Source organism: Thermococcus sp. GR5, from assembly GCF_012027535.1.
Taxonomy (GTDB): Archaea; Methanobacteriota_B; Thermococci; order Thermococcales; family Thermococcaceae; genus Thermococcus; species Thermococcus onnurineus.
Genome location: NZ_SNUN01000007.1, coordinates 1 through 108,351, shown reverse-complemented (window position 1 = coordinate 108,351; position 108,351 = coordinate 1). Strand labels below are relative to the sequence as shown.

Annotated in this window: 123 protein-coding genes, 3 tRNA genes, 4 pseudogenes and 1 CRISPR repeat array (1 of these 131 only partly in view); of the genes and pseudogenes, 60 read left to right on the top strand and 70 right to left on the bottom strand. The window is 52.2% G+C overall.

The window, feature by feature from the left end; translation table 11 throughout:
- The 3 genes in view from E3E33_RS08125 to E3E33_RS08115 are tightly spaced (at most 51 nt apart) and all read right to left on the bottom strand, a layout consistent with a single transcriptional unit that may run on beyond the window.
- A protein-coding gene (locus E3E33_RS08125; RefSeq protein ID WP_167711503.1) for an MFS transporter crosses the window boundary here: on the bottom strand, nt 1–784 show its 5' portion. Its footprint begins 410 nt before the window's first position; only the first 784 of its 1,194 coding nucleotides appear in the window; it begins with the start codon at nt 782–784; its stop codon lies beyond the left edge, outside the window.
- Between the two features lie 38 nt (nt 785–822).
- Entirely contained in the window at nt 823–1,293 is a 471-nt protein-coding gene (locus E3E33_RS08120; protein ID WP_167711504.1) for a GNAT family N-acetyltransferase, read from the bottom strand.
- A 51-nt stretch (nt 1,294–1,344) separates the two neighbouring features.
- Nucleotides 1,345–2,157, bottom strand: a complete 813-nt coding sequence (locus E3E33_RS08115) for a GNAT family N-acetyltransferase (RefSeq protein ID WP_167711505.1) — start codon at nt 2,155–2,157, stop codon at nt 1,345–1,347.
- 59 nt (nt 2,158–2,216) lie between these two features.
- Here E3E33_RS08115 and E3E33_RS08110 point away from each other — a divergent pair, with 59 nt between their 5' ends.
- The 5 genes from E3E33_RS08110 to E3E33_RS08090 are packed head-to-tail and all read left to right on the top strand — an operon-like array spanning nt 2,217 to nt 4,541.
- Complete coding sequence (locus E3E33_RS08110) at nt 2,217–2,726, top strand: hypothetical protein (protein ID WP_238516378.1); 510 nt, start codon at nt 2,217–2,219, stop codon at nt 2,724–2,726.
- Nucleotides 2,727–2,749: 23 nt separating this feature from the next.
- A complete protein-coding gene (locus E3E33_RS08105) occupies nt 2,750–3,358 on the top strand; it encodes a class I SAM-dependent methyltransferase (protein WP_167711506.1) in 609 nt (202 codons plus the stop codon).
- Between the two features lie 25 nt (nt 3,359–3,383).
- Entirely contained in the window at nt 3,384–3,821 is a 438-nt protein-coding gene (locus tag E3E33_RS08100) for an ArsR family transcriptional regulator (RefSeq protein ID WP_167711507.1), read from the top strand.
- Between the two features lie 10 nt (nt 3,822–3,831).
- Complete coding sequence (locus E3E33_RS08095) at nt 3,832–4,323, top strand: hypothetical protein (RefSeq protein ID WP_167711508.1); 492 nt, start codon at nt 3,832–3,834, stop codon at nt 4,321–4,323.
- Nucleotides 4,320–4,541: a hypothetical protein gene (locus tag E3E33_RS08090; protein ID WP_167711509.1), complete on the top strand. Its 222-nt coding sequence runs from the start codon at nt 4,320–4,322 to the stop codon at nt 4,539–4,541. The genes E3E33_RS08095 and E3E33_RS08090 overlap by 4 nt, the downstream gene beginning before the upstream one ends.
- A 13-nt stretch (nt 4,542–4,554) precedes the next feature.
- Here the strand turns inward: E3E33_RS08090 and E3E33_RS08085 are convergent, their stop codons facing one another.
- The 5 genes from E3E33_RS08085 to E3E33_RS08065 form a co-directional block, all read right to left on the bottom strand.
- On the bottom strand, nt 4,555–6,447 hold the full coding sequence (locus tag E3E33_RS08085; protein ID WP_167711510.1) for a hypothetical protein: 1,893 nt from the start codon (nt 6,445–6,447) through the stop codon (nt 4,555–4,557).
- A gap of 72 nt (nt 6,448–6,519) precedes the next feature.
- Nucleotides 6,520–7,665: a M1 family metallopeptidase gene (locus E3E33_RS08080; protein WP_167711511.1), complete on the bottom strand. Its 1,146-nt coding sequence runs from the start codon at nt 7,663–7,665 to the stop codon at nt 6,520–6,522.
- A 35-nt stretch (nt 7,666–7,700) separates the two neighbouring features.
- Nucleotides 7,701–7,853 (bottom strand): hypothetical protein, encoded by a 153-nt coding sequence (locus E3E33_RS08075; protein ID WP_012572110.1) that lies wholly within the window; start codon nt 7,851–7,853, stop codon nt 7,701–7,703.
- A 15-nt stretch (nt 7,854–7,868) separates the two neighbouring features.
- Nucleotides 7,869–8,891: a hypothetical protein gene (locus E3E33_RS08070; RefSeq protein WP_240912061.1), complete on the bottom strand. Its 1,023-nt coding sequence runs from the start codon at nt 8,889–8,891 to the stop codon at nt 7,869–7,871.
- A 113-nt stretch (nt 8,892–9,004) separates the two neighbouring features.
- Nucleotides 9,005–9,577, bottom strand: a complete 573-nt coding sequence (locus E3E33_RS08065) for a DUF2202 domain-containing protein (protein ID WP_240912057.1) — start codon at nt 9,575–9,577, stop codon at nt 9,005–9,007.
- Nucleotides 9,578–9,891: 314 nt separating this feature from the next.
- Here E3E33_RS08065 and E3E33_RS08060 point away from each other — a divergent pair, with 314 nt between their 5' ends.
- Complete coding sequence (locus E3E33_RS08060; RefSeq protein ID WP_167711512.1) at nt 9,892–10,590, top strand: carotenoid biosynthesis protein; 699 nt, start codon at nt 9,892–9,894, stop codon at nt 10,588–10,590.
- Nucleotides 10,587–11,268, top strand: a pseudogene (locus E3E33_RS08055) (carbon-nitrogen hydrolase family protein). The gene E3E33_RS08060 and the pseudogene E3E33_RS08055 overlap by 4 nt, the downstream one beginning before the upstream one ends.
- 12 nt (nt 11,269–11,280) lie before the next feature.
- On the opposite strand, the gene E3E33_RS08050 reads toward E3E33_RS08055, so the two are convergent.
- The gene (locus tag E3E33_RS08050; protein ID WP_167711513.1) at nt 11,281–12,021 is read right to left on the bottom strand and encodes a DUF2202 domain-containing protein; all 741 of its coding nucleotides are present in this window, start codon (nt 12,019–12,021) and stop codon (nt 11,281–11,283) included.
- Nucleotides 12,022–12,172: 151 nt separating this feature from the next.
- On the opposite strand from E3E33_RS08050, the gene E3E33_RS08045 reads away from it, so the two are divergent.
- Complete coding sequence (locus E3E33_RS08045; RefSeq protein WP_167711514.1) at nt 12,173–12,616, top strand: dual specificity protein phosphatase family protein; 444 nt, start codon at nt 12,173–12,175, stop codon at nt 12,614–12,616.
- Between the two features lie 239 nt (nt 12,617–12,855).
- Here E3E33_RS08045 and E3E33_RS08040 read toward each other — a convergent pair whose 3' ends face one another.
- The 13 genes from E3E33_RS08040 to E3E33_RS07980 are packed head-to-tail and all read right to left on the bottom strand — an operon-like array spanning nt 12,856 to nt 22,970.
- Entirely contained in the window at nt 12,856–13,626 is a 771-nt protein-coding gene (locus tag E3E33_RS08040) for a prephenate dehydrogenase/arogenate dehydrogenase family protein (protein ID WP_012572102.1), read from the bottom strand.
- On the bottom strand, nt 13,551–14,645 hold the full coding sequence (locus E3E33_RS08035; protein ID WP_167711515.1) for a pyridoxal phosphate-dependent aminotransferase: 1,095 nt from the start codon (nt 14,643–14,645) through the stop codon (nt 13,551–13,553). The genes E3E33_RS08040 and E3E33_RS08035 overlap by 76 nt, the downstream gene beginning before the upstream one ends.
- On the bottom strand, nt 14,629–14,871 hold the full coding sequence (locus E3E33_RS08030; RefSeq protein ID WP_012572100.1) for a chorismate mutase: 243 nt from the start codon (nt 14,869–14,871) through the stop codon (nt 14,629–14,631). Before E3E33_RS08030 ends, E3E33_RS08035 begins: the two co-directional genes overlap by 17 nt.
- Nucleotides 14,852–15,931 carry a chorismate synthase gene (aroC, locus tag E3E33_RS08025; protein WP_167711516.1) on the bottom strand — a complete coding sequence of 360 codons (1,080 nt, stop codon included), beginning with the start codon at nt 15,929–15,931 and terminating at the stop codon, nt 14,852–14,854. Before aroC ends, E3E33_RS08030 begins: the two co-directional genes overlap by 20 nt.
- On the bottom strand, nt 15,928–17,130 hold the full coding sequence (gene aroA / locus E3E33_RS08020) for a 3-phosphoshikimate 1-carboxyvinyltransferase (protein ID WP_167711525.1): 1,203 nt from the start codon (nt 17,128–17,130) through the stop codon (nt 15,928–15,930). Before aroA ends, aroC begins: the two co-directional genes overlap by 4 nt.
- 12 nt (nt 17,131–17,142) lie before the next feature.
- On the bottom strand, nt 17,143–17,961 hold the full coding sequence (locus E3E33_RS08015) for a shikimate kinase (protein ID WP_167711517.1): 819 nt from the start codon (nt 17,959–17,961) through the stop codon (nt 17,143–17,145).
- Entirely contained in the window at nt 17,918–18,745 is an 828-nt protein-coding gene (locus tag E3E33_RS08010; protein WP_167711518.1) for a shikimate dehydrogenase, read from the bottom strand. The genes E3E33_RS08015 and E3E33_RS08010 overlap by 44 nt, the downstream gene beginning before the upstream one ends.
- Nucleotides 18,735–19,382 (bottom strand): 3-dehydroquinate dehydratase, encoded by a 648-nt coding sequence (locus E3E33_RS08005; RefSeq protein ID WP_012572095.1) that lies wholly within the window; start codon nt 19,380–19,382, stop codon nt 18,735–18,737. Before E3E33_RS08005 ends, E3E33_RS08010 begins: the two co-directional genes overlap by 11 nt.
- Nucleotides 19,379–20,356, bottom strand: a complete 978-nt coding sequence (locus tag E3E33_RS08000; RefSeq protein ID WP_012572094.1) for a 3-dehydroquinate synthase family protein — start codon at nt 20,354–20,356, stop codon at nt 19,379–19,381. The genes E3E33_RS08005 and E3E33_RS08000 overlap by 4 nt, the downstream gene beginning before the upstream one ends.
- Nucleotides 20,344–21,144, bottom strand: coding sequence for a 3-deoxy-7-phosphoheptulonate synthase (gene aroF / locus E3E33_RS07995; RefSeq protein WP_012572093.1), 801 nt, complete (start codon nt 21,142–21,144; stop codon nt 20,344–20,346). The genes E3E33_RS08000 and aroF overlap by 13 nt, the downstream gene beginning before the upstream one ends.
- On the bottom strand, nt 21,141–22,061 hold the full coding sequence (locus E3E33_RS07990; RefSeq protein WP_167711519.1) for a transketolase family protein: 921 nt from the start codon (nt 22,059–22,061) through the stop codon (nt 21,141–21,143). Before E3E33_RS07990 ends, aroF begins: the two co-directional genes overlap by 4 nt.
- Nucleotides 22,058–22,708: a thiamine pyrophosphate-dependent enzyme gene (locus tag E3E33_RS07985; protein WP_012572091.1), complete on the bottom strand. Its 651-nt coding sequence runs from the start codon at nt 22,706–22,708 to the stop codon at nt 22,058–22,060. Before E3E33_RS07985 ends, E3E33_RS07990 begins: the two co-directional genes overlap by 4 nt.
- A complete protein-coding gene (locus E3E33_RS07980) occupies nt 22,701–22,970 on the bottom strand; it encodes a hypothetical protein (RefSeq protein ID WP_238516376.1) in 270 nt (89 codons plus the stop codon). The genes E3E33_RS07985 and E3E33_RS07980 overlap by 8 nt, the downstream gene beginning before the upstream one ends.
- 268 nt (nt 22,971–23,238) lie before the next feature.
- On the opposite strand from E3E33_RS07980, the gene E3E33_RS11145 reads away from it, so the two are divergent.
- The gene (locus E3E33_RS11145; RefSeq protein WP_337998375.1) at nt 23,239–23,355 is read left to right on the top strand and encodes a hypothetical protein; all 117 of its coding nucleotides are present in this window, start codon (nt 23,239–23,241) and stop codon (nt 23,353–23,355) included.
- A 71-nt stretch (nt 23,356–23,426) separates the two neighbouring features.
- Nucleotides 23,427–23,930 (top strand): pyrroline-5-carboxylate reductase dimerization domain-containing protein, encoded by a 504-nt coding sequence (locus tag E3E33_RS11140; protein WP_342764295.1) that lies wholly within the window; start codon nt 23,427–23,429, stop codon nt 23,928–23,930.
- Between the two features lie 63 nt (nt 23,931–23,993).
- Here E3E33_RS11140 and E3E33_RS07970 read toward each other — a convergent pair whose 3' ends face one another.
- Nucleotides 23,994–24,557: a nitroreductase family protein gene (locus tag E3E33_RS07970; RefSeq protein WP_167711520.1), complete on the bottom strand. Its 564-nt coding sequence runs from the start codon at nt 24,555–24,557 to the stop codon at nt 23,994–23,996.
- A gap of 45 nt (nt 24,558–24,602) precedes the next feature.
- Nucleotides 24,603–25,179 (bottom strand): annotated as a pseudogene (locus tag E3E33_RS07965) (MBL fold metallo-hydrolase).
- Nucleotides 25,180–25,242: 63 nt separating this feature from the next.
- Between E3E33_RS07965 and E3E33_RS07960 the strand changes: the two are divergent.
- From E3E33_RS07960 to E3E33_RS07950, 3 genes are read left to right on the top strand one after another with little or no spacing between them, the layout of a single operon-like run.
- The gene (locus tag E3E33_RS07960; protein ID WP_167711971.1) at nt 25,243–25,704 is read left to right on the top strand and encodes a Mut7-C RNAse domain-containing protein; all 462 of its coding nucleotides are present in this window, start codon (nt 25,243–25,245) and stop codon (nt 25,702–25,704) included.
- 32 nt (nt 25,705–25,736) lie between these two features.
- Nucleotides 25,737–26,453 carry a 6-hydroxymethylpterin diphosphokinase MptE-like protein gene (locus E3E33_RS07955; protein ID WP_167711972.1) on the top strand — a complete coding sequence of 239 codons (717 nt, stop codon included), beginning with the start codon at nt 25,737–25,739 and terminating at the stop codon, nt 26,451–26,453.
- 41 nt (nt 26,454–26,494) lie between these two features.
- The gene (locus E3E33_RS07950; RefSeq protein WP_167711973.1) at nt 26,495–26,830 is read left to right on the top strand and encodes a hypothetical protein; all 336 of its coding nucleotides are present in this window, start codon (nt 26,495–26,497) and stop codon (nt 26,828–26,830) included.
- A gap of 18 nt (nt 26,831–26,848) precedes the next feature.
- Here the strand turns inward: E3E33_RS07950 and E3E33_RS07945 are convergent, their stop codons facing one another.
- Nucleotides 26,849–27,676 (bottom strand): hypothetical protein, encoded by an 828-nt coding sequence (locus E3E33_RS07945; protein ID WP_167711974.1) that lies wholly within the window; start codon nt 27,674–27,676, stop codon nt 26,849–26,851.
- A gap of 62 nt (nt 27,677–27,738) precedes the next feature.
- On the opposite strand from E3E33_RS07945, the gene E3E33_RS07940 reads away from it, so the two are divergent.
- The gene (locus E3E33_RS07940; RefSeq protein ID WP_012572081.1) at nt 27,739–27,954 is read left to right on the top strand and encodes an LSm family protein; all 216 of its coding nucleotides are present in this window, start codon (nt 27,739–27,741) and stop codon (nt 27,952–27,954) included.
- Nucleotides 27,955–27,963: 9 nt separating this feature from the next.
- The gene (locus E3E33_RS07935) at nt 27,964–28,698 is read left to right on the top strand and encodes a molybdopterin-guanine dinucleotide biosynthesis protein MobB (protein ID WP_167711975.1); all 735 of its coding nucleotides are present in this window, start codon (nt 27,964–27,966) and stop codon (nt 28,696–28,698) included.
- Nucleotides 28,699–28,740: 42 nt separating this feature from the next.
- Here the strand turns inward: E3E33_RS07935 and E3E33_RS07930 are convergent, their stop codons facing one another.
- The gene (locus tag E3E33_RS07930; protein ID WP_167711976.1) at nt 28,741–29,187 is read right to left on the bottom strand and encodes a M67 family metallopeptidase; all 447 of its coding nucleotides are present in this window, start codon (nt 29,185–29,187) and stop codon (nt 28,741–28,743) included.
- 64 nt (nt 29,188–29,251) lie between these two features.
- On the opposite strand from E3E33_RS07930, the gene E3E33_RS07925 reads away from it, so the two are divergent.
- Both E3E33_RS07925 and E3E33_RS07920 read left to right on the top strand, forming a co-directional pair.
- Entirely contained in the window at nt 29,252–29,401 is a 150-nt protein-coding gene (locus tag E3E33_RS07925; RefSeq protein ID WP_167711977.1) for a hypothetical protein, read from the top strand.
- 193 nt (nt 29,402–29,594) lie between these two features.
- Nucleotides 29,595–29,744, top strand: a complete 150-nt coding sequence (locus E3E33_RS07920; RefSeq protein WP_012572077.1) for a hypothetical protein — start codon at nt 29,595–29,597, stop codon at nt 29,742–29,744.
- A 59-nt stretch (nt 29,745–29,803) separates the two neighbouring features.
- Here the strand turns inward: E3E33_RS07920 and E3E33_RS07915 are convergent, their stop codons facing one another.
- From E3E33_RS07915 to E3E33_RS07890, 6 genes are all read right to left on the bottom strand, one after another.
- Nucleotides 29,804–29,965, bottom strand: coding sequence for a hypothetical protein (locus E3E33_RS07915; protein WP_240912056.1), 162 nt, complete (start codon nt 29,963–29,965; stop codon nt 29,804–29,806).
- The gene (locus E3E33_RS07910; RefSeq protein WP_167711978.1) at nt 29,958–30,461 is read right to left on the bottom strand and encodes a transposase; all 504 of its coding nucleotides are present in this window, start codon (nt 30,459–30,461) and stop codon (nt 29,958–29,960) included. Before E3E33_RS07910 ends, E3E33_RS07915 begins: the two co-directional genes overlap by 8 nt.
- 90 nt (nt 30,462–30,551) lie before the next feature.
- Complete coding sequence (locus E3E33_RS07905) at nt 30,552–32,945, bottom strand: CDC48 family AAA ATPase (RefSeq protein WP_167711979.1); 2,394 nt, start codon at nt 32,943–32,945, stop codon at nt 30,552–30,554.
- 93 nt (nt 32,946–33,038) lie between these two features.
- Nucleotides 33,039–33,530, bottom strand: a complete 492-nt coding sequence (locus E3E33_RS07900) for an Hsp20/alpha crystallin family protein (RefSeq protein WP_012572073.1) — start codon at nt 33,528–33,530, stop codon at nt 33,039–33,041.
- A gap of 99 nt (nt 33,531–33,629) precedes the next feature.
- Nucleotides 33,630–34,115: a mechanosensitive ion channel family protein gene (locus E3E33_RS07895; RefSeq protein ID WP_167711980.1), complete on the bottom strand. Its 486-nt coding sequence runs from the start codon at nt 34,113–34,115 to the stop codon at nt 33,630–33,632.
- Between the two features lie 40 nt (nt 34,116–34,155).
- Nucleotides 34,156–35,013 (bottom strand): MBL fold metallo-hydrolase, encoded by an 858-nt coding sequence (locus E3E33_RS07890; protein WP_167711981.1) that lies wholly within the window; start codon nt 35,011–35,013, stop codon nt 34,156–34,158.
- Nucleotides 35,014–35,158: 145 nt separating this feature from the next.
- On the opposite strand from E3E33_RS07890, the gene E3E33_RS07885 reads away from it, so the two are divergent.
- The 5 genes from E3E33_RS07885 (at nt 35,159) to rpl18a (ending at nt 38,378) form a co-directional block, all read left to right on the top strand.
- The gene (locus tag E3E33_RS07885) at nt 35,159–36,847 is read left to right on the top strand and encodes a methylmalonyl-CoA mutase (protein WP_167711992.1); all 1,689 of its coding nucleotides are present in this window, start codon (nt 35,159–35,161) and stop codon (nt 36,845–36,847) included.
- Nucleotides 36,848–36,968: 121 nt separating this feature from the next.
- Nucleotides 36,969–37,124 (top strand): 50S ribosomal protein L39e, encoded by a 156-nt coding sequence (locus E3E33_RS07880; protein WP_012572069.1) that lies wholly within the window; start codon nt 36,969–36,971, stop codon nt 37,122–37,124.
- Between the two features lie 10 nt (nt 37,125–37,134).
- Nucleotides 37,135–37,410, top strand: a complete 276-nt coding sequence (locus tag E3E33_RS07875) for a 50S ribosomal protein L31e (RefSeq protein ID WP_012572068.1) — start codon at nt 37,135–37,137, stop codon at nt 37,408–37,410.
- Between the two features lie 34 nt (nt 37,411–37,444).
- On the top strand, nt 37,445–38,131 hold the full coding sequence (locus E3E33_RS07870) for a translation initiation factor IF-6 (RefSeq protein WP_012572067.1): 687 nt from the start codon (nt 37,445–37,447) through the stop codon (nt 38,129–38,131).
- Between the two features lie 13 nt (nt 38,132–38,144).
- Nucleotides 38,145–38,378: a 50S ribosomal protein L18Ae gene (rpl18a, locus tag E3E33_RS07865; protein ID WP_012572066.1), complete on the top strand. Its 234-nt coding sequence runs from the start codon at nt 38,145–38,147 to the stop codon at nt 38,376–38,378.
- An 8-nt stretch (nt 38,379–38,386) separates the two neighbouring features.
- On the opposite strand, the gene E3E33_RS07860 is transcribed toward rpl18a, so the two are convergent.
- A complete protein-coding gene (locus tag E3E33_RS07860) occupies nt 38,387–38,986 on the bottom strand; it encodes an asparagine synthase-related protein (RefSeq protein ID WP_167711982.1) in 600 nt (199 codons plus the stop codon).
- 186 nt (nt 38,987–39,172) lie between these two features.
- Here E3E33_RS07860 and E3E33_RS07855 point away from each other — a divergent pair, with 186 nt between their 5' ends.
- The 5 genes from E3E33_RS07855 to E3E33_RS07835 all read left to right on the top strand — a co-directional run bounded on the left by E3E33_RS07855 (nt 39,173) and on the right by E3E33_RS07835 (nt 41,698).
- On the top strand, nt 39,173–39,589 hold the full coding sequence (locus E3E33_RS07855) for a YhbY family RNA-binding protein (protein WP_012572064.1): 417 nt from the start codon (nt 39,173–39,175) through the stop codon (nt 39,587–39,589).
- Nucleotides 39,590–39,592: 3 nt separating this feature from the next.
- Nucleotides 39,593–40,045, top strand: a complete 453-nt coding sequence (locus E3E33_RS07850; RefSeq protein WP_012572063.1) for a 30S ribosomal protein S19e — start codon at nt 39,593–39,595, stop codon at nt 40,043–40,045.
- Between the two features lie 77 nt (nt 40,046–40,122).
- On the top strand, nt 40,123–40,461 hold the full coding sequence (locus E3E33_RS07845) for a DNA-binding protein (protein ID WP_012572062.1): 339 nt from the start codon (nt 40,123–40,125) through the stop codon (nt 40,459–40,461).
- 17 nt (nt 40,462–40,478) lie between these two features.
- Nucleotides 40,479–40,760 carry a hypothetical protein gene (locus E3E33_RS07840; protein ID WP_012572061.1) on the top strand — a complete coding sequence of 94 codons (282 nt, stop codon included), beginning with the start codon at nt 40,479–40,481 and terminating at the stop codon, nt 40,758–40,760.
- 38 nt (nt 40,761–40,798) lie between these two features.
- On the top strand, nt 40,799–41,698 hold the full coding sequence (locus E3E33_RS07835) for a transcription initiation factor IIB (RefSeq protein WP_167711983.1): 900 nt from the start codon (nt 40,799–40,801) through the stop codon (nt 41,696–41,698).
- 12 nt (nt 41,699–41,710) lie between these two features.
- Here the strand turns inward: E3E33_RS07835 and fen are convergent, their stop codons facing one another.
- Together fen and E3E33_RS07825 are read right to left on the bottom strand one after the other, a co-directional pair.
- Nucleotides 41,711–42,736 (bottom strand): flap endonuclease-1, encoded by a 1,026-nt coding sequence (fen, locus tag E3E33_RS07830; protein ID WP_167711984.1) that lies wholly within the window; start codon nt 42,734–42,736, stop codon nt 41,711–41,713.
- A complete protein-coding gene (locus tag E3E33_RS07825) occupies nt 42,736–43,161 on the bottom strand; it encodes a phosphate-starvation-inducible PsiE family protein (protein WP_012572058.1) in 426 nt (141 codons plus the stop codon). The genes fen and E3E33_RS07825 overlap by 1 nt, the downstream gene beginning before the upstream one ends.
- A gap of 214 nt (nt 43,162–43,375) precedes the next feature.
- Between E3E33_RS07825 and acs the strand changes: the two genes are divergently transcribed.
- Together acs and E3E33_RS07815 are read left to right on the top strand one after the other, a co-directional pair.
- Nucleotides 43,376–44,761, top strand: a complete 1,386-nt coding sequence (acs, locus tag E3E33_RS07820; protein WP_167711993.1) for an acetate--CoA ligase alpha subunit — start codon at nt 43,376–43,378, stop codon at nt 44,759–44,761.
- A 103-nt stretch (nt 44,762–44,864) separates the two neighbouring features.
- Complete coding sequence (locus E3E33_RS07815; protein ID WP_167711985.1) at nt 44,865–45,572, top strand: metallophosphoesterase; 708 nt, start codon at nt 44,865–44,867, stop codon at nt 45,570–45,572.
- A 12-nt stretch (nt 45,573–45,584) separates the two neighbouring features.
- Here E3E33_RS07815 and E3E33_RS07810 read toward each other — a convergent pair whose 3' ends face one another.
- The 3 genes from E3E33_RS07810 to E3E33_RS07800 form a co-directional block, all read right to left on the bottom strand.
- On the bottom strand, nt 45,585–45,902 hold the full coding sequence (locus E3E33_RS07810; RefSeq protein WP_167711986.1) for a PRC-barrel domain-containing protein: 318 nt from the start codon (nt 45,900–45,902) through the stop codon (nt 45,585–45,587).
- Nucleotides 45,903–45,979: 77 nt separating this feature from the next.
- Entirely contained in the window at nt 45,980–48,496 is a 2,517-nt protein-coding gene (locus E3E33_RS07805) for a CDC48 family AAA ATPase (protein ID WP_167711987.1), read from the bottom strand.
- A complete protein-coding gene (locus E3E33_RS07800) occupies nt 48,493–49,254 on the bottom strand; it encodes a hypothetical protein (RefSeq protein WP_167711988.1) in 762 nt (253 codons plus the stop codon). Before E3E33_RS07800 ends, E3E33_RS07805 begins: the two co-directional genes overlap by 4 nt.
- A 118-nt stretch (nt 49,255–49,372) precedes the next feature.
- Here E3E33_RS07800 and E3E33_RS07795 point away from each other — a divergent pair, with 118 nt between their 5' ends.
- The 3 genes from E3E33_RS07795 (at nt 49,373) to serS (ending at nt 52,243) form a co-directional block, all read left to right on the top strand.
- The gene (locus E3E33_RS07795; RefSeq protein ID WP_167711970.1) at nt 49,373–49,537 is read left to right on the top strand and encodes a hypothetical protein; all 165 of its coding nucleotides are present in this window, start codon (nt 49,373–49,375) and stop codon (nt 49,535–49,537) included.
- A 63-nt stretch (nt 49,538–49,600) separates the two neighbouring features.
- Complete coding sequence (glp, locus tag E3E33_RS07790; protein ID WP_167711989.1) at nt 49,601–50,803, top strand: gephyrin-like molybdotransferase Glp; 1,203 nt, start codon at nt 49,601–49,603, stop codon at nt 50,801–50,803.
- 78 nt (nt 50,804–50,881) lie between these two features.
- Complete coding sequence (serS, locus tag E3E33_RS07785) at nt 50,882–52,243, top strand: serine--tRNA ligase (RefSeq protein WP_167711990.1); 1,362 nt, start codon at nt 50,882–50,884, stop codon at nt 52,241–52,243.
- An 18-nt stretch (nt 52,244–52,261) separates the two neighbouring features.
- Here the strand turns inward: serS and E3E33_RS07780 are convergent, their stop codons facing one another.
- Nucleotides 52,262–52,966: a nucleotidyltransferase domain-containing protein gene (locus E3E33_RS07780; protein ID WP_167731677.1), complete on the bottom strand. Its 705-nt coding sequence runs from the start codon at nt 52,964–52,966 to the stop codon at nt 52,262–52,264.
- 81 nt (nt 52,967–53,047) lie between these two features.
- On the opposite strand from E3E33_RS07780, the gene E3E33_RS07775 reads away from it, so the two are divergent.
- Nucleotides 53,048–53,467, top strand: a complete 420-nt coding sequence (locus E3E33_RS07775) for a hypothetical protein (RefSeq protein WP_012572048.1) — start codon at nt 53,048–53,050, stop codon at nt 53,465–53,467.
- An 11-nt stretch (nt 53,468–53,478) separates the two neighbouring features.
- Here the strand turns inward: E3E33_RS07775 and E3E33_RS07770 are convergent, their stop codons facing one another.
- The 7 genes from E3E33_RS07770 to minD (E3E33_RS07740) form a co-directional block, all read right to left on the bottom strand.
- A complete protein-coding gene (locus tag E3E33_RS07770; RefSeq protein WP_012572047.1) occupies nt 53,479–54,660 on the bottom strand; it encodes a hypothetical protein in 1,182 nt (393 codons plus the stop codon).
- A gap of 72 nt (nt 54,661–54,732) precedes the next feature.
- On the bottom strand, nt 54,733–55,752 hold the full coding sequence (locus tag E3E33_RS07765; RefSeq protein ID WP_167712147.1) for an L-threonylcarbamoyladenylate synthase: 1,020 nt from the start codon (nt 55,750–55,752) through the stop codon (nt 54,733–54,735).
- A gap of 32 nt (nt 55,753–55,784) precedes the next feature.
- Complete coding sequence (locus tag E3E33_RS07760) at nt 55,785–56,822, bottom strand: glycosyltransferase family 4 protein (RefSeq protein WP_012572045.1); 1,038 nt, start codon at nt 56,820–56,822, stop codon at nt 55,785–55,787.
- Nucleotides 56,823–56,860: 38 nt separating this feature from the next.
- A complete protein-coding gene (locus tag E3E33_RS07755; RefSeq protein ID WP_167712146.1) occupies nt 56,861–58,066 on the bottom strand; it encodes a hypothetical protein in 1,206 nt (401 codons plus the stop codon).
- Between the two features lie 143 nt (nt 58,067–58,209).
- Nucleotides 58,210–59,652: an asparagine synthase (glutamine-hydrolyzing) gene (gene asnB / locus E3E33_RS07750; RefSeq protein ID WP_167712145.1), complete on the bottom strand. Its 1,443-nt coding sequence runs from the start codon at nt 59,650–59,652 to the stop codon at nt 58,210–58,212.
- Between the two features lie 121 nt (nt 59,653–59,773).
- The gene (locus tag E3E33_RS07745) at nt 59,774–60,517 is read right to left on the bottom strand and encodes an ATP/GTP-binding protein (RefSeq protein ID WP_012572042.1); all 744 of its coding nucleotides are present in this window, start codon (nt 60,515–60,517) and stop codon (nt 59,774–59,776) included.
- The gene (gene minD / locus E3E33_RS07740) at nt 60,514–61,254 is read right to left on the bottom strand and encodes a cell division ATPase MinD (RefSeq protein WP_012572041.1); all 741 of its coding nucleotides are present in this window, start codon (nt 61,252–61,254) and stop codon (nt 60,514–60,516) included. The genes E3E33_RS07745 and minD (E3E33_RS07740) overlap by 4 nt, the downstream gene beginning before the upstream one ends.
- A 111-nt stretch (nt 61,255–61,365) precedes the next feature.
- Here minD (E3E33_RS07740) and E3E33_RS07735 point away from each other — a divergent pair, with 111 nt between their 5' ends.
- The 3 genes from E3E33_RS07735 to E3E33_RS07725 all read left to right on the top strand — a co-directional run bounded on the left by E3E33_RS07735 (nt 61,366) and on the right by E3E33_RS07725 (nt 64,501).
- Nucleotides 61,366–63,174, top strand: coding sequence for a PINc/VapC family ATPase (locus E3E33_RS07735; RefSeq protein WP_167712144.1), 1,809 nt, complete (start codon nt 61,366–61,368; stop codon nt 63,172–63,174).
- A gap of 248 nt (nt 63,175–63,422) precedes the next feature.
- Nucleotides 63,423–63,680: a hypothetical protein gene (locus tag E3E33_RS07730; protein WP_167731676.1), complete on the top strand. Its 258-nt coding sequence runs from the start codon at nt 63,423–63,425 to the stop codon at nt 63,678–63,680.
- Between the two features lie 266 nt (nt 63,681–63,946).
- Nucleotides 63,947–64,501 (top strand): Maf-like protein, encoded by a 555-nt coding sequence (locus tag E3E33_RS07725; RefSeq protein WP_167712142.1) that lies wholly within the window; start codon nt 63,947–63,949, stop codon nt 64,499–64,501.
- Nucleotides 64,502–64,997: 496 nt separating this feature from the next.
- Nucleotides 64,998–68,388: a CRISPR direct-repeat array (repeat unit 30 nt; unit sequence GTTGCAATAAGACTCTAAGAGAATTGAAAC).
- A 2-nt stretch (nt 68,389–68,390) separates the two neighbouring features.
- On the opposite strand, the pseudogene E3E33_RS07720 reads toward E3E33_RS07725, so the two are convergent.
- Nucleotides 68,391–69,038, bottom strand: a pseudogene (locus tag E3E33_RS07720) (PHP domain-containing protein); the annotation flags it as partial.
- Nucleotides 69,039–69,153: 115 nt separating this feature from the next.
- Here E3E33_RS07720 and E3E33_RS07715 point away from each other — a divergent pair.
- The 6 genes from E3E33_RS07715 to E3E33_RS07690 all read left to right on the top strand — a co-directional run bounded on the left by E3E33_RS07715 (nt 69,154) and on the right by E3E33_RS07690 (nt 75,878).
- On the top strand, nt 69,154–69,594 hold the full coding sequence (locus tag E3E33_RS07715; RefSeq protein ID WP_012572036.1) for a cobalamin B12-binding domain-containing protein: 441 nt from the start codon (nt 69,154–69,156) through the stop codon (nt 69,592–69,594).
- Between the two features lie 34 nt (nt 69,595–69,628).
- Nucleotides 69,629–70,588 carry a methylmalonyl Co-A mutase-associated GTPase MeaB gene (gene meaB / locus E3E33_RS07710; RefSeq protein WP_012572035.1) on the top strand — a complete coding sequence of 320 codons (960 nt, stop codon included), beginning with the start codon at nt 69,629–69,631 and terminating at the stop codon, nt 70,586–70,588.
- Nucleotides 70,585–70,989, top strand: coding sequence for a methylmalonyl-CoA epimerase (gene mce, locus E3E33_RS07705; protein WP_012572034.1), 405 nt, complete (start codon nt 70,585–70,587; stop codon nt 70,987–70,989). Before meaB ends, mce begins: the two co-directional genes overlap by 4 nt.
- Nucleotides 70,990–71,163: 174 nt before the next feature.
- On the top strand, nt 71,164–71,595 hold the full coding sequence (locus E3E33_RS07700) for a DUF835 domain-containing protein (RefSeq protein WP_238516375.1): 432 nt from the start codon (nt 71,164–71,166) through the stop codon (nt 71,593–71,595).
- Nucleotides 71,596–71,643: 48 nt separating this feature from the next.
- The gene (gene smc / locus E3E33_RS07695) at nt 71,644–75,210 is read left to right on the top strand and encodes a chromosome segregation protein SMC (protein WP_167711900.1); all 3,567 of its coding nucleotides are present in this window, start codon (nt 71,644–71,646) and stop codon (nt 75,208–75,210) included.
- A 5-nt stretch (nt 75,211–75,215) separates the two neighbouring features.
- A complete protein-coding gene (locus tag E3E33_RS07690) occupies nt 75,216–75,878 on the top strand; it encodes a ScpA family protein (protein WP_012572031.1) in 663 nt (220 codons plus the stop codon).
- Here E3E33_RS07690 and E3E33_RS07685 read toward each other — a convergent pair.
- Nucleotides 75,875–76,300, bottom strand: coding sequence for a hypothetical protein (locus tag E3E33_RS07685; RefSeq protein ID WP_167711901.1), 426 nt, complete (start codon nt 76,298–76,300; stop codon nt 75,875–75,877). The genes E3E33_RS07690 and E3E33_RS07685 overlap by 4 nt on opposite strands.
- A gap of 49 nt (nt 76,301–76,349) precedes the next feature.
- Between E3E33_RS07685 and E3E33_RS07680 the strand changes: the two genes are divergently transcribed.
- Nucleotides 76,350–78,719 carry a DEAD/DEAH box helicase gene (locus E3E33_RS07680; protein ID WP_167711902.1) on the top strand — a complete coding sequence of 790 codons (2,370 nt, stop codon included), beginning with the start codon at nt 76,350–76,352 and terminating at the stop codon, nt 78,717–78,719.
- Here the strand turns inward: E3E33_RS07680 and E3E33_RS07675 are convergent.
- Both E3E33_RS07675 and E3E33_RS07670 read right to left on the bottom strand, forming a co-directional pair.
- Nucleotides 78,701–79,444, bottom strand: a complete 744-nt coding sequence (locus E3E33_RS07675) for a hypothetical protein (protein WP_167711903.1) — start codon at nt 79,442–79,444, stop codon at nt 78,701–78,703. The two genes, E3E33_RS07680 and E3E33_RS07675, sit on opposite strands and share 19 nt — an antisense overlap.
- 168 nt (nt 79,445–79,612) lie before the next feature.
- Nucleotides 79,613–80,455, bottom strand: coding sequence for a M55 family metallopeptidase (locus E3E33_RS07670; RefSeq protein WP_167711924.1), 843 nt, complete (start codon nt 80,453–80,455; stop codon nt 79,613–79,615).
- 152 nt (nt 80,456–80,607) lie between these two features.
- On the opposite strand from E3E33_RS07670, the gene E3E33_RS07665 reads away from it, so the two are divergent.
- Nucleotides 80,608–80,847, top strand: coding sequence for a hypothetical protein (locus tag E3E33_RS07665; protein WP_167711904.1), 240 nt, complete (start codon nt 80,608–80,610; stop codon nt 80,845–80,847).
- Nucleotides 80,848–80,849: 2 nt separating this feature from the next.
- Here the strand turns inward: E3E33_RS07665 and E3E33_RS07660 are convergent, their stop codons facing one another.
- Both E3E33_RS07660 and E3E33_RS07655 read right to left on the bottom strand, forming a co-directional pair.
- Nucleotides 80,850–81,617 (bottom strand): geranylgeranylglyceryl/heptaprenylglyceryl phosphate synthase, encoded by a 768-nt coding sequence (locus tag E3E33_RS07660; protein WP_167711905.1) that lies wholly within the window; start codon nt 81,615–81,617, stop codon nt 80,850–80,852.
- Nucleotides 81,593–82,057 carry a DUF123 domain-containing protein gene (locus E3E33_RS07655; RefSeq protein WP_167711906.1) on the bottom strand — a complete coding sequence of 155 codons (465 nt, stop codon included), beginning with the start codon at nt 82,055–82,057 and terminating at the stop codon, nt 81,593–81,595. Before E3E33_RS07655 ends, E3E33_RS07660 begins: the two co-directional genes overlap by 25 nt.
- A gap of 61 nt (nt 82,058–82,118) precedes the next feature.
- Here E3E33_RS07655 and E3E33_RS07650 point away from each other — a divergent pair, with 61 nt between their 5' ends.
- A complete protein-coding gene (locus E3E33_RS07650; protein WP_167711907.1) occupies nt 82,119–82,508 on the top strand; it encodes a DUF2095 family protein in 390 nt (129 codons plus the stop codon).
- A 152-nt stretch (nt 82,509–82,660) separates the two neighbouring features.
- Here E3E33_RS07650 and E3E33_RS07645 read toward each other — a convergent pair whose 3' ends face one another.
- The 6 genes from E3E33_RS07645 to E3E33_RS07620 all read right to left on the bottom strand — a co-directional run bounded on the left by E3E33_RS07645 (nt 82,661) and on the right by E3E33_RS07620 (nt 87,970).
- Nucleotides 82,661–84,172 (bottom strand): AMP phosphorylase, encoded by a 1,512-nt coding sequence (locus E3E33_RS07645; protein WP_167711908.1) that lies wholly within the window; start codon nt 84,170–84,172, stop codon nt 82,661–82,663.
- Between the two features lie 127 nt (nt 84,173–84,299).
- Complete coding sequence (locus tag E3E33_RS07640) at nt 84,300–84,548, bottom strand: hypothetical protein (protein WP_167711909.1); 249 nt, start codon at nt 84,546–84,548, stop codon at nt 84,300–84,302.
- A gap of 90 nt (nt 84,549–84,638) precedes the next feature.
- Nucleotides 84,639–84,890 (bottom strand): hypothetical protein, encoded by a 252-nt coding sequence (locus E3E33_RS07635; RefSeq protein ID WP_012572020.1) that lies wholly within the window; start codon nt 84,888–84,890, stop codon nt 84,639–84,641.
- On the bottom strand, nt 84,887–85,666 hold the full coding sequence (gene minD, locus E3E33_RS07630; RefSeq protein ID WP_012572019.1) for a cell division ATPase MinD: 780 nt from the start codon (nt 85,664–85,666) through the stop codon (nt 84,887–84,889). The genes E3E33_RS07635 and minD (E3E33_RS07630) overlap by 4 nt, the downstream gene beginning before the upstream one ends.
- 170 nt (nt 85,667–85,836) lie before the next feature.
- Nucleotides 85,837–86,643: a slipin family protein gene (locus E3E33_RS07625; RefSeq protein ID WP_012572018.1), complete on the bottom strand. Its 807-nt coding sequence runs from the start codon at nt 86,641–86,643 to the stop codon at nt 85,837–85,839.
- A 1-nt stretch (nt 86,644) separates the two neighbouring features.
- Nucleotides 86,645–87,970 (bottom strand): nodulation protein NfeD, encoded by a 1,326-nt coding sequence (locus E3E33_RS07620; RefSeq protein ID WP_167711910.1) that lies wholly within the window; start codon nt 87,968–87,970, stop codon nt 86,645–86,647.
- Nucleotides 87,971–88,061: 91 nt separating this feature from the next.
- On the opposite strand from E3E33_RS07620, the gene E3E33_RS07615 reads away from it, so the two are divergent.
- Genes E3E33_RS07615 through E3E33_RS07600 form a run of 4 tightly spaced genes read left to right on the top strand, consistent with a single transcriptional unit; the run spans nt 88,062 to nt 89,922 of the window.
- Nucleotides 88,062–88,361, top strand: coding sequence for a hypothetical protein (locus tag E3E33_RS07615; protein WP_012572016.1), 300 nt, complete (start codon nt 88,062–88,064; stop codon nt 88,359–88,361).
- The gene (locus E3E33_RS07610; protein ID WP_167711911.1) at nt 88,343–89,170 is read left to right on the top strand and encodes a DNA-3-methyladenine glycosylase; all 828 of its coding nucleotides are present in this window, start codon (nt 88,343–88,345) and stop codon (nt 89,168–89,170) included. The genes E3E33_RS07615 and E3E33_RS07610 overlap by 19 nt, the downstream gene beginning before the upstream one ends.
- Nucleotides 89,167–89,499 carry a hypothetical protein gene (locus E3E33_RS07605; protein WP_167711912.1) on the top strand — a complete coding sequence of 111 codons (333 nt, stop codon included), beginning with the start codon at nt 89,167–89,169 and terminating at the stop codon, nt 89,497–89,499. The genes E3E33_RS07610 and E3E33_RS07605 overlap by 4 nt, the downstream gene beginning before the upstream one ends.
- Before the next feature lie 27 nt (nt 89,500–89,526).
- The gene (locus E3E33_RS07600) at nt 89,527–89,922 is read left to right on the top strand and encodes a hypothetical protein (protein ID WP_167711925.1); all 396 of its coding nucleotides are present in this window, start codon (nt 89,527–89,529) and stop codon (nt 89,920–89,922) included.
- A 121-nt stretch (nt 89,923–90,043) separates the two neighbouring features.
- Here E3E33_RS07600 and E3E33_RS07595 read toward each other — a convergent pair whose 3' ends face one another.
- Nucleotides 90,044–90,529 (bottom strand): type II toxin-antitoxin system VapC family toxin, encoded by a 486-nt coding sequence (locus tag E3E33_RS07595; protein WP_167711913.1) that lies wholly within the window; start codon nt 90,527–90,529, stop codon nt 90,044–90,046.
- 60 nt (nt 90,530–90,589) lie between these two features.
- On the opposite strand from E3E33_RS07595, the gene E3E33_RS07590 reads away from it, so the two are divergent.
- The 3 genes from E3E33_RS07590 to E3E33_RS07580 are packed head-to-tail and all read left to right on the top strand — an operon-like array spanning nt 90,590 to nt 93,042.
- The gene (locus tag E3E33_RS07590) at nt 90,590–91,357 is read left to right on the top strand and encodes a 5-oxoprolinase subunit PxpA (RefSeq protein ID WP_167711926.1); all 768 of its coding nucleotides are present in this window, start codon (nt 90,590–90,592) and stop codon (nt 91,355–91,357) included.
- A 4-nt stretch (nt 91,358–91,361) separates the two neighbouring features.
- Entirely contained in the window at nt 91,362–92,048 is a 687-nt protein-coding gene (pxpB, locus tag E3E33_RS07585) for a 5-oxoprolinase subunit PxpB (RefSeq protein WP_167711914.1), read from the top strand.
- Nucleotides 92,041–93,042 carry a biotin-dependent carboxyltransferase family protein gene (locus tag E3E33_RS07580; protein WP_167711915.1) on the top strand — a complete coding sequence of 334 codons (1,002 nt, stop codon included), beginning with the start codon at nt 92,041–92,043 and terminating at the stop codon, nt 93,040–93,042. Before pxpB ends, E3E33_RS07580 begins: the two co-directional genes overlap by 8 nt.
- 9 nt (nt 93,043–93,051) lie before the next feature.
- Here the strand turns inward: E3E33_RS07580 and E3E33_RS07575 are convergent, their stop codons facing one another.
- Both E3E33_RS07575 and E3E33_RS07570 read right to left on the bottom strand, forming a co-directional pair.
- Nucleotides 93,052–93,486, bottom strand: coding sequence for a UPF0179 family protein (locus E3E33_RS07575; protein ID WP_167711916.1), 435 nt, complete (start codon nt 93,484–93,486; stop codon nt 93,052–93,054).
- Between the two features lie 27 nt (nt 93,487–93,513).
- The gene (locus E3E33_RS07570) at nt 93,514–94,554 is read right to left on the bottom strand and encodes an NAD(P)-dependent glycerol-1-phosphate dehydrogenase (RefSeq protein ID WP_167711927.1); all 1,041 of its coding nucleotides are present in this window, start codon (nt 94,552–94,554) and stop codon (nt 93,514–93,516) included.
- Nucleotides 94,555–94,627: 73 nt separating this feature from the next.
- On the opposite strand from E3E33_RS07570, the gene E3E33_RS07565 reads away from it, so the two are divergent.
- The 5 genes from E3E33_RS07565 to E3E33_RS07545 all read left to right on the top strand — a co-directional run bounded on the left by E3E33_RS07565 (nt 94,628) and on the right by E3E33_RS07545 (nt 98,508).
- Nucleotides 94,628–95,437 (top strand): DUF63 family protein, encoded by an 810-nt coding sequence (locus E3E33_RS07565; RefSeq protein ID WP_167711917.1) that lies wholly within the window; start codon nt 94,628–94,630, stop codon nt 95,435–95,437.
- Nucleotides 95,438–95,442: 5 nt separating this feature from the next.
- Complete coding sequence (locus E3E33_RS07560; protein WP_167711918.1) at nt 95,443–96,225, top strand: bifunctional fructose-bisphosphatase/inositol-phosphate phosphatase; 783 nt, start codon at nt 95,443–95,445, stop codon at nt 96,223–96,225.
- A gap of 10 nt (nt 96,226–96,235) precedes the next feature.
- Nucleotides 96,236–96,823 (top strand): rhomboid family intramembrane serine protease, encoded by a 588-nt coding sequence (locus E3E33_RS07555; protein WP_240912054.1) that lies wholly within the window; start codon nt 96,236–96,238, stop codon nt 96,821–96,823.
- Between the two features lie 51 nt (nt 96,824–96,874).
- A tRNA-Met gene (locus E3E33_RS07550) sits at nt 96,875–96,982 on the top strand.
- Between the two features lie 344 nt (nt 96,983–97,326).
- Nucleotides 97,327–98,508 (top strand): transglutaminase-like domain-containing protein, encoded by a 1,182-nt coding sequence (locus E3E33_RS07545; RefSeq protein ID WP_167711920.1) that lies wholly within the window; start codon nt 97,327–97,329, stop codon nt 98,506–98,508.
- Here the strand turns inward: E3E33_RS07545 and E3E33_RS07540 are convergent.
- Together E3E33_RS07540 and E3E33_RS07535 are read right to left on the bottom strand one after the other, a co-directional pair.
- On the bottom strand, nt 98,502–99,713 hold the full coding sequence (locus tag E3E33_RS07540; RefSeq protein WP_167711921.1) for a DEAD/DEAH box helicase: 1,212 nt from the start codon (nt 99,711–99,713) through the stop codon (nt 98,502–98,504). The genes E3E33_RS07545 and E3E33_RS07540 overlap by 7 nt on opposite strands.
- A gap of 72 nt (nt 99,714–99,785) precedes the next feature.
- A tRNA-Lys gene (locus E3E33_RS07535) sits at nt 99,786–99,863 on the bottom strand.
- A 111-nt stretch (nt 99,864–99,974) separates the two neighbouring features.
- Between E3E33_RS07535 and E3E33_RS07530 the strand changes: the two genes are divergently transcribed.
- Together E3E33_RS07530 and E3E33_RS07525 are read left to right on the top strand one after the other, a co-directional pair.
- Nucleotides 99,975–100,721, top strand: a complete 747-nt coding sequence (locus E3E33_RS07530) for a DUF835 domain-containing protein (protein WP_012572001.1) — start codon at nt 99,975–99,977, stop codon at nt 100,719–100,721.
- Between the two features lie 74 nt (nt 100,722–100,795).
- Nucleotides 100,796–100,883, top strand: a tRNA-Leu gene (locus tag E3E33_RS07525).
- Between the two features lie 538 nt (nt 100,884–101,421).
- Here the strand turns inward: E3E33_RS07525 and E3E33_RS07520 are convergent.
- Nucleotides 101,422–103,347 carry a helicase C-terminal domain-containing protein gene (locus tag E3E33_RS07520; protein WP_167711922.1) on the bottom strand — a complete coding sequence of 642 codons (1,926 nt, stop codon included), beginning with the start codon at nt 103,345–103,347 and terminating at the stop codon, nt 101,422–101,424.
- A gap of 49 nt (nt 103,348–103,396) precedes the next feature.
- Here E3E33_RS07520 and E3E33_RS10870 point away from each other — a divergent pair, with 49 nt between their 5' ends.
- Nucleotides 103,397–103,720 (top strand): hypothetical protein, encoded by a 324-nt coding sequence (locus E3E33_RS10870; RefSeq protein ID WP_206203406.1) that lies wholly within the window; start codon nt 103,397–103,399, stop codon nt 103,718–103,720.
- Between the two features lie 22 nt (nt 103,721–103,742).
- Here E3E33_RS10870 and E3E33_RS07510 read toward each other — a convergent pair whose 3' ends face one another.
- The 6 genes and pseudogenes from E3E33_RS07510 to E3E33_RS11000 form a co-directional block, all read right to left on the bottom strand.
- Nucleotides 103,743–104,447 (bottom strand): hypothetical protein, encoded by a 705-nt coding sequence (locus tag E3E33_RS07510; protein ID WP_012571998.1) that lies wholly within the window; start codon nt 104,445–104,447, stop codon nt 103,743–103,745.
- Between the two features lie 93 nt (nt 104,448–104,540).
- On the bottom strand, nt 104,541–105,587 hold the full coding sequence (locus E3E33_RS07505) for a M42 family metallopeptidase (RefSeq protein ID WP_167712201.1): 1,047 nt from the start codon (nt 105,585–105,587) through the stop codon (nt 104,541–104,543).
- 142 nt (nt 105,588–105,729) lie between these two features.
- Nucleotides 105,730–107,292, bottom strand: a complete 1,563-nt coding sequence (locus tag E3E33_RS07500; RefSeq protein WP_167712202.1) for a proton-conducting transporter membrane subunit — start codon at nt 107,290–107,292, stop codon at nt 105,730–105,732.
- Nucleotides 107,293–107,302: 10 nt separating this feature from the next.
- Entirely contained in the window at nt 107,303–107,788 is a 486-nt protein-coding gene (locus E3E33_RS07495; protein ID WP_167712199.1) for a Na+/H+ antiporter subunit E, read from the bottom strand.
- A complete protein-coding gene (locus E3E33_RS07490; RefSeq protein WP_167712200.1) occupies nt 107,785–108,189 on the bottom strand; it encodes a sodium:proton antiporter in 405 nt (134 codons plus the stop codon). The genes E3E33_RS07495 and E3E33_RS07490 overlap by 4 nt, the downstream gene beginning before the upstream one ends.
- Nucleotides 108,182–108,351: pseudogene (locus E3E33_RS11000) on the bottom strand (sodium:proton antiporter); the annotation flags it as partial. The gene E3E33_RS07490 and the pseudogene E3E33_RS11000, both read right to left, overlap by 8 nt.

Here is a 108,351-nt window from a genome sequence, read left to right as displayed (position 1 = left end):
TGCCGATTATGGAAGCTATGCTGCTCGCACAGGCAATGAGCGTTACCTCAAAGACCGTTTTGTGGAGCACGAAGACGACATAGTTGATGAGCACCAGCTCCGGGGCGAGCGCCCAGGCGAGCGTTAGTAAGGCCTCGAAGGCCAGGAGAACCTTAAACTCCCCAACCTTAAACGTGAAGCCCTCAGGGGTTATTCTCTCCTCCCTGCCGACCGACGGAAGGAAGAGCCAGATGTAGGCGATGGTCGGTATCGAGAGCAGGCCGAAGAAGAGGAACGCCAAGCGGTAGTGTTCTGCTGAGCTCCAGACGTAGCCGAAGAGGTAGCCGAGGACTGGAAACGTAATGAGCCGGCTGGTTTCGGGCAGGCGCAGGTGCCAGGCGAAGATTTCTTCGTATCTGTCCTCCGGGTAGATAATCTGCTCATAGGCACGGTAGAGAGGGTAAAGCACCGTCGAGAGCTTCTCGACTGTTCTTCCCGCAAAGAGCATGACCGGAGCTATAGCACCTTTGGCAAAGCCGTAGAGGATGTAAGCTATTCCATCGAGGGCGTCAATAACCATGAGTCCCTTCTTGATGTCCCATCTATTGAACGCCCTGCCGAGGAGATAGGTGAGCGGAATCGCGATGATGTTGACGGCTGTGAAGAACGCCCCGACCTCGAGGACGGAGTAGCCGGAGTACATCATGTAGAGAGGCAGAAGAATCCAGACTATGAGCTGGGGCGCTATGATGGTGTGGTAGAGCATGTAGGCTTTGGCATCTCGCGGAATCTCGCTCCAGTGCATAGGAACACCATATGGGTTTTTAGAACGGACCTATAAGCCTAACGCTCTTCCTTTCCCTTTAGGCACTTCACGTAAATCAGAGCCGGCTCGCCCCACTCATGATAAGGGTCTATTAAAGCAACCCTGACAAAACCTCTCTTTTCGTAGAACTTCCTCGTTTCATCGTAGGGCTTGTGAAATAGATCGCCTGAGGTTTTCACTACGAGAACTTCGAAGCCCTTCTCAAGGGCCCATCCCTCAATGAAGGCCAGCAGTTCCGAGCCTATTCCTTTCTCTCGCTTCTCACGCTTCACGGCCATCCAGAGGATTTCGAGGGCCTTCTCATTGAGGGGTTTGACAGTTATGAAGCCGAGAACTTGGTCTTTCTCAACCGCAACGAAAGTTGTTTCCCTCTGCAAATCCCTTTCCATTGCCTTTAGGCCGGCCTCGTTAAACCACTCCGGAAGACCTTTGGCTATCTGGAGGCAGTCAGTTCTCTCATCCGCTCTACTGAGGAGACGAATGTCCATGATGCAGACCCCCTCTGCCGTGAACGATACTTGAAAAAAGTGCCCCCGACATCACCTAAGCCTCTTCCTAAACACTAGGACGTTTGGCTCCTCCGTCTCGTCCCAGAGTAGGAGACCAAGCCTTTTAAGGCCGGGCAGGAGCGGTTTGACCCCGCTCGGGAGCATTACGTCAAAGCTCTCTCTTTCTCTCTCCTTTGCAACCCACGCCATCGCCGGAAGCATCGCCTTGAGCGTGGCTAAACCGACGTCGAGGGGCGTGAAAGTAGTTCCCTTCTTCGAGACGAGGAAGCGGAAGCCGTTGAAGTCGTAAAGCTCTGCGTTAAGCTTAATCCACTCTAGGGCCTCTTCGCTCCTTCTCACGAAGCGCCAGCCGACGGGAATCAGGCCAAGGGTCAGGTCCTCAAGGGCTGGCTCTACCAGCTTCGGCTCCTCCGGCTCGAAGCTCTCGGTTTTTGCCCCGAAGACGAAGAACCTGGCCTTGACGTGGAAACCAGTCCTTTCGGCCATTGCTATGCTCTCGCGGTTTAGGAAGTATGTTGCGAACTCGAGGGCCTCTATTTTCCCCTCCCTTGCGAGCCTCTCCCCGAGCTCGAGCATGAAGCTGTGGAGCTTTTTCCCGTAGCCCCTTCCCCTGTAGTCCGGATGGACCCTCAGCCCCTCGAGCCAGCTGACCTTCCCGGGCAGAAGCGTTATCTTAGCGGTTCCGATGACCCTTCCATCGACCTCAAGCACGTAAAAACCGCCATCGCTAAGCCATTCGTCGAAAACCCTTGCCAGGTAGTCTTCGCCGTCCCAGGTGAGCCTTGCTATCTCCTCGATGAAGGGTCTGTCCTCAGGTCTGGCTTCCCTTATGAGAGGTTCCATACCACCACCCGTTGCCTGATTGGAAAAACACTTTTAAGCACCTTTCGTTATTACGTTTGATGGTGTTAATGAATCGCCTCCTCGCGCTCGCCGTCGCGTTGCTCATCATTTCCGCCTCCCTCGGCTACGCATACCATCAGCAGGAAAGGGAGTTTGAGGCCACTCTGAATGGCATACTCGATGTTTCAAACATCGCGGTCTTCTGCCTGGAAGACATGAACACCATCGGGATAATGCTCGATGGCAACGTGAGCAATGATGTCCTTAGGGAAAGGCTGAGCCGGTACGCTTACTGCTCCTTGATGCTGGAAAAGGCAGCGTTCTCCTTCTATCTGCTGAATGAAGATGAGAGGTACTGGAGGCTCCATGTGGCGGCCAGTAATCTGGAGGTCTACCTCCACACGGCCATGAACAGTCCAAATCCCGATGAAGTGCTCTCGGACGACGTGAAACTCCTCGATGAAATCTCAAGAGAACTGGGTGCGATACTCGAAAACGGAGGGGTGGGTGAACTGTCCCCCGCCCGCGCGGAGAGGCTGTTCAACCTGACGCAGAGGCTATCAAGCTGAGGCGAGGTTTTGGAGGTATCCTCATGGAGCGCTGGGACTTCGACGGTTGGGCCAGGAGCTACGATGAAGATGTAGAAAGGGAGGACTGGATACACAAGGATTACTGGAAGGTCCTCAAACTCGTTGCTGAACGAGCTAGGGGGCTTGTTGTGGACATCGGCTGTGGCACCGGGAACGTTCTGCGCTTTCTCGACCCTGAGAAGTACATTGGCGTCGAGCCTTCCGTCGGAATGCGTGAGAAGTTCAGGGTGAAGCACGGCTTCGAGCCCCTCGACGGGCACTTCTTAAGGATTCCACTCACGGACGAAAGTGTGGACACCGTGATAACGACCCACGCCTTCCACCATGTTCCCGATGGGGAAAAGACGGACGCGATAAAGGAGATGCTCTGCGTTCTTAAGCCCGGCGGGAAGATCCTTATCGCCGACGTGATGTTCGAATCGGGGGAGGAAAAGAGGCGTATAAGTGCGGAGGACGGCCTAAAGGAGGAGATAGAGGACGAGTACTTCGCAACCTTAGAGCACCTGCGGGAAATCTGCGGAAAGCTAGGTCTCCGATACCGGTTCGGGAGGGTAAATAGATACGTCTGGATTGCAGAAATTGAACTGCTCACCCTTGACCGGAAAGGCTAAAGGATTGAGCACCCTAGCCTTAAACATGCCTGACGATGACCTCACCAGGGAAGTCCAGGAGCTCAGAAAAGCCCTTGAAGAACTCAGGGAGAGCTTCGCGGTGGTTTCTCAGATGGCACAGGCCTATCTGAGGCTCATCAACCTCTACGCCCAGTACGGTGGGCTCGGGGTAGAGGTGGCCGTGCCCGAGGTTACCGACCCTATAGCGCGCGAAATCGTCCGGATTCTCTTCGACCTGAAGAGGGTGAACGTCAGCCAGATAGCCCGGGAGCTGAAGGGGAGGCGCGGAAAGGCCTCGCGGAACACGGTTAGGGCAAAGCTGAGAGAACTGGTTGAGCTTGGCATCGTCGTCGAGGTTCCCGGCGAGAGGGGAAAGACCTACGTCCTCTCAAAGCGGGTGGTCAAAAGGTGGCTCGAACTAATCGGAATGCCGATTAGGCTTGACCAGCTTAATGATTACTGAGGTGGTTGATATGGTTGATGAAAAGGTAGGAACCCCAAAGAAGCTGGAGGAACTCCTAAACGAGCTCGTGGAGGACATGAAGAACGCGAAGACGCCGGAGGAGGTCGAGGTTCTCGGGGAGAAGGCCAAGATACTCCGGGGTCTCATCGAGGCCTACGAGGGAGACAAAGACCTCGACAAGATACCTCTGCTTATGGAGAAGGTCGGCGACATGGTGGAGGACATACTCGAACCGCTTAAGGAGCTCCTCAACGAGCTCTACAGCCCTGAGAGGGTTCAGGCGATGGGCAGGAGCGTGGCGGAGTTCTACAAGAACCTCACCGAGGCCGGAATGGATAAAGATGCCGCCCTTGAGCTGACGAAGGAGTACATGGACGCGATAAACCCCGGCAAGAAGTTGATGGAGATGCTCGGCGAAATGGTGGGCGGGGGGCGGCACCTCGGCCCCATCAACATCGTCCAGGACGAATCCGGGGATAAACGAAAGGGGGAGGGTGAGTGAGGTTCCTCTGCTCCGCCCTTCATCTTCTGTTTCTTCGCGTCCCGGGGATTCTGTTCAGGGCGGCAGGCATAGCTAGGGTGACCGGCAGGGCGAAGCGGCGGTTCCGGAGGGCGCTCGCTGATTACGATCTTCCCGACGATGTTGTCGAGGTGCTCGTGGAGCACTTTGACCCCTCCACGCCGCTCAGGGAGATGCTTTTCAGGTTTTCCAGGAGATAGTCACTTTCCCTTCTCACTTCCACATTGCTCTGGCGGAAGTTTTAACACCTAACTTGTCCCCGTAGAGCAGTATCAGGACGTCCATGTCCCCGTAGGTGGAAATCTCAATGTAAACCGCTTTCCCGTTTTTCTCGAAGAGGTCGTTGGCCACAAGGTGTCTCCTTTCATCGTGGGACGGAAGCTTGACGTAGTCCCCCTCGGCCCACCCCGTTTCAAGGAACGCTTTCTTTAGCTGGAGATAGACTTCCCAGCCGAGGTCATGGGGATAGAACAGCACCGCGGCCCTTGCACCTCCAGAAGAAACTTTTCCCTCCAGCTTGTATATGTATCCGTTGAACCTCAGTCCCTGCTCCGCCGTCCAGTTCCAGGGCTTCACGTCGTTCCTCAGTTTGCTGAAGGAGAGCAGTTCACCGGGACTGGCTCCACCCGTGCCAACCACGTGCCAGAAGAAGTCGCTGGTCGAGTACTTGGGCTTCTTGACGATGATCGCGAGGTAGTGGTTGTAGCGGTACTGGACGAAGGCCGTTAGGGTGTCTGAGTCCCGGGCGAAGGTTCTCGCGTAGGGTTCCCTTCCGTCGTCGGTTCTCTCCCAGCCCTCAGCCAGGAGCTTTTCGGTCAGCTCGTCGAGCGCGGTGAGGTAGGCCGTGGCGTTTGGATAAACGAGGAGCATGAACTCGACGTCGCCGGTTCTGCCTGTGTACCCGGCCGCTGCGGGAACTTCGGGGATATCCACGAAGTCGGTCGTGATGTTGAAGTCCTTTCTGAGGTCATCGAGGACCATCGATATTACCGTTTCCGGCCTCACGCCTCTCTCACTGACCGGCCGGAAGGTTCCCCTCGGCAGTCCGCTTCCTTCAACAGACAGGCCCTTCGTTGGGTCGCCCCACCCCCACAGTTCCCGGACGGTTTCCTTAATCTCGCTCTCGTCTCCGAAGAGAAGGGTCAGCCTTTCCATTCCTGCCACATCGGCCAGTTCAATGTAGACTCCAGAGCCGTTGGCCTCGAAGTAGTCGCTCGCCATGAGATGTCCAGCCGGATTCCGGGTGTATGTGTTGACGTACTCCCTCTCAACCCAGCCGTTGTCCAGGAAAGCCTTCTTGAGCTGGAGGTAAACATCCCTCCCTTCACGGGGACGGTAAACAAGGAAAACTGCACTCACGTTGGTTCCCTCAACGGTTCCCTCCAGGGCTTCCAAGTAGCCGGAGAACCTCAAACCCCTCTCATCGCTCCAGTTGTCCTCGATCACTTTGAGGGGCAGGAAGAGACCAAGAACTTTGCCGGGACTGGGTCCAACCGTGATGACGCTCCACACGAATTCTGAGAGGCGTGCCGTTCTCTCCTCCGCGCTCCCTCCAGCGATCCTCGCCACGAACAGGACGTAGAAGTAGCGCTCGTAGGTGTAGAACACCGTGTAGGTCTCGTTTCCCCTCTCCCAGAAGGCTCCCCCTCCGCCTCCCTGCTGGAAGCCGTTCTCCCTCAGGGTTTCCGCCACGTATTCCATGGCTTCCCTGGCCGCGGTTGAGTTGGGGTAAACAAAGAGGCCGAACTCGGTGTCGTTTGCTGTTCCGGTAAAGCTTGAGAGGCTCCCTGAGGGCAGGGGTATGTTCGCGGGACTTTCTGTGACGTTGTATCTCTTCGAAATCCTGGAGATCACGTCGAGAACTGCGTACTTTGGAGAATACAAGAACCAATCCGGCGGCTTTGGCCCAAACGTTCCCGTGAGGAACGTGGCTTTTGCTCCCTCCAGCGGGGACGTGTTCCCGGAGATACGTTCGTCCACGCCTTCGTGGGCCGTCTCAATCACCGGGCTTTCTGTTTTTTCCTCCCCGGGACTGTTGATGCACCCATTGGACATTGTGATTAGAACTATAAGGATAAGTGAAACAATAAGTTTGATGCGTCTCATGGGAACCCCGGATATTTTTGGATTTTGGATCATAAATACTTTTCCTCCGCAAGTTGTTCCTACGGTGCTAACCTAAATATCTAGCTCAAGCCCGGTGGTTTCCTTCACAATCTCCCGAAACACCTCGAAGTCAACGTGCTCCTCTCTAACAAGCCTCCTCGGGATTTCGTAGAAGGAATCGCCGGCCTTCCTGTGGAGTTCATGGAGAATCAAAGCTCCTTTCGTGTAGGAAAGCTCCCAAAGGCCGAGCCTCCCCCACTCCGAGGGCTTGAGCCTTTCCGCCTCGGGGAACTTCCTAACTATGGCCTCGTAATTCCTCCGCAGGTTCTCCATGAAGCGCCTGAAGGCGTCTTCCCCGTGAATTTCCCTAATCGCGAGGGCCGTCAGGTAGTTCGCAAAGGCCTCGTCGAAGAACCTGCTTAGATGGGCCTCCGGAGTCGCCCTCGGGTTCCAGAGGTGGGCTAACTCGTGGTAGAGGTTAACCGGCACCTCCGCCCTGAGAGAGCTCCCGGAAACTAGCATGTAACCTTTGCCGGCCTGCCCGCCATAGTTCTCGGGTGTCTCGATGACGGTGTAGGTGAAGATTCTCCGTCCAAGGAGCGAGGAGTAGAAGTCATAGGCCTTCTTGAGGAGCTCAATCGTTCTTTCAACTCCCTCTTCACTGAGGACAAAGAGCCTGAAGGGACTTTCCTCGATGACCTCGAAGGGGGCTATGGCAATGTCGAGCCTGTTGGTGCCATCGATCCTGAGTCCCTCCCCGCTCATTTTCCCGCCAAAGGCAACGACGAGGTCGTTAGGAACGCCCTCAATGGTTACCTTCGCGTCGAATTCCGAGCCCACGACGGACTTTACGAGGCTTTCAAAGCTTGGCTCAGCCGGAATCGGGTAGAAGAGAGAATCCGTCCTCAGCAGTGTGTAGTCCCGGCTTATGGAGTCCTTTAGGTAGGGGAGCACATCTTTATAGCTTCCAAGTTTGCCCGAATAGGAAAGCTTGATATTCTCGACAGGCCTATCCAGCCTCACGACGTTGGCCCTGAAGGCTTCAATGCCTTTGAACCCCTTAATTTCCTGGGAGAACTTGACCGGAGCTTTTTCCACCTTCAGCCCCCTGTTGAGAAGGAGTGTCCCGGCTTCTATTCCCAGGTTCTCGTTAACCTCCGCATAGAGGGTCCCAGCATCGAAGTCGAGGGTTAGCTTAAGGCTTAATTTCCTTATCACGCGACTCCCCCCGGAATCTCTCGTAGATCAGCTCGTCAATGTATCGCCCGTCGCTCCGGCGTGCAGGCGGAGTTGAAGAGGTACTTGACAGTGCTCCTGTCGTTGAACCACTCCCAGCTTTTCTTCAGATCCTCACGGAGGAGTACTGCGAGCGAAATCTTCTCGCCCTTGAGGATTACGGGCCTCATGCTGAATCAATTCCCCTAAATCGTTTCAACAACCATCACCGTCTTTCCTTCTTCCTCCTTGACCCCAAGTGTAACGCCCTCGCCCAAAACCTCGACCCAGCCGTTCTTCCAGAGCTCTTTCTTCCAGAGGGGCTTTCCATCAAAGTCGAGCTTCAAAACGGTGGCCTTTCCCCCAAGCTCTCCTCCGACGAGGATGCCGTCCTCTTCCTGCAGGATAGCGGTTGCAGTGCCTTCTCCAAGCGTTATCTCCCACGAGATTCCCTCTCCAACCAAAGCGACCCAGAAGTCCCTGCCCTTGTAGCCAGCAATTAGAGTTCTGCCGTCCAGCTTCGTCATGCTGAGGGCGATTCCTTCTGTGAGCTCTCTTTTGCCGGTTAGGTCGCCCTTGCCGTTAAAGTCAAATGCCGTAACCCTCCATCCCTCTTCATTTACGCTCCCGATAAGGGTAAGGCTGTCTTTTCTCCCGAGGAAACCGCCGAACACAGCGTTTTTCCACGGGCCGAGCGTCCTCGTCCAGATAGGATTCCCTTCTCTATCAACCTTCATCAGGAAGAAGCCCCGCCCATTCTCGTCTGAAACTTCACCGCCGAGCAGAAAGCCGTCCGAGAGGAAGAGGATTGAATAAACGCACTCGTTTCCAAGGATGCGGTACTTCCACTCCCAGAGAACTTCGAGGTCTTCATTAATCTTTGCGAGGTATGCTTTCCAGTTCCTGCCGCCCTCAGGAGTTGCGATTCCTTCAACCGCCCCTCCAATGAGGTAGCCATCGTTGAGCTTTGCTACGCAGTGCCCTTCCCAGTCGTTCTTGCCTGAGAGGAATTTCACTGCCGTTATTTCATCATCGCAGAGCTTTGCCAGCATTATTTTGTAGTTCTTTCCGTCATGGACGCTCCCTATAGCGAGGTCTTCGGCGATCGCCACCGGGACGGTTTCGATGCCAAAGGAGTGGGTTCTCATGACTTCATCCCTCTCAATATCGTACTCATCATCAGGTTTTTTATAGAGTAATGCGTCCGTGTAACCCAAGTTCTGGGACATCCCGCCCACCAAACCTACAACGCAAAAGAGTTTTAAATATTTACTTCTGCCCGTTAGGACTGCTCCGGGGCGTTACCCCTCTGGCTAAGTAAGGAGAGGAAAGAAAGAAATCTTCAGCCACTTGACATTCCCGTCTCCATCGGGGAGCTCACTATGGCCTCGTACTCGTCCTGTGGTAATATCTGCGGTTCATAGGTTATCCCGTACTGCCTTGAAAGCACGTTGGTAAAGGCCCTGAGGTGGTTTCTCGAACCCATCATGAGGTTCTCGAAGACGTACTTGATGTCTTCGTTGTCGGTCTTGGCCAGCCACTCCTGGAGATCCTTGATGTCGACTTCTTCTATGAGTGCGCCGACCTTGAGGGCGGCCTCCTCGCTTTGGAGCCCCTGTTCAATCAGCTGGTCGTAGAGGGCCTGAATTTCAGGGTTTGTGAACTTCCCAATGTCCTTGCCCTCAGCGGGGTCGGTGAGGTTGTACTTTTCTATGAGAGCCAGCACCATGTCCATGTGCATCTGCTCGCTCCGGGCTATGTTGTTGAATATTGGTATGCCCCACTTGTCATAGAGCGTGAGGTAAACGTCACGCGCAAGCTTCTCCTCCTCCCGCATGTAGAGGATAGCCTGTATTTCATCCAGAGTCAACTCCTCTGTTGGAAGTGAATAGATGTAATCCACATTGTATGCCATGTCAACAAAGCTGCCAGCTGTCACATTGCTGGGCGGTCCGCGCGGGCCGCCTCTGAGCCATACGTCTGCGTTGCGGCCGAGCTAACGGTTTCAGTAGTGGTGGTCGTCGCGGTGTCAGTGGTTATACATCCTGCACTGAAAACTCCAAGTAGCAAGACCCCCATGAGGAGGAGCCCAAATGCTTTCTTTCCCAACATTTTCATCACATTTTCCCATATGTAATTCTAATATTACATATGCTATGGAACTTTATAAGCCTTTCGGCTCACAGAACTGGGCAACAGGTTTATATCCTTCTGTGAAGAAATCCCTACATGGACAACAGCAACAACCGTTTGAAAGCTGCAATGCTCCTCATCATCGGAGCCAACATACTCAAGAAGTCGCCGGTTTATATACTCCTGTACTTTCTCGCCTTTGCTCTGCTCTCCAGAAGAGAGTGGAAGAGCCTGCCCGCGCTGCTGGGATGGGCGATGCTCGTGGGTTTTCTGGCGGAGTTCGTAGGCACGCGCATGTGCCTGCCTTTTAGCTGTTACGAGTACGTCAACCTTCAGCCTCAGATTCTGGAGATAGCGGTCTTTGTGCCTCTTGCGTGGGCAATCTTTGGAGCCATCTCATACCTCACGGCCAGCTTTCTGTTCGCGAGGAAGTACCACAGGCTTCTCTTCGCTTCGCTCCTGATGGTTGTCCTTGACCTCTCGATAGACCCCATCATGACCTCATGGAGTGGGTGGGTCTGGAAAACCTCAACCACAATAAACTGGTTTGGGATTCCATGGACAAACTACGCCGGCTGGTTCATAGTGTCCCTGGTGATATTCTACCTCTATGAGAGATTTTCGGATGCTTTCATATGTTCCCGCCTCAGGAAGTTTGGGCCACCTATCTACCTGCTGGAGATGCTGACTTTTGCAGTCTATGCTCCAGAGAGTGTTAAGGTGCCGACGATGGTGGCGTTCCTAATTTCCCTTGTTCTGGTAATTCCACTTAGCCTCAAGAGGCTGGGAGAATGAGAGTCGCTTTAGTCCCAATGCGCGTGAAGATCGGAGACTTTGAGGCCAACTGGAAGGAATTTCAACGGCGCTTTGATGAGGTGATGAAGCACGGGGCCGACTTCATAGTCTTTCCAGAGTACTGCCTGACCGGCTTTGAGGAGTGGGATTTCAGCGGGGCGGGGCTTTACGACGATATAGTATTCAGGGTTGGAAGGCTTGCAAAGGAAAACTCGTCTACGTTATCTTTGGCCTCCTTGAGCCTTACAAGAACTGCGTCTACAACTCTGCCCTGCTAATTGGCCGCGATAGGAGGGTTCTCCTCAAACACCGCAGGTTCCAGGAGCCGATGAAGTTCTGCACCGGCAACACCGTCAAAACAGCTCAAACGGAGTTCGGCAAAGTCGCGATAATCATCTGCGGCGATCTCTACAACAAGAGGATAGCAAAGTGGACTCGGAGAAAAAGACCTGACTACATCTTTGCGCCTATGGAGTATTCCCCAGAATCGGGAGAGATAACGCCTGAAGACGTTGAGGCCATGTCCAGGAGGTCAGGCTCCTTGGTATTAAAACCTTCATCGTGAACAGCTTCTCCCCGGGTGATGCGTGGGTTTTTGAGCGGGACGGGAAGCTTGCCGCCTCAGTTCCCGGAAGTGAGTTGCTGGTTTACGATGAAAACAGAGGAGACGAGAAGTAAAGGACAGGGCGTTCAGGGCTTGCTACCGCCCATTCCCCCGCCCATCTCCATCGGGCTGTTGATTATTTGTTCGTACTCGTCTTTGCTGAGAATCTGGGGCTCGTATGTGATGCCTCTGTTCTTCAGCTGGCTCACGAAGGCCCTGAGGTGATTCCTTGACCCCATCATGAGGTTCTCGTAGACGGTTATGATGTCTATCTTGTTTGTCATTGCGATTCTCTCTTGAAGATCCCTTATGTCGGTCTCCTCTATGAGAGCGCCGACCTTAAGGGCATCGATTTCGCTCTTCATGCCCATCTCGATGAGCTGGTCGTAGAGTGCCTGAAGCTCGGGATTCTGGAACTCTCCTATGCCGGCATTGGCGGTCGGGTCGGTGAGATTGTACTTCTTAAGAAGCATCCTTACAGACTCGACGTGGGTTGTCTCGCTCCTGGCGATATTGCTGAATATCTGGAGTCCCCACTTCTCATACAGTTTGGTGTAAACGTCATGGGCCAGCTTTTCCTCTTCGACCATGAAGAGCAGCCCCTCTTTCTCCGCATCGGTTAGAGGTTCGGAGGGAAGGGAATCTATGTACGACTGAAGATCCTGCATATTGACGTTTCCATTCGAGTCTGTGACGAGTGGAACAGTGTTGGTGAGCGTTGATGTTTCAACGGGTGTTGTAGAAGGCTCCGTGTTACTTATGCATCCGGCCGCGAGAACACTCAGGAACATTGCTCCAATCAGGAAAAATGCGTAGACTTTTTTCATACTACCACCTCATCAAAGGGCTGTCCGCCCGGAATCCAAAATGGTATTTATCTAGTGGTTCATAAATACGTTTTGGTTCTCTCACAGATGTAAAATAAAACTCTGCTCCGAAAGATTTATCTCACATCTTGCGAGTTGCTCATGGGATATCATGAATCCAAGGTTCGTGTCCGGCAGAGTTGCCTTCTCAAGGATGCCAACGGAAAGAGAGCTGGACGAGGTAGCGAAGAAATTCGATGCCATCGTTGTCCTCGTCGAAGAGTTTGAGCTCCCCTATTCGCTGGAGGAATGGAAAAAGCGCGGAGTTGAGGTTATTCACAGCCCGATTCCTGACTTCATGGCGCCGAGCATCGAACAGCTCTTTGAAATCCTCCGCTGGATTGAGGAAAACACTGCGGAAGGCAAACGCGTTCTTATCCATTGTATGGGTGGCTCCGGCAGGAGCGGGACGGTGGCAGTTGCGTGGCTGATGTACTCTCAAGGCCTATCCCTTCGTGAAGCCCTTTCAAGGGTGCGCTCACTTAAACCAAGCGCCGTTGAGACACCCGACCAGCTGAACGTTTTAAAGATGCTGGAAAAATTTTTGAAAAAATGACGGTTTTTATTGTGAAATTTGTAGCTATCGCTTCAAGAACGCCGTGACAAGGGAGCTCTACGTGAAGCCCGACCTCCGCGCCCTCTGGGAGCTCATTAGGGGAATGTGGCATTTACATCGGCGACACCCACAACGACGAGCTCTTGGTGGAGAACTACTGGAGGGAATACGGCAATTTCGACTTCTTGATGGTCGGCAGGGACGTGACTGACGTCAACGAGGCGGTAAGGAGTATTTTATCACTCTAAAGCCCTGTAGAACCTTTCGTAGGCTTTCTTTATCTCCTCCTCACTAAGCCTCTTTCTAAGCTTGCTCGGGTTCGGCTTCCCTTCTCGTAGAAACTGCAGGAACTCCTCTATCTCCCCCCTTGAGCGTTTAAGAACCTCCTCGACGAAGTCCGGCGAGTCGTTGAGAACGGCTTTCCCGTAGGTCTCTAAGAAAGCGTGGGAAGTGCCCCCAAACCTTCCCAGCCCTCTCTCTATTGAGAGCGCCAGATAGGAGAGTCCCAGAAAGTAGGGAACGCCTATGACGAAGCCCATGATCCTGTCGTGGGTTCTGGCCTCAAGGAACTCCACTTTTCCGCCAAGGGATTTTATTAACTCCCCAACGACCTTAGAATCCTCCTCCCTCCCCGGGACTGGAACCACTATGAACCTTCTGCCTCGTAGGGAAGCCGTCCCAGGCCCAAACATTGGGTGGACACTGGCGACCTTAACCTCCCTCGGAAAGTGCCTGTAAAGGCCAACAATGTCTGCTTTGAACGTCGCTATGTCGAAGATTACCTTTGTCCCTCCGAGTTCCTTTGAAAGTGTAGAGAGCTCCTTGAGCTGGTGTGGAAGTATGGAGAGGGATGAGGCTAGAACTATAATTTCTGCCCACGAGTAAAGCTCCCTCAGCGAGCTGAAGTCCATTCTCTCGTGCTGCGAGTACACCCTCACCTCGTGCTCCCCGCTGAGGCACTCCCTGAAGAGCCTTCCCATCTTCCCGTAGCCGACGATTCCGATGCGCATTCTACCTCCTCCCTTATTATCTTGAGTCCCTCTTCAAACCCCTTCCAAGTAAGGGATATCCTTATGAAGTTCCTATAGTCGCCAAAAGCAACTCCCGGAAAGACAGCTACTCCCCGGTTAAGAAGCCGCTCCGCAAAGGAGAGACCGTCCCCTGGGACGCGCAGGAAGACGTAAAAAGCCCCTTCTGGGGGATAAAACTCCAGACCATTGAGTATCCTGACCGCCCTTTTCACTCTCATCCTGTACTCGTTCCTAACCCTCTTCTTGATCCTGTCCCTGAGCTCGAGGGCCTTTATCCCAGCCCTCTGGACAAAGGGAGGCACGCAAGTGGCGGTCACCTCGATGAACTCTCTCAACTTCTTGGCGTCCTCCCGTTGGGCTATGGCGTAGCCGAGGCGGAAGCCCGTCATGGAATAGAGCTTTGAGAAGCCCTTCACAGTTATGGTGTTCTCGTAGAGCTCCCTAACTGGGGTGTGCTCCTTGAAGCTCAACTCAGCGTAGACTTCATCCGAAAGAACCTTGATGCCCCTTTCCTCAGCAGCTTCAAGAATTCCTTTAAGCTCTTCTCTAGAGGGAACCCTCCCCGTCGGGTTGTTCGGATAGTTCAGTATGAGCAGGTCGGCGTTTATCTCTTCAACCTGGGGGAGCCATCCGTCCTCAAGCCTGGTCTTTATCACCTCGACATCCTTTTTGAACTCATTGGCTATGAGCGTGTAAGCGTTCCAGTGAGGGGAAACGACTGCGATCCTCCTCGCCCTCGCTACCACTGCTGAGATGAATATCTTCGCACCCGGACCCACCATGACCTCCTCCGGAGAAACCCCCTCGAGGTTCGCTATGGCCTCCCTGAGCTCTCCTATCCCGGCCGTTGGGGTGTAACCGGTCTCTCCGGCTCGAAGCGCTCTCACAGTTTCAGCTATTATCTCTCCATCAACAGGGATGTCTGGTTGGCCGGCGTCTAGCCTTATTTTAGGGTCGAGTTCGTTTATCCTGTTGAAGAACTCATAGATGTTGAACATCCCTGCTCACCGCTATTATTGCTTCAAAAATTCTCCTGAACTTTTTGGCCCTTTCTAAAACCTCTCTCTCCCGCTCATTGTCTATAATGGGCAGGCCCGCCGCGGCCTTTAGCGTCCCTATCTCCCTAGCAACTTCGAGCCTCTTCTCGAGCAGTTTGATTATCTCCTCATCTATCCTGTCGATCTCGCCTCTGAGCTCCTTTATTTTAAGAACCCGATCTTGCATTTTCAAACCCCACCCAGGCCATTCTCCTGAGCAGATGATCCGCCAAGACTATGGCCATCGCCCCCTCAACGACGGGAAGGGCCTTGGGGACGATACACGAATCAAAGCGTCCTCTTAGCCTTATCCACTCCTCTCTCATCTCCCCAATGTTCACCGTTCTCTGGGGAAGGTATATCGACGGGGTGGGCTTTATGACAACCCTGGCCACTATTGGCATGCCCGTCGTCATTCCACCGAGAAAGCCCCCGTGGTTGTTCGTCTCAGTAACGACCTTACCGTTCCTTATGATGAAGGGGTCGTTGGCTTCACTTCCCCTGAGCTCCCCAAACCTGAGGCCCAAACCGAACTCCACCCCCTTGACCGCAGGTATCCTGAAGAAAGCCGAGGCCAGATCTGCTTCAATGTCCTCTTCATATGGACCGCCCAACCCTGCGGGAACGTTCCTTGCCACAGCTTCCACGATCCCTCCAACGCTGTCCCCGCTCTTCCTAGCGTCTTCCATAACCTCTCGCATCTCCCCGAAGGCCTCTTCGTCGGGGCAGTACGGGTTCTCCGATGAGAACACCTCCTCGACGCTCAACTCCCTAGCCTCAACGGGACCTATCCTCTTTATGTAAGCCCTGACCTCGATCCCAAACCTCTCCAGTATCTTTTTGGCGAAGTATCCAGCCACCACGATCCCGACCGTGAGCCTGCCCGACAGGTGCCCTCCCCCCCTGTAGTCGTTGTAGCCGAAGTATTTTATTCTGGCCGGATAGTCCCCGTGTCCCGGTCTTGGAGTGTCCTTTATCTCCTCGTAGTAGGATGACTCAACGTCCCGGTTCTCCACGACGACGGCTATTGGCGTCCCCGTGGTGTGTCCCCTGAAGACTCCCGAGAGTATAACGGGTCTGTCCTCCTCCTTCCTCTTCGTTGCGAACCTCCTTATTCCCTTCCTCCTTTCGAGCTCTGCCGTGAGCTCCCCTTCCCGAACCTCGATCCCGGGGGGCACTCCCCTGATGACAACCCCAATGGCTTTCCCATGGCTCTCACCGAAGAGGTTGTAGTTGAGCAACCTCATCCCACCAGCCTCCTAAGGTCGTTAAAGAAGCCGGGGTAGGATTTGGAAACGCTCCCCGTTTCAGGGATAACGCTTTCTCCCCTCGCCCCCAGCGCCGCCACGACCATGGCCATGGCTATCCTGTGGTCGTTGAAGGTCTCAAACTGCCCTCCCTTAGGCCTCCCCCCCTCTATCTCCAGCCCGTCCGGAAGCTCCCTTACCCGTATCCCCATCCTTGAGAGGTTGACGGCCATCGCCCTTACCCTGTCGCTCTCCTTGAACCTGAGCTGCCTCGCCCTCAGGACGCTCCTTCCCTCGGCGTAGGAAGCAACAACGGCCAGCACCGGAAAGAGGTCGGGAAAGTCCGAGCAGTCTATCTCCACCCCTCTAAGCTCTCCCTTCTCAGCCTCCACGTAGTTCCTTCCAACCTTCACCTCGGCCCCGAACTCCCTTAGGGCGTCTATTATGGCCCTGTCCGCCTGAACGTCTTTCGGATCTAAGTTCCGAATCTTCACCCTCCCGTAGAGGGCCCCTGCAGCTAAGAAGAAGGATGCCGATGAATAATCGCCCGGAACCGTGAAGGAAGTCCCCGTTATTCCGGGCTCGATGTAGAAGTCAAAGCCTTCACGCCTGAAGTCAGCTCCAAAAGCCTTCAGAGTTCTCGCCGTGACCTCTATGTAAGGCCTTGAAACGGATCTTTTAATCAGCACCTCCATCCCGACCTTGGCTCCGATTATCAGAAGCGCCGTGGCGAACTGGGAGGAGGTTGATGCATCAACCTCAACATCTCTCCTCCTTAAGTTCCTCCCAATTACCCTAAGAGGAAGCCTTTCGCCCTCAATCTCCGCTCCCGCCTTTCGAAGGGCCCTTACTAGCTCCCCAAACGGCCTCTCCCTAAGCCTCCTACCGCCGTTAACGGTGCTCTCTCCTCCCCCTATGGAGGCCACGGCCAAGGCTATCCTGGCCGTAGTTCCGGACTCGTGGGCATCTATGAATGCCCCCTTCGGCCACTCTGGGGGGATGATGCTCTCACCCTCGACGGATGCCCCGAATGCCCTGATGGCGTTCAGAGTGGCGAGTGTGTCGTCGGAAACCAGGGGTCTCTTAACCTTACTCCTCCCCTCTGCGAGGAGGGCTAGGAAGTACGCCCTGTGGGTGTAGCTCTTCGAGGGCGGTGCCTCCACCTCGCCGGTCACTTCACCAACTGGCCTTATTATCACTCCCACTCCAGATCACCTTAGCTTTCTTATTTCAACCTCCCCAAAGGGCTCCCAAGCCTCAGCCAGCCTCTCGGGCTCGTCGGTAATGGCGAAGACCGCCGGTCCCTTCCCACTGAGGCCCGGAACGGCGCCCATACTCATGGCCACTCTGAAGGGCTTCGTATCGTGGCCGAGGAACGTCCCGTATATCAGCCCGTTTATCACCGCCGCCTTCCTCCACTCCCCGGCCAGCGCAAGCCTGAATGCTTCCTCAACGTACGGCCTCAGCACGGAAAAGTCTAGCCCCCTCAGGCTCTCCGTCATAAGGCTCTCCCCGGGCATGAGCACAACGGTTTCACCTTCCACTTCCCTCCTCCCGAGTAGCTCGTTTTTCGTGTTGTCCGTTATGCAAATGCCGCCGAAGTAGGAGGCACAGGCGTCGTCGAAGGCCCCCGTGAGCGTAACGCCGGCCCGCTTCGCGGCCTCCACACCAAGCCTGACGACCTGTAAGGGCTCAAGGTCGAGCTTCAGTGCCTTGACGAGTGCCTCCGTGAGGGCGTTGGCCGCGGCGGAGCTACTTTTCAGGCCCTTTCCCACTGGTATTTCAGAGGTTATCTCAAACCTGATCCCGAAGTCCCCGCCTGTGAGTTCCCTGAGGAGGCCTACCACCGCCCGGACGAGCCTGTAGTCCTTAACCTCCTTTCCCCTCACTAGTATTTTCCCCTCTATCCCCCCTGAGGTTACCTTAACCCTCGCACTTGTCCACATATCAATCCCGATCGCCACCCCCTTTCCGGTTGCGAAGGCGTTAACCACCGTAACAGCCGCGCTTGCTGAGCCCTTCAAGCGCAACCCTCCTCATGAAATCAACGTCGGGACTTACTCCCGTCCAGAGGCGGAAGCTTTCAGCCCCCTGATAGACGAGCATCCAGAGGCCATCTACCGTAAGGCATCCCCTCGCCTCGGCCTCCCTGAGGAGGAGCGTCTTAGGTGGGGTATAAACAGCATCCATGACGACCGCTCCCTCTGGGAGAAGCTCCGGAGGGACAATGCTCCTCTCCTCGTTCATACCCACGGGCGTGGCGTTTATCAGGACGTCGGCATTTCTGATCTCAGCTTCAAGCCTCGACCTCTCCAGCCTTCCGACCTCGATTCCGAAGCGCTCGAGGGTTTTTGCCCTCTCAGGGGTTCTGTTGAGGACGACCACGCTTGCAACCTTTGAGAGCTCGTGGGCTATTGCCTTCCCCGCACCGCCAGCCCCTATGATTAGAACCCTCCTCCCCTTTAGCTTCGTGAACCTCTCAAGGGCTTTCCGGGTCCCAACTCCGTCGGTGTTGTGTCCTATGAGTTCTCCTCCCCTGTTGACGACCGTGTTAACGCTGTTAAGGGCTTCAGCCTCGCTCGAGAGGCCGTCGAGGTGCCCGACAACGGTCTCCTTGTGTGGCATCGTCACGTTGAGACCGCGGATCCCCAAAGCTCTGATCCCCTTTATGGCGCCTTCTAGGTCACTGACTTCAAAGGCAAGGTACACCGCGTTCATTCCGTAGAGCCGGAAGAGCGCGTTGTGCATCGCAGGGCTGAGGGAGTGACTCACCGGCCGCCCTATGAGCCCGTAGAGTACCGTTTCAGCGTCCATCCCCGACCACCTCAATGGCTCTCCTCAGTTCCTCGACGGTGAGCTGGCCCGGGGCGGCCTCCTCATCGAGGGACGCGTAGGTAAAGGGAGCCAGGAGCGCGCTTATGAGCCTTGAAAGCCTTCCCAAAGAACCCATGCAGAAGGCGACCACGTTCTCCCTGCCCTCGTAGAGCCTCGCAATCCGGAGGTTGTCCCCAAGGGATCTGGCCATCGTCACGATCTTCATAACGTCGGGTTCGAGGGCTTCCATGGCCTTTACCACCCCCAAAAGCTCCCAGAAGTCCGGCGTTTCCTCGAAGTTGTGGTACGACAGGACAACACCCACCCTCTTCTCCCTGGCCTCTTTCACGACTCTTTCGGCTATGCCCGAGTTCAGCCCCACGTCAACATACGCGGGGTAGAGCTCCAGCACTCTCTTGTACACCCTGAGCCTCTCCTCATCGCTTGCTTCCCTCCTGCCGCCCTCTTCATAACTTCTGAACGTGAATATCAGGTTGGGGGCAAAGGGTTCGAGCTCCTCAAGGCCGTCAAATGAGGAGAAGTGGTCCAGCCTGACCTCGTACAAATCGGCCTCTCCGGATTTTATCTTTTCAACGGCCTTCTGGGCGTTTTTTGCCAATACTACACCCACTATCATGCTGTCTCCTCCAGTGCTCTCTTAACGACCTCCTCTCCGACCTCCTCAACGTGAACCTTTCCTATGTCCTCCGGGACTACGAAGACAAGCCTTCCACGCCACGCCTTCTTGTCGAGCCTCATTTCCCTCACTATCTCCCCCGCCTCGAAGGGGTGTCTCGTGGGGAGGCCGAAGGCATTCAAGAGCTCCTCCACTTTGCCCGCGTCGAAGCCGTAGAGGTGCTCCCCAACCTTCGCCGCGACCATGAGGCCCATAGCCACGGCCAGACCGTGCTTTATTCTGTAGTCAGAGAGCTTCTCGATGGCGTGGGCAGTGGTGTGGCCGAGGTTCAGTATCCTTCTCTTCCCTGCCTCCATGAAGTCCTCCTCAACGACCTTGGCCTTGAAGAGGGCGCACTCCCTCACGAGCTCGGGGGTCATCCCGGGGAACTTCCTCACCATGCCGTATATTTTTCCCTTGAGCACGGCGTACTTGGCAACCTCCCCGAGGCCGTTGAGGACCTCCTCCCCAGGGAGTGTCGAGAGGGTTTCGTGGGCAATCAGCACGAAGTCCGGGAGGTAGAACGTTCCTATCATGTTTTTTCCGCGGAAGTTTACTCCGGTTTTTCCCCCGATCGCCGCGTCCACCTGTGCGAGGAGGGTCGTCGGCACGAGGCCGAGCATAGTGCCCCTCATGTATGTGGAGGCGATGAAGCCGGCCAGATCCGTCACAACGCCCCCGCCAAGGCCTACCAGCAGGGATCTCCTCGTAAAGCCCATGTCCACCAACATGTTCCAGACATTAACCGCCGTCTCAAGCCTCTTGTGCTCCTCTCCATCGGGGATAACTATTGCCTCCCCGCCAACGAGCTCCATCACTTTACCTAGCCACAGCCGTTCAAGGGTCGTGTTGGTCAGTATGACCACCCTGTGGGGTCTGAGCTTCTCGACTACTGAAGGGAGCTCCTCGAGGGAGCCGAATATCAGTCCCTCCATCCCAGCCCCTCCAGCTCCTCCAGAAGTTTTCTGAAGCCCTCGAAGTCGAGTTGTTGGGCAGAATCCGAGAGGGCCTTCTCCGGCTCGGGGTGAACCTCCACCATTATGCCGTCGGCGCCGACGGCGTAGGCTGCCTTGGCGAGCGGGATGACAAGGCTCCTCCTTCCGGCCGGATGGGAGGGATCGACTATCGCGGGAAGGTGGGAGAGTTCCTTGATGACCGGAACGACCGAGATGTCGAGCGTGAAGCGCGTGGCAGTTTCAAAGGTTCTTATGCCCCTCTCGCACAGGATGACGTTCTCGTTTCCGCCGCTCATTATGTACTCCGCGGAGTGGAGAAGCTCCTGAACCGTGTTACCCATCCCCCTCTTGAGGAGCACGGGGTTGTCTATTTTTCCAACGGCCTTCAGGAGCTCGAAGTTCTGGGCGTTCCTGGCACCAATCTGGACGATATCCGAGTATTTCGCCACGAGCTCAACCTGCGAGGTGTCCATGACCTCGGTAACAGTTACAAGGCCGTACTCATCGGCAGCTTTTCTCAGCCATTTAAGGGCCCTCTCACCGTATCCCTGGAAAGAATAGGGGCTTGTCCTCGGCTTGAAGGCGCCGCCGCGGATCACCTTGACCCCTACCTCGGCCAGGAACTCCGCGACCTTTGTTATCTGCTCTTCGCTTTCCACGGCACAGGGACCGGCTATGATAGTGAACCCATCTCCTATTCTAACATCACCTACTTTGATTACAGTCCTTGATTTGTACTCCTTTGAGAACTTGAATTCAGGGCTCAAGCCACCACCTCCTCAAGCCTTCTGACAACTTTCTCGGCAGTCAGACCGTACCTGTCGAGGAGCGAAAGGTAGTCCCTGCTTGAACGGCCGAACTGCGTCGTTCCTATTCTTATCACCCGCCTCGGCATCCTCTCGGAGAGCACCTCCGCCACGGCGCCTCCAAGACCCCCGTAGATGCTGTGCTCCTCAAGGGTGACAACAACGTCAACCGGAGAGGCCATCCTCAGGAGAGTTTCCTCGTCGAGAGGCTTGACCGTGTGGAAGTCGGCAACTGCCGCTCTCACGCCCTTATCCTCGAGGGTATCCGCGACCTTCAACGCCACCGAGACCATGACGCCGTTGGCTATCAGAAGGACGTCGTTTCCCTTTCTGAGGATACTGGCCTTCCCGATTTTTAGCTTAGGCCTTTCGTACACCCTTGGGGCGTAGTCCCGGCCGAGGCGCATGTAAACAGGCCCCTCAAGCTTCACGGCCTCCCTGAGGAGAACCTCAACAGAGGGTGCGTCCGCGGGTACGATAACTCTCATGTTGGGGAGCACTCTCATGAGGGCGACGTCCTCCAGACACTGGTGGGAGGAGCCGTCGAGGTAGTCAGAGAAGCCCGAGTGGGTCGAGACGAGCTTGACGTTCAGGTTGTCCCTCGCGACGGTATTCCTTATCTGCTCCCACGCCCTCATGAGGAACGAGGCGAAGGCCGAGGCCACGGGTATCTTCCCGGCTATTGCAAAGCCAGCCGCCGTCGACACCATGTCCTGCTCGCTTATCCCCACCTGAAAGAACCTGTTTGGGAAGGCCTTCTCAAAGTATGACGTCCTCGTTGAGCTCTTCACGTCGGCATCGAGGACTACCAGCTTCAGTTCTTCCCTTCCAATCTCCACGAGGGTCCGTCCAAAGGCTTCGCGGAAGCTCTCTATCACTTCTCCCACCTCGCTATTATGACCTTGGGCCTGCCCTTGATTCTCTCGGCGTAGTCCAGAGCCGTCTCTATCGCGCTCCTCTCGTTAGGAACTTCTATGACCGTCCAGCCGAAGGCGCGCCACTTGTCTGCCAGGGGTTCCTTCCTCAGCGTCTCCTCGGTTCCGCCGGTGAGCTGGAAGTAGTTCCTGTCAACGATCGCTATCACGTTGTCGAGGCCGTAGTGGGAAGCGGTCATGGCGGCTTCCCACACCTGACCCTCGTCGAGCTCGCCGTCGCCAAGGATGACGTAAACCTTTTCACCCTTTCCGTCCGCCCTCTTGGCCAGTGCTATGCCGTTTGCCACCGACAGACCCTGCCCGAGGGAGCCGCTGGAGACCTCAATGAAGGGCAACCCCCTCGCAACGTGGCTCGGCAGGCCGTCTATGTCGGCGAAGGTCAGTAGCTCTTCCCATGTTATGAAGCCCATCTCGTGGAGGGTTACGTAGAAAGCGGGTGCGGAGTGACCCTTGCTGAGTATCACCACGTCTTCCTCGCCCTTCCTTTCGAGTACTGCCGATAGTATATCCAGACAGGTCTCGGAGGAGCTTAGGTGGAAGTTGTTGACCCTCTCGAGCATGTTGCGGAGCCTGAAAACTGCTTCACTCATTTTCATCAACCTCCAGAAGATTAAGAACAAAGAACCCGTGCTCAGTAAGGCGGACCGGTTTGGGGTCGTCCCTGGTTCCGTAGTCTATGAGGCCGAGATCCTTTAGTATCTTGGCGTTCAGTTTGAGGGTTGATATCGGCTTCTTCTCCTTCCTGCTGAGCTCCTCAAGGAGGGCGTTGAGGGATCGGTGTCTTCCGTTAACGCTCCTTAGGATCAGCCGCTGGTTCTCGTTCAGTGCCCTGAGAACAAGTTTCCTAATCACCTCACCCCCGAAGGGGGTTACCAATATTGGCGGGGCATCACCTTCGGTTCTGCCATGACGATCACCGGGATTATGGGGAACGTTGCCCCTATTTAAACCCTTGGACAGGAAGGGCTGGCTATTGTACCAACTGGATAAACTCCGACCATCCATTTCCGTCAGTAGTCCCCCATATACGGGAACATCTTGTCACCATGACTCCCAACTGCCCAAAAACGTTATCTGAACAGGAACGGACTTCCGCCAGTGATGGAATGAGGTTGCCGTTATCGGCGCTGGAACCGCTGGAAGTGCAGTTGCCAAAGCCCTGAGCGAGGCCGGCCATGAGGTTATCGCACCCGGAGAAACGTTGAGAAGATCAAATGGCTTGGGGGGCATGGCGTAAAGCTCACGCGGAACAACGTGAAGGCGGCGGAATGGGCCGATGTTGTTTTCTCGCGGTCAAGCCGAACAAAGTTGGGCAGTGCTGGACGAGATGGGGAAAAGCTCGACGGAAAGCTGCTGATATTGCTGGCCGCTGGCATAGGGCTCGAATACATAGAGAGAAAAGTTCCGAAGGCTAAAGTGGTCAGGGCGATGCCCAACATAGCCGTTCTCGTCAAGGAGTCTTTTACGGCATACGCCATCGACCTAAAGGGTGACGACCTGAAAACCGTTGAGAACATATTTCCTGCCTTTGGAGAGTGCATAAAGGTTGGGGAGGAGCACATGGACGCCATAATGGGACTCGATGGTTTCGGACAGGCCTACGTGACGGTGTTCCTTGAGGCGATGGTCTACGGCCGCTTAAGGGTTGGTCTGCCGAGGGAAATTGCCTGGCTCGCCGTCCTCCAGACCCTCCTCGAGACGACGAAGCTCCTCATGGAGACGGACAGACATCCGGCCGAGGTGAAGGGAGGGGATGATAACCCCGCTGGGACTACGATAGACGGCGTCTTTGAGCTCGAGGAAGAAGGGTGAGGATGGCGGTGGTGAAGGCCATAGACGCGGCGACCAGAAAGTCGAGGATACTCTCGAAAAGGCCTAAAATCCGTTGAGGCTCATGACTTCTTCTGGCCTTTTCCTCTCGTACTTCGGCTTCGGGTCTGCCGGATATCCAACGGGCAGGATGACCTGAAGCTTGTAGTCTCTGGGGGCGTTCAAAAGCTCCTCGACAGGCTTCGGGTTGGGCGGTGTGTAGGTTACCGTCCCGAGGCCCAGCTCTTCAAGTGCTAAAAGAAGATATCCGACCGCTATCCACGTTGATTGGAGCCAGTAGGGGGCCTTTGTGTGGCCGAAGACAAGGATCAGGTAAGGGGCTTCGCTCAGGAAGGGCTTCTCTGGCCTGAATCCCTTGGCGTTCAGCCAGGCCATCAGGTCGCCCTTTGTCTTTGAGTAGAACTTCTTCTCTTCTTCCTCGCAGAGCTCCCGTATCTTCCCTTTCAGCCACTCATCGTCTATTACAACAAAGCGCCATGGTTGGGCGTTCATTCCGGATGGAGCTTCCTTTGCAGCCTCGAGGGCTTTCATGATTGCATCAAGTGATGGTTTATCCGGTAGGAACTGCCTCACAGTCTTTCTCCGCTTTGCGAGCTCAAAAACCCTCATGCCACCACCGTAGGGGTTAGGAGAACAGAGATAAAAACCTTGGCCTCAAACGTAGAAAACCATTCCATCATACGCGACCAGAACTTTGTTGCCCCATCTTTGCGGACGTACTCCGTGAGTTCGAGGAAGGGCAGGTTTTTGTGAGATATGTGGCTGAGAACGGTTCTCTCGGTAAGCTCAAGCCTAATTTCAGCGCCCTCATCAACGTTGTTGTGATAGGGATCATCGAAACCCGGGGGATAAGTGGCGTCAACGATGGCCAGCCTCAGTGGGGCCTTTTTCTCCAGAACTTTCCACGTCTCCTCTGGAAGTCCCTTTGTGTCGTAGAGTATTGCAACACTCTTTCCGTCCTCCTCGATTAAATAACCGAGAGTTTCAACCTGGTGATTGAGCTTTAGGGCAGTGATCTTGAGCGTGTCGATTTTCAGAGTATCGCCGGGCTTTATGAAATTCGGCTGCAGGTTTTTGGGGTCGTTGAGTATCAGCGCATCCGCGTGTTTGCCACTGTAGAGGGCTTCCTCTGGGCGAAGCCAAAGTTCCTCGCCTCGTTGCATGAGGAACAGGTGCAAAGGTGAGCCGGAATTCCCTCGCTCCCGCCGGTGCCGATAAAGTAAACTATCATCCTGCCACCTATTTTACGGTCGTAAAATAGTCCCCTTATAAGGATTGCCACCAACTCTAATCCATGAAGTTCATCGCCGACATGATGCTTGGTCGTTTGGCCCGCTGGTTGAGGCTCTACGGCTACGATACACTCTATGGAATCGAGGATGACAATGAAATACTCAGGATTGCCCTAGAGGAAGGGCGAATAATACTCACAAGAGATTCCGGTTTGGCCAGAGTGGCGAAAAGGCTCGGTGCAGAAGTGATTCTTATCCACTCAAGCTCACTTGAGGAGCAGGTTAAGGAACTCAAGGAGCATGGACTGGAGTTCAAAGATCTCTTCCCCACCAACGCGAGATGTCCGAAGTGCAACGGGCTGATAAGGCCGATTCGAAAGGGGGAAATCAGAGACAAAGTTCCATCGAGCGTTTACGCAAATTACGACGAGTTCTATATCTGCGAGAGCTGTGGTCAGATATACTGGCCGGGGAGGCAGTGGAGGGAGATGCTAAAAATCGACGAAAGGCTGAGGAGGATTTAAAAACTTCTGCCCCAACTCGGTTTGGTGAGCCAATGGAGTGGGAAGAGTGGGAGCCTTTCTACCTACGCATAGTCCGTGAGATGGGTTATTCCATTGAGAAAGACCGCGAAGCCGCCCAAATACTGAGAGCGCTTCTGTTGGAGGGAGATGACTACATCCTGAGGGAGGAACTTAAGGCGGTCGTCGGCAGAAGAGTCTATATCTTCGGCGCCGGTCCCAGCCTTGAGGAGGTCTTAAATGAGTTCGACTTCTCCGATGGGACGCTCATAGCCGCCGACGGTGCCACTTCCGCACTGCTTGAGTTCGGCTTGGTTCCAGACATTGTTGTTACTGACCTCGATGGAAGGATTCCTGACTTGAAAATAGCCAACGATAGGGGGGCATTTATGGTAATCCACGCCCACGGAGACAACATCGAGAAGATGGGCATTTACGTACCCATTTTCGAGCGAATCCTCGGAACGTGCCAGACCGAACCCTTGGACATCGTCTACAACTTCGGCGGCTTCACCGACGGCGACAGGGCGGCTTTTCTGGCTGAGGCACTGGGGGCCGAGGAGGTAGTCCTGGTCGGCTTTGATTTCGGTGAAACGGTCGGCAGATGGAGCAAACCGGGTCTGAAGGAGCACTCGCCGGTTTGGGAGAGCAAGCGAAAGAAGTTCGCCTTTGCGAAGGAGCTGCTGGACTGGTTGGCGAAAAATGGAAAAGCGAAGATTATCCAATTCTCTGTCTCAGGTGAGGGAGGATAACTTTTTTATATTGCTTTACCACTACTAACATAGGTGGTTCTATGGCGGATGTTGAAACGGCCAAACTGCTCATAAAGATTGGGGGAATAATCTCGCTTATAGTAGGGGTTCTCGGGGGATTGGTGCTTCTGATAACCATCATTGGCATAATCCTTGCAATTCCGGCGTTCATACTCGCATGGTGGATCTACAAGCGCTCCAATGAGGTTGTGGAGCTCGTTGATATAGGGGAATACAAAGAGGCTAAAAACAAGCTCATTATACCAATGGTGCTCTCGCTCCTCTTCTTCAGTACGGTAAGTGGTATCCTAATGCTTGTGGGCCTTATACTGCTCCCCTCAGAACCGTCCACCCATTCAAAACTCGAAAAATCCTAATGTTAAAAAAGGAGGGACTCAAACGAGATCCCTCAGCTTCTTCACTTTTCCTGCCTTTATCTCCAGGTAACCGAGCTTCTTCAGAAGGCGAAGGATTTCTTCCAGAGCCTTCGGCGAATAGTTTATCACGAGGGTTCCCTTCTCGGTGGGTATGGCCATTGGTGAAACCCTCACGAAGCCCTTCACCAGATCCTCCTCGGTAACCTTCTCGTTTCCGAGGGCCTTGAGGATTTCCCCTGCGAGGATAGCCCTGCCGATGAGCCCGAAGTAGACCTTTAGGAGGTAGTCCTCGGGGAAGTACCTGGCGGCGAGCTTTCCAAGGGTGTTTATCTTGCGTATGTCGAGCTCGAGGATCTCGAACTCGTACTCCATGGTTAGATCAGTGAAGGCGAACTGCTTGGCGATTTTTTCGGTGCTCTCCGGGTTGTGAACGAGGTTGAAGGGGAACTTAAACTCAAACCTGAGCTTTGTGATATCAACGCCCTCTTTGAGCTTTATTATTCCATCGCTGTACTCTATCGCCTCGTTTCTTGTGAGCTGGTCGAGGATTTCAACGACCCACGGACCCTCCTGGATGAGCGTCTCGAATTTTTCGCCAACCTTTATGTGCTCCAAGATGTGGTTCAGACTCTCCTTGAATGACAGAAAACCCTCTTTGAGCGCCTCCTTGTCGGCTCCTTCCATGACGTCTATCTGAGCACCTATCTCTTCAAGTGTCCCCTCAAGAAGATAACCCACGAAGCTCTCGTAGCTTAGCCTCTCATGAAGTTCAAACTTGATACCTTCTCTCTTGAGGTCTTCAAGTAGCGATCTTTTGACTGCTTCGTTCTTCGTGACGAATCTCATTCTATCACCGAACGGGAAACGATTAAAAGCCTTATAGGTTTTTGGTTTCTGGAGGTGAGGATATGAGCGAGAAGCAGTATCTCCTCGACAAGACTCTTGAAACGTGGAAGGGCAAAAGAGTGGCCTTAGCCGTAAGCAGCGAGCACTCCTTCACAGGAATAATCGAAGACTTTGACGAGGAGGTTATCCTCCTGAGGGACGTTGTGGACATAGCTGGAAACAAGGCCAAGGCTCTGATAGTTAAAATCGATGACCTTAACTGGATAATGCTCCTGTGAGGTGATGATATGAAGGCCGTAGCATTCGTTGGCTATAAAAAGAGCGGGAAAACGGCGACCCTTGAAGCAGTCGCGAGAGTTCTGAAAGAGCGCGGTTACAGAGTTGCGATAGCCAAGAGCATGCATGGGGACTTCGACAGAGAGAACAGCGACACTTGGCGCTTCTCAAAGATTGCCGACGCTGTCATCGTGAAGGCCCACGACACTGATGCGCTCCTCTTCAGGGCCAAGGACATAAATGCCCTCTTTTCGATGGTCAACGCCGATTTTCTTCTGCTGGAGGGCTTTAAATCGGTGCAACACTTGCCCAGGGTCATCTGCGCGAGAGATGCCAAGGACGTCCTCGAGCTCAACAACGGTCTAGCGATAGCGGTGAGTGGGATCATAGCCGAAAGTGGGATTGACGAGGTTGAGGGATTGCCGGTTATAAACGCCCTCACCGAGCCCGAGAGGCTCGCCGACCTCGTGGAAAAGCGCGCCTTCATGCTGCCCAACATAGACTGTCACATGTGTGGCTTCAAGTGCGCTGAGATGGCGAAGATGATTGTCAAAGGCGAGAAAACGCTCAATGACTGTGTGGTTCTCAGCTCAAAGCCAAAGGTCACTGTTAAGATAGACGGCCAGGTTCTTCCGATGAAGGACTGGGTACAGGAGCTCGTCGAGAAGACGATTAAGGGCATGCTCTCGGCAATGAAGGGTTACAGGGGTGGGAGGAAGATAGAAATAATCATAAGGGATGATTGAGTCTTTCGAAGTCCCTAAATCCAACACTTTCAACCTTTTCCCTCAACATTCTCCCTTTTTTGACCCTCTTTGCCATTGGTCCGTAATGCTACTCACGATTTCAACAGGAACTTCCCGAACTTTCTCTCCTTCAAGCACAAAAGCTCTGTAGTTTCCATTATCATCAACTATCAGCCACACCACTGGCCAGAGCCTCATACCCGGCAGATCATGCCCACTCGGCCTCGGTGGGCACTTCAAGTGGGAGTGGAAGATGCCAACGACTTCAAGTCCCCTTTTTTCTGCCTCGTCTATAGCTTGCACCATCTCAAGGGGTTCCATCTCAAACGCCGTTGGGGAGCCGATGCGGTTAGTTATGAAGCGAATATCCTTGACGATAGCGCTTTCACAGTTTTTTCTGCCAAAAAGGAAACCACATATCTCGATCCCTGATTTCTTCGCCGCCTTGATAATCCGGTTTAAATCCTCTTGTCGAATCGTCAACTTCATGTTCGAGAATATGCCCGTTAAGCTTATAAATTTTGGACCAGTGACAGGATTTTGCGGTGGTAAAATGAAATGGGCCCTCACTCTGCACGGCGGGGAAAACCATGGTGAAACTATAATCTTCCACGCCGAAACAGCTGACGAGGCCAGAAGGGTCGCGGTCAGGGAAATGAAGCGGAAGGACGCGAGGGTTTTTGAGCTCGAGAAGCTTGAGTGAATTCTGCGTGGTTTTCTTTCCTCTTACTCTTCCTCCACGATGATGCCCACATTTGGGTCTCTTGTAAGTAATGGGCATCAATGCTCACTTTCGGCTGTGGTTTTCCATTCATTGACGTGCTCAATTGTGCAGTAATGTTTTTAAAAAGGTCGAAATTTTCTATCACTCACGGTGATATATTGGGGGTGACTTCATGCTGGCAAGAATAGTCTACTATCGCGAAAACACTCTTCCAGAGGAGCTCGTCGTTGCAGTTAACAGCATCGAAAAGGCCGAGAAGATTGCAAGGGAGAAGATGGGAGAGTTTAAGGCCGTAGACTTCGAAGTCGAGATGATAGCTTAGTCTCTCCCCTCCGATTTCTATCACATTAACGTTGATTGGCAGCTCTTTAGGCTTGTTAGCTACCTTTTGGCCGCCTCTTCGGGCGGGCGCGCTATAAGGGCGACGTCGCCTTCGTAATGCTCGCCCCTCGCTATGCCGTAACCTATGGTCCTCCTCACCTCATTCCTGTATTTGGAGACCAGCTTTTGGGTATGCTCAACAGCACGCGGTATATCATGCAACTACTTCCTTAGAATTTTCTAACCCGAACAGAATGAGCACCAGTCCAGTTAGAGTCGCGGCAAAGTAGACTTTGATGCTGACGAAGTGCATCGGAATTGCGAGTATCAAAATTAGTCCAGCTGTTCTCAGTATCATCTGTTCGGTCATCTTGGCAAGCACGTCGAGGGTCTTGTGGAGGTAATAGAGCGAGAGCGCCTGCAGGAACAGGAAGACCACGTGAACGCCGTTGTAAACGAGCGGGCTCGTTTCAATCGGGGTTATCCCAAGCACTTTCGCCCAGCCAGATATGCCGAGGAATATCTTTGCCACGTAGAGCGGCACCGAGAGGAGGAAGGCGACTATCGAAAGCCTAACTGCGCGGCCTAGCTCTTTTCTGCCGAGCTTGTCGAGCGCTCCCCTAAGAAGGAGCAGGCCCACTATAGTGAGGGGGTAGAGGTACATCATGAGAACCAGAGTTAGCCCATAGGCTCCCTGGAGCTTTCTTATTACTTCCATAGCATCCCCAGAAAAGATGGTTTCAAAAGGTTAAAAGGTTAGAGGCTGGGGCATCGGCCCCTTGCCCCGTGTGAACTATTGTTCACTGGCTCACGCACCGCGTGAGTGCTTGAACTGCTCCTGGATTTTCTTGTAGTACTCCATGGTCTCCTTGCTCACGCTCGGGCCTATCTTCTCCAGTGCCTCCTCGAAGTCGGCCATTGTAACCTTGACCTTCTGCTTTATCTCGTCGGCCTTCATTCCAGGCTTGATGACTCCCTCCTGGAGGGCCTTCCTCATGGCGAGCATGGCAGCCTCCCTGACCACTGCCGCTATGTCAGCTCCGGTGTAACCCTCCGTTCTCCTGGCGAGCTCTTCGAGGCTGATGTCCTCAGCGAGTGGTACGTTTCTGGTGTGCACCTTGAATATCTCTAGTCTGGCCTTTTCGTCTGGCGCTGGTACGAGTATCAGCCTGTCGAACCTTCCTGGCCTGAGTAGGGCTGGATCTATGATGTCTGGCCTGTTGGTTGCAGCAATGACAACCACACCGCTGTTCTCGGCTATGCCGTCCATCTCGGTGAGCAGCTGGTTGATGAGCCTGTCAGTGACCCTGTTCACGTCAGTGCCGCGGCGTGGGGCTATGGCGTCTATCTCGTCGATGAATATCACCGTCGGGGCTGCCTGCCTGGCCTTGCGGAATATCTCGCGGATGTTCTTCTCACTTTCACCGACCCACTTGCTGAGCACCTCTGGACCTCTGATGGCGATGAAGTTGGCTTCGCTCTCCGTGGCCACTGCCTTGGCTAATAGCGTCTTACCGGTTCCCGGCGGACCGTAGAGGAGTATTCCCTTCGGTGGGGTTATGCCCAGTCCGAGGAAGGCCTCCGGGTACTTGAGCGGCCACTCGACGGCCTCTTTGAGCTCCTGCTTAACATCTTCAAGGCCACCGATGTCGTCCCAGCGGACGTTCGGGACTTCGAGGAGCACCTCCCTGAGCGCTGACGGCTCGACCATCTTGAGGGCCTCGTAGAAGTCCCTCTTGGTGACCTTGAGCTCCTCTAGGACCTCCTTCGGTATGTGCTCGGCCTCGAAGTCTATCTTGCCCTCCTTGATAAGCCTCCTCAGAGCGGCCATCGCTGCCTCTCTTGCCAGCGCTGCCAGATCAGCTCCAACGAAGCCGTGGGTCTTCTCGGCCAGCTCCTCCAGCAGGTCGTCGATGAGCTTGACCTTGACCTCATCGTAGAGCCTCTCATCGAGCTCCCTGAGTATCTCCTTGACTTCCTCCTCGGTCTTGGCCCTTTCCACCTTCTCGATGGCCCTGTCGATGACATCCCTGAAGCGCTCGTCGCCACGAAGGTTCTCGAGTATCTTCTTGACCTTGCTAACCCTGAACTCTGGCTCGATTGGCATCCCTCTGGTGTGTATCTGGAGTATCTCTTTCCTGCCCTGCTTGTCGGGAACTCCGACCTCAAGCTCACGGTCGAACCTTCCTGGCCTTCTGAGGGCAGGATCTATCGCATCGGGCCTGTTGGTGGCGGCAATGACTATGACCTTTCCGCGGCTCTTGAGGCCATCCATCAAGGTTAGGAGCTGGCTGACGACTCTCTTCTCGACTTCGCCGTGGGTCTCTTCCCTCTTGGGAGCAATTGCATCAATCTCGTCTATGAAGATTATCGCTGGAGCGTTCTCCTCTGCCTCCTTGAATACCTCTCTGAGCCTCTCTTCGCTCTCGCCGTAGTACTTGCTCATTATCTCCGGTCCGTTGATGGCTATGAAGTGCGCGTTCGCCTCGTTGGCGACGGCCTTAGCGAGGAGCGTCTTTCCAGTTCCAGGCGGACCGTAAAGGAGCACACCCTTCGGCGGCTCGATGCCGAGCTTCTCGAATATCTCCGGGTGCTTGAGCGGGAGCTCTATCATCTCCCTGACCTTCTGGATGACGTCCTTGAGGCCACCTATGTCCTCGTAGGTGACGCCGAGTGCTGCCATCTTGCTGACCTCCTTGACGGGCTTCTCGCTGACGGTGAAGTCGGTGAACTCGGTTATCTGGACTATACCGGCTGGAGTAGTCGCGGTGACGACGAAGGTGAGCTCCTGACCGAGTATACCTACCTTGATGTAGTCTCCCCTAACGACTGGCCTGCCGACAAGCCTGCTGTGGAGCCACTCAACGAAGTCGTGTCCAAAGCGTATCGGCTCGGTCGGGGCAACTATGGCCTTCTTGGCTTCCTTGACCTCTGCCTTTCTGACCGTAACCTCGTCGCCAAGTCCAACTCCAGCGTTCTTCCTGATGGTTCCATCCATTCTGATGATGGAAAGTCCCTCGTCCTCTGGGTAAGCTGGCCAAACGACCGCGGCGGTGTTCTTGGTTCCGATGATCTCGATGATATCACCCGGCTGGACGCCAATCTCGCGCATGGCTTTCCTGTCTATCCTAACTATCCCTCTTCCAACGTCGCGCTGGTATGCAGACGCGACCTTCAGCTTAACTTCCCTCTTTTCGGTCATTATTTACCACCTCCAAACTTTTCATGACCGATGATCTTGATTAGACTGATTTTAGCCAAATTCTGGCCAAAGATTAACAAAAAAACGAAAGCGTCACTCAATCTTAACCTCGAAGCCATCTCCTTCCTTCTTGGTCGGGTGCTTCTTCGGAATCCTGATTTCAAGGACGCCGTTGTTGTACTTGGCCTTGGTCTTCTCTGGTATGACTTCCTCCGGGAGCCTGATGATCCTCCTGTAGCCGCTGTAGTAGCGCTCGATCTTTATGGCTCCCTCGCGCTCAAGCTCCTTCTCGCGCCTGACCTGGGCCTCGATGTAAACCGCATCTTCGGTGACCCTGACCTTGATGTCCTCCTTTCTGACTCCTGGAAGCTCAGCGGTGATGACGAACTCGTCACCCCTGTCGAAGATATCAACGAAGGGCTCCCTCCAGACCTCGCTTGTAAACTCTTCGTACGCTGGCCCCTCGCGGTGGCCCCAGAGCCTTGGCCCGCGCATGAAGTCCCTGAATATCGCGTCAATCTCCTCCTGGATCTCTCTCATTATGTCGAATGGGTCCCAGTAAGGGCGGTCCCTCCTCCAGACCACCGGCACCACCCCCCATCTTTTGGTTACCAGTAGTAACTAAAAAAGAGGAGTTTATAAAGTTTTGTGTCTTTTAGTGTGCACCGGTGACTAAAACCTGCTTCACTCTTTGGTTTTCTTTTCCTTGAACCTCACAATGGGCGCGTTCCAGACGAGCTTGGTGGGGATGGTGACGGTCTCTCCGTCGTCCCCGATTAGAACAATGTTCGTGGCGTTTATCTCCTTAACGACACCCTTGTAGCCCTTTAGGTTCACATAGTCACCTATCTCGAAGGGCCTCACTGCCGATATCCAAGCACCTGCGGCTATGTTGTTCAGCATGTCATGCAACCCAAAGGCCATGAGGATGCCGATGAAGGCCGTCACGCTTATCGTCAGGCCCTCAATTTGGTAGCCCAAGTAACTTAAAGCTGTGAAGATCGAGAACATGACTCCTACAACGACGACAAAGTCCTCAAGGAAGTCGAGGATGAGGTCGTGGATGTTAAACCTGTTCATGGATTTCCTTATGCCAATTCCTATGATCTTTGAGATTAGAGAGCCAATCACGATTATGAGGATTGCATAAATCAGCTTTTCGAGTTCCATGGGATTTCACTACTTTAGGTTGTCCCTGCGCCTTTTAAGGTTAGAGCTCCAGAACAGAGTTGGGCTCGAGGGCCTCCGCCTCGTAACCCAGACCCCTCAGTATACGGGCGAACTCTCCGGCGAAACCATAAACTGTGAAAATTCTCTCGGGCTTTACTCTCTCTACTATTTTCATCAGCTCCCAGAAATCCGCATGATTGCTCAGCTTCAGCCTCCCAAAGCCCGAAACAGTAAGCTCCCACGGTGAAAGAGAGTTCTCAACCCTCGGCGAGCGATAGGAGCGAAGCACAATATCGCCATCTCTTTCGATGTTGCGAAACTCGATCCCGAACTTCGCGTAAATCCGAGCAACCTTCAGCATCTCCCTAGAGACTTTCACAGTATAGCCATGAACGTCGAGTATCTTCATGACTTCCTGGGCTTTTCCCATCTGGTTGACGTAGAGGGTCGGCCTCTTCCCCCTGTCTAAGGCCTCCTCCACGAAGGCCACCAGCTTTTTCTCGGCCTCTCGCGGGGATGGGAACGTGAACGAGGGGATCCCGAAGGTAGCTTCGATTATGAGAACATCGGCTCTCGGAAAGTGGCTCTTTTCGGCAGTTCTCAGCTTGAACCACTTGGTGTCGCCGGTATAGAAAACCGTTCCCGTGTCCAGCCAGAGCTTTATCCCGGCGGAGCCGAGCATATGACCCGCTGGATAGAGCCTGGCTTTGTACTCGCCGAGGTAGAAGGTCTCTCTAAACTCGGTCTCGCGGTAGAAGCCGCCCTTCCTGAGGTGGCTGAGGAACTTTGTCGCTTTGGTGGCGAAGATAACCTCGCCGCTAACAAAATGGTCGGCATGGGCGTGGCTCTGGAATGCTATCTTGGCGGAGCTGTCAAGACCGAGGTTGCGTATCAGCATTATACTGAACTGCGGTGACGGTTCAGAAATCTTTTACGGTGCATTCTCAGCGCATGGCTGGACAATATATCCAACATCAAGTTTGACCTTTCGTTATGTAAAAGCTTTTTATAGTCGCTCGCCCAAATATGGGCAGGTGATAGGCATGACTTTCGATAAGGAGAAACTCAAAGCCATTAAGCAGGCTGAGGAGGAATGGGCGGAGAAAGTTGTCAAGCCTCTCATAGCGAAGAGGCCGGAAAGAAAGGAAAAGTTCATGACGGATGATGGCTTTGAGATAAAGCGCGTTTACACCCCCGCCGATCTCGGAGAGGACTGGGACTACCTTGAGAAGCTTGGCTTCCCTGGGCAGTATCCGTTCACGAGGGGCGTTTACGGAACCATGTACCGCGGCCGTTTCTGGACGATGAGGCAGTACGCAGGTTTTGGAACGGCGGAGGAGAGCAACAAGCGCTACAAGTATCTCCTCAGCCAGGGACAGACGGGTTTGAGCGTCGCCTTTGATCTGCCCACTCAGATAGGATATGACTCCGACCACCCGATGAGCGAGGGTGAGGTCGGAAAGGTCGGTGTTGCCATCGATTCTCTCTGGGATATGCGCATACTCTTCGATGGAATCCCGCTCGATAAGGTCTCAACCTCGATGACCATCAACTCGACCGCTGCCAACCTTCTCGCCATGTACATCCTCGTTGCCGAGGAGCAGGGCGTTAAGCCTGAACAGCTCCGCGGAACCGTTCAGAACGACATCCTCAAGGAGTATATCGCTCGTGGTACCTATATCTTCCCGCCGCAGCCGAGCATGAGGCTCACCACCGATATCATCATGTACTGCGCTGAGCACGTGCCGAAGTGGAACCCGATTTCGATAAGCGGCTACCACATAAGGGAGGCTGGAGCGAACGCCGTCCAGGAGGTCGCCTTCACCCTCGCCGACGGTATTGAGTATGTTAAGGCCGTCATTGAGCGTGGAATGGACGTTGATAAGTTCGCCGGAAGGCTGAGCTTCTTCTTCAACGCCCACAACAACTTCCTCGAGGAGATAGCCAAATTCAGAGCTGCCAGAAGGCTCTGGGCCTACATAATGAAGGAGTGGTTCAACGCCAAGAACCCGAAGTCGATGCTCCTGCGCTTCCATACCCAGACGGCAGGTTCAACCTTAACCGCCCAGCAGCCCGAGAACAACATTGTTAGGGTTGCGATTCAAGCCCTGGCAGCGGTTCTTGGTGGAACTCAGTCCCTGCACACCAACTCCTACGATGAGGCTCTGAGCCTTCCGACGGAGAAGAGCGTTAGGATAGCCCTCAGAACCCAGCAGATTATCGCCTACGAGAGCGGCGTTGTTGATACGATAGACCCGCTCGGCGGAGCCTACTACATCGAATGGCTCACTGACCACATCTACGAGGAGGCCCTCAAGTACATCGAGAAGATTCAGAAGATGGGCGGCATGATGAGGGCCATCGAGAGGGGCTACATCCAGAAGGAGATAGCAGAGAGCGCCTACAAGTTCCAGAAGGAGGTCGAGGAGAAAAAGCGCATCATCGTCGGCGTCAACGAGTTCATCGTCGACGAGCCGCTTGATGTCGAGATACTCAAGGTCGACCCGAGCATCAGGGAGAAGCAAATCGAGAGGCTCAAGAAGCTCAGGAGTGAGAGGGATAACAAGAAGGTAGAGGAGGCCCTCGATAAGCTCAGGAACGCCGCCGAGAAGGAGGACGAGAACCTCATGCCCTACATCATCGAGGCCCACAGGCACCTCGCGACGCTTGGAGAGGTCACTGACGTCCTCCGTGAGGTCTGGGGCGAGTACAGAGCGCCGCTGATATTCTGAATTTTCGTCTTTCCTTTTTCTCATCCTTCCCTTTAGAAAACCTTAAAACCCCACGAAAAAGCTTAAAAAAGGATAGGTCAAGCAACGTTAGACATCACGATAACCTCGGGAGGGATTGTGAATGGCGAGAAACAAGCCGCTTGCAAAGAAGCTCAGACTTGCCAAGGCTGCGAAGCAGAACAGGCGTGTTCCGGTCTGGGTCATCGTTAAGACCAACAGGAAGGTCATGACACACCCGAAGAGAAGGATGTGGAGAAGGACCAAGCTTAAGGAGTGAGGTGATATAGATGCCGATTAAGCCGGGAGACGAGGTTATATTCACCGTTCCGATTAGGAAGGTTAAGAAGAGGGTTCCACGCTGGAAGAGGGCCCCTAGAGCCGCTCGCTTCGTCCGCGAGTGGATAGCGAGGCACGCCAAGGCCGAGGAGGTCATCATCGACCCGGCCGTCAACGAGAAGCTCTGGGAGAGGGGAACTGAGAAGCCGCCCAACAAGCTCCGCGTTAAGGTCAAGGTCGAGGAGCAGGACGGCAAGAGGGTTGCTTACGTCAACCTTGCTGACTGAATTCCTTTCCTTTTAATTCCCACGAGGTGACGAGATGCACATCGAAAAGCTCGATTTTGAGAATTCGCCGTACCTCGGTGTTTACGGTACCGCTACGGATAGGGTAGCCCTTATCAGAGAGGGCCTCGGAGAGAAGAAGCTCGAGGTTCTCCGCGAGGTTCTCAAGGTTCCGCTCATCGAGACGAGCATAATGAAATCCAGGATAGTTGGCGTATTCGCCGCCGGCAATTCCAACGCGATAGTCGTACCCTGGTACATCTGGGACGCCGAGCTCGAGCACATCCAGAACGAACTCAATGAACTCGACATCGATATGAGGATAGAGCCCTTCCAGAGCACGCTTACAGCCTTCGGCAACCTGATCCTTGCCAACGATAAAGCAGCACTCATAAGCGTCAAGTTCACCCGCGAGGAGGCAAAGAAGCTCGAGGACATACTCGGCGTTGAGGTCGAGAGGGGAATGATAGGCGACTATCACGCGGTTGGCAGTGTGGGTGTTGTCACCAACAGGGGCGGCCTCGTTCACCCAGAGGCCACCGATGAGGAGCTTGAGTGGCTCCGCGACCTTTTCAAGGTTGATATATACGTCGGAACCGCCAATATGGGCGTTCCCTTCGTCGGCTCGTGCATGCTGGCGAACTCTCACGGTGTCGTTGTCGGACACCTCACCACTGGACCCGAGATTGTGAAGATTGAAGAGGCGTTAGGATTCCTTGACTGAGGAGGTGTGAGGAATGGAGGTTAAGGTCTTCCGCGTTAAGGGCGTCTTTGAGAGGCTCGGAAAGAAGCAGCCGTTCACCAAGGAATACAGGGCTCTCAAGCAGGAGCACGTCAAGGAGCTCGTTTACTCTGAGATAGGTAGCAAGCACAGGGTTCCGAGAACCAAGATATGGATCGAGAGCATCGAAGAGATAAAGCCGGAAGAGGCTGAAGACCCCATCGTCAGGAAGCTCAGCCTCGAGCTCTGATTTCTTTTCTACTTCTCCCTCCAGCCGAGAACCCTTGACTGGTAGTGCCTTTTTGGAAATATCTCCAGGGGGTCGATCCCCTTCTCGCGGAGCATATGTCTCAGCTCCACCTCGTAGTCCGCCTTCTGAAGTTCTTCGCTCTCCCTGATTTCAACGACAAACAGCCCCTCCGTAAGCTCTCTTATCGTCTTGTAGCCGAGACCGAGGAGCGGTCTTATGTATGCGACGCCAAACCTGTCCTCCAGCGAGCGGGCCTTTGGGAGGTCGAGGAACGGAACTCTATCGTCTCTCCTTGTACCGTCGCTCACTCTCTCGACTTCAGGCATGGAGGCTATAGCTTCCAGAGCTTTTTCGTGGATGAATTGGATGGCATTGTTGGGATGATCATCCTTAATTGCCATCTCCGCCGCTTTCTCAAGCACTCCCCTCGGCAGATAAAGAACCTCATGCTCGAAGCCGAGGGTTTGGGCGGCTTCCCTTGCGTATCTCCAGTTGTCGAGCAGGCCGAAACTCACCGTTACAAGTCTCACCTCGTAGCCGAGTCTCGTTAGAATCCATGCAGCTAAGCTAGAATCCTTCCCGCCGGAGTAGAGGTGGTAGACTTTCATTGTTTCACCTCATGCTTCCCACTATGAGGGGAGATTTAAAGGTCTTGGGGTTTAATTAGGGACGTACAAACTTTGATGAATCTCTACCGAGCAACTTTGCGAAGGCGAAGTTTGCTAGGCAACCTTTAAAAGCCAAACTTTTATAAAGCCTTCAGCCTACGGCGAGAGGCCTTAGAGGTGAGAGAGATGGAGAAACGCTTACCCGGAAAAGTGAGGCGAGCCATTCGCGCTAAATATTACGACATCGAGCCAAGAGCCTGGATAGGCAAGAGAGGGCTCGATGAGAGCGTTATAAGTGAGATTAACACCCAGCTCGAGAAGGACGGCATACTCAAGGTAGAGATCAGGAAGGGTGCTCTCATCAGCACGGGCATGGAAAGAAGGGAGCTGGCAGAGAAGGTGGCCGAGCTCACCGACAGCGAACTCATCGAAGTCAGGGGCAAAAGGTTTATATTGTTCAAGCCGAGAGAGGGGTGGGAAAAGTATTTAAGGAAGCTCCAGAGAAAGGAGCTTTCGAAGGAAAGGCGGGAAGAGAAGCCCGTTAAGAAAGTCAAGCTCGACATCGCTCAATTCAGGAGGAAATTCAAGAAGGGGAGGGATTGAAGGATGGCTACGGTTTATGACGTTCCCGGTGATTTGCTCGTCGAGAGGGTTGCCCAGAAGCTCAAGGAGATAGAGGCCATAAAGCCGCCCGAGTGGGCCCCGTTCGTCAAGACTGGCAGGCACAAGGAGCGCCTTCCGGAGCAGGAGGACTGGTGGTACTACAGGGTTGCCAGCATCTTCAGGAAGATCTACATTGACGGGCCGGTCGGAATTGAGAGGCTCAGGACCTGGTACGGTGGAAGGAAGAACCGCGGCCACGCCCCGGAGCACTTCTACAAGGCCGGTGGAAGCATTATCAGGAAGGCCCTCCAGCAGCTTGAGGCTGCCGGCTTTGTCCAGAAGGTCCCCGGCGAAGGAAGAATCGTCACCCCGCAGGGACAGAGCTTCCTCGACAAGATTGCCACCGAGCTCAAGAAGGAGCTTGAGGAGCAGATTCCGGAGCTCAAGAAGTACTGAGCTCGCCTCTTCTACTTTCCTTCCAATCGAGAACCTTTTTAACCTTGCTGTACAGTTTGAACTGGAGGTGAGGAAAAATGGCCGAGGACATAGAGGAGATCAGAAAGAAGAAGCTCCTCGAGCTGCAGAAGAGATACCTCGAGCAGCAGAAGGCCCAGGAAGAAGCCATAAGGCAGGAGATGGAGCTTGAGGCCCAGCTCAATGCCATAATGAGGCACATACTTACCCCTGAGGCGAGGGAGAGACTCGGGCGCGTTAAGCTTGTCAGGCCCGAGCTGGCCCGCCAAGTGGAGCTCGTCCTCGTTCAGCTGTATCAGGCTGGACAGATACGCGAGCCGATAGACGATGCTAAGCTGAAGAAGATTCTTGCCCAAATCGACGCGAGGACTAGACGGGACTTCAGGATTAAGTGGTGAGTCCGGAAGGTGACTCCATGGACGCCAAGGAGATAGTTAAAATACTCGACGAAAAGGGAGAGGTTAGTCTCGAGACCTGGAAGGCTGTCTCCGTTAAGAAGAACAAAGATGGAACGGTCGATATTCTGTACAAGAACCTTCACGTCGGAACCGACGATGATCCCGTCTTCCTCTGGATTTACGCCAACATAGTTGAGGAGGACTGGGAAGTTAGGGTTCTTGAGAGGATCACATTTAAACGTGAAGACCTCGCCTGGATTCTTAGGTATGTGGCGAAGAAAAAGGGCGAAGGTTTATAAGGGCTTTATAAAATAGCCGGCCGGTTGGGGGTGTTGGAGTGAGCAAGCGTAGGGTCTGCCCGGTATGTGGCTCAACGGAGTTCATCTACGACCCGGGTAGGGGAGAGGTAGTCTGTAAGGTTTGCGGTTATGTTATAGAGGAGAACGTCATAGATATGGGTCCAGAATGGCGCGCTTTTGACGCTTCTCAAAGAGAGAAGAGGGCCCGCGTTGGTGCCCCCGAGAGCATTCTCCTTCACGATAAGGGTCTCTCAACTGATATAGGCATCGACAGGAACCTTTCTGGATTGATGCGCGAGAAGATGTACCGTCTGAGGAAGTGGCAGTCCCGTCTGAGGGTTAGCGATGCCGCCGAGCGTAACTTGGCATTCGCCCTGAGCGAGCTTGACAGGATAGCGAGCCAGCTCAAGCTTCCGAGACACGTTGAAGAAGAGGCTGCTCGTCTCTACCGTGAGGCCGTCAGGAAGGGTCTCATAAGGGGCCGCTCCATTGAGAGCGTCATAGCGGCATGTGTTTACGCTGCGTGCAGGCTCCTCAAGGTTCCGAGGACGCTCGACGAGATAGCGGACATATCGCGCGTCGACAAGAAGGAGATAGGCAGGAGCTTCCGCTTCATCGCGAGGAACCTCAACCTTACGCCAAAGAAGCTCTTCGTAAAGCCAACGGACTACGTCAACAAGTTTGCCGACGAGCTCGGCCTGAGCGAGAAGGTCCGGAGAAGGGCCATTGCGATTCTCGAGGAGGCCTACGATAAGGGCCTCACGAGCGGGAAGAGTCCGGCCGGCCTTGTTGCGGCGGCCCTGTATATAGCGGGCCTGCTTGAGGACGAGAAGAGGACGCAGCGTGAGGTTGCAGAGGTTGCGCGCGTCACAGAGGTAACGGTAAGGAACAGATACAAAGAGCTGGTGGAGAAGCTGAACCTCAAGATTCCGGTTTGAAGGAAAGAGAGACTACCTCCGCCCAAACCAGCTCTCGAGCGTCGACTGCTTTCCTGCCTTTACGGCTTTCTTCAGCCTTTCAAGGCCATTCTTCACTCTCTCCTCGCTGAAGTCGTGCTCATCACAGAGGAACTTTATAATGCCCTCTTCATCGGGCTCACGCCATTTGAGTTCGTAGTCATCTGTGACCGGCGGGTTGAGGAAGAACTCCTTTATCGCGTAGAGGTCAACCTCACTCTCCTTCTGATACTTTTTGAGCGGGTCTTTGGTGCGCTTGACTATCGTTAGAGCCTTCTTCGGGCCGATTCCCTTAATTCCGCCTGGGTTGTAGTCTGTACCGACCAAAATCGCCATCTCAATGAGCTTCTCCCTGTCGATGCTGAGCTCTTTGAGAACCTCCTTCAGAACTATCAGCTCGGGCTTGACTTCGACGTAAACGTTCTTCCCCGGGAGCTTTCTCCTTCCCGTTATCGTGAGGTTCCTCACGAGCTTGGGCGCGCCGAAGAGCAGGGAATCGTAGTCCTGGCTCGCGGAGGCGTAGACCTTCTTCTTCGCAGCCATGTATGCAGCTTGAGCCTCGCCCTCGCTTGGAGCCTGAATAACGGGGATGCCCATCAGCTCGAGGAGCGTTTTGGCGTCGTTTATGAGCCCCTCGTTGACGCGGGTTGCGCGCATCGCGTACTTCTTGGCCTCCTCAAGGTCGCCTCTCTCCAGGGCCTCGTACCACTTTTCCTCAGCTTCCTCCCTCGCCTCGCGCCTCTTTTCGAGCTCTCTCTTCTTGAAGTCCGGCGGTTTGCCGTCGAAGATATAGGCTGGCTTTATGCCTGTTTCCATGAGGTTTATTGTGCGGTAGAAGAGTCCGCTTAGATGGGAGGTTATCCTCCCCTGGGAATCCATCAGAGGGGTTCCGTCCCTCTGGCGGATAGTAGAGAGGAACTGGTAGATGGCGTTGAAGGCATCTATTGCAACCCTCCTCCCGTAAAGGTTCTCCAGTTCAATTTCCTTCCTCGGGATGAGCTCTCCAATCTGTACCCCCATCAGTCCTCACCCACCTTGAGGTAGAGGTATCCTAACACAAAAAGCAGAATCGCTATTGACAGCAATTTAAACGCGTCCATGTTTTCAAAATCTGAAGCCACTATGAGCTTCTGGATGAGCGCCACTATGCCAACTTCGAGGATGTGGGTCAGGCTCACACGGTGTTGCCTTAAATATATTATGAGTATGCGGTACGTTTCTATCAGGATGATTGTAACGAGGACATTGGCTATAAGGAGCTTTGGTTCAGTTACACCGTATGTTAGCTTGAAGTTCAGGTAGATGGAGTACACTGTAAGATATAGTATGAAAAACAGAAATGCCATTACCACAAAGTCAAAGCTTATCTCAAGGGTTTTCCTAAACAGCCTGTGTACCTGTGTATATTGGGCTGTTTTTTCGTTCTCAATCTTCGTCATCTTCATCAGCCTACCGTAGGCTCATCACCGTTCAGGTGAGGGGAAGGATCATCATCACTCAGAAGTCTATGTGGCAGATTTTAAATGCTTTATTCTAAAAAGGTTGGAAACCTAGGGTTTCTTTGACGGATGACGATTCAGTTATCGTCAAAACGAGAAGAGAAAAGTTATAACTCATTTTACAGACGTGAAATTGTAAATATCATCAGGGGTGATGAAGATGAGTTTAGAGGCACTTTTTAGGCCAAAAAGCATCGCCGTCATCGGAGCTTCAGAGAAGCCAGGTAAGATAGGCTACGCAGTTATGAAAAACCTCGTCGAATACGGCTATGAGGGCAAGATCTACCCTGTTAATGTCAAGGGTGTCGAGATTGAGATCAACGGCAGGAAGTTCAAGTCATACAAGAGCATCCTTGATGTTCCCGATGACGTCGATATGGCTGTTGTAGTTGTCCCGGCCAAGTTCGTCCCGCAGGTCGTCGAGGAGTGTGGCAAGAAGGGTGTTAAAGTTCTCCCCATCATAAGCTCTGGCTTCGGTGAGCTTGGCGAGGAGGGCAAGAAGATTGAGAGACAGCTCGTGGAGACCGCCAACAAGTACGGCATGAGAATCCTTGGCCCGAACATCTTCGGCGTTGTCTACACTCCAGCCAAGATGAACGCCACTTTCGGCCCAACCGATGTCATGCCGGGTAACCTTGCCCTCATCAGCCAGAGCGGTGCCCTTGGAATTGCCCTCATGGGCTGGACCATCCTCGAGAAGGTCGGCCTTTCAGCCGTCGTCAGTGTTGGAAACAAGAGCGACATCGACGACGCCGACCTGCTTGAGTTCTTCAAGACCGACGACAACACCAAGGCCATCCTTATCTACATGGAGGGTGTCAAGGACGGAAGGCGCTTTATGGAGGTTGCCAAGGAAGTCAGCATGGAGAAGCCGATTATCATTATCAAGGCCGGAAGGAGTGAGCGTGGAGCCAAGGCCGCAGCTTCCCACACTGGTTCGCTCGCCGGTGCTGACAAGATATACGAGGCCGCCTTCAAGCAGAGCGGCGTTCTGAGGGCCTTAACCATCGGCGAGGCCTTTGACTGGGCGAGAACGCTGAGCAACCTGCCAGAGCCAGAGGGCGAGAACCTCGTCATACTCACCAACGGCGGTGGAATTGGAGTTATGGCCACCGACGCCGCTGAGGAAGAGGGTCTGCACCTCTACGATAACCTGGAAGACCTGAAAGTCTTCGCCAACCACATGCCGCCCTTCGGAAGCTACAAGAACCCGGTTGACCTCACAGGTATGGCCGGCGCGGAGGCCTACGAGGGCGCCATAAGGGACGCCCTGGCGAACCCGAACATGCACAGCATCGCTGTGCTCTACTGCCAGACGGCCGTGCTTGACCCGAGGGATCTCGCCAAGATAGTCATCCGCGAGTACAACGAGAGCGGCAGGAAGAAGCCACTCGTCGTTGCCATCGTCGGTGGCATAGAGGCCAAGGAAGCCATCGACATGCTCAACGAGGAGGGCATTCCAGCCTATCCGGAGCCGGAGAGGGCGATAAAGGCTCTTGCTGCCCTCTACCGCTGGAGCCGCTGGAAGAAGAGGCAAGGAGAGTGAACTCCTTCAGCATCCTTTTCTTAATTCTTCCCTCGCTGCAATTGCGCTCCTGTTTTGAGACATGCTTTAATACCTCCACGCCCAACTTTCTTGAGGGATGTCCATGCTCATCGCCCTAATCTCAGACATCCACTCCAACTGGGAGGCCCTTCAGGCTGTGTGGGATTACATCAAAGACGCCGACGTAATCCTCTGCATGGGAGATCTTGTCGGTTATGGCGCTTCCCCCAACGAAGTTGTTGACTTCATCAGGCGGGAGATGGAAAAGAGGAAGCTCCTCTGCGTCCGTGGAAACCATGATAATGCTATCGCTTTCGGCGCCGAGTGGGGCTTCAACCCCTACGCGAGACAGGCCGTCAGGTGGCACCAGCACGTTATGACCGTTGAGAACCTTGAGTTTCTAAGAAAATTGCCTGTAAGGCAGATTTTCACCGACGAGGTCGGTAGAAGCTACCTCCTAATTCACGGCTCGCCGAGGGCACCGCTGGATGAGTACCTATTCCCTTGGCTCCCCGATAGCGAGTTTAGGGCCGTTCTGAGCTACGTTAAGCAAGATGACCTGCTCGTCGGCCACACCCACGTGCCGATGCTGAAGGTCATCGAAGGGCGGAGAGTAATAAACTCTGGTGGTGTTGGGCAGCCGCGCGACGGTGACTGGCGGGCAAGCTACGCGCTAATAGACACAGAAAAAGAGCCTCCAGAAAACGTTGAATTCCACCGCGTTGAATACGACGTTCAGGAAGCGGCGAGAAAGATACTGAAGGCCGGTCTTCCTAGGTTTCTGGCGGAAAGGCTCTACGATGGATATTAAAAGGAAGAGGAATCACTCCCCGGGTTCTTCCTGGGGCTCGGTCTTCTTTATGGGGCCTATCCTCCTGAGCTTGGACTTGACGGCGAGCTTGCCCGAGTCTATAATGATAACCTCTCCAATGCTCTTAACGGCGCTTATCGGGATAAGCAGAAGACCCTCGTGATCGGTAACGAATTCGCTCGTGTCGAGATCCTCATCGGGCTCGGCCACGATAACGAGAATATCGCCGGTTTCCTCATCGAAGCTGAGGTCGTAAACCCAGCCGAGCCTTATTCCGGTGTCGGTTATCAGCTCGACATCCCTAAGCTTGGAAGCCATTATCTTGACCATTTTCGCCACCTCTCGGTTTAATCGTGTAAGATCTTGGGCACCAACGTATAAAACTTTTTCCAAAATGGTAAAGAAAATTAGAAGGTGTAGTAGTCCGGCCCCCTGCTAGTCTTCTCGGCTTTGGACTTTCTGTTCTCTTCGAAGTTCTTGTAGTACTCTATCATGTATGGCGTTATGCTCGGCCTGACCTTCTTGAGGGCCTCCTCAAAGTCCTTCTTTGAAACTCTCAGCTGCTCGAGGAACTCCTCACTCTCTTCCTCGATGAGCTCCGTCGGGAGCTTTGATATAGCCCTGCGCATCGCTATCAGTGCCGCTTCCCTCACGAGGGCCTCCAGGTCGGCACCGCTGTAGCCTTCCGTCTTCTTCGCGAGTTCCCGGAGGTTGACATCCTTAGCAAGTGGAACGCGTCTCGTGTGCACTTTGAGTATTTCCAGTCTGGCCTTTTCGTCTGGCGCTGGTACGAGTATCAGCCTGTCGAACCTTCCTGGCCTGAGTAGGGCAGGGTCTATGATGTCTGGCCTGTTGGTCGCAGCAATGACAACCACACCGCTGTTCTTTTCTATTCCGTCCATCTCAGTCAGGAGCTGGTTGATGAGCCTGTCAGTGACGCGGTTCATATCACTGCCCCTTGCCGGTGCTATGGCGTCTATCTCGTCGATGAATATCACCGTCGGGGCTGCCTGCCTGGCCTTGCGGAATATCTCCCTTATGCGCTTCTCGCTCTCGCCAACCCACTTGGAGAGAACCTCTGGCCCGCGTATGCCTATGAAGTTGGCTTCGCTCTCCGTGGCCACTGCCTTGGCTAATAGTGTCTTACCGGTTCCCGGCGGACCGTAGAGGAGAACTCCCCTCGGCGGGTCTATACCAAGTCTCTGGAAGGCCTTTGGGTACTTAAGCGGCCACTCGACAGCCTCCCTGAGCTCCTGCTTGACCTCATCAAGACCTCCAATGTCCTCCCAGTGGACGTTTGGCATCTCGATGAGGACTTCCCTCAGTGCCGAGGGATCGACCATCTTCAGAGCCTCGTAGAAGTCCGCCTTCTTAACGCGGAGCTCCTGGAGAACTTCAGGAGGGATCCTCTCCTGCTCAGGGCTTATCTTGCCCTCGTTGATGAGCCTCCTGAGGACGACCATCGCGGCTTCCCTTGCGAGGGCAGCTAAGTCGGCACCGACGAAGCCGTGCGTCTTCTCAGCTATTTCCTCAAGCATTCTGTCTATGAGCCTCGTCCTGACCTCTGGATAGATTTCGCTCTCGCTCTTCAGCACCTCCTTGATTTCTTCCTCGCTCTTTGCCTCCTCAACCCTCTTGATGAGTCTCTTTAGCCGCTCCTCGTCGAAGGTCTCCTTCCTCAGGAGCTCCCTTAGAACCTTGAGGACAGTAACTTTGTCGTAGTCCGGCTCGAGGGGCATTCCTCTGGTGTGTATCTGGAGTATTTCTTTCCTGCCCTTCTTGTCGGGCACACCGACCTCTATCTCCCTGTCAAAGCGTCCCGGTCTTCTGAGGGCGGGATCGAGAGCATCAGGCCTGTTGGTGGCCGCTATAACTATGACCTTGCCCCTGCTTTTGAGGCCATCCATCAAAGTCAGCAGCTGGCTGACGACACGCTTCTCAACCTCCCCGACGACTTCTTCACGCTTGGGGGCTATTGCATCTATCTCGTCTATGAATATGATTGATGGCGCGTTTTCCTCGGCATCCTTGAATATCTCCCTCAAGCGCTCTTCACTCTCACCGTAGAACTTACTCATTATCTCCGGCCCGTTGATAGCTATGAAATGGGCGTTTGCCTCATTGGCGACGGCCTTAGCAAGGAGCGTTTTTCCAGTACCCGGCGGACCGTAGAGTAGAACACCCTTTGGCGGCTCAATTCCAAGGCGCTCGAAGAGTTCGGGATGCTTGAGCGGAAGCTCCACCATCTCACGTATCTTCTGAATCGCGTCGCTCAGACCGCCGATGTCCTCGTATGTGACCTCTGGAATCGTCTCCTCGCGCACTTCGACCGCCTGCGGGAGAACCTCGACCTCGGTGTTGTAGGTTATCTGGACTATGCCCTTCGGATTCGTGCTGACGACAACGAACTTGAGCTCACCGAAGCCGAGGGGCATGGCCTCGAAAAGGCCCCTTAGGAGCTCGTCGAAAGGCGAGCCGCCATAGTAGCTGGCCTCACTCCTACCGCTTGCAACTATAAGGTCTCCCTTAACGACGGGCCTTCCGAGGAGGTTCTGCTTGACCATGTCTCCAGGTATCTGGATGAACACACCTTTTTGCGCTGGTGCGAGGACGACCTTTTTTGCCTCCTTTACCTCCGCCCTTGCGACCGTGACGTAGTCACCTATGCTAACCCCTGCGTTTCTCCTTATGTAGCCATCCATCCTTATGATGTCGAGGTTCCTGTCGTCCGGGTGGGGATTCGCCACTATTGCAGCAGTCGAGCGCTCTCCTATCAGCTCAACTATGTCGCCTGGCTCAACCCCAAGCTGGCGCTGGTACTTTCTGTCGAACCTCACTATCCCCCTTCCCACGTCCCTCTTGAGCGCCTCGGCAACGCGAAGCTTTATCTTTTCATACCTCTCCTCATCCTTACCGAAAATCATCTTGACCTCCTCCTCTGTTTTTCTATAGCCTCTTCCAATGTCAGATTACCAATGGCGACCTCGCGGGCGAGCTTCGAGGAGATCGTGATGTTCCCGCTCAGCTCACGGCTCCTCCTCTTTATGTCTTCTATCTCCCTCTTGGTTGGCTCCTTTACTTCAATGAGTTCTCCTATCGGCACTTCCCTGCCCTCGCGCAGGCCGATGTTTATGGCAGCGACTATGTCCTGCACCTGCGAGACGTCTATGCCCCCAACCTTTGGAGTAGTCCGCGACTCGTTCACGACGATGACGGGATAATCGTAGCCGAGCAGGTCAGCGAGAGCTTTGAGCATGAGTATCCTCTGCCGCTTCGCCCCGTGTCCAATTTTGATTTTAGCGGACGGGTATTTCTCAAGCAGTTCAAGGATTATCTCCACGTCGCGCGGGTTCTTGAGGTGGTGAACCTCTATCACGCGGTTATCAGCAATGACGCTCAGGCCGGGTCTCTCGCCCGGGTCTATGGCAATGTAAACTCTCTTAAACCTCTCCCTTCCCTCAAGCTTCGCGAGGAGCTCGTCTATGAAGCTTTCGTTCCTCACAATTATCTTGACAGGAAAGTCTATTTTACCATAATCCCTCTCACTCGTCAGGACAACCTCCACATCGAACGGGATCTTATCCCCCACGCGGATGCTGTGGAAGGCTATCCTGTATTCCTTCAGCACCTTTGTTGCCAGATAGTAAACACGGGCATCGCTCGTTACGATGGCTACCCTCATAGTTATTAGTAAATCTTCCCAATTAAAAACCTTTCTAACCGTTCCAATCCACAATTTTGGCCACGAAAGGCTCCAAATCCGCAGAAAAAAGTTTATAAGCCATTATCGGCAAGTAGGGATGGGGATTGGGATGCAGCCTCCAAAGAAAAAGAAGAAGGTCGAGGAGTTTGAGGAAGAGGAGTTCCTCGAGGAAGAGGAGTGGGAGCTCGAGGAGGACGAGTGGGAGGAAGAGGACTGGGAAGAATGGGGAGATGAAGAGTGGGACGAGGAAGATGAATGGTGAGTTAAACGTTTCCTTTTACGCAACTCATTTATACGCCTGATCTTATCTTTTCTCGGTGATAGAATGGCGTTCCTGAAGGTGGTTCCGCTCGAAGAAGCTCTCAAGGTTATAGACTCATTTCCGCTGAAGCCGGAGATCGAGGAAGTTTCCCTTGAAAAAGCTCTCGGCAGGGTTCTCGCTGAGGACGTAGTCTCTCCAATAGATGTCCCACCATTTGACAGGGCAACCGTCGATGGCTACGCCGTTAGGGCTGAGGACACGTTCATGGCGAGCGAGAGCGAACCGGTGAGGCTGAAGGTTATTGGCGAGATAAACGCTGGTGACACGCCAACGATAGAACTCAAGCCCGGTGAGAGCGTCTACATATCCACAGGCGCACCGTTGCCGAAGGGCGCAGATGCAGTGATACAGTTCGAGGATGTGGACAGGGAAGGCGATGAGGTGGTTATCTACAAGCCGGCCTATCCAAGCTTGGGTGTCATGAAGCGTGGAGCGGACATTCCGAAGGGTAGGTCTCTCCTTGAGAAAGGTACGAGGCTAGGCTTCAAGGAGACGGCACTACTTTCGGCGGTCGGCTTCTCGAAGGTCAGAGTCTTCAGAAAGCCAAAGGTTGCTGTGATAAGCACCGGCAACGAGGTCATTCTTCCAGGAACGGAGCTTAAATACGGTCAGATATACGACATCAACGGAAGGGCCATCGCTGACGCTGTAAGGGAGCTTGGCGGCGAGGCCATCTTCCTGGGAATAGCAAGGGATGACCGTGAAAGCCTGAGGGAACTGATACTAAGGGGTGTCGAGTGCTGTGATATTGTTCTCCTGAGCGGTGGTGCGAGCGGGGGAATAAGGGATCTCACCAGCTCGATAATCGAGGAGCTCGGCGAGGTGAAAATCCACGGCATAGCCATACAGCCCGGCAAACCGACAATAATAGGCCTCATTAACGGAAAGCCCATCTTTGGCCTTCCTGGCTATCCCACGAGCTGTTTAACGAACTTCACCCTTCTCGTCGCCCCGCTCCTCAGGAAGCTCCTTGGCAGGGAGAATGAGGTCAGGAAGGTCAAGAAGAGGCTTGCCCACAAGGTCTTTTCGGTCAAGGGCAGGAGGCAGTTCCTTCCCGTCAGAATCGAGGGCGAAAAAGCGGTTCCGATACTCAAGGGCAGCGGAGCTGTTACGAGCTTCATCGATGCTGATGGCTTCATAGAGGTGCCGGAGAACGTGGAGATACTCGAGGCGGGAGAGGAGGTTGAAGTAACCTTCTTCGGTTGACTCTTTTTGCCGAAATGTCAAGGCGATTATCAAATTATTTTTAAACTCCAGCACCGTTCATCTCCCAGGTGAAATGCAATGCTGGACATAAAGCTCATCCGTGAAAACCCTGATCTAGTTAAGGGCGATCTCATAAAGCGCGGGGAAATTGAGAAGATAAAATGGATCGACGAAATCCTCGAACTCGACAAAAAGTGGCGCGAGAACCTACGGAAGATCAACCAGCTCAGGAAGGAGCGCAACCAGCTCGCTGTGCAGATAGGAAAGCGCAAGAAGGCTGGTGAGCCGATAGACGATCTCCTTGCAAAGAGCAACGAGATTGTGAAGCAGATTGAGACCCTTGAGAAGGAAGTTGAGGAGCTGAGGGCAAAGATCGACTACTATCTCTGGCGCCTGCCGAACATCACCCACGAGAGCGTTCCGATCGGCAAAGATGACAGCGAGAATGTGCCGATAAGGTTCTGGGGCAAAGCGAAGGTCTGGGAGGGGTTCCTTGAGACGTTTAAGGAGCAGAGCCTTGGGAAGATGGACTATGAGGTTATTGACTGGAGGCCAAGGCTCCACGTCGACATGCTCGAGATTCTTCGCGGAGCTGACATCGAGAGGGCCGCAAAGGTTAGCGGTTCAAGGTTTTACTACCTCCTCAACGAACTGGTCATCCTCGATCTCGCCCTCATAAGGTTTGCCCTGGATAAACTCATCGAGAAGGGTTTTATTCCCGTCATACCGCCCTACATGGTGCGCCGCTACGTTGAGGAGGGTGTCACCAGCTTTGGTGACTTTGAAGACGTTATCTACAAGGTCGAGGGGGAGGATCTCTACCTTATTCCAACGGCCGAGCACCCGCTCGCTGGGATGCACGCCAACGAGATACTTGAAGGAAAGGACCTCCCGCTCCTCTACGTTGGTATTAGCCCCTGTTTCAGGAAGGAAGCTGGAACCGCTGGAAAGGACACCAAAGGTATCTTTAGAGTCCACCAGTTCCACAAGGTCGAGCAGTTCGTCTATTCGAGACCAGAGGAGAGCTGGGAGTGGCACGAAAAATTAATACAGAACGCCGAGGAGATCTTCCAGGAGCTTGAAATCCCCTACCGCGTCGTCAACATCTGTACCGGAGACCTCGGCTACGTTGCGGCCAAAAAGTACGACATAGAGGCATGGATGGCTGGACAGGGCAAGTTCAGGGAGGTCGTTTCGGCGAGCAACTGTACGGAGTGGCAGGCGAGAAGGCTCAACATCCGCTACCGCGACAAGACTCACGAGAAGCCCAAGTTCGTCCACACGCTCAACTCAACGGCGATAGCAACCTCGAGGGCTATCGTTGCTATCCTCGAAAACCACCAGACTGAGGAGGGCGTCGTCAAGCTTCCAAAGGTCCTCTGGAAGTACACCGGATTCAAGGAGATTCTCCCGGCGCATATGAAGGAGAAGTGCTGCTAGGGGCTTGAGTGATTTCTTTTAAATCCCCCCGGCCTCCCTTACCTTTCTCCTGACGTTCGGGTCGCGGTCCGCTATGAGCTTCAGCGCTTCCTCGAAGGTCATCCAATCGGGCACCTCTTCGTTGAGGTAAGTGCCTGTCCTTCCTATCGCGTCCCTTCTCGTCAGAACGTGAATGCGCTCGGTTACGATGTCGATGCTAACTCCGAGGATTTTTGCTACTTCGCTCTCCCTTCCGACGACCTCGCGCTCGATGTGACCTCTCTCGGTTGGGACTATAAGAATGAGCTTCTTGTTTACTCCAGGAACCCTCTGCTTGGTCTTCACATCCCAGATGTCTATCGCACCACCCCACTTATAGAACTCCAGCTCCCTCTCTGTCGGTTCTATGAGGGGGAATGTTACCGTAGTTTCTTCATCTATCTCGATGACGCCCTTAATGAGATGCCACGGCGTTGCCATAACGATCTTTCTCCTGCTTACTATGCCCTCAAGGGCGAGCTCTATTAAATAGCTCGGCACCTTGTAGGGAATGAAGATGTCAATGTCGCTGTCTCGTCTAACATCTCCCCTAGCCACGCTACCGTAGAGCTGCGGGTCGAACTGCTCCAGACGTTCCATTATTTTCAGAGCTTTCTCCCGCTTCTCCCAAAGGTAGCGCCAGCGCTTTGGTGGATAAACCACTTCCCTTTCGTCCCAAATCTTAACTACTTTTTCCCTCGGCATCGAACTAGGCTCGACCGGAACGTTTAAAGGCCTACCGATAGCGTTTTATATAGTCGAAACCACTTTGGGGTGGTGAAAGAAATGCCAGTGCTTGGATTCAACATAACCAAGGTCGAGATGGAGAAGAAGGCCATTGGCGTTCCCGGTGGCCAGATTGAGGTCAGGCTCTCGCCGAAGATTAAGGAAATGCGCCTCGGTGAGATACGCACTCCGACCGGAAAGATGAACGGTATTGAGGTTCTCTTCAGGTATGAGATTGACTACAACCCCAAGGTCGCTCAGGGTGTAATCGAGGGAATTATTCTGTATGTTCCGCCTCAGAAGGACAAGATGGACGAGATACTCAACCTGTGGGAAGATGAAAAGAAGATGGATCCAGTAACCTTTGCTGAGATTGTGAACTTCATAACCAAGGAAGTCTCCCCTATGATAATGCTCCTCGCGAAGGAAATGCGCCTGCCCTACCACATACCGCTTCCAAGGGTAGAGGTCAAGTCCTGACCTTTCTTTTCTTAATGATATATTCCTTCTGCCTCGTAGAGCATGTTTGCGACCTCTTTGAGCTCATCCTTTCTAAGGAGTACTTTTTCGGCCAGCTCGAGGGCTTTCGGATAGTTCTTCTTATTGGTGTAGTACTCGATGGTATCGATGTCCTCCAGGAGATCTTCATCTCCCTTTGACGCTGCGAACTGTTTGAGGATAGCCAAGCGGACATTAGCCCTGAACTTCATATCACTTCTGGTTTCAAGGGCGCTCTTGTATGTTTCCATGGCCTCCTTGATTTTGCCAATTCCTATCAGAGCTTCAGCCATCTCCACAAGCTTTTCGGCAGCCATGTCATCGTTGCCGTTGGCGCGATGAGAGCTTACTATCTGATAGAGCATCCTGACGGTGTTTATTCCTATCAGCTTGGCCCTGTTGAAGTTCCTAGCCAGCAAATATGCGTACTGTGCCTTGACGAGACAGCTAGTGGTTCTATCAAGGTCACCGTTGGAATAGGCCAGCTTGCTGGCTTTCTCAAAGTTCTTGGCTGCTGTGTCCATCATCTCAATGAAGTGTATATCGTAGCCAAATATCGACCTGATGAAGCTGGCGAGGCGGTAGAAAGCCTCTGCAGCACCCTTTAAGTCTCCTTTTTCAAGCTTCTCCTCTGCTACCTGCCCATAGAGGGTTATCAGTATCTCCGCGATCCTCTTGTAGGACTCAATGCTGTCGATTATCTTGTAGTACCTGTAGGCGGATTCGTAGGCTCGGATAGCCATGGTGATATCGTCATTGTCCCGGTACGAGTTGCCGAGATCCTCATATATCGCTGCGAACTCTTCGGCGTATTTCATCAGGTTTCTTTCATCGTTTAGCGTCAGAAAGACCTCGAGAACATTGGAGCAGTAATCATCGAGGGTGTCTAGATTAACTCCTGGTCGGGTTATCTCCTTTTCGATAAGGTCAATGTAGAGATAGGCGCTCTTCAAAAGGAATGGGCGGGACTTCTCAATCAATTTAGTTCTCTCAAGCAGAATATATCCCAGGTATTTGTAAAGTCTCGCGGCGTCCCCCTTTTTCCCCTCCTCTTCGTAGCCCTTTGCAGCACGAAGAACAAATTTAAGTCCCTCTTTAATCTTTCCCTCGTTGATTCTCTTGAAAGCTAGCTGTTCCAGTTCTTCTGGCCCTTCTAGTCCCATGTTGGCTGCCAAATTTCTCACCCCACATGATTCAAGTCAGGGTCCCATTGGCTAAATTTAAGAGTCTCAATATTTAAGCGTTGTCTATGCCCATACTATTCTGTACCCTGCTGCCTTTCTCAGTCTGTTCATCACAGCAAAGCCCAAACCTCTCTCTTCGATTCCTTCGGCAATTATGATGTCAACTCTCCTCTTGTCGAGCTCCCTTAAAGCTTTGAACAAATTCCTGGCAACCTCCTCCTCGCTCGTTCCAAGATGGAAGAACTCATCTGCATCGTATTGTTCTGTGGCCATAACTCCAACCCGCAGTCCTTTTTTCCGGTACTCATTAACGAGCTCTTCTATCTTTTTCCTGACGTTCTCTCGGGGTCCTTCAACGACAATAACCTGCGCATTCGGCGAGTAGTGCTTGTACTTCATTCCCGGAGAGCGGGCAACATCGACGAGCTTACCTCTGACCGCAGGGTGTATCTCCACTTCTCCAATGACCTTTTCGATCTCCTCGAGCGGCAAACCACCGGGCCTCAGGAGGGTTGGTTTCTCACCACTGAGGTCGACGACGGTGGATTCCACGCCTATTTTTGTCTCGCCTCCGTCGATTATGCACTCGATTTTTCCGTAGAAATCATCTATGACGTGCTCGGCTAGGGTTGGACTTGGCTTTCCGCTTATATTGGCTGATGGGGCCGCTATTGGCGTGCTGGCCCTTATGAGTGCGAGGGCTATCGGATGGGCGGGCATTCTAACCGCCACGGTGTCTAGGCCGCCGGTAGTGACCGTTGGTACCTCCTCCTTTTTGGGGAGAACCACTGTTAGGGGGCCTGGCCAGAACTTTTCGGCCAGGAGTCTTGCCTCGTCAGGTATTTCTCTTGCGAGCTTTTTGAGGTCATCGAAGTCTGCAATGTGGACTATCAACGGGTTGTCCGCTGGCCTTCCCTTGGCCTCGAATATTCTCCTTGCGGCTTCCTCGTTTAGCGCATCCGCACCGAGACCGTAAACAGTCTCCGTTGGGAAGGCGACGAGCTTGCCCTCGAGTATGAACTTCGCGGCAATCTTTATCTTCCTACCATCCATACCGTCTCGCATATTGATTACTACCGTCATCTTCTCACCCAACGTTCACCGAGAAAAGGCCGTTAAAAACGTTGCCCAATGACATCGAGGTAAACCTTTTCAACCTCCCTTGCCACGGCCCCCCAGGAGTAGAGGCTGGCTATCCTTCTTCCGGTCTTTCCGATCTTTATGTTGGCCTTTGGTTCGAGTATTGACTCAACGGCCTTTACCAGATCCTCGAAGCTTTTGAACGTCAGCCCGTTTTTACCTTCCCTTATTAGCTCGGGAATAGCGCTTACCCTTCTCCCAACAGTCGGAACACCAAGGCTGTTGGCTTCAAGGATTACAAGGCCGAAGCCTTCCCTCTTTGAGGGCAGTACAAGAAGGAGGCTTTCTGAGAGAATTCTATCCACATCGCGGCGGTAACCCAAAAACCTGACGTTCTCCGGCGCTTCCGTCTCGAGTTTCCATCTGAGGGGGCCATCGCCCACTACGAGAAACTCCCTGTCAGGAAAAACCCGGGCTAGCTCGATAAACGTTTCCGGGCTCTTGTAATCTCTCAAGGCTCCAATAAACGTGATGTAGCGCCTTTGCCCCTGTTTCTCCGAGAGAGACTTGACGCCGTTGGGGATAACCTTAACCTTGCCCGCTCCCAGGGAGATCGCCTTCTTTGCGAGCCAGTGGCTGACGGTTATTATAGCGTTTGCCGTCGCAAGCGTTCTTTTGACGTAAAATCTTCCAAGGGTAAGCTTCGCGGTGTGTTCTAAATCGCTTCCGTGGGCTGTAACAACAAGAGGCAGATCAATTCTCTCCCTGGCCAGAACGCCGGCGTAGCTCGTTGTTCCCACAAAGTGAGCGTGCACCAAATCAAAACTGAACTCGCGATGGAGTCGGACTATCTCCTTTGCCCCAAGAAGGGCAAAGCTCGTCCCCCTGATGCCGTAGACCGGTGGAACCTTAACCTGATGGACGAATTCTTTCTCGTTATCTCTCGGTTTAATTGGGCCGTAGGTAAGGACATGCACCTCGTGGCGCTTTCTAAGTTCCCTCACGAGGTTATCGAGGTGGTTTGCAACGCCACCACCGTGGGGAGGGTAGTGTCCTACCATTAGAATCCTCATTTTGACCGGGAAAAATGGAGAAGAGACGTTAAAAAGCCTTATGGTCTTCCCCTGTCCCGGCCTGCAGGTATTCCTGGAATCGGCCTCTTCACCGTCAGCTGGGCTATCCCGTTCTTTATCTGTGGAATCAGGTCATTGAGGAGTGCTGAGTAGTCCCCTCTATCCAAGGCTTTCCCTGCCTGAACCAGTAAAGCCTCGAGGTTGCTAACGTCGTAGCCCTTTTTCTTGAGGACTTCCACCATTACCCGCAGCCGGAACAGCTCCCTGGCCATCTGAAGCTTGGCAGAGCCCTGATAGATGGTGTTCATCTCCCTGTATGCGCGGGAGATAACGAAGTCTGCGTTGAAGTTGGCCCTAATTGCCAGTTCGTAGGCCCTGACGTAATCCCCCTCATTGTATGCCTCCCACGCGAGGATCATCAGCTTCTTGGCATCGTCGAGCTTTTTCCTAGCATCTGGGATTTCAAGACCATCCAAGAGCGTCTCGGCGCGATGAGTCTTGTTCTGTACATCAACTAGAACTTGGTATGTCCTTGTAGTGAAAGGCATTAACATGCTCTCGGAGGAGAAATAATTTGTCCCGAAGCGCTTCTTAAGCCAGAGGTCGATTGTTTCCTCGTTAATAGGAAAAAGGGGGGTTCTGCTGAACGAATTAGCGTAGGTGGCCATGTATCTGACCTCTGTAATCCTGTTGAACTCGTTCAGGACATTCAGCGTGGTCTGGATTTTTCCTTCATCTGTGAGGACTAGAATTGGGATGCCTGCAAACTCATTTGGGAGTGATTCCCTCATGCTCTGTATGGCAAGAACGTCGCGCCCGTTGACGATGACCACGGAAGTTATTTGGCTAAACGCCTCAGGAAACTCCTCCTTGAGCATCTTTATAACTGCTAGGTCTGTCTCGTACCTCGTCTCTCCGTACCAGCGCTCATAGGGTATCCCAAACTCCCCGAAGTCCTGAGTGTATTCCTCTGGTACGGCGACGGATCCGCCGATGATTATTACCTTGTCTGGGTTTATCGTCAGTATCTCTGCACTCGCAGCCGGGTCATAGGTTCCCCATGGGCTAACAACTACCTGGGCACCCAGGATTTTTGCCACATTCTCCGCTATTGCCCTATCAGCCTCGTTGTCGCTCACAAGGATTACGAGCTTTATATTTGCCCCTGCGACATGTACCGTCATGGTGGGGCTTATGATGAATAGGATTCCAATGAGCAATGCGAGGCCTTTTCGTAGTATCACGGCTTTTCACCTGGTTTTGGTTTCGAAAGAGCCATATTTAAGCGTTTTTCACGAAACCGTTTGCCCGTGTTTGTGAGAGGACGGATGAGAAAGTTAAAAAAGCTCCCCCATGTCCTAGAAGATTAAAGGACGTTTAACAACGTTTATCCGCGTTTAAATGCCTCATTAAAGGCTCTTTGGGCGTACTCTCTGAGGGTCATTCCTTCGCTCTTGGCGAGCTTCTTGAGGAGCTTCTGAGCACCGCTGCCATACTGAGCGGCCTTTTTGTCCCTCTCAGCTATCCACTTCGGAAGACCAAGCTCCACGGCAACTTCCCTGAGGATCGCTTTTCTGATGCCCTTCCTTATCTTGGCCTCGGGGGGCGTGTTGAAGGCTGTTGAAATCACTGCCAGATCAAGGAAGGGAACCCTTCCTTCCACGGAATTCAGCATCGCTATCTTATCGTCCCTGACAAGGTTTTTCTCACCTATTTCAAGCAGATCGCTCTCCATGAGTTCTGGCCTCTCGAGGTATTTTGCGTAACCGCCGAAGAGCTCGTCGGCTCCCTGACCGCTCAGAAGAAGCTTGCAGCCATCTTCACGGGCGAGTTTGGTAGCGAAGTAGAGAGGAATACCTATTGCTAGGTTCATTGGGTTCGATTCCTCTATGGCGAAGGCAACTTTTGGAACGGCCTCCTTGACGTCGTCCAGATCAAAAACATACTCCCTAAGTGGAAGACCAAGCTCTTCGCTGACCTTCCTAGCCCATTCGAGATCCTGACTTCCCTCAGCTCCGGCGGTGTAGAGGACGACATCCGAGTACCTCGATGCAGTCAGAGCTATTAGCGAGCTGTCCAGACCGCCGGAGAAGAGAATCCCCGTCCTCTTTTCGACTCTAACCCGTACGGCATGGGTGAGCGTCCTTATTAGCGAGAGTTTTGCTCTTTCCTCAGAAAAAACCATCCTTTTTAGTTCAAGTATACTGAAGAGCTTTCTCCTTTGAACCCCTTCACGCGACAGGAGGATCAGCTCTCCCGGCTGAACTGGAATGGCCCGCTCACCAATCGCCCAGAGCACCTTTTTCTCCGAGGCGAAGAAGCCGTTCGGTGAATAGTAGAGAGGCCTCACACCAACGGGGTCGCGGAAGAGGTATATTCTCCTGCCATCACTGAAGGCAACTGCGTAGTCCCCTTCTAGCATGCTCATGGCCTTTTTAACAGCTGTCTCAACATTAAGGCCCTTCTCCAAGAGATATTCGAGAAGCCTTAGGATCACTTCGCTGTCAACGTCGCTCTCGAAGGAGACCCCCCTGTCCTTGAGGTAGTTCCGAATATGGTTGTGATTGTATATCTCACCGTTATGGACAAGCGCCAGATCGTTGTAGAAGGGCTGGGTGTAACCGAAGGAACCGGTCATGGCCAGCCTGCACTGAAGGAGGCCGATTCTTCCGTCGGGAATTTCATCAAGCTTCGAAAAGTCCTCTGATTTGAGCACTCCTTCGTTAGTCCACACACCAAAGGAGTCCTCTCCTCTGTGCTTTCCAGCAAGAATCATCATTGTAAAGTGTTCCTTGAGGTTGGTTCCGATTCCTCCCGCTACAAGACACATGCTCTCACCCAACGGACTTTAAGATACAACGCCAAAAGGCTTCTCTCTTATTCCTTGAAAGAGTTTTTAAAATGTTAGCTGCTGACTGAAAGGATGCTCACAAAATCGAAAGGCCGGTGAACTATGTTAGGTCTCCGCAGGTGCAGTAATGCTCGTAGGCCAGTGTTTCAAGCTCATCGAAGCCTTCGCGCGTTTTGGCTGAGATGTAAACAACCCTCGTCGGCGGAGCTAGCTCCGGAAGAGTTGAGCACATCTTGTAGGCCAAAAGTCCCTGCATCGACGGGTCGAGCTTAAGTCTGGCCTTCAGATACTCAACGTCATCGAGGTATTTCCTGTACTCATCTATGTTCTCGACGATATCGATTTTGCTGAGAACTGGAACCGTTGTCGTGCCGAGGCGCAAATCTATCATGAGACCGAAGAACCTCACGAAGCAGAAGTCGTGGGGCTTTCTTAGAATGTCTGGGCTGAAGAGGTAAACTGTGAGGGGCTCAGGAAGGCTCTCCATAAGCCTGACCCCGAATTCGTGGAAGAGGAAGGTTTCCATCTGGCCAGGAGTGTCAAGGAGGACGTAGTCGTTCTCTGTATCAAGCCTGATAATCCGATCGATGTAGCTCCCAACTTTTGGGAGAAGCCTGTCGTAGCTCTCAACTATGGCCCCGTTGGGCCCGTAGCCCTCTTCCATTATCTCCCATGCAGTCACTTCGTCCCTAACGTCTAAATCAGGTTTGTAGGGAAGACGCATAACTCCAGTATCAAGGTTCACGTAGGCGACGTTGTGTCCGTTTTCCTTCAGATACCTCCCAAATTCCCCGGTTAAGGTCGTTTTTCCGCTTCCGGCAGTGCCCACGAAGGCCAGTATCACTTCCTCATCACCTGCGCCTTGAGACCGGATATCCTTGCCACCTTTTCTGCGAGCCTCATGTATGCTTTGGCACCTCTGGAGTCGGGCTTATACTCAACGACGGGGACCCCTTCGAGAGTTGCTTCTCTAACGGCTGGATCCTCCGGAATAACAGCTAGGAGAGGTATCTCCATAACTTCCTCTGCAACGTCGGGAGGAATATCGTTATCGCTCCTTCCATAGCGGTTGAGAACGAATCCGAGAATTGCCAAGCCAGCTTTCTTGAGAACCATCCCTACCTTCATGGTGTCGGTCACACACGATATCTCTGGGTTCGTAACGAGAAGAACTTCCTCACCGCTTAACATGGCGTTCATCGCGTCCATCTGAAGTCCAGCAGGAGAGTCTATTATGACGTAGTCGAACTTGTTCTTCAGCTCCCTTATCGTCTCCGGAAGCTTTCTGGGATCGGCCCTTATGACGTGCTCCCAGTCTATCGACGCGGGAATGAGGTGGACGTTTTCGTATGCCGTTGCGTAGATGGCCTCACTTATAGTCGCTTTTCCGGCGAGAACGTCGTGAATGGTCGTGTACGCGTCGTCTATTCCCATAACGAGGCTCAGATTCGCCATTGTCAGGTCAGCATCGATGGCACAAACGTGATAGCCCATCTTTCCGAGGGCTATAGAGAGATTAGCCGTTGTTGTGGTCTTTCCCGTGCCTCCCTTGCCGGAAGCAATGGATATCATTCTGCCCATCGTCCCACCTATCCTATTTTCGACTAAACCTTTATGAACCTTTAGTCAGAGCATCGGTTAGGGAAGTCTTATAAACGGATGAGAGTTTCCGGGACTTCTGAGGTGAGAGAAATGAGAGTGTTCGTTGCTGATACGAGTGTTATAGTAGATGGCCGCCTTACGCAGTTCCTATCAACGCTTGAAGACAAAGTTAAGGTTGTTATCCCTGAGGCAGTCATTGCTGAGATAGAGCATCAGGCCAACGAGGGAAAGGCTATCGGTCATGTGGGACTTGAGGAGCTCAAAAAGCTCCGTGAGATGTCCGACAGGGGGAAGATACTCCTCGAGTTCTACGGCGAGCGGCCCGAGCTCTGGCAGATAAGTAGAGCGAAGGCTGGAGAAATAGACCACATGGTTAGGGAGGTTGCCCAGACGCTGAGTGCCACGCTCATAACTGGTGACCAGGTGCAGAGAGACATAGCCATCGCCAAGGGTATCGATGTGATTTACCTGACGGCCAAGAAAGAAGTCAGGCACCGCTTGGAGGACTTCTTTGACGAGACGACGATGAGTGTTCACCTGAAAGCTGGCTTAAGGCCCATGGCAAAGAAGGGAAGACCTGGAGAGTGGAAGCTTGTTCCCGTTCGTGACGAGATTCTGACCGATGAAGAGCTCGAAGAGATTGCCGATGACATAGTCGAGCGCGCGAGACGTGACCCAGAATCCTTTATAGAACTCGACGAGCCTGGAGCGACCGTCGTCCAGCTCAGGAACTACCGTATAGTCATAGCCAAGCCGCCCTTTGCAGACAGGATTGAGATAACTGCCGTTAGACCAGTCACGAAACTAAGTATAGAAGACTACGATCTGAGCGAGAAGCTCCTGGAGAGGCTCGTGGATAAGGCGGAGGGAATACTCATCGCAGGTGCACCTGGAGAAGGAAAGACGACCTTCGCACAGGCTTTGGCCGAGTGGTACGCTTCCATGGGCAAGATAGTGAAAACGATGGAGAAGCCGAGGGACCTGCAGGTGAGCGACGAGATAACCCAGTACACGGCTTTGGCCGGTAGGATGGAAAAGACGGGGGACATACTCCTCCTCGTCAGGCCGGACTACACGATATTCGACGAAATGAGAAAGACCAGTGACTTCAAAATATACGCTGATCTGAGACTTGCAGGCGTCGGAATGGTTGGTGTCGTGCATGCTACCAAGCCCATCGATGCGATCCAGAGGTTCATCGGAAGGGTCGAGCTGGGAATGATACCCCAGATAGTCGACACTGTGATTTTCATCAAGGCAGGAAGGATCGCCAAGGTTCTAACGCTGGAGTATCTCGTTAAGGTGCCAAGCGGCATGAAAGAAGAGGACTTGGCCAGGCCTGTCATCGAGATTCGCGACTTTGAGACAGGCGAGCTTGAGTACGAGATATACACCTACGGTGAGGAGATAAGCGTTGTTCCAGTAAAGAAGGAGGAGAAATCACCGGCGCTGAGGCTTGCAGAGAAGAGGCTCAAGCAGGAGATAAAGAAGTTCCTGCCCGATGTTTACGCTGAGGTTGAGATAGTCAGCCCGCACAAGGCGGTTATTTATGCCGACGAGTTCGACATTCCTGCAATCATAGGCAAGAAGGGCAAGCGTATCACCGAGCTTGAGAAGCGCATAGGAATAAGCATCGACGTCAAGAGCTTCGCCGAGAGGGAAGCGACAAAGCCGAAGGAGAGGATACATGTCGAGGTCGAGGAGAAAAAGAAAACGATAGTGCTCCGTGTTTCGCCGGACTATGCCAAGAAGCCGCTCAAGTTCTACGGAGGCGAGCAGTACGTCTTTACTGCAACGCCAAGCAAGAAGGGTCTCGTCAAAGTAAGCAAGAGCACACCGATAGGGAAGGAGCTGAAAAGGCTCCTCGATGCAGGCATTCCGATATGGGCCTCGGCCTGATTTCGAAAACTTTTTATGGTTTGTTTTCTTCTTTTATATGGTGGTAATTAGTGGATGCGGCTGATGTTTTGGCAATCATTGATGCAGTGTTGTATTACCGGTTTGGGCTTTCTGCTCCTGTTTGTGGGCAGTTGGATCATCAGCTCTGTGGTCATTGTTCTTGGCCTCGTCATGTGGAAGATGAGGTCTGAATTCACATGTCAAAAGTATTCGCCGCGAGGTGGAAGCACTGAGAAGAAGATTGGGAGATGGCTGAAATGCGGCTCATGAGGGATCTTTCCGTACTCTTTGCGATGCTGACATCGCTTACGTTGATACTCTGGGTTCAGCCAGAGGAAAGGGGCAACGCAACCTTTCTCTTCGCTACTGCTCTTATTGTTTTGGTCTTTCTGTTGCTTGTGCTTACGATGAAGGTTGAGCGCTTGGAATCAAAGGTTGCCAAGCTTGAATCCAGCCTGAAAAAGTTTGAAGAGCGGGGATTTGAAGGTGATAGTTTGGAAAGATAAATCTTTTGAGCTTCTGGCAATCGGGGGTTCTTTGCTTATCTCTTTGCATTCCTAGTCGGCCCAAGGGCCCTGATAATTAGAAGTGCTCTCTGAACCCTTGCTTTCGTCTATCTGGTGGTTGATGTCTTAAAGAAACTGCATGATGGCTCAGCTGCGAGGGTACTCATCATCCTGCCACATGGAGCGTGACTTCAGCTAGCGAAATTGTCGTCATCGCCAGCTTTGGTTCTCGGAAGCTTTTTTAACCCTTTTCCGAAGGCCCAACCATGTTAGTGCTGGCCTCTGCAAGTCCAAGGAGAAGGGAAATACTTGGCAGGTTCATTAAGGACTTCAAGGTAGTTCCGAGCAACGCGAGCGAGGAGTGCTTCTTGACCGAACCGAGAGCTTACGCCCTCGAGCTCGCTCGAAGGAAAGCAAGGGAAGTTTACAACCGCGTCGGCGGGACTGTCATCGGTGCCGACACCGTCGTCTCAATCGATGGCCATATTCTTGGCAAACCCAAGAGCGAGGAAGAGGCCTACAGGATGCTGAAGCTCCTCAGCGGCAGGGTTCACCGCGTCACGACTGGCTACTGCATAATCCACGAGGGAGAAGAGGTCTCGGGTGCCGTCGTCACGGAGGTCAAGTTTAGGGAGCTGAGCGACGAGCTGATATGGGCGTACATAAGAACGGGCGAGCCCATGGACAAAGCTGGTGCCTACGGCATACAGGGGAAGGGAGGCCTATTCGTGGAGTGGATTAACGGCGATTATTACAACGTCGTCGGCTTTCCTCTGGAGATAGTCTGGAAACTCAGGGAACTTGGGTTCGGGGTAATGTAGAAACAACTAAACGCCTTCTTTTAGATTGCATCTCGTTCACATCCCTGTTTTTCTTGAATTTTCTGTTAATCGTTTCAGAATTTAAAAAAGAACTCCGTTTGACCCATTGGAAGTCTTTAATAACAGTTTGTGATAGTGTTACTTTGAGTTATAAAATTTCAAGTTAATTGTAACGAAAAATTTTAGAGATATGGGAATTGACGTGTAAGGTGCCCTCAATTCTGTCGATTCCTGCCCTGATATGTCTATTATCGGATTGGACTGGTTTTTTGCTGTTGGAGATGATAAAAAGGCTGCTCCGGGCTTTGGAACTCTCCAGCGCTGTTAATGGGTTCTCTGGAAAAAACGTCGAGAGGGTCTTGTCCCTTGTGTTCAGTTTGCATATCCATTAAAAAGCGGACAGCACATTGTCGTTTAAACTCCCCTCCGCAGAAAGACTTAAATATTTCCAGCTTTCTTAATTCTTTCTGAGGCAAAAGGGGGTAAAAGCCGCCCTGTTGCAATAAGACTCTAAGAGAATTGAAACTCTTGTTGCGGATTATGGCGGTTGATAGTATCATGACGTTGCAATAAGACTCTAAGAGAATTGAAACACCCTCAACCGCGAGAAGGGCCTGTACTACATTGAGAGTTGCAATAAGACTCTAAGAGAATTGAAACTGTCACGCAGGTGCATCCTCGCCCTAGCCTCCATCAAGTTGCAATAAGACTCTAAGAGAATTGAAACCAATATAGACCGAGAGCAACAAATCCTCACGGGTCAGTTGCAATAAGACTCTAAGAGAATTGAAACTATCATAAGTTGGATCCTGAGCTGAGGGAGAAATACAGTTGCAATAAGACTCTAAGAGAATTGAAACCATGCTCGCGAGGCTGTTGTTCATGTCTCACCCCTCCGTTGCAATAAGACTCTAAGAGAATTGAAACCAGCGTGGCTCCAGGCTTCGCGAATAACGTTCTCGATGGTTGCAATAAGACTCTAAGAGAATTGAAACGCCATCGCGTTAGCCTGCTCATCTTCCGTCCACTGCGTTGCAATAAGACTCTAAGAGAATTGAAACTAGACAACTGGGACGATGTGAGCACTTTGGAGAAAGGTTGCAATAAGACTCTAAGAGAATTGAAACTGCATGCTCAAGGGTGTAGAACACAACATCAAAGTTGGTTGCAATAAGACTCTAAGAGAATTGAAACAGTTGCAGTATGCAAGTGCTCCATATCCGCCGTTGAGTTGCAATAAGACTCTAAGAGAATTGAAACGCATCAAATTACCTCACTCTTGACCTTGACGTTTATAAGGTTGCAATAAGACTCTAAGAGAATTGAAACCGAAAGAGATTGAGAAGAGCGAAAAGAAGAGCAAGAAGTTGCAATAAGACTCTAAGAGAATTGAAACGGGGCCGCTTGCCGAGCTTCTTGAACTGCTGTACCTCCGTTGCAATAAGACTCTAAGAGAATTGAAACATTTACTAACCTCAAGTTACTAAAACCGACAAAAAAGTTGCAATAAGACTCTAAGAGAATTGAAACAGTCTCCCTTAAAGTAGTATGCCCTTTTGTCATGTCTAGTTGCAATAAGACTCTAAGAGAATTGAAACCGGTTTCTGAAGTAGTAATAAGCGGCTCTGCGCTCCTGTTGCAATAAGACTCTAAGAGAATTGAAACTGGCTCATCACCTCACGGGGCTTCGTCCTCCTCTTCGAGTTGCAATAAGACTCTAAGAGAATTGAAACCTTCATAGCTCCTCCTCCTTTCGTGGTGGATATCCGTGTTGCAATAAGACTCTAAGAGAATTGAAACTGATGAATTCGCCGATTGGAATTCTCGGGAAAGCTACAGTTGCAATAAGACTCTAAGAGAATTGAAACCAAAGCTGCGGTCTCCAACCTAACGAAAGACGGCGAAGTTGCAATAAGACTCTAAGAGAATTGAAACGGAGATTTCGAAGTGAGAAGAATTAAAGCAGAATTGAGTTGCAATAAGACTCTAAGAGAATTGAAACAACATTTGGCCAACTTCTCCGGTTCTGAACCACATCTTGTTGCAATAAGACTCTAAGAGAATTGAAACCTTATAAGCCCGTATATCGTCAAAAGGGGCGGCGATGTTGCAATAAGACTCTAAGAGAATTGAAACTACAGAAGATCGAGCAGCGCGAGGCCCAGGAGAGGCGGTTGCAATAAGACTCTAAGAGAATTGAAACAAGAACACCATGACGAAGACCATTGCAACTCCGTACATGTTGCAATAAGACTCTAAGAGAATTGAAACTACCTCATGCCCTCACCCCCCACGCGGTGAGGCTCGCCGTTGCAATAAGACTCTAAGAGAATTGAAACCTAGCCGCGCTGGGGGTGCTGCCATGAGGAAGTTCTACGTTGCAATAAGACTCTAAGAGAATTGAAACAGCTGAGTACCACTGTCATGGAGCATCGCGGAGTCGTGATGTTGCAATAAGACTCTAAGAGAATTGAAACGCGTTTGTAGTGATAACTGCATAAACATACGCGTCGAAGTTGCAATAAGACTCTAAGAGAATTGAAACAGAGGCACTTCACGACAGCATAATCAGCCACGGCCAGTTGCAATAAGACTCTAAGAGAATTGAAACGCAAAAAAAGGTAAGGAGGGATGTGGAGATGGCGGTTGTTGCAATAAGACTCTAAGAGAATTGAAACCCGACAAGTTGAAAGCCTTGTTACCACCGCTGTTGATGGTTGCAATAAGACTCTAAGAGAATTGAAACGCGAGGGCTGAGCGTCGTGGGGAGATTGTAGAAGCGGGTTGCAATAAGACTCTAAGAGAATTGAAACCTTAATGACTTCGTGAAAGAGCACTTTGGCATCTCAATGTTGCAATAAGACTCTAAGAGAATTGAAACACAATACTCAAGAGAATTACAGCTGGATAATCAGCTCGTTGCAATAAGACTCTAAGAGAATTGAAACAGAAGTTCAACGAGGTCTTCAAGGAGCAGTACAGCGGGGTTGCAATAAGACTCTAAGAGAATTGAAACAAGAGCTGGAAAAACTCTATGAGGTCGAGAACCTTAGCGTTGCAATAAGACTCTAAGAGAATTGAAACCCGACGATGCCGATAATCATGTTCAGGTCACCCTTCAGTTGCAATAAGACTCTAAGAGAATTGAAACTTTTTGTGGATAAAAGTTAAAGCGGTGGCTAGTCCCCGTTGCAATAAGACTCTAAGAGAATTGAAACCTTTGTGAGTTTGTCTTTGTTGAGGCCGAGGAATGAGTTGCAATAAGACTCTAAGAGAATTGAAACTGACTCGGCAATGAAGTCCCTCAAAAACTCCTCGAGTTGCAATAAGACTCTAAGAGAATTGAAACACCGTCCGGCTGAGGAGGTAACGCTGGAGAACTACAAAGTTGCAATAAGACTCTAAGAGAATTGAAACTGAGGAGAAGATGAGAGGAAGCAGGGAGACGTTCATAAGTTGCAATAAGACTCTAAGAGAATTGAAACGTATTTTCGTCGTATTCTACCAAGGTGGGGTCAGTTGGTTGCAATAAGACTCTAAGAGAATTGAAACGACCCGCATGCGCTGGACTTCCTTGACGGCTACCAGTGTTGCAATAAGACTCTAAGAGAATTGAAACTTTTAAATCGACTGGTTGAGCTTCTCAAAAAATATTAGTTGCAATAAGACTCTAAGAGAATTGAAACACAGCACCCTCGACGTTTCTACGACAGTCGTTCAGGAGGTTGCAATAAGACTCTAAGAGAATTGAAACATCATGTGGGTGGCTGGGTCATCGAGCTAACAGAGGGTTGCAATAAGACTCTAAGAGAATTGAAACCAAATTCCAACCGCCGAAGCTAGTGCCCCATTTCCTAGTTGCAATAAGATTCTAAGAGAATCGAAATTACAAAAGCTCTCCAAAAAATAAATCCTCCTTCGTCCCCCCAGCCTTCCTGAAGACCTTCTCGCTCCAGCTTACGTTTCCAACGCTTCTCGGCCAGTGGGCATCGCTGGCAAAGGTGAGCTTTATACCTCTTTTTATGCACGCCCTGATGAAGTCCAGTTCGGGGACTTTATAACGTGAGCTTATCTCGAAGGCCTTTCCATTCGCTTCGGCCAGCTCTAGTATCTCCCTCAGGCCCTCCTCGCTTGGATAGCCTGTGTAGGGGAAGCTCGCCCCGAAGTGGCCGATTACGTCAACGTTCTCGTCTTGGAGGGCGAGCTTAACGAGCTCGACGTGTTCCTCCGGCGTCTCCACCCACAGGTGAACGCTTGCTATCACGTAATCAAGCTTCTTGGCTATGTCCGTGGTTATATCGACTCCCCCGTGCATTATATTGGCCTCCACTCCGGCTAAAACGACGAGCTCGGCACTTTCGCTCCACTGGCGTATCTCTCTGACGTATCGGTTGAGGCTCTTTGGGGTGAGGTAATGGATGTGATCGCTTATTCCGAGGAGTCTCAGCCCTTTTTGTTCAGCTGCGGCTATGTTTTCGGGAACGCTCCCGGTTCCGTCCGAGTATGTGGTGTGGGTGTGGAGATCTATCATGATCATGACTCCTCGCTGGGCATTAAAAAGACTTCTGGACAAAATATCCAATGTAAAGTCCAACCTTTAGTTTTGACAATCTTTAAATACTATCCGGAACAAAATCCTTCCGGTGGTTGAAATGGTCGAGCGCTCAAAGGTTAGGGTCGTTATCGCCAAGCCCGGTCTTGATGGCCATGATAGAGGCGCCAAGGTCGTTGCGAGGGCGCTGAGAGATGCAGGGTATGAAGTCATTTACACGGGTATAAGACAGACTCCGGAACAGATAGTTGAGACAGTCATACAGGAAGATGCCGCCGTACTGGGAATAAGCATTCTCTCAGGTGCACATATGGTTCTAATACCTAAGATCCTCAAGCTCCTTGAGGAAAGGGGTCTTAAGCTGAACGAGGATATCGTTGTTTTTGCCGGTGGAATAATCCCGCCCGACGATGCCGAGGAACTCAAAAAGATGGGTGTTGCGGAAGTGTTTGGACCGGGGACGCCGCTTCAGAAGACTATTGATTTCATTGATAGGGCCGTAGAGAACCTCAAGCGCTTTAGGGAAGGCTTAACTTTATAATTTCTTTCTTGGATAATTTGTCCGAGTGATGACGATGATAGACGACCTGATCGAACGCATGCTCCAGGGAGATAAGCGTGCCACGGCCAGGCTGATAACCCTGGTAGAGAACGACGAGGATAAAGCTAGAGAAGTAATCAAAAAGATCTACCCCCACACGGGCAATGCCTATATCGTCGGTATCACTGGCCCCCCTGGAGCTGGAAAATCAACTCTTCTCGACAAGCTGATCAGGGTTGCGAGGGAGGAAGGCAAAGTTGTCGGCGTCATAGCCATCGATCCGACCTCGCCTTTCACCGGCGGCGCTCTGCTCGGCGACAGGATAAGGATGCAAAGGCACTCGACTGATCCCGGCGTTTTTATCAGAAGCATGGCCACACGCGGCTCCCTTGGTGGACTGGCCAAGGCCACAAGTGACGCGATAAAGGTGCTTGATGCTTACGGTTGTGACGTTATTTTCGTTGAGACGGTTGGCGTGGGCCAAATAGAGATTGACATCGTCAAAACTGCAGACACAGTCGTCCTTGTTACAGTTCCAGGACTGGGCGACGACATACAGGCTATTAAGGCCGGCCTTATGGAGATAGCGGACATTTTCGTCATAAATAAGGCCGACAAAGAAGGGGCAGATGCCACTTACTTCGAACTTAATATGATGCTCGACCTCGAGAAGGAGCGCTGGGAGAAGCGCGGCTGGAGGCCGCCGATAGTCGAGACTGTGGCGACGACAATGAGAGGCATAAGAGACCTCTGGAAGGCAATACAAGATCACCATGAGTTCCTTGAAAGGAGTGGCGAAATAGAGCGCAAGAGGAAGTTCCGTGCAGAAGAAGAGGTTAAGACTATAATCTCCGGTAGAATCGCGAAGATGATAAGTGAGCGGCTCGACGAGGAAGAGGTTTCGGGCCTGATAGATAGAATTGTGAAGCGGGAGATAGACCCGTACTCTGCCGCGGATTTGGTTCTTGAAAAAACTCTGGGGGTGAGGGTATGATAAAGAAAATTGACCACGTCGGTATTGCAGTGAAGAACCTTGAAGAGGCCATAAAGATCTGGGAAGGTCTCGGCCTCAAGGTCGAGGAGATTGAAGAAGTGCCGGATCAGAAGGTTAGAACTGCGATAATCCATGTCGGCGAGAGCAGAATCGAGCTTCTGGAGCCAACGGCCGAGGACTCCCCAATAGCCAAGTTCATTGCCAAGCGTGGTGAAGGCATACACCACATAGCACTTGGAGTTGATAACATAGAGGAACACCTTACAAAGCTGAAGGAAACGGGTTACAGACTGATCGACGAACAGCCTAGAATCGGTGCAGGTGGTGCAAAAATCGCATTCATACATCCAAAGGCTGTAACGGGCGTTTTGCTCGAACTCTGTGAGAGAAATGGAGAGTGATCTGGTACAGGATTCAGAAATCCCCAATTTCTTGTTATTTTTCCAGGAGTTGGTTGAACCAAATGACTTGTTGTGAAATCCTTTACTTAACTCACAGTAACATTTATATAGGGCATACCGAACTTGCGTTGGTCATACCCTAATCCTGATGTATCAAGTGATCTGTGTGAAGTGATGGTTATGTTACTAAAGGGAAGGCCCCTACGAAGGGGGTCAAGAATAATGGACTATCGGCGGCTTAATGATATACTCATGAAAGACGTGGATCGTAAGAAAATACTTATAACTCGAAGACCTCCCTTTGAAATCCAGGCACACAATGTCCATCCGATATGGCTTGCCAAGGTGTCTCATCCAAGTGCGGTTCATCCTTCTAGGCTTCATGTGATCGAACAGGCGGTCTGGGAGCATCTTCAGCAGGAGGAGGCAGACGTTGTTCTCGATGCTGTTGAGTATCTCATAATTGAGAATGGTGTTGAACCAACCCTCCGCTTTGTTAGCAAGCTGCGTGATATAGCTCTTCTCATGAATTCGGACTTCTATGTGACAGTTGGTGATGGGCTGGACGACAGAGTTTTCAACATTCTCAAGAGGATCATCGAGTAGGTAAAGTTATATAACCTTCTTCGTCGTTCTCCAGTTTAGGTGTAGGGCATGCCGTACATCGAGAAGATTGAAATGAAAGGTTTCAAATCCTACGGTAATCGAAAAGTCGTTGTTCCACTTTCTAAAGGATTTACAGCAATAGTGGGTGCCAACGGTTCTGGAAAGAGCAACATCGGTGACGCCGTTCTCTTCGTTCTTGGTGGTCTATCCGCAAAAGCCATGCGTGCAACGAGGATAAGCGACCTCATATTCGCTGGTACAAAGACTGAACCTCCCGCTAAATACGCAGAGGTTGCGATGTACTTCAACAACGAGGACAGGGGCTTCCCGATAGATGAGGATGAAGTCGTTATCAAGCGCCGCGTCTATCCCGATGGTAGGAGCACTTACTGGCTCAACGGCAAGAGGACGAGCAGAAGCGACATCCTTGACGTGCTAAGTGCGGCCATGATCTCTCCAGAGGGCTACAATTTAGTCCTTCAGGGAGACATCACCAAGTTCATCAAGATGAGCCCTACTGAGAGAAGGATGATCATCGATGAGATATCAGGCATAGCGGAATACGATGCTAAGAAGGAGAAGGCTTTGAAGGAGCTTAAACAGGCGGAGGAGAACCTCGCGCGCGTTGACCTGCTCATAAGAGAGGTAAAGGCCCAGCTCGACAAACTTGAAAAGGAGAGAAACGACGCCTTGAGGTACCTCGACCTGAAGGAGCGTGTTGAGAAGGCTAAGGTTACGCTCCTTCTTGGAGAAATTAGGAAGCTCGAGAATCTTATCGAAGAAAGCACCGTCCGTGACAGGGGCATAGAGGCCGAGATAGCGGTTATAGAGGAGCGCCTCAAGGAGATAGCCAAGGAGATAGTAGCGAGGGAGAGGGAGCTTAACGCTGTCGAGAGGGAGCTGGAGGAGAAGAGCGAGGATGGTATCCTGGAGGTCACCAGAAAGATAAGCGAGGTTCAGTCGAAGATAGAGATGGCCAGGAAGAACATTGAGCTCGCTCAGAAGGAGATAGAAGACAGCCAGCGCCGCCTTGCTAAGGCTAAGGAGGAACTCAGGAAGGTTTCGGAGGAGATAGAGAAGAACAAAAGCGCGATCCAGCGCTGGAGCAAGAGAAGGGAGAAGCTCAAGGCTGAGATAAAGGAGAAGGAAGTCGTCAAGAACGAGCTTGTCATCAAGCTGGGAGAGATAGACAGGGACTTTGCGATAGCTAAGCAGGACTTCGACAGAGTCGTCGACGAGCTGGAAGAGGCCAAGAAGGAACTCTACATGAAAGAGAGCGACGTGAGGAAGTTTGAGGAGGAGATAGAGCGCCTCAAGGCCAAGATGGCCCAGGACAATGCAAAGAGGGTCGCTCTCAAATCCAAGATCGAGGAAGCGAAGAACTCCCTGGAAAGCAAGCGCTCAGAACTTGGTGAAATAGATGGTAAAATGACAAAGGCCGAGGCTCGCCTGAGGAAAGCTGAGAAGGAACTGGAGGAGAAGACGAAGAAGCTGAACAAGGTTTCGAGTGAACTCGTTAAGGTCAGGGAGGAGCTGATAAAGGCTGAAGCCCAGAGGGAAGTGAGGGGCAATAGGGCGATAGAGTTCCTGAAATCCCAGAACATCCCCGGCCTCTACGGGTCTCTGGGTGAGCTGATAAGTGTTGGGGACGAAAACTACGCGCTGGCCGTGGAGGTCGCCCTCGGCGGCAACTACGACAACGTTGTTGTTGAAGATGATAAGGTTGCTGAGAAGGCGATAAAGCTTCTCAAGGAGAAAAAGCTCGGAAGATTAACATTCCTCCCGCTCAACAAGATAAAGCCGCGCTCCATGAAGGAGAGGCCCTCGCTGGGTATCCCTGCGATGGACGTCGTCCAGTACGATCCGCGCTTCAAGAACGCCGTTGCCTATGCCCTCGGGGACACACTCATAGTGAACGACATGGACGAGGCGAGGGCAGTTGGTATCGGAAAGGTCAGGATGGTGACCCTTGGGGGCGAACTCCTTGAGAGGAGCGGAGCGATTACAGGTGGTCACTACAGACCGAGGGGCAAGCTCTCAATCAACACCGACGAGCTGAGGAGAAAGGTCGAAGCCCTCGAGAGGGAAAAGGAAACCCTCGAGTCTGCAATCAACGCTCTCAAGCTTGAGATTAAGGGTCTCCAGAACGAGATCTTTGAGCTGAGAATGAGGAGGAGCGACCTGAGCAAGGACCTTCAGGTCATCCAGCGCGAGATGGACAGGCTTTTAGCGGAGGACAGGGCTCTGAAAGAGGAGATTGAGGGGAGCGAGAAGCTCATCAAGGCTCTCGAAAAGAAGATCCACGATACAAAGGGTGAGATGGCAAAGCTCCGCGGAAGGATAGAGAGGCTCGAGAAGAAGAAGGAGAAGCTCAAAAAGGCCCTGGAGAACCCGGAGGCCAGAGAGCTCAACCAGAAGATAAGAGAGGTCGAGCACGAGATAAGCGCCCTCAGAGAAGAGCTCAGCAAGGTCGAGAGCAAGCTGGAGAACCTCGAGATAAGGATAAACGAAGAGCTCCTCCCGAGGAAAGCTGACCTGGAGGAGGAGATTGAGGGCTTAATCAACAGGATAAACGCCCTTAAGAGCAACATAGTCGAAAATGAGAAGGCCATCGAGGAGTTTGAGAAGGATCTCGAGGAGCTCAAGAAAGCAGAGGAGAACGTTAAGGACGAGCTCAAGGAGCTCCGCGAGAGAAGGGAGACGCTCAGGAACGAGATAGTTGAGCTCCGCGCCGAGAAGGAAGAGCTCACGAACAAGATCCAGAACCTCAGGATAGAGGCCAACACGCTGAAGATACGCCTCGCTCAGTACGAGGCTACCCTCAAGGAGAAGCAGGCGGAGCTCAAGCACCACGACGCCAAGCTCATCAAGTCTATCAAGGAGATACCGCTGGAGCTCGAGGCACTGAAGGAAGAAATAGAGCGCATGGAGGAGGAAATACGCTCCCTCGAGCCGGTTAACATGAAGGCCATCGAGGACTTTGAGGTCGTCGAGAGGCGTTATCTTGAGCTGAAGAGCAAGCGCGAGCAGGTCGTCGCCGAGAAGGAGAGCATAGAGGAGTTCATCGAGGAGATAGAAGGCCAGAAGAGGAACGTCTTCATGCAGACCCTCAACGAGATCGCCAAGAACTTCTCCGAGCTCTTCGCCAAGCTCTCACCGGGTGGAAGCGCGAGGCTCATCCTCGAGAATCCCGATGATCCATTCGCTGGTGGACTGGAGATAGAAGCCAAGCCAGCCGGCAAGGACGTCAAGAGGATTGAGGCCATGAGCGGTGGCGAGAAGGCTTTGACGGCTCTGGCTTTCGTCTTTGCAATCCAGCGCTACAAGCCAGCGCCCTTCTACCTCTTCGATGAGATAGACGCCCACCTTGACGATGCAAACGTTAAGCGCGTTGCTGACTTGATAAAAGAGGCCTCGGAGAACAGCCAGTTCATTGTCATAACTCTCAGAGACGTTATGATGGCCAACGCAGAGAAGATAATAGGTGTGAGCATGAGGAATGGCGTCAGCAGGGTCGTCGCGCTCAGCCTTGAGAAGGCCATGAAGATACTCGAGGAGGCAAGGAAGAAGAGCGAGGCCGAGCACGCCGAGATGTTTGGCCATCTAAGCGGGTGAGAACCATGGAGTCCCGAAGGGAAGAGGAAATCACTCCCGTCGATATACTCCTTCAGCTCGTCCAGATGGGAAAGGTGGATCCGTGGAACATCGATATAGTCGACCTTACAGAAAAGTACATAGAAAGGCTCAGGGAGATGAAGGAGCTCGACCTCCGCGTTTCAGCGAGGGCTATCTTAGCTGCTTCAATCTTGGTCAGGATGAAGAGCGAAGCTTTGCTGTACGCGGACGAGGAAGATGAGGAAGAAAAGCACGAGGAGCACATCCGCGTCGAGGTCGAGCCTCTGGCACCTCCGCTCAGGAGGGTGGAGCGCTACTACACCTTTGATGACCTGCTGGATGCCCTTATGGATGCCCTTGAGGAAGCCGAGAAGAGGAAGCCGCGGAAAAAGAAGAAGGTCGAGATAGAAGAGGAGATATTCGTCGTCGATGACTTCAGAGTTGACATTGAGAAGCACGTCAACAGGCTCCACGAGATAGTCAGGAAGCTCTACAGCGAGACCAGGGAGCCGATAAGGTTCTGGGACCTGGTCTTTGACCCCACTCCGAAAATAGTTGCCAGAACCTTCCTCTACCTTCTCTTTCTCTCCAACATGGGCAAGGTCGAGCTGATTCAAGAGGAACCCTTCGGGGAGATATACATAGTGCCCGTCGGGGAAAATGCTTAGCATTCTCTCTCCTTTCTCTTCGCTGGCCTTAAGGTTATTGCCAAAAGCGGCCCTTCGCTGCCTATGTAAAGGCTCCTCTTCTCTCGGTTGATGTAGAAGCAGTACTCACCCTCTGGAATCAGCTCGACGAACTTCCTAGGAACGGTCTCCCTAGCGAGTCTGCCATCGAGAAAGACACACTCGTAAGGACGTTCTATCTTTTCGACACGGTGCCTTATTTCCTCCAGAGGGAGCCTTTCGCACTCGAGCCTAACACAGACGAGGCTCTTTCGCCCGTCAGTGAATATCACGACCTTATCGTTCACGTCTATCCTTTTCGAGCGCTCCAAAAACTCCCAAAGTGCAGAATAAACCCTTTCGAGCTTTCTTCTTTTAGCGAGTCTTTTGACGAGTCTCTCCTTGGCGTGTCTCGTGAGTAGCATGACCTCAGTTCGTCCGAGAATTTATAAACTTCGTCGAGGAGATAGGAGTATGTATCTCCGCAGGGACTTAATCCAGCCGCGCGTTTACCAGGAGGTCATCTACGCGAGGTGCAAGGAGAGTAACTGCCTTGTTGTTCTGCCAACCGGATTAGGAAAGACGCTCATCGCGATGCTTATCGCCGACTACAGGCTTCAAAAATACGGCGGTAAAGTTTTAATGCTCGCCCCTACAAAGCCTTTGGCTTTACAGCACGCGGAGAGCTTCAAAAAGCTCTTTGACATTCCTCCGGAGAAAATAAACGTCCTGACAGGGGAGCTCTCACCTAAAACAAGGCAGGAAATCTGGGAGAAAAGCGTGATAATAACTGCCACGCCTCAAACGATAGAGAATGACATTTTAACAGGCAGGATCTCCCTTGAGGACGTTGTACTTCTCGTCTTCGACGAGGCCCACAGGGCGGTGGGCAACTACTCCTACGTCTTCATAGCAAGGGAGTACCTCAAGACTGCTAAACATCCGCTTGTTCTTGGCCTTACGGCCTCCCCTGGAAGCGACGAGGTGAGGATAAGGGAAATAATCAATAACCTCGGAATAGAGCGCATCGAGATAAGAACCGAGAGCTCGCCGGATGTGAAGCCCTACGTCCATAGGATAGCCTTTGAGTGGGTCAAGGTCGACCTTCCAGGCGTCTACAAGGAGGTCCGCTCCCTCCTGAGGGAGATGCTCAAGGAGAGCCTCAAGCCCCTCGCCCAGTTTAAGCTCGTGAGTTCATACTCGCCGGAAATCTCAAAGAAGGAAGTTCTCCAGGCGGGCTCAAAAATCAATCAGGAGGTCGCGAGGGGCAACTACGAGATTGGAAGGCTGAGGATGTACCAGGCTAAAGCAGTCAAGCTCCAGCACGCGATTGAGCTCCTGGAGACGCAGGGACTGACCGCCCTCCGTGCTTATCTCAAAAAGCTTCGCGAGGACAAACGGACGAAGTCAAGCAGAGAGCTGATGGAAGATCCTCGTATGAGAAAAGTGATATATCTCTTAGTCCAGGCGAAGGAGCTTGGAATAGACCACCCCAAGATGGAGAAGCTCAAGGAGCTCGTTAAGGCCCAGCTGGAGAAAAAGCCGAACTCCAAGATAATCGTCTTTACCAACTACCGCGACACAGGAAAGAAGATAGTCGAGGAGCTTCGAGCGATGGGTGTCAGCGCGGAGCGCTTCATTGGTCAGGCCAGCAGGAGCAACGACCGGGGCATGAGTCAGAAACAGCAGAAAGAGACGTTAGAGCGCTTTTCTAGGGGTGAGTTCAGCGTTCTGGTCGCCACAAGCGTCGGTGAGGAAGGTCTCGATGTCCCCGAAGTCGACCTGGTAATCTTCTACGAGCCCGTGCCTTCCGCCATCAGAAGCATCCAGAGACGTGGACGGACTGGAAGGCACAGGCCGGGTAGGGTCGTTATCCTCATGGCGAAGGGAACGCGCGACGAGGCCTACTACTGGAGCTCCAGACGGAAGGAAAGGGGAATGTTTGAGGCGATTAGGAAGATAGCCCGTGAGCTTGAGGCCGAGATGAAGGAGAGGGAGGATATGAAGAGGGGTAAGATCACTTCCCTCGATGCTTTTCTAAAGCCCAAGAAGAAGCCGGCTGAAGAAAAAGCCGAAGGAATTGAAGAGGCTGAGAAGCCCTCTGAGGGGAAAGTGGAAAAATACGAAAAGGCCGAGCCCTCGAAAGAGGAGCTCTACGAGAAGCTCCCGATAAAGCCCGTCTTTGTCAGAAGGCCAAAGGGCATAGTCGTTTACGTTGACAGCAGGGAGCTAAGAAGCGGCGTGCCAAAGCATCTCAGGGAGCTCGGGGCCGAGGTCGAGGTAAAGACGCTTGACGTTGCTGACTATGTGGTGAGCGAAGAGGTCGGAATAGAGCGCAAGAGCGCCAACGACTTCATACAGTCCATAATCGATGGAAGGCTCTTTGACCAGGTGGAGAGGTTGAAGAAGGCCTATGAGAAGCCCGTGATAATTATCGAGGGGCAACTCTACGGTATAAGGAACGTTCACCCCAACGCGATTAGGGGTGCCATAGCGGCTGTCACTTTGGACTGGGGCGTGCCGATACTCTTCTCCTCTGGGCCGGAAGAGACTGCCCAGTTCATCTACCTGATGGCCAAGCGCGAGCAGGAGGAGAGGAAGAAGGAGGTAAGACTGAGGAGCGAGAAGAAGGCCCTAACTCTTGCCGAAAGGCAGCGGTTGATAGTCGAGGGACTGCCCAACGTCTCGGCCACTCTGGCAAAGAGGCTCCTCAAGCACTTCGGCAACGTCGAGAGGGTTTTCACCGCCACGGAGGAGGAGCTTCAGGAAGTTGAAGGCATCGGCCCGAAGAAGGCGAGGGAGATAAGGAAGGTGATAACGGCACCTTATGTGGAAGAGGAGTGAGGCTTGGAAAGCACTGAGTCCATTCCATTCACTCTTACGGTAATCTTGGGGATGTCTCCCATGCTCCGGAGCTTTCCGTCGGTCAGAAAGGCCAGTACGAGGTAGTTGATCCGCCGGTTCTCTGGAAGCTTAACTTTTACATAATTGGGTGAGGTTACTGCAATCTTCCCGCTTCCGCTGTAATACACTCGCTTCCATTCGATCGGGACTTCCACGGTTATGGTCTCTACGTTGTTTGCTCCTTCTGCATCGTAGATGCTGAGGAAAATCACGGCCCATCTCTTTGTTATGAGGCCCACTCCGTCTATTCTCTGACTCTCATCTTCCGTAAATGGTTCGAAGGTAAAGTCTCCCCCATTGGTGCCATTCCTCAGGCCATATTTCCCGTATCCTAGTGTGTTGTTTTTGAAAACGTATGATATTCCAAAAAGTTCCGCGTTTGGTTTTTTGGCCTGATAGAGCTCTTTCAAAATTTCTAGGGGATAGTTTGGACTCTTCTGCTCTATGTATGCTCTCTCAAGGGCTTCGGCAACTTCCGTTTCATTTGAGATTGTCCTGCCCAGCGGGATAGTGTATCCTTCGAGGATTTTGTAGTCTACTATCGGGCATACTCTCATTTCCGGCAGTTGATTGGCTGAATCCTCACTTGAATATGAGAAGAGTGCTCCAAGTACGAAGCCTATCATAATCCCGATCATCAGGGCAGTAAGTATTTTTCTCTGCACACTGGTAACCACTGAATTTACGCTTGTGTGGTATAAAAGAATATCGACTTTGAATGTATACTGGTGATGTGCCCCCGGGGAGCGAAGGGAGGTCACAGCTCGCCGAGGCGCTCTCCTCCCCGCGGTTTCCCGGGGGCGTTTAGAGTTTCTCCTTTCCAAACTTAAGCTTTACCTCGTGACGATGGCGTTAACCCCCGCGGCGGCAAGGGTCAGCAGCTCGAAGACCTTGTAGGCTTCCTCCACGGTTTTTGCCTCGAACTCGACAGTCTTTCCGTCCAGTCTCTTGATGAACGGGAGAAGTTCAGCGGTATCTGCCATGTCGCTTCTCAGGAAGCGGACCCTAACGTTCACTGGCTCCTCCGTTTTCAGCGGCTTTGCCTCACCGTTCTTGAGCCTCTCAACGGCCCTGGCAATCCCCTCCTGGAGCTCCCCTCTGAGCCTCACCATGCTTGGACTTTTGGCTGCATAGCGTGAGGGCGATTCCTTGAATGCCACTCCCTCAACCCACGGGGTGAACCTCTTAACGTCCTCCTCGATGAGCCTCCTATCACCGCCGACGAGGATTACCGGAACATTCCAGCTTCCCAGGAGGTAGGCGTTCAGGAGGAACTCGCTGACCTCGACGCCGTTTATCTCGAGCCTGTCTATCGAAGCCCCGCTGTAGGTGTGGTCGAAGGTTGCGTAGCTCGTTCCGGCTTTGGCGTGGTAGCCGAGGAAGAGCGCTGCATCGCTTCCCTTGGCGAAGGCCACCATGCTCAGGGGCCTTGGAAAGCCCCTAACGAGCTCTACGTACTCAGGCATTTCCTCCGGGATGACGTTCACCATCGGGCCGTGGCTGTCGGCAACTACGACCTCATCGAAGCCGTTCCGGTGGAGGGCCTCTGCGGTTACCTTAACTATCTCGGTCGCTATCCTTCTGGCCTCGTTGTAGAGGGCCCCTTTAACGAAGAGGTGCTCCCTGCTGACGATGTAGGGGAGCCCCTCAAGATCGACGGAAATAAAAGCGCGCATGGGCATCACCAAGATAAAAATCGAAACGATAAAAGAAAAGTCTTGCGGTGGCTTTTCATAACCTCTGGGAATATTCCTGATAGGATTCGATAATCCACGCTCATGAAAAAGGTTATATAGACCTTCTTTCATAAAATAAAGCGGTGATGGGTATGCAAATTGTTGAACTTGACATAAGATTGCCCTATGAGGGCAGGGGAAAAATTTTAGGCCGGTTGTATGAAAAGGTTAGGGGCAAGATTCGCGACATACACTTCTTCCCGCCCGATGTGGAGGGTATAAGTGAAATTAGAATGGAGATAGTCGAGGACGACGCTCCCAAGCTTCTCTCGGAGCTCAGAAAGATAATTAAGAAAGGAACCGTCACTTTTAAGGTCCTCTCCGAGGCTTGACTTTATCCTTTGATTCCTCTTATTATGCTCTCCAGCCTCTTCTTGGCCTCTTCCAGCGAGCCGGCTTTCTCTATTGCAGTTCCCGTAACGATTATATCTGCCCCCGCCTTTACCGCAGTTCTGGCCTGCTCCCCGCTCTTTATTCCCCCGCCAACTATTAGCGGGACGTCTATAACCTTCTTGACGACGGCTATCATCTCCGGCGGAACTGGCTCGGGGGCACCGCTTCCTGCCTCGAGGTAAACGAGGCGCATCCCTAAGTACTGGCCGGCCAAAGCGTAAGCCGCAGCCAGTTTTGGCTTGTGCCTTGGGATAGGCTTTGCATCGCCGACCCATCCGACGGTTTCTCCAGGCTCGATTATGAGGTAGGCCATTGGAATCGGCTCTATTCCGTAGCGTTTCACCTGGAAGGCCCCAAGGGCCTGAGCACCGGTTATGAAGAAGGGATTCCTCGAGTTAAGCAAGCTCATGAAGAATATCGCATCGGCATACTTGCTTATTCCACCATGAGAGCCCGGAAAGAGTATAACCGGAAGGTTTGAGCTCTCCTTTATCGCCTTCACGACGTTGTCAAGGACTTCTCCTTCGGCTCCGGTCGAGCCACCAACCATTATTGCATCAACGCCGGCCTCTTCACTCATTCGGGCTATCTCTCCAGCCTCCCATACTTTGTCCGCAAAATCGTCTGGGTCGAGAAGAACGAAGTGAAGCTTTTCTTTTTCGAGCTTTTCGTGGATGTAAGCTTCTACCTTCCCAATTTTGACCTCCATTTTCTCTCACCGAATTCTATAATCTCTTCCCTGCTTTTAACCCTTTTCCACTTGAGGCCGAGCCTTTCGAGGATTTCGATGAGCACACTGTCTGGTTCTTTTTCAAAGCGGTACAAGTTGGTGCTCACCCTGACATCTCCGGCGCCGAAGCCCTCAACGGGCTCACCGTACTTCGCGATCTCCAGTGATAATTTCTCCTCAAGTCTCTTCTCGCTCGGTATCAGATAGGCCTTCAGAAGCTCTGCTTCTCTCAGCAGGTAATCGATGTGCCAGTGGAACTTCTTCTCCCTCCTGAAATGTCTCTCCACCCGCTTTTCGAGGGAGTTCATGGCAGAGCCAACGTAAACGTAGTAACCTCTCTTCAGGAAGAACTCCCGCCTTTTGGTAGCTATCCTTTTATCCTCCCCGAGTTTGATGACTAGAAAATACGAACCCTTCATGGACCTGGATTCCACTCAGGGTTTATAAACCCTTGACTCATAGTTCCCTCAGGTGTGATGCATGGATGAGAAAAAGAAGAAGCGCCCTATAGATGAGTTCGCCTGGCAGGAGTACGATAAAGGAGAGTTTGAAGAACGCTTTCCAGCTTTGGCGAGGGAGCTTGAGGAGGAGGGCGTTCCGATAGACGCTTACAGAACGGATGAGGCCAAAGCCATAGCTGAGGAAGATGAGCTCAGGGACTTCTCCGGCTACAACCCAACTGTCATAGACTTCCTGAGGAGATGTGAGACAGACGACGAGGCGCTCGAGATCATCAACTGGATGGAGGAGCGCGGTGAGATAACCCACGAGATGGCCAAGGAGCTCAGGATAACCCTTGTCCAGAAGGGCGTGAGGGCATTCGGTCCGAAGAAGGAGTGGGGTTGGTACGAGCGACACGGGGGGAGGTAAGGCCTATTCCTGCTCCTGCTGTGTCCTCTCAAGGCCTTATTATAACTTTTAAGGGATTGGTTGAATTCCATGATGGAACTTCTCAAAAGATGTCCCGGACACTTGGAAATACAAGATGAGAAGAATAAGACAAGAAACAAAAATTCTCAACCTCAGATGTTGCCGATTCGCTGGAGTACCATTCCCTCGATCCTTATCGGCTCTGCCCTTCTGGCGAAGACTATCGCCTGGTCGAGTCTGGCCTCGCTCTCGGCGTATATAGTGAATAGTGGGTCGCCTTCCTTGACCTTCTCGCCAACCTTGACGTAGAGCTCTATTCCGGCGCCCTTGTCCTCCGGCGCTCCGGCAGCCCTTGCGATTCCGGTTATCGCCTTGTTGTCTATTGCGGTGATGTAGCCGCTCGTCGGTGCGGTGAAGGTGTAGGTCTTGTCGCCTATCGGTATTTCCTCCGGCTTGATGTCCGGGTTTCCGCCCTGCTCCTCTATGATTTCACGCATCTTCTGGTAGGCCTTTCCGCTCTCGAGTATCTCACGCGCCATCTTCTTACCCATTCCTGATGGAGCAACACCGCCCATCTCGAGGAGGATTCCAGCCAGGCCTGTCGCCTTCTCTATGAGGCTTCCCGGGCCGGTTCCGCTCATCAGTGCTTGAAGCGCCTCTCTGGCCTCGAGGGCGGGGCCAACGGTGTGGCCTATCGGCTGGCCACCGTAGGTTATCGCGACCTCAACGTACTGGCCGAGCCTCTTTCCGAGCTCTATGAAGTCTCTTGCCAGTGCACGGGCTTCGTCAACGGTCTCTACCTTGACACCCTTTCCGGTCGGGATGTCTATAAGGACGTACTGGCTACCCATAGCGTATTTCTTTGACATTATGCTCGCCAGCATGAGGCCGACCGGATCGATGCTCAGCGCGCGCTCGGCTTTAATGGTAATATCATCTGCCGGAGCGAGGTTGAGCGCGCCTCCCCAGACCATACAAGCACCTATCTTTTCGACTATTCTCTTTATCTCGTCTAGACTGAAGCTGACCTCTGCAAAGACCTCGACAACATCGGCCGTTCCTGCGGCGCTGGTGATAGCCCTCGAAGATGTCTTTGGTATGGTAAGGCCTGCCGCCGCAACTATCGGGACAACTAGGATGTTGGTCTTGTTTCCTGGGACACCGCCAATGCTGTGGACGTCCATGATGGGCTTTCTGTCTATGTCGAGCATGTCGCCGGTCTCTGCCATGGCTATGGTCAGGGCTGCTATCTCGTCCATGTCGAGGCCATTTATCTCAAGGGCAGTGACGAAGGAGCTTATCTCGATGTCGCGCAGCTTCCTATCAACGATGTCCTTGACTATAGTCTCAATCTCGACCTTCCTGAGCTTTTCGCCGTTCATCTTCTTCTTTATATAGCGGACGCTCTCAGGGGCTCCGCTGGGTAGCACTGTGACGACCTCTCCCTCGGAAAAGTTGTGGAGTTGGAGTACATCTTTGCTGATTCCGATTTCACCTTCTTTCACGAGGTTGCTTATGGTGACGCTGCCGTATACAGTCTTCTTCCCTGCCTCAAGCTTAACAAGGTCATCCGGGTGGAGCTTTGCTTTCTTCGCCTCTTTCTCATTGATAAACACCGAATACCTCCCGCTGTACATGTCCAGTATCCTAACCTTCGCCTTCATTTTCATCCCTCCATTCACTCACGAGTTCCCAATATTGCGCAAAAGAGTACTTAAATGTTTTCAACTGAAAGACTGTTAAAATGCACCCAACCGTCCATAGGGCTAGGCAGACAAATGTAAAAGAAGGTCAGCCGCTGAGTCCTTGACCGTATTCGACGGTGGGCTGGAACTCTCCATGAAGCTCTCTAGTGCTCAGAAGCACCCTAATTATGTCTGGCACCACAGCTTTAACTGAAGGGGGCAGAAGACCCTCTCCTTTGAGATAGTAGTTCACGACCTCACTCAGTGGGGCGCTTACTAGTTTGCCATTGAAGACATGGACGGCCTTATCATCGACCTCGACTATCCTATCTGGATAGCCGAGCCTGACTTTCATAGCGCCCCACCTCCACTTTAGGATTAGTAGAGAGGGGCTTTTAAAATTTAACGCCACAGAAATGTTTAATAACAAAAGGATTAGAAAAGCTCAGAGGTTCCTGACTTCTTCGTCTATGGATTCTTCGAGGGTCTTCTCCCATTCCTCGATGTCAAAATCGACCAACTCGCTCTCGAGGTCCTCCTTGAGACTGGTGACACGCCTCTTAAGGGCATTCTTGGTTTCTTCGTCGTAAACGACGTAGTACGGGTTGCTTTTGGCGGAGTAGTAGAGCATCAACAGTACGATATTAAGCACTATGAGGATGATGACTATTCCGTAGAGGAGCGCGCTGGCCATCATTTCTTCCCTCCGAACAGTGCTTTGAACACTCTCTTGATCGGGCTCTCGGGCTCGGGGGCCTGCCACCTGATACCTGCGAGCTTTGCCGCAAGCTGCTTGATGGCTATCGCAGCTGGGCTGGTTGGGTTCTTGATGACGAGTGGAACACCATAGGCACTGGCGCGCTTGACCTCAGGATCCTCAGGAATCATCGCCAGAACCGGAACCTCAAGGATGGCCTCGATTTCTTCCTGGGTGAGCTCGGTCTTCTCGTTGGTGACTCTGTTGAGGATGGCACCGAGCGGGAGAGTTCCTAGCTTCTCTGCGATGAGTTTAGTCTTGAGAGAGTCAGTAATGGCTGAAATCTCCGGGTTGGTAACGATTATAAGCTCCTTACCTATGAGAAGGGCAGTAACTGACGTCATCTCGAGACCAGCAGGAGCATCGATGAGAACGAAATCTGCCATCTGGCCGATTTCTCTGATTAGCTGCCTGAGTCTCTCAGGCTTGGCCTTTTTTATTTTCTCAAGACTGAGACCACCCGGGATGACCTTGACGCCGGCGGGACCCTCGTAGATTGCATCCTTGAGATCTGCCTCTCCTGCGAGGACATCGTGGAGTGTTATTGGAATGTCCTCCATGCCAAGGACGAGGCTCAGGTTGGCCATTGTGATGTCAGCGTCCAGCAGAATAACTTCCTTTCCAAACTGGGCCAGTGCGACACCCAGGTTTGCAACCGTCGTTGTTTTACCTGTTCCACCTTTTCCAGATGCAAAAACAATTGAACGGCCTTCCAAAGTTGACACCCCCAGTATGAGCGGTAACCGCCCTTTCCTATAAAGCGTTTTGAGTCTCGATTTTATACGGGCTGCTGTTTTGCGTGTATGAAGTATGCTGGCAATACTTTTATTTTTTGCGGTTCGTCCAACCCGGGAAAAGAAAAGATAGAAGAAAAGCTATTCACTACTTACTCTTTCTCAGCTTCTTTTTCGAGTTTTGCTCTGGCAGCATCTGCGGTGTCAGCTAGACTCCTGAAGAGCTTGAGCATCTCCATTGGCAGCGTTAGTACTATTACGTTGCTCTTGTCACTGGAGACATCGCTTATCGTCTGGAGCGTCCTGAGCTGGAGTGCCATCGGATGTTCGGATATTATCTCGGCAGCCTCTCTAAGCTTCTCGGCGGCCTGCCTCTCGGCCTCTGCCAGAAGGATTCTTGCTCTCCTCTCCCTCTCGGCTTCTGCCTGCCTTGCCATGGCCCTCTGCATTCCACTCGGCAGTTCGACGTCCTTGATCTCGACGGTGCTGACCTTTATTCCCCACGGATCAGTAGCCTCGTCGATTATCTTTTGGAGCTGAAGGTTGAGCTTATCCCTCTCACTGAGGAGCTCGTCGAGGTGGGCCTGGCCGATCACGCTCCTTAGCGTCGTCTGAGCAATCTGGCTGGTGGCCATTATGTAGTTGCGGACTTGGGTGACGGTTTTGATCGGATCAATGACGCGGAAGTAGACGACCGCGTTGACCCTGACCGGGACGTTGTCCTTGGTTATGGTCTCCTGAACCGGAACGTCGAGGACGCGCGTTCTGAGGTCTACTATAACAGCTTTTTCGAATATTGGTATGATGAAGAACAGACCTGGGCCTCTTGCTCCGACTATCCTACCAAGCCTGAAGATAACGGCCCTTTCGTACTCCTTGACTATCTTTATGGCGGAGGCCAAAATAATCAAAACAAACAACAAAACAATACCCAAAACCATTGTGCTAACTGCCACCATCTCAATCTCCCTCCTTTTCCACTATAAGAGTTAGTCCCTTGATTTCAACAATCCTGACCTTCTCCCCTGCTGGAATCCTGCTTCCGTCTTTGCTGAGGGCCTTCCAGAGCTCTCCGTGAACCCTGATCATGCCTTCAGGGTTGAGCTCCTGGATGACTTTCCCTTTGGCTCCAATTAGCTCTTCTTTTCCTGATTCTGGTCTCCTCCTGTGGGCTTTCACTGCCGCCGCTGCTCCGAAGGCGAAAAATAGCCCCATTAGTATTGCCATGACGATGATAACTATCCTTAACATTTCGTAAATGGCTCCGCTCACCAGGTACTCACCTCCACCGCTTCCGAATAGCATTATCCCTCCGAGAATGAATGTAATGGTTCCCGCCACAGTGAAAAGGCCAAAGGTTGGCGTCAGGGCCTCAGCTATGAAGAATATCATTGCGAGGACTATCAGAAGGAGTCCTGCACTGCTGTAGCCGAAGTATCCGAGGCCTATCAATCCAAGGACGAGCATTATGGCTCCCGCTGTCTCCGGCACGTGCCAACCGGGAGTTAGGAATCCAAAGATTATTCCGATAAAGCCAAGGTTGAGAAGGATATAGGCTATAGTGGGGTCGGTTATGTACTTAACGACGGTGTCCTTGAAAGATGGCTTCAGGTAAACAACGCGCGCATCTTTGAAGTTGAGAACGACTTTTCCCTTCCCTTTGACCGGAATCTTGGTCTCCATCCCATCTGTTTTCTGGAGAAGGTCGTTGACATCGGTCGCTACGACTTCGATAACGCCGTATTCAAGAGCCTCTTGTGAGGTGACGCTCCTGTCCTCAGTGATGAACTGTTCTGCAAGGGTGGCGTTCCTTCCGCTCATCTCGGCCAGCTCGCGCAGATACGTTATGTAGAAGTTGACTATCTTAGCGGGTGCCTCAACTATGCTGCCGTTTGCACCGTAGCCGAGTATTGGCCTGCAAGCCCCAATGACGGTTCCGGGAGCCATGGCTATCAGGTGAGAGCCCAGGGCTATATACGTTCCCGCGGAAGCGGCCATTCCCCCTGAGGGATAGACGTAGATTATAACTGGAACCTTGGCGTTCTGTATCCTCATCACTATCTCCTGCATTGCGTCGGCCCTTCCTCCGGGGGTGTTGAGCTCGATGATGATCGCCGATGCATTGGCCTTCTCGGCCTCGCTGATGTACCTGTCGAACTGATCCACGGTGTAGCCGGTTATCATGCCGTCTATTTTGGCAACATAAACTGTGTTGCCATGAGCATGTGCACTGGGAAAGAACGTGACGAACAAAATGAGCACGATCAGGACAATCTTTAGCTTCATATCTATCGCCTATTATTAATACTACTACATAGTTTAAATCTTTTGCCTATTTTCCAAAAGTGATTTATATGACTAAGGCCAACTCCAGACCATGAGTCTGAGGGCGCTCGTCAAACTTTATCGAGTCTCGAGGGGTAAGGAGAAGGTGGGGAGAGCCTGGAAACTTGTCCGTGAGTCGGCTAAATACGCTCATTATGAACCGTACTGGGAGTTTCTGAAGGAAACTTTTAACGTTCGGGCAGAGGATATAAAGGAGGCGATGCGCTTTTTGGAGGAATCCGGAGAACTCGAGATCAAACGCTCCACAGATGGTAGGCGTCTTTATGTCTTGACGCTAAAGGATATAAAGGAGAACCCCGTTAAGCTTGACCGATGGCTGGGATTGACCTGAAGAAAACGACCCATGAGATGGTAAAGAACGGCACGTGGAAGTTCGACGGAATCTTCTGGCAGGCCTTCGAGAACGGTCTGGTTGGCTTTGACGGAGAGAACTTCATATTCCCTGATGAATGGGATAAGCATGAAAGGAAAGAAGCAACGAACAAGCTGAAATTCATCCTTGGCCTCGATACAGATCTGGACTCCTTTTACAACGAAATTGTCGATTCAAGATTCGCTTTTCTTATCGATGAGTTCTACGGCCTAACAGTTCCCGCCGCCCCAAGCCCGTACCAGGCTCTTGTTGAGGTGGTAGCGCAGCAACAGATTAACTTTGAGTTCGCCCAGAGGACGATAAGGAACCTCGTCAAACTGGCCGGCAAAAGGATTGGTGATCTTTACGTCTTCCCGAGCGCTGAAAAAATAACGTCGCTGAGTGAAGAGGAGCTTAAGAAGGCAAAGCTTGGCTACCGCGCGGGGTACATAAAGTTCCTCACGGAGCTCTACCTTAATGGCGAGCTGAACCTTGAGCTATGGGACTGGAGGGAAGAGGACTCCATTAAATACCTCACAAAGTTCCGCGGAATCGGGAAGTGGAGCGCCGAGCTGTTTCTCCTCTACGGTCTAAGGAAGAATGTTTATCCTGCGGGTGACCTGGGGCTGAGAAGGGGGGTAGCAAAGATTTTTGGGAAGAACGTGAAAGAAGTCAAAGAGAAAGACGTCCGCGAGCTCATTGAACCCTACGGAAAGTGGAAGAGCCTTCTGGCATTCTATGTCCTCTGCTATGATAGGAAAACTGAGATGGAGCGGAAGAGAAAATGAATAGACTCCAGATAGTCTTGCCTCGTGAGAAGTTCAAATCTCTGAAGGACAAAGACCTTGAAGCCCTTATCAAAGAATACCTTCCAAAAGTTGAGAAAACGTTGAAAGCCGAGCGCGAAGAGATTTTGGGGGAGAAAGCTAAAGCACTTGAGGAGAAGCTCCGCGAGATGGAGAGCGAGCTTGAGGAGCTGAGAGAGTTTTACAAGAAGGCTTTGAAAGATAGAGAGCTCATGATGGCCGAGAGGAACAGGCTGAGGAAGGAGAACGAGGAGCTGAGGAGGAAGCTGGAAGAGAAAAAGAGAGAGCTGGAGAACCTTCATGAATCGTGAACGATTCGTTTATGGGGCGTGAACAAAGTGAAGCTCATAGTCAAACCCGATAAAGGGTTCGGCAAAATTGAGATTGAACTCAGCAACGAGCTCTGGGGGAAAATAGAGAGGCTTAGTGAGGAATACGGCGTTTCTCCAGAGGATGTTATCGAAATCGCCCTTCTCGGAGAGTTTAAGATGCCCAAGGGGGAACTTGAGGAACTTGAAAAGAAGGTTGAAGAACTCGAGGAGAAGGTGTGGGAGCTGGAGAAGGAGTACGCTCCACTGCGCTTCAAGGCTTACGGTGTAAGTGAAGACAACAAAATCCTCGCAATTGAGCTCTCTGGCCTTACCGCTGAGAACAGCCAGCTCAGGCGCTTCTTGAGACTGAAGCCTGAAAGAAACCTCGAGCTGAGAAAGCTTATATCCTACTACCTCCAATGAACGACCGCGGATGATGACAGCGAATTGCACCGAGCTTCGTGATGACGAGGACTGGCCCTGACGCCGCCTGGGGAGGCGGGTGACGAATCCAAGACGGGATGAGGAGAACCGATGATATACCCTATGAGCGCCGACGCCTCCTCGGGCGCTTTCTTGGAATGAGCCTCACGGGGCTCCCACAATCTGGACAGATTCCGTCAGGAGGTTCGCTCGTGAACTTCCTCCCGCAGCCGATGCAGACGTAGTTCCAGCGGATGACCTTCTTTATTCCGCGCTTAAGGGTCTTGAACTCTATCCCAAGAACCCTTGCGATGTTCTGGAGGTTATAGTCGTCAGTGAAGAGCGTTCCCTTAAGCTCGTAAGCCAAGGCGAGGATTTCTATATCTGCTTCGCTCAGTTCCCCGAGCTCGCCGGTTCTTTTGGCCGCTTCCTTAACGGCCTCAATGCTCTCGCGTGAAGGCGTCAGCACTCTAACCTTCCCCGCGTTAATCAGGCCTTCCAAAAAGAGCCTCGACTCGGGGTCTTTAACCTCTTCTACCACCTTGGGGGTAGTTACGCCTTCGACGTCAACCCCCTGGATGAATATAGCGGCATCTATCGCGAGCATGTTCTTAACTCGTGGAAACCCTTTTTTAGATTTGGGTCGAAATGAACCCCGGTGGTGAAGGTGAAGGTTGACCTGAACTCGGACCTGGGTGAGAGCTTCGGCCGCTATAAACTTGGTCTCGATGAGGAAGTCATGAAATACATTACCAGCGCTAACGTTGCCACCGGCTGGCATGCGGGAGACCCGCTCGTCATGAGGAAGACTGTCAGACTTGCGAAGGAGAAAGGTGTTGCCGTTGGAGCACATCCGGGTTATCCAGATTTGCTTGGCTTCGGGAGGAGATACATGAAGCTGACTCCTGAAGAGGCGAGGAACTACATTCTCTACCAGATAGGTGCGCTTCATGCCTTCACAAAGGCTGAGGGGATGGAACTCCAGCACGTCAAGCCCCACGGTGCCCTTTACAATGCCCTCGTGAAGGATGAAGAGCTCGCAAAGGCCGTGATTGAGGGAATCACCGACTTCGACAGAAGGATTATCTTCGTGATGCTCTCCGGCTCAAGACCGGCAGAGATTGCCGAGGAGATGGGACTAAAGGTTGCCCATGAGGTCTTCGCCGACAGGGCCTATAACCCGGATGGTACGCTTGTTCCAAGGGGGAAGCCCGGGGCGGTAATACACGACAAAGAGCTCATAGCCGAGCGCGTTGTCTCTATGGTGAAGGACGGCGGCGTTAAAGCCATCAACGGGGAGTGGATCGAGCTTAGAGCCGACACAATCTGTGTCCATGGAGACAACCCGAAGGCAGTGGAGATAGCAGCTTATATCAGGCGCGTCCTCGAAGATGAGGGCATCAATGTAGTGCCTATGGGTGAGTTCATAAGGTGAGAACATGGTCAAGTTCAAACCAGCTGGCGATTTAGCGCTTGTTATCTCCTTTGGCGAGGTAATAGATGAGAATGTAAACAGAAAAGTCCACGCTGTGGCGAAAGCCATCGAGAGGGCTAATCCAGAGTGGCTCATCGAGGTTGTCCCAACCTACTCAACCGTTTACGTCTACTACGACCCGCTCATGGTGAGCTATACCAAGGTCGCCGAGGCAGTGAAACCTTTCCTCTCCGCTGAGTCTGATGAGGAAAAGTCGAGAATAGTCGAGATTCCAACGGTTTACGGCGGTGAATTCGGGCCCGACATCGAGTTCGTCGCTCAATACAATGGCCTCAGCGTGGATGACGTCATCGAGATCCACTCGAAGCCTCTGTACAGGGTCTACATGCTAGGCTTCACCCCAGGCTTTGCCTATCTGGGTGGAATGGACGAGAAGATAGCCACCCCCCGCTTGGAAAAACCGAGGCTGAAAGTTCCCGCCGGAAGCGTGGGCATAGCTGGAAAGCAGACGGGCATATATCCCCTCGAAAGTCCCGGTGGCTGGCGGCTCATCGGCAGAACTCCTCTGAAGCTTTTTGATCCAAGGAAAGACCCACCGACGCTCCTCCAGCCTGGCGACTACGTGAAGTTTGTGCCGATAAGTGAGGAGGAGTTCCGGGAGCTTTACAGAGGGGGTCAGGGCAATGATTGAGCTTCTCCAAGTCCCCTCACTCCTAACCGTCCAGGATCTTGGCAGAACCGGCTACAGAAAGCTTGGCGTCCCAGTGAGCGGCGTCATGGACGAAGTGAGCGCGAGACTAGCCAACTACATAGTTGGTAATCCGGACAACGCCCCGGTTCTTGAGTTTCCCCTTGCGGGCCCAACCATCCGCTTCAACGCTTCGGCAGTTTTCGCGGTAGCTGGAGACGTTGAGGCCAGACTCAACGGGGTTCCGATTGAGCCGTGGGCGAGCCACTGGGCAAAGAGGGGCGATGTTCTTGAGGTCGGAACGCTGAAGAGTGGCCTCTATGGCTACATTGCCTTCGCCGGTGGAATAAGGTGTGAAAAACTCTTGGGAAGCTGTTCGACCTATGCAAAAGCTCACCTCGGAGGACCCCTAAAGGCTGGCGATAGGCTAAGCCTTGGATACGCGATTCTGACTGGAAAGGAGGGCAGGTACCTCCCCCGGGAGCTGAGGCCCGATTATTTGGCAAAGGAGAAAGTTATCCGCGTAATCCTCGGGCCGAACCTTGACCACTTTACCGAACACGGAATAGAAACCTTTCTGAGCGAGACCTACACGGTAACCCCCGAATCCGACAGGATGGGCTACCGCCTCGACGGACCGGCGATAGAGCACTCGGAGAAAGGAGCCGACATCGTAACGGACGCCGTTCCAATCGGCTCAATTCAGGTTCCGGCAAACGGGAAGCCGATAATCATGATGGCTGATGCCCAAACCACTGGCGGCTACGCGAAGATAGGGGTAGTTGCTCGGGTTGAGGTTCCGCTGGTAGCTCAGAGCAGACCGGGTGAGAGGCTGAGGTTCAAAGCGGTGAGTGTCGAAGAAGCACATGAACTTTTAAGGAGGCGCGAGAAGATGATGACAGTGATAAAAGCCTTTCTTAATGGAGAGCTCAGGGCATACAGGATCAAAACAGGAGGAGAAGAGTTGATAGCGTTTGCAGAAGTAGAAAAAGAATAGAAGAGGGCGTCACTCCTTTTTCCTCATTACTTTGACGAGCTTGTAGGTTCTTCCGTTGCACTCCACATCGCCGAGGATTTCTATGATTTTGACGCTGTCGCCCTCGAAGAGCCCCTCCGGACGGAACAGGTCACGTTTCTCCGGGTCACTGCAGTCCACGAAGCTCAGCTTTATCACAGAACCCGCTATGGCCAGCCTTGGTTCGATGGCTATCTCGATGGAAGGCTCCACAACCTCGACGACCCTGACCTTGCCCTCGTGGAGAGGGCAGGAGTGCGAGGGCATGCTCCTTACGCGCAGAATCTTGTAGCGCCTTCCTGGTTCAAGGTTTCCAACGCAGACCCCTGCGAGCTTACAGGTCCTGCACGGTTCTGCTGGGCCGTAATATATGAATTCAACCCCAGGCCTTGCCAGTTTTTCCCCGACTAACGTGATTATTGCCATTCCAAACACCTCCATGAATGATGATCCTTAGATGACTCCTGTGATTTTAGCGGCCTTTTCGGCTGCCTCCCTCGTCAGGCCATCCTTTCCGAAGATTGTATAGCGCTCTGGCCTTATCGTGTGAGCAATCGTGAGCGCCTCGATGATATACTCGGGGTCAATTCCCAACTCATATGCGTTAGTTGGTGCTCCCACCTTCTTTAAGGTTTCCCTAATTTTCTCCCATCTAAGGCCATGAAGGTAGGCCACTATTATGGTCCCTACTCCGCACTGTTCGCCATGCAGAGCCGGTTTCGGCGCTATCATGTCGAGCGCGTGGCTGAATAAGTGCTCAGCGCCGCTTGCCGGCCGTGAGGAACCGGCTATGCTCATAGCAACGCCGCTCGAGATTAAACCCTTTATGACCTTTCTCACGCTATCCTCGTTGCCGAGCCGTATGATATCAGCATTCCTTATCACCATTTTGGCGCTCATCAGACTTAAGGAGGCAGCGTACTCGCTGTAGTACTCGCCCCTTATTCTGTGAGCCAGTTGCCAGTCCTTTACAGCGGTGAAGTTCGAGATTATGTCTCCGACACCGGCCGCTAAATAGCGGTACGGGGCGGTTTTGATAACCTCAACGTCGGCTATGACTGCTATCGGGGGAATAGCTTTGATAGAGGTCTTCGCTCCCAAATCCTTTATCGAGGCGTTAGCGCTTGCTATTCCATCGTGGGAAGCTGTGGTTGGAAAGCTGATGAACGGGATACCCGCCTTGAAGGATGCTAGCTTGGCGATGTCTATTATACTCCCGCCGCCAACGGCTATGAGCCAGTTAACGTTTTCGTCCCTTATTTTATCCAGCGTTCTCTCAACCTCGCCCATTGTGGCCTCTCTTACGATGAGCGAACTAACCTCGAAGGCCTCCTTTAGGTTTTTCTCGACGTCCTTCCCGGCGATTTCCTTAGTCTTTGGGCCGTAGAGTATGAGAGCCCTCTCGTCAAGACTCAGCCTCTTTGCAACGTTAACGACTTCTCCCTTGAGGTTCTCGCCCAGCAACACTTCCCGCGGCAGCTGCATTAAGTGCATCCCCATCACCGTCCGTAGGAACTATAGTGGGAAAAGCTTTAAGGCTATCGGAACAACCGTCTATGGTGGTCGAATGGGTCTCTACGAGTTCTTTTACAGGTACTTCATCGAGCCTATAATCAACAACGAGGGCTACAACATCGTCAACACATTCGTTTATGCAATAATCCTTGGAATAGCCGTCCTCCTGCTGTACAGGCTCCTGAAGAGGATGGGGATAAAAATAGACGAGCACTTTTTCAAGGCGCTGATTCCGTACATGATCCTCGGCCCGCTTATGAGGGCAATGACAGATGTGGGAATCCTCCCAAGGACATACTTGACAGTCAGTCCAGGCGGCTACTTCGTCATCGCAGCCTTTGCCCTCGCTTCCCTCTACGTTGTCTGGCGGCACGTTGGGTCAGGGGAGAAGTTTTACCCCCTCTACCGCGATTTCGGATACGTCCTCCTTGGTGGACTGGTCTTTATACTGCTGATAAACCTAGACAAGGTCAACTTCAGGTGGGAGGTCTTCAAGTACTTCGTGCCAATTCTTATCGCCGCGGAAGCATTCATATGGGTGCTCTCGAAAAAGGTCAAGCTTGTGGGAGACAACTCGCTTCTCTTTTACACCCACTTCTACGACGCGACCACTACCTTCGTGGGAATTCAGTTCTTCGGTTTCTGGGAGCAACACGTTTTAGCCAGAAAACTCATGGAGCTCTCTGGTACTCCCGCGGTGATTTATCCCGAGAAGCTCCTAATACTGCTCCCAATAGTCTGGATACTCGACAGGGAGATGAAGGATGAAGATCCGGAGCTGATAAACTTCGTCAAGCTCGCAATGTTCATACTTGGCTTTGGACCCGGGACTAGGAATCTGTTGATAACCCTGATGGGGTGATACGTATGGAAAAATTTGGTGAGATCCCCTGGAACGAAGTGGCCATTGAGATGGCCAAGGAAGTTGAGAAGGTTGTAATGCCCCTCTTTGGAACCCCAAAGGCTGGGGAAACTATTGGGACTAACGTGAGCGGTGACGTCACTAAGTACGTTGACAAAGTGGCCGAGGACATCGTCTTGAGCAGACTGCAGCCCCTCGACGTCAACGTCGTGAGCGAGGAGGTTGGACTCATAGACAACGGGAGCGATTACACGGTTGTCGTCGATCCCATAGACGGCTCCTACAACTTCGCCGCGGGGATACCTATATTTGCTTTCAGCTTTGCAGTCTTTGCAGGTAGAAAGCCGGTCTATGGTGCGATATATGAGTTCGTTACCAAACATTTCTATGAGGGCATTCCTGGAAACGGCGCCTTCATGAACGGAGAGAGGATACACGTTAGAAAGCCGGAACGTGGAAAGGAAGCACTGAGCTTCTACACGCGCGGAAGGTGCATACGCCTCATAAAGAAGGTCAAACGCGTCCGTGTTCTTGGAGCTATAGCAGTTGAGCTGACTTACCTCGCTAAGGGGGCTCTCGACGGCGTTCTCGACATAAGGAATTACGTTCGCCCAACGGACATAGCGGCGGGAGTTATAATTGCAAGGGAAGCCGGCGCGATAGTGACGGATGAGAAGGGAAACGAGCTCAAGCTCAACCTCAGCGCCACGGAGACAACCAATCTAATAGCTGTGAATGACAGATATTTACTTGACCTAATTCTGGAGGAACTCGCCAATGATCTTTAAAGGCTCCACAATGAAATACGGGAAGGTCACAACGGCGCTCTTCGTGATCAACGTTGTCGTTTACATTTTCGAGGCCATACTGAGTGGTAACCCCATAGACATCAGCATCGAGGTTCTTGCCAGAATTGGTCAGTGGAACTATGCAGTCCTTAATGGTGCCTGGTGGCAACTCTTCACCGCCATGTTCGTTCACGTGGGAATACTTCACATAGTCTTCAACATGTACTTCCTCCTTATGCTTGGCAGTCAGCTGGAACGCCTTTTCGGGGGCAGGGTTCTTGTCTTTACTTACTTGGCCGCTGGTCTTGTCGGTAATCTGGTCACGCTCTTCCTCCTCCCGCCGAACTCGATCAGCGCCGGCGCGAGTGGGGCTCTCTTCGGAATCGTAGGCGTTCTGATAATGGTATCGGGGATACTCGGTGGCAACATCCAGAGTGCTTTCGTGAATGCTTTCATCCTCTTCCTGATAAACAGCATGTTTCCGGGAGTAAACGCCTATGCCCACCTGGGAGGCCTCATAACTGGCATCCTGCTTGGTCTCCACTATGGCAAGAAACTCAAGAAAAAACTCGTGGCAATGACCTACAGCTATGCCTAGTGAACGAAAGATTTAAAAATACCCCCCGAAAGGTATAACCCGGGCGCTTGTGCCGGGGTAGCTTAGCCTGGTCAGAGCGCTCGGCTCATAGGGCCGCTCCCCTTCGGGGGAGCCTGAGAAACCGAGAGGTCCGGGGTTCAAAGCCCCGCCCCGGCACCATTAGAAACTTCTGCCAAACAATGTTGAGCTTCGCTCCAACACACGGAGAACTTCGTTCTCCGTTGAAGTTTCATCAAAGCCCGTATGTCCTTCTAAATTGAGTGTCTTCTCAAAGAGTTTCACTCTTACTGGCGTTCTTCGAACGCCTAAAATAATCTGAAACTCAATAAAAGGTTGTTTTTAAGTGAAATATGTATTCACGGCTAATTGTAGGGACATACAAACTCATTCTCGCCAATCCTCGCAGTTAGAAAACTTTGATCAAACTTTGCCTGCAAAGTTTACTGGCGCAGAGGTTGCTCCATGAAGGTTTCCTTTATAACTTTCACTGACGATTTTATGTCATGATGAGAAGGGCAGTCCTTGCGCTGGTAATCGTGCTCATGGTGTTCGTTTCAGGATGTATCACTGTAGTTCAGCAGACCGAAACTTCGTCTTCCACGTATTCCCCAACAACTTTTACCTGGAGCACGCCCGCTTCGACCACCACTACAACCACAACAACGTCTCCTGCGACATGGACGAATCCCGAAGTTCAGAGGGGTAACTTAACCGTTCTCCTGCCAAGTCAGGATGCCCAGTTGAACTGCTCAGGGATGCTCTGGCGCTACATACTCAAAGACGCCCTTCCCTGCATGCTGAGCAGGCCGGAGCTTGAGGTTATCTCTCCACTCGCGGAGAAGCTTAAAGGCGAAAATTTAGTCCAGAGTGCCTGGAACGTCCTTGACTGGGAAGATCAGTGGATAATCTACGACCGAGAGAAGGCCAAAGAGCCTTTTGCCAAGGTTATCATTTACCCTGACGGAAGACAGGAAGTTGTTGAGGGACAGAACAACACGATACAGACTCCCTATGAGACGATTATGAGGGGAAAGGGCATATGCACTGACTACACTGTTCTCACCGACGCCCTGCTCTTGGCCATGAACTACACCCCCGTTTACGCGATGGCGATAAACCTTACCGACCTTGGCCATGCGGCGGCACTTGTAAGGATAGACGGCTGGTTCTTCGTCCTTGACCAGCATCTGCCCCCGATGGATCTCGGCTCCTACTATCGCTACTGGAAGAGGCATGGGAGCATAATAATCAACGCAACGCTTTACGAGATAATGCTAGGAGAGAACCTTGCTGAAGTGAAGACCCTCGGGGTCTTGAGTGGAAAAGACTTTCTCATACAGGACTACACCATGACGGAGAACGACGCAAAGGCTCTGGCTTATGGTATGCTGAACCTACTTGCCCAAGATTTTGGAATTGGCGCCGATAATTCTCTCTCGCTTATCTCCAAGGGCAAGCTTCCGGAAGGCTACAAGGCCGGCTGGATGTGGAGCACAACCTTCTACAATCTGGCCGATTACTATCATCCCATATTCTACGAACAGTATGTGAAGTGGCTCCTCGAAAGGATGACACTGGATTCAGAAACTGTAGAACACCTTGAAAAGAGTGCTTCAGCGTGGATAGAAGTGGGGATTGAGGGCAACGACCTCGTTGTCACCCTCTACCTCGGCCAGCGTCAGTAGCGCCTTGAATAGCCGCGGGAGTAGTCTCTTCTTCCGTTTTTCCGGTATCTCTGTGGTCTCTCCTCGCGCTTGTACCTCTCATGGTACTCCCTAGGTAGCTCCTCGCTGAGCTCGGACTTCTGGATATCAACACCCACGACGCTTGCTATGTAGCGGAGCCTCTTGAACTCGCCAGGCATGATGAAGGTGACTGCCTTACCTTTCTTGCCCATCCTGCCGGTTCTGCCTATCCTGTGGACGTAGTCTTCGGCCGTCATGGGCAAGGAGTAGTTCACTATGTGGCTTATGTCCTGGACGTCGAGGCCCCTCGCTGCAACGTCAGTCGCTACGAGAATCCTTGTCCTCTTGGTCTTGAAGCGCCAGAACGTCCTTTCTCTGGCCGCCTGATTCATGTCTCCGTTGAGGGCTTCGGCGCTGTAGCCCTGCTTCCTGAGCTTCTCGCTCAGCTCCCGTGTTTCCCTCTTCGTCGCGCAGAAGACTATCCCGTAGAAGTCGTCGCTTAGAATTTTCTTAAGGGTTGAGAACTTTCTGGCAGGGACGACTTCAATGTACTCCTGCTCCACCATCCCTGGAACGAGCTCGTCGCTGCTGACTTTGATTACCTCGTAATCGTTCATATAGCGCCTCGCCAGCCTTAAAATCTCACGCGGCATCGTTGCCGAGAACATCAGCACGCGCTTCTTCTTCGGTGTTTCCCTAAAGATTGCCTCTATGTCATCTATGAAGCCCATGTCGAGCATCCTGTCGGCCTCGTCGAGGATGAAGAACTTCACCTTACTCAGATCTAGGGTTCCGCGCCTTATATGATCGAGAACCCTTCCGGGGGTGCCAACGACGACGTGAGTACCTCTCTCAAGGGCCCTTATCTGCGGACCAATCGGCTGGCCGCCGTAGACTGCGTAAACGTAAACCCTCTTCCTCCCGCGGAGGCTCTTTATCTCGTCTGCCACCTGAAGGGCGAGCTCTCTTGTGGGCGCCAGGATAATCGCCTGGACGCTCTTTTCCTTTTCATCAATTGCCTCGATTATGGGCAAGGCAAAAGCGGCCGTCTTTCCGGTCCCAGTCTGGGACTGCCCGATTATATCCGCATCGCCAGATAAAAGACGCGGAATGACCTCTTTCTGAATGTCGGTGGGCTGTGAGAAGCCCTTCCTCTTAACGGCAACTAACGTCGCCTCAGATAGGCCTAAGTTTTCAAAACTCATTTTTCTTAACTCCTTTTCAACTGCTCAAACGCGCTCCTTCAAGACTCGAACGCGTCGAGAAGAACCGCGATTTGGCGGGCCGGGGGGGATTCGAACCCCCGACCACGGGATTAAGAGTCCCGCGCTCTAACCATGCTGAGCTACCGGCCCTCAACCCGAAACCATAGACGGGAGGTGGCTTTATAAATTTTTTGGTCTGAGTGGGACGCCGGGTGTTACGCTTGGGAAAAGAATATAAACCCACTGTTATATGTAGAAACAATGATAACCTACGAACACGTTAAACTCGTAGCTGAAATAGTTGCCTTCGTTTCCCTCACTGGGGTAGCTTATTTGCTGATCTCCATTAGAAGGGTGCTGAGAGAATTTTTGGGGATCTCTGTAGTCAGGGGAATATTTCTTGGGGTGCTAATTTTCTGGTCTGGGTATCTGATAAATGTTCTCAATGATATTTTTCCGCTGGAGCTCCTGAAGATACTGGACGACGTTATAGCAACAATAGGTATTGGGATAATAGCTCTCTCGGCGGTTAGAGTTAGAAAACAGATAGTAATGCACGTGAAACCCAGAGTCGTTCTCGACGGAGAGTCTGGACTCCATCGTGGGGCGTATCTCGTTAAGCCCACATCTCCCCAGATGATTCTGGGGCTTCTATCGGGAAAGAAGGTACTTGTTGTAACTAGAAGGCCCCAACTCTACGAGTCCCTTGGTGTTCCTTACATCTGGATAACGAACGTAGACCATCCAAAGGCGATATCCCCCACAAGGCTCGCTCCCCTTCTGCACACCATAATAGAGAGTGCTGATAAGGATACTTTCGTTATTTTCGATGGACTCAATTACCTCATACTCCAGAACGGATTTGAATCAACAATCAAATTTCTCATGTCCCTTAAGGATGTCCTCCTTGAAAAGGGCGCTGGTATTGTATTGATCGTTGATCCTGAAACCTTGGAGAAGAAGCACATCGCGATGCTCGAAAGGGAATTCAAATGGATACTGAAATGACGCTACGTTGGAATGTGTTCTCTTCACGGACCACAAAATTTATAAAGCCTCTCCGAGCGTTATACTTTGGCAACGCGGGGGTTGCCGAGCCTGGTCAAAGGCGCGGGATTGAGGGTCCCGTCCCGTAGGGGTTCCGGGGTTCAAATCCCCGCCCCCGCACCATAAGAAACTTTTCTGGGAAAAATTTCATCAAAAGTTTCTGACTGTTCTAACAGGCTGTTTTGAAATTGCGTTCGATACAATAATAATAGCTATATTTTGCGGTAAATTCCTTTTAATCGACCCTTTAAACAGTGGGTTCACCCAAAATTGATGCCTTTGGGGTGTCTAAAGGGAAAGGACTCAGATGGGATTGCCTTCTCATTAGTAAATTCCCTGCTAAATGCTCGGCATAACTAGGAATGCACTCCAAACTTGCCACTTCAGCAGTGTCTGACTTTTCGCCGGTCTTTCTAAAGGCTGTTTGCCAAGCAAAAGTTTGATTAAAGCCCGTACATCTTCTTGAAGTGCCCTCTTTGGGAGTGGGCTCACTTTTTAGTGGGCAGTTTTAGAGTGCTCAACCCCAAGTGAGTGTCCAGAGGGCGTCAAAAAGAAGAGGGGACTCACGTTAAGCACTTCTTCATTTGAGAAATCCTCTATAGAAGGATCCCAGAGAGTCGCACACTGATAAAGTGGTCATCTAAAAGTAGCCCTTCTTTGGTCAAGCTTTGCCTCGTAAAGGTTGCTGCCAGAACCGCCTCAAATACAGCCTCATTCTTCCCAGATCAACGGGTCTCATTGTCTCCCGCATCCAGTCTGGTAGGTCCTTCTTTATGCCCTTCCACAGCAGGCGGTAGTCGAGGACGATTATTGACCCCTTCTCCTCCGCCGAGCGGTGAACCCTTCCTGCCGCTTGGACGAGCTTTCTGTGGGCCGGCAGGTAATAACCGTAGTATCTGCCTTTGCCCGGGAACTTTCTCTCGAAATACCTTATCTGTGCTTGAACCCTTGGCGTCGGCCTCGCGTATGGAATACCAACTAAAATGACTCCGTTCATCTCGTCACCGCTGTAGTCCTGTCCTTCGCTGTTTCTCCCACCCATAACACCGAGGAGAACCGCACCCTTCCCCCTGGCGTGGGCTTTGAACTTGGCAACGAGCAAATCGTTCTCCTGAGATGTAGCGCCCTGTTTCTCTATGAATATTGCCTTCCCCGTCCCTTCAAGGCGAACCTCGAGGTTTGCCGAGAGCAGACCCTGCAGAACCTCATATGATGCGGTAAAGACACCGACGTTCTTCGGAATGAGCTTAACTGCTTCGACGATGTAGTCAACCATCCGCTTATAGACTTCCATCGAGCGCTCCTCACCACGTGTTGAAACATCCTTTGCAACCAAAACCTGAGCGTTTTCGCGCTTCACCATGCGTGGGAACTTCTTCAGCTTGGCGTTTTCGATGCCCATAACGTCGCGGAAGGCCTCTAGAGGTGTTAATGTTCCAGACATGAATATCGCTGACTGGACGTTCTTTACGAAGCTCAGCGCCTTTGAAGGATCCAAAGCCACGAGCTCAAGGCTGAGGCCTTTGTCCCTGCTCATTAGAAAGAGGTAATCTTCCCTGCCTATGAGCGAGAGCCAGAAGAGGAGGAACTCCCCAACGCGGCCGATGTAGGAGCGCGGCGGCTTGCCCTTCTCTATCCTGTCCTCCCTTATTGAGTCCCCAACTGCCGCCATCTCGTTGAGGGTTTTGACCAAATAGCGGCCGTCGAGGTTGAGTATATCCACGACGTGGGCGAAGACAAGCCCCGGCTGAATCGGTACCTCGTGAACGTCCCTTTCTCTCAGCTTCTCCTCATAGAGCATTTCAAGCCCCTTTCCGAAGATGCTTAGAAAGTTTGCTATCTCGTGCTCTCTGTACTCGTCGGCCTCCTTTATCGCCCTGTTGACGGTGTGGATGCTCAGCCTGTCGCTCAGGGCGGAAATAGCCTGGTCAGGAAGGTTGTGGGCCTCATCGAAGACGACAATTAGGTCAGAATAATCGATGTCGAGTGAGCTGAGGAAGTTCTCCCTTATCGTTGGGCTTAGCAGGTAGAGGTAGCTCGCGACTATGACGTTGGCCTTTTCCGCTATCCTTCTCGTCAGGTCGTAAGGGCAGAGCTCCAGCGTTTGAGCATAGTCAAGTATCTCCATCGGATGGCTCGGCTCCTGAAGGAAAAACTTGATCAGCTCGTCGAACTCGGTCTTTTTCTTCTTCTCGTTCTCATAGAAGGGACACTTGCCAAGCTTTTTCAGGTTTTTGCAGACAACCATGGCGTTGTAAGCGTCGGTTGTGAACTGGGTCAGATAGCTGTGAAGGCACAAATCCTTCCTACTCCTTAGCTCCACGCCGGAAATAGGCGTTTTCCTGTTTATCGCCTTCAGTTCCTCTATAACTCGGTCCATCTGTCGGTGGGTTCTCGCCAGATAAAGAACCTTGTAGCCCCTTTCAATAGCGTACGGTAGAATCCCAGCTAAAACGCTTACAGTCTTTCCAAAGCCCGTTGGGGCCTCGATTATAGCGTTTTCACCGTTTTTAACGGCTTCGTTAACGAGTTCTATGAACTCTCGCTGGTGGGGCCTGAGGCTCTCGTAGGGGAAGTATTCGCTCATGGGAAAGAGTTTTAACGGCTCGCTTTTAACTTTTCCCCAGGTGGGAGGAATGGAAGAAAAGGACAAGAGGCTCATCGAATACACCGTAGAGGCGTTGATCATAGCCTGGCTGAGCTATCTGTTCTTCTACCAGAACTATCTGCTTTACAACTGGCACCGTGGGCTGCCTCTCCCCTCGAAGTGGCCCTTCCTCCTGGTGGGCATTGGCATAGGTGCACTTTTCTTCTGGAATGAATGGAGGAAGTTCGAAAAGGAGCTTTCCGAGGGGAGCGTTTCCACGGAAGGAACCTCTGGAACCCCAACTATCACCAACGAGACGCCAGAAGAGGGCTCTCAGGAACTCCTGAACGAGAATCTCATGAATGATGAATGAGGTTCTCTGAGATCGTTTACTGTCAGTGCTCCTCAATTTTAACCATATATCTTCCGGCCAGCTCCATTCCAGTAAAATCGTCCTCTGACACGTCCAGAATGCTCTTCCTAACCTCTATTATAGAACTTCCCGACGCCGTCTCGTACTCTACCTTTTCAATGACTCCTCCGAGAACTTCCGCGACAAACCTACTATCCCCTGCCTCCCCAATTATTCTGAATGACCTCCTCCCTGTTTTTAGCATCACGTAGCGGAGCAAATGGGCAAGCAGTGGGGCCCTAAACTCCTTGAGGATGAACTCCCGCGCAGAACCGAAGACGAGCGGGGCAACGATGTGGTGGCTCTCCGCCATTCTGGCGAGGGTCTTACCGGAGCCCTCGGCGATTAGCCTGAGCTTCTTTCCGAGCAACTTCTCGCCGGGAATGTCGGCAGAAGCTCTAGCCAGCAGATTCCTATTGTCTGCCATGAATGACAGGATTAAAAGACCCTTCCGACCTTTCATTACGTAGGTGACGTGAGGTTCGTTGAAGGCCAGCTCAAGGGCTCCCTCGAACTCGAACTTCCAGAGGAAGCTCTTAATGGAGAGTTTCGCAATAAGCCTCTCTTCTGTCTTAGTAACCTCTGCCCGGTATGGAAACGTTGGGAAGAGCTCCTCAGGATTCACCGCGACGCTTATTAGAGCTTCCCATCCTCCTGAGAAGGGCACCCTTGCCGTCTTTGACTCCATGCCGAGCACCCTTGTACATTGTCCCTCTAAGAGATGCTCGGGCCGGTTTTTAAAGTTGGCGTTAGAATGTGAAGAAGAAAACGGAAGAAACGGTCAGATCTCGAGCTCGGTGATGTGCTCGAGAACCTTGACCATCAGCTTAACTCCAGCGTCAACGTCGCGTCCGTCCACAACTTCCGCGTTGGAGTGGATGTATCTCGCTGGAACGCTTATCGCTCCCGTTGGAACGCCAGCCTTGTTGAGGTGTATTGCGCCAGCATCGGTTCCTCCACCGAGGAGGATGTCCCACTGGTAGGGTATCTCGTACTTCTTGGCGAGCTCCTCCATCCACCTGACGATGGTCGGGTGGCAGATGACGGAGCGGTCCATTATCTTTATTGCGGTTCCCTTTCCGAGCTGGGTGACCTGCTTGTGCTCCGGTGTTCCAGGAACGTCAGCGGCAATGGTGACGTCAATGGCGAAGCCGTAGTCAGGGTCAATGCCAAAGGCTGAAACCTTTGCACCGCGGAGGCCGACCTCCTCCTGGACGGTGGCCACAAAGTATATGTCCGCATCGGTCTCGCCGAGCTCCTGGGCGGCCTTGACAAGGGTGTAGACAGCAATCCTGTCGTCAAAGGCTATGCTGACGAGTCTGTGCTTGCCGAGTCTCTCAAGCCTTCCGTCCCAGGTGATTATGGTGCCGATCTTAACTCCCATCTCCTCGGCTTCCTCCTTGCTCTCGGCGCCTATGTCGATGAAGACCTGTTCCCAGGTCGGAGCCTTGGTCCTCTCCTCGGGCTTCTGAATATGCGGCGGAACACTTCCACCGACACCGTAAATGAACTCGTTCGGGCCAATCCAGACCTTGAAGCGCTGGGCTATGAGCGTCCTCGGATCAACACCGCCAACCGGGGCAACGCGGAGGAATCCGTTCTTCTCGATGTGGGTGACCATGAGGCCTATCTGATCCATGTGGGCCGCGAGCATGACCTTTGGCCCGGAGCCTTTCTTGTGGGCTATGACGTTTCCGAGCTTATCGACCTTTATCTCATCAACGTAGGGCTTGAAGGCCTCGATGACAACGTCCCTAACGCCCAAAAACTCATATCCAGAAACACCAGGAGCCTCAACAATCTTTTTGAGCAGCGCGTAGTCAACCATTCCCATCACCTCTTTCGTTAAGATTTCCATCTAAATGCTCGGGTGGGAGATATTTAAGGTTTTAGGTGTAGTAACAACCCATTGATAGTCATGTGCTCATTTAAGCGCTGTTAACAGATAAAAGAGTAGAAGTAGAGTGTGATTAACGAATAGTCTTTAAGGCAAGATCCAATACTGCATTTATGTAGCTGTTATAGTCCATCGCCTGTGTCGCTGCTGGGTTTATGAGGCCGTCCACAATAATTGGGGTTGCCAGTCCGACTATAATACAGATTACCGCCAATACCAAACAAACTAAGCTCATGCTGGCATGCTCTTTGATCTTTATATCCTTCCTTGGTTTGCCCAGCCAAATAATGTAGAACACCCTTACATAAGCTACCAGCGCAATTACAGAGCTTATCACCAGGATTAACGCTGGACCAAGGCCCTTCTCCATTAAAGCATTGAAGAGTAGCAGCTTGCTGAAGAACACGTTTAATGGTGGAACACCTACGAGGCTTAATGTAGCTATTGCAAGGCTGAACGTCGCAACTGGCATCTTTTTACCCAGGCCAGCCAGATCATCCACGTTCCTTGAACCAATGGCGTGAATAAAAGCTCCTGCCGCTAGGAACAGCAGAGCTTTGGCAATGGTATGGTTGACCAGGTGGAACAATGCGGCCTGTAGTCCTAATTGAGTGCCAAGTCCAACCGCCATGAATAGATAACCCATGTGCATTATTGTTGAATAAGCAATGAGTCTCTTAACGTCCTTCTGGACTGTCATCATTGCAGCGCCGAAAAGGGATGATACTGCACCAAGGACAACGACGATGTTACTCAATACGCCGACTATGCGGGCCAATTCTGGAATTAGTGTACCCCCATAGACGGTGTAGAGGAATCTGATGAGTGAGTAGACACCGACGTTGACGACTAGTCCTGAGAGTATGGCTGAGATTGGGCTTGGTGCTGCTGGGTGGGCTTCTGGGAGCCAGAAGTGGTTCGGGACTATGGCAGACTTAATCAAGAACGCCCAAGTAGCCAAAGCCAAGGCAACACCCGAGGCAACCACAATATTGCTGACTGGTGAATTAGTAACCGGAAAGTTTAAACCATGGACTTTTGCTGTCAAATCTGCAAGATTAACAGTGCCAAAAGCTCCATAAAGTATTCCGAGAGCCAGAAAGTACATGGTGGTTCCTACGGCACCTATTAGGGCGTATTTGAGGCCAGCGTACACTGAATCGCCTCTATCGCGATAGAACATTACCAGGGCATAGGCTGCAATACTCGTAACTTCTATCATGACGAAAAGATTGAATGCATCCCCGGTCAACAGGACTCCCAATAGTCCGGCCTCCAGACCCAGATAGAGCGTATAGTACCACTCCAGACCATTTTCGTGTTCTAGGTATCTATACGAGTAAATTGAGATCAGGAACATAAGTCCAGCGGTCACCAAGGCAATTAAGGCGCTTAGCTTGTCGACTTCGTAGATTACACCAACTGGTGCACTCCATCCTCCGAAAGTGTAGACTAATGGCCTGTCCGAGGCGTAGGTTTTCTGGAAGAGTTTGAAAGTGCTAACTAAAGCCAAGCCAGTCCCTATTAGGACGTAAGCCTGGATTATCTTTCTGTTTCCTTTGATTATGATTGAGAATAAAGGTAGTGCGAATGCGAAGATTACCGGAATGACTGGAGTAATGCCGACAACGTCCATTTTCATCACCTCACTCGAATATCCTCTTCGCAAACTTTTCAAAGTCTGCAGAAATTTCTCCCTTAACCTGTTCAGGATCCTCTGTAGTTACGTTAATCCAGTTCACATACATGTACTTATCATCTAGATCTACAACTACTGTTCCTGGAGTGTTGGTAATTGAATTTGCGACTAGTGTCTTTGCATAGTCTGTTTTTACTCCAATTGGTACTTTGACAATCCCTGGCTCGTACTTTCCTGTAATCGTTCTCACCATAACGTCAACGTGGGACTTAGTCTCGGCCACGAGCATGTACCAAATGAAATATATCACAGTCCATAGCCATCTGGTAGGGTTCATGGCTTTTGTATCATTCTGGACTAAGTATCTCCCAATAAGCAATCCAACACTAATGGCTACGATTATCCCAGTAACTAAGTCAAATGGACTTGCAGACCCCGTAAATATGAGGTATGTGATGAATGTCAGCGTTGCAGTGGGGACCACACCTTTCATCGTTCACCACCCCCAAGTAGCTCCTGTTGAAGCTCTCTCGTGTCAACAGTCCCGTATAAACGGTAAATCTGGATTATTGCAAAGGCTAGGAGAACGTTAACGGCCATTCCAATAACCACCGCAGTAATCACTAGGGCCTGTGGTAGAGGGTCAACTGCTGTGCTGATGAGCTGACTTAGTGCCTCCTTGCTTAAGTCGGGCAATATTGGCGGCATTACAGGATAAATTGAGCGATATCCAAGTAGAATAACAAGCAGGTTTGTAGTATCTCCCAAAATTGTTAGTGCGATGAGTTTTTTGACTAGATTGGGCCTCCCAACGATACCATACAGGCCGATCATGATTGTCGCGATGAGTGATAGTATTATGATTGATAATATAAAGGGAACCGCATTACTCATCCACATCCCCCCGTAAAAAGCGCTTAAATATGCTTTCTGGAATCGCCAGGAGGAGGAATACTGCTGTAAAGCCGGCTCCAACTGCTAGGAATTCGAAGAAGTTGTAGTAAATCAGTGAGCCGCCAATGAGCTGGCCGTTGATCTCTGCGGGAAATACTGGTT

Bases quoted from the DNA above. Each gene is read 5' to 3' on its own strand.
- E3E33_RS08120 (WP_167711504.1), bottom strand. From the start codon at position 1,293: ATGGACATTCGTCTCCTCAGTAGAGCGGATGAGAGAACTGACTGCCTC.
- E3E33_RS08115 (WP_167711505.1), bottom strand. From the start codon at position 2,157: ATGGAACCTCTCATAAGGGAAGCCAGACCTGAGGACAGACCCTTCATC.
- E3E33_RS08110 (WP_238516378.1), top strand. From the start codon at position 2,217: ATGGTGTTAATGAATCGCCTCCTCGCGCTCGCCGTCGCGTTGCTCATC.
- E3E33_RS08105 (WP_167711506.1), top strand. From the start codon at position 2,750: ATGGAGCGCTGGGACTTCGACGGTTGGGCCAGGAGCTACGATGAAGAT.
- E3E33_RS08100 (WP_167711507.1), top strand. From the start codon at position 3,384: ATGCCTGACGATGACCTCACCAGGGAAGTCCAGGAGCTCAGAAAAGCC.
- E3E33_RS08095 (WP_167711508.1), top strand. From the start codon at position 3,832: ATGGTTGATGAAAAGGTAGGAACCCCAAAGAAGCTGGAGGAACTCCTA.
- E3E33_RS08085 (WP_167711510.1), bottom strand. From the start codon at position 6,447: ATGAGACGCATCAAACTTATTGTTTCACTTATCCTTATAGTTCTAATC.
- E3E33_RS08075 (WP_012572110.1), bottom strand. From the start codon at position 7,853: ATGAGGCCCGTAATCCTCAAGGGCGAGAAGATTTCGCTCGCAGTACTC.
- E3E33_RS08070 (WP_240912061.1), bottom strand. From the start codon at position 8,891: ATGTCCCAGAACTTGGGTTACACGGACGCATTACTCTATAAAAAACCT.
- E3E33_RS08065 (WP_240912057.1), bottom strand. From the start codon at position 9,577: ATGGCATACAATGTGGATTACATCTATTCACTTCCAACAGAGGAGTTG.
- E3E33_RS08060 (WP_167711512.1), top strand. From the start codon at position 9,892: ATGGACAACAGCAACAACCGTTTGAAAGCTGCAATGCTCCTCATCATC.
- E3E33_RS08050 (WP_167711513.1), bottom strand. From the start codon at position 12,021: ATGAAAAAAGTCTACGCATTTTTCCTGATTGGAGCAATGTTCCTGAGT.
- E3E33_RS08045 (WP_167711514.1), top strand. From the start codon at position 12,173: ATGAATCCAAGGTTCGTGTCCGGCAGAGTTGCCTTCTCAAGGATGCCA.
- E3E33_RS08040 (WP_012572102.1), bottom strand. From the start codon at position 13,626: ATGCGCATCGGAATCGTCGGCTACGGGAAGATGGGAAGGCTCTTCAGG.
- E3E33_RS08035 (WP_167711515.1), bottom strand. From the start codon at position 14,645: ATGTTCAACATCTATGAGTTCTTCAACAGGATAAACGAACTCGACCCT.
- E3E33_RS08030 (WP_012572100.1), bottom strand. From the start codon at position 14,871: ATGCAAGATCGGGTTCTTAAAATAAAGGAGCTCAGAGGCGAGATCGAC.
- aroC (WP_167711516.1), bottom strand. From the start codon at position 15,931: ATGAGGTTGCTCAACTACAACCTCTTCGGTGAGAGCCATGGGAAAGCC.
- E3E33_RS08010 (WP_167711518.1), bottom strand. From the start codon at position 18,745: ATGGACGCTGAAACGGTACTCTACGGGCTCATAGGGCGGCCGGTGAGT.
- E3E33_RS08005 (WP_012572095.1), bottom strand. From the start codon at position 19,382: ATGATAGTGGGTGTAGTATTGGCAAAAAACGCCCAGAAGGCCGTTGAA.
- E3E33_RS08000 (WP_012572094.1), bottom strand. From the start codon at position 20,356: ATGGAGGGACTGATATTCGGCTCCCTCGAGGAGCTCCCTTCAGTAGTC.
- E3E33_RS07985 (WP_012572091.1), bottom strand. From the start codon at position 22,708: ATGAGTGAAGCAGTTTTCAGGCTCCGCAACATGCTCGAGAGGGTCAAC.
- E3E33_RS07970 (WP_167711520.1), bottom strand. From the start codon at position 24,557: ATGAGGGTTTTTGAGCTCGCAAAGCGGAGAAAGACTGTGAGGCAGTTC.
- E3E33_RS07960 (WP_167711971.1), top strand. From the start codon at position 25,243: ATGAAGTTCATCGCCGACATGATGCTTGGTCGTTTGGCCCGCTGGTTG.
- E3E33_RS07955 (WP_167711972.1), top strand. From the start codon at position 25,737: ATGGAGTGGGAAGAGTGGGAGCCTTTCTACCTACGCATAGTCCGTGAG.
- E3E33_RS07950 (WP_167711973.1), top strand. From the start codon at position 26,495: ATGGCGGATGTTGAAACGGCCAAACTGCTCATAAAGATTGGGGGAATA.
- E3E33_RS07945 (WP_167711974.1), bottom strand. From the start codon at position 27,676: ATGAGATTCGTCACGAAGAACGAAGCAGTCAAAAGATCGCTACTTGAA.
- E3E33_RS07940 (WP_012572081.1), top strand. From the start codon at position 27,739: ATGAGCGAGAAGCAGTATCTCCTCGACAAGACTCTTGAAACGTGGAAG.
- E3E33_RS07935 (WP_167711975.1), top strand. From the start codon at position 27,964: ATGAAGGCCGTAGCATTCGTTGGCTATAAAAAGAGCGGGAAAACGGCG.
- E3E33_RS07930 (WP_167711976.1), bottom strand. From the start codon at position 29,187: ATGAAGTTGACGATTCGACAAGAGGATTTAAACCGGATTATCAAGGCG.
- E3E33_RS07925 (WP_167711977.1), top strand. From the start codon at position 29,252: ATGAAATGGGCCCTCACTCTGCACGGCGGGGAAAACCATGGTGAAACT.
- E3E33_RS07920 (WP_012572077.1), top strand. From the start codon at position 29,595: ATGCTGGCAAGAATAGTCTACTATCGCGAAAACACTCTTCCAGAGGAG.
- E3E33_RS07910 (WP_167711978.1), bottom strand. From the start codon at position 30,461: ATGGAAGTAATAAGAAAGCTCCAGGGAGCCTATGGGCTAACTCTGGTT.
- E3E33_RS07905 (WP_167711979.1), bottom strand. From the start codon at position 32,945: ATGACCGAAAAGAGGGAAGTTAAGCTGAAGGTCGCGTCTGCATACCAG.
- E3E33_RS07895 (WP_167711980.1), bottom strand. From the start codon at position 34,115: ATGGAACTCGAAAAGCTGATTTATGCAATCCTCATAATCGTGATTGGC.
- E3E33_RS07890 (WP_167711981.1), bottom strand. From the start codon at position 35,013: ATGCTGATACGCAACCTCGGTCTTGACAGCTCCGCCAAGATAGCATTC.
- E3E33_RS07885 (WP_167711992.1), top strand. From the start codon at position 35,159: ATGACTTTCGATAAGGAGAAACTCAAAGCCATTAAGCAGGCTGAGGAG.
- E3E33_RS07880 (WP_012572069.1), top strand. From the start codon at position 36,969: ATGGCGAGAAACAAGCCGCTTGCAAAGAAGCTCAGACTTGCCAAGGCT.
- E3E33_RS07875 (WP_012572068.1), top strand. From the start codon at position 37,135: ATGCCGATTAAGCCGGGAGACGAGGTTATATTCACCGTTCCGATTAGG.
- E3E33_RS07870 (WP_012572067.1), top strand. From the start codon at position 37,445: ATGCACATCGAAAAGCTCGATTTTGAGAATTCGCCGTACCTCGGTGTT.
- rpl18a (WP_012572066.1), top strand. From the start codon at position 38,145: ATGGAGGTTAAGGTCTTCCGCGTTAAGGGCGTCTTTGAGAGGCTCGGA.
- E3E33_RS07860 (WP_167711982.1), bottom strand. From the start codon at position 38,986: ATGAAAGTCTACCACCTCTACTCCGGCGGGAAGGATTCTAGCTTAGCT.
- E3E33_RS07855 (WP_012572064.1), top strand. From the start codon at position 39,173: ATGGAGAAACGCTTACCCGGAAAAGTGAGGCGAGCCATTCGCGCTAAA.
- E3E33_RS07850 (WP_012572063.1), top strand. From the start codon at position 39,593: ATGGCTACGGTTTATGACGTTCCCGGTGATTTGCTCGTCGAGAGGGTT.
- E3E33_RS07845 (WP_012572062.1), top strand. From the start codon at position 40,123: ATGGCCGAGGACATAGAGGAGATCAGAAAGAAGAAGCTCCTCGAGCTG.
- E3E33_RS07840 (WP_012572061.1), top strand. From the start codon at position 40,479: ATGGACGCCAAGGAGATAGTTAAAATACTCGACGAAAAGGGAGAGGTT.
- fen (WP_167711984.1), bottom strand. From the start codon at position 42,736: ATGGGGGTACAGATTGGAGAGCTCATCCCGAGGAAGGAAATTGAACTG.
- E3E33_RS07825 (WP_012572058.1), bottom strand. From the start codon at position 43,161: ATGAAGATGACGAAGATTGAGAACGAAAAAACAGCCCAATATACACAG.
- acs (WP_167711993.1), top strand. From the start codon at position 43,376: ATGAGTTTAGAGGCACTTTTTAGGCCAAAAAGCATCGCCGTCATCGGA.
- E3E33_RS07815 (WP_167711985.1), top strand. From the start codon at position 44,865: ATGCTCATCGCCCTAATCTCAGACATCCACTCCAACTGGGAGGCCCTT.
- E3E33_RS07810 (WP_167711986.1), bottom strand. From the start codon at position 45,902: ATGGTCAAGATAATGGCTTCCAAGCTTAGGGATGTCGAGCTGATAACC.
- E3E33_RS07805 (WP_167711987.1), bottom strand. From the start codon at position 48,496: ATGATTTTCGGTAAGGATGAGGAGAGGTATGAAAAGATAAAGCTTCGC.
- E3E33_RS07800 (WP_167711988.1), bottom strand. From the start codon at position 49,254: ATGAGGGTAGCCATCGTAACGAGCGATGCCCGTGTTTACTATCTGGCA.
- E3E33_RS07795 (WP_167711970.1), top strand. From the start codon at position 49,373: ATGGGGATTGGGATGCAGCCTCCAAAGAAAAAGAAGAAGGTCGAGGAG.
- glp (WP_167711989.1), top strand. From the start codon at position 49,601: ATGGCGTTCCTGAAGGTGGTTCCGCTCGAAGAAGCTCTCAAGGTTATA.
- serS (WP_167711990.1), top strand. From the start codon at position 50,882: ATGCTGGACATAAAGCTCATCCGTGAAAACCCTGATCTAGTTAAGGGC.
- E3E33_RS07780 (WP_167731677.1), bottom strand. From the start codon at position 52,966: ATGCCGAGGGAAAAAGTAGTTAAGATTTGGGACGAAAGGGAAGTGGTT.
- E3E33_RS07775 (WP_012572048.1), top strand. From the start codon at position 53,048: ATGCCAGTGCTTGGATTCAACATAACCAAGGTCGAGATGGAGAAGAAG.
- E3E33_RS07765 (WP_167712147.1), bottom strand. From the start codon at position 55,752: ATGACGGTAGTAATCAATATGCGAGACGGTATGGATGGTAGGAAGATA.
- E3E33_RS07760 (WP_012572045.1), bottom strand. From the start codon at position 56,822: ATGAGGATTCTAATGGTAGGACACTACCCTCCCCACGGTGGTGGCGTT.
- asnB (WP_167712145.1), bottom strand. From the start codon at position 59,652: ATGTGTCTTGTAGCGGGAGGAATCGGAACCAACCTCAAGGAACACTTT.
- minD (WP_012572041.1), bottom strand. From the start codon at position 61,254: ATGGGCAGAATGATATCCATTGCTTCCGGCAAGGGAGGCACGGGAAAG.
- E3E33_RS07735 (WP_167712144.1), top strand. From the start codon at position 61,366: ATGAGAGTGTTCGTTGCTGATACGAGTGTTATAGTAGATGGCCGCCTT.
- E3E33_RS07730 (WP_167731676.1), top strand. From the start codon at position 63,423: ATGGCTGAAATGCGGCTCATGAGGGATCTTTCCGTACTCTTTGCGATG.
- E3E33_RS07725 (WP_167712142.1), top strand. From the start codon at position 63,947: ATGTTAGTGCTGGCCTCTGCAAGTCCAAGGAGAAGGGAAATACTTGGC.
- E3E33_RS07715 (WP_012572036.1), top strand. From the start codon at position 69,154: ATGGTCGAGCGCTCAAAGGTTAGGGTCGTTATCGCCAAGCCCGGTCTT.
- meaB (WP_012572035.1), top strand. From the start codon at position 69,629: ATGATAGACGACCTGATCGAACGCATGCTCCAGGGAGATAAGCGTGCC.
- mce (WP_012572034.1), top strand. From the start codon at position 70,585: ATGATAAAGAAAATTGACCACGTCGGTATTGCAGTGAAGAACCTTGAA.
- E3E33_RS07700 (WP_238516375.1), top strand. From the start codon at position 71,164: ATGGTTATGTTACTAAAGGGAAGGCCCCTACGAAGGGGGTCAAGAATA.
- smc (WP_167711900.1), top strand. From the start codon at position 71,644: ATGCCGTACATCGAGAAGATTGAAATGAAAGGTTTCAAATCCTACGGT.
- E3E33_RS07690 (WP_012572031.1), top strand. From the start codon at position 75,216: ATGGAGTCCCGAAGGGAAGAGGAAATCACTCCCGTCGATATACTCCTT.
- E3E33_RS07685 (WP_167711901.1), bottom strand. From the start codon at position 76,300: ATGCTACTCACGAGACACGCCAAGGAGAGACTCGTCAAAAGACTCGCT.
- E3E33_RS07680 (WP_167711902.1), top strand. From the start codon at position 76,350: ATGTATCTCCGCAGGGACTTAATCCAGCCGCGCGTTTACCAGGAGGTC.
- E3E33_RS07670 (WP_167711924.1), bottom strand. From the start codon at position 80,455: ATGCGCGCTTTTATTTCCGTCGATCTTGAGGGGCTCCCCTACATCGTC.
- E3E33_RS07665 (WP_167711904.1), top strand. From the start codon at position 80,608: ATGCAAATTGTTGAACTTGACATAAGATTGCCCTATGAGGGCAGGGGA.
- E3E33_RS07660 (WP_167711905.1), bottom strand. From the start codon at position 81,617: ATGGAGGTCAAAATTGGGAAGGTAGAAGCTTACATCCACGAAAAGCTC.
- E3E33_RS07655 (WP_167711906.1), bottom strand. From the start codon at position 82,057: ATGAAGGGTTCGTATTTTCTAGTCATCAAACTCGGGGAGGATAAAAGG.
- E3E33_RS07650 (WP_167711907.1), top strand. From the start codon at position 82,119: ATGGATGAGAAAAAGAAGAAGCGCCCTATAGATGAGTTCGCCTGGCAG.
- E3E33_RS07645 (WP_167711908.1), bottom strand. From the start codon at position 84,172: ATGAAGGCGAAGGTTAGGATACTGGACATGTACAGCGGGAGGTATTCG.
- E3E33_RS07640 (WP_167711909.1), bottom strand. From the start codon at position 84,548: ATGAAAGTCAGGCTCGGCTATCCAGATAGGATAGTCGAGGTCGATGAT.
- E3E33_RS07635 (WP_012572020.1), bottom strand. From the start codon at position 84,890: ATGATGGCCAGCGCGCTCCTCTACGGAATAGTCATCATCCTCATAGTG.
- E3E33_RS07625 (WP_012572018.1), bottom strand. From the start codon at position 86,643: ATGGTGGCAGTTAGCACAATGGTTTTGGGTATTGTTTTGTTGTTTGTT.
- E3E33_RS07620 (WP_167711910.1), bottom strand. From the start codon at position 87,970: ATGAAGCTAAAGATTGTCCTGATCGTGCTCATTTTGTTCGTCACGTTC.
- E3E33_RS07615 (WP_012572016.1), top strand. From the start codon at position 88,062: ATGAGTCTGAGGGCGCTCGTCAAACTTTATCGAGTCTCGAGGGGTAAG.
- E3E33_RS07610 (WP_167711911.1), top strand. From the start codon at position 88,343: ATGGCTGGGATTGACCTGAAGAAAACGACCCATGAGATGGTAAAGAAC.
- E3E33_RS07605 (WP_167711912.1), top strand. From the start codon at position 89,167: ATGAATAGACTCCAGATAGTCTTGCCTCGTGAGAAGTTCAAATCTCTG.
- E3E33_RS07595 (WP_167711913.1), bottom strand. From the start codon at position 90,529: ATGCTCGCGATAGATGCCGCTATATTCATCCAGGGGGTTGACGTCGAA.
- pxpB (WP_167711914.1), top strand. From the start codon at position 91,362: ATGGTCAAGTTCAAACCAGCTGGCGATTTAGCGCTTGTTATCTCCTTT.
- E3E33_RS07580 (WP_167711915.1), top strand. From the start codon at position 92,041: ATGATTGAGCTTCTCCAAGTCCCCTCACTCCTAACCGTCCAGGATCTT.
- E3E33_RS07575 (WP_167711916.1), bottom strand. From the start codon at position 93,486: ATGGCAATAATCACGTTAGTCGGGGAAAAACTGGCAAGGCCTGGGGTT.
- E3E33_RS07570 (WP_167711927.1), bottom strand. From the start codon at position 94,554: ATGCACTTAATGCAGCTGCCGCGGGAAGTGTTGCTGGGCGAGAACCTC.
- E3E33_RS07565 (WP_167711917.1), top strand. From the start codon at position 94,628: ATGGGTCTCTACGAGTTCTTTTACAGGTACTTCATCGAGCCTATAATC.
- E3E33_RS07560 (WP_167711918.1), top strand. From the start codon at position 95,443: ATGGAAAAATTTGGTGAGATCCCCTGGAACGAAGTGGCCATTGAGATG.
- E3E33_RS07555 (WP_240912054.1), top strand. From the start codon at position 96,236: ATGAAATACGGGAAGGTCACAACGGCGCTCTTCGTGATCAACGTTGTC.
- E3E33_RS07545 (WP_167711920.1), top strand. From the start codon at position 97,327: ATGATGAGAAGGGCAGTCCTTGCGCTGGTAATCGTGCTCATGGTGTTC.
- E3E33_RS07540 (WP_167711921.1), bottom strand. From the start codon at position 99,713: ATGAGTTTTGAAAACTTAGGCCTATCTGAGGCGACGTTAGTTGCCGTT.
- E3E33_RS07530 (WP_012572001.1), top strand. From the start codon at position 99,975: ATGATAACCTACGAACACGTTAAACTCGTAGCTGAAATAGTTGCCTTC.
- E3E33_RS07520 (WP_167711922.1), bottom strand. From the start codon at position 103,347: ATGAGCGAATACTTCCCCTACGAGAGCCTCAGGCCCCACCAGCGAGAG.
- E3E33_RS10870 (WP_206203406.1), top strand. From the start codon at position 103,397: ATGGAAGAAAAGGACAAGAGGCTCATCGAATACACCGTAGAGGCGTTG.
- E3E33_RS07510 (WP_012571998.1), bottom strand. From the start codon at position 104,447: ATGGAGTCAAAGACGGCAAGGGTGCCCTTCTCAGGAGGATGGGAAGCT.
- E3E33_RS07505 (WP_167712201.1), bottom strand. From the start codon at position 105,587: ATGGTTGACTACGCGCTGCTCAAAAAGATTGTTGAGGCTCCTGGTGTT.
- E3E33_RS07500 (WP_167712202.1), bottom strand. From the start codon at position 107,292: ATGGACGTTGTCGGCATTACTCCAGTCATTCCGGTAATCTTCGCATTC.
- E3E33_RS07495 (WP_167712199.1), bottom strand. From the start codon at position 107,788: ATGAAAGGTGTGGTCCCCACTGCAACGCTGACATTCATCACATACCTC.
- E3E33_RS07490 (WP_167712200.1), bottom strand. From the start codon at position 108,189: ATGAGTAATGCGGTTCCCTTTATATTATCAATCATAATACTATCACTC.